The sequence below is a fragment of the Azospirillum griseum genome, from assembly GCF_003966125.1.
GTDB lineage: Bacteria > Pseudomonadota > Alphaproteobacteria > Azospirillales > Azospirillaceae > Azospirillum > Azospirillum griseum.
The window spans coordinates 1-112,082 of the sequence record NZ_RXMA01000005.1 but is presented as its reverse complement, the minus strand read 5'-3'; the positions used below and the strand labels follow the sequence as shown (position 1 = coordinate 112,082).

Below are 112,082 nucleotides of genomic sequence, written 5' to 3'. Positions count from 1 at the left end.
TTTGGTCGCCTTGCCCTGTCAAAAGCGAAGGTTGCAGAGGATTTTTACAAGCGTCTCTTTGAAATCGATCCCTCTCTGCGCAAGCTCTTCAAATCGGATATGAAGGCGCAAGGTGAAAAGCTGATGATGACAATCTCGATTGCGGTCAGCAACCTGAAGAACCCTGACGCCATTCGCAACACCGTCGTCAATCTGGGAAAGCGCCATGTCACCTATGGAGTGACCAAAAAGGACTATCAAACCGTGGCCACAGCGCTGCTGTTCGCGGTTGAAAAGAATTTGGGCGACGCCTTCACCCCCGACATCAAGGCCGCCTGGGTCGAGATGTACACCGTGGTAGCTGGAATGATGCAGGAGGCTGCGTAAATCTGCGGACGCCGACGGATTCAAACGTCGGTTGACCCGTGCCGAACGCCTCACCATCGTGGTTGCCGCGACGACGGCGGCCTGACGCGCCACGGCCGTTCCAACCAGACCGGACCGATGGGGGAAAAGAAACATGAACCGATGCGCCGTTGTCACCGGGGGCGGTTCGGGCATTGGGCGGCGGCTGGTGCTGGCCTTTGCCGAGGCGGGCTACACCGTCGCGTTCAGCGACCGATCCCTGTCGGATTCCACCGACAGCCTGGTGGCGGAGGCCGAACAGCGCGGCGGATCCGTGCGCGGGTTTGCCTGCGACGTTGGCGTCGGCCCGGAGGTTGAGCGCTTTTACCAGCAGGTGGCCGATTGGTTCGGAACGGCACCGGACGTGCTCATCAACAACGCCGGTGTGCAGACCTGGGCGGGCCTGTTGGAGCTGGAAGAAGACTCCTGGGACCGGGTGATCCGCACCAACCTGAAGGGCTGCTTCCTGAACACCAAGGCCGCCGCCCGTCTGATGATCGACGCGGGCAAGCCCGGATCCATCGTCAACATCGGATCAGGCTGCAACAAGCTGGCCTTCCCGAAGTTGGTCGACTACACGGCGTCAAAGGGTGGAATCGAGCAGTTCACCAAGGCGGCGGCGGTGGAGTTGGGGCCGCACCACATCCGGGTCAATTGCGTGGCCCCCGGGGCCATCGCCACCGAACGCACCAACGGCGAAGCGGCGGGCTACGCCGACAAATGGGCGCAACTGACGCCGCTGCGCCGGGTGGGCACGCCCGACGACATCGTCGGCCCGGTGATGTTCCTGACCGGCCCGGACGCGGCCTTCGTCACCGGCCAAACGCTGTGGGTGGATGGCGGCGTGTTTTCGCAAGCCAGCTGGCCCAGCGACTATTGACGGAAATGCCCCTCGTCCGCTGGGACAGAGGGGCTTTTGGCCGGAAAAGCCCCCTTACAGGATGAATTTGGACAGATCGGCGTTCTTGGCCAGACCGGCGACCCGGTCGCGGACGTAAGCGCCGTCGATGGTGATGGTTTCGCCGCTCTTGTCGGTGGCGGTGAAGCTGATGTCCTCCAGCAGCCGTTCAAGAACGGTGTGCAGGCGGCGGGCACCGATGTTTTCGACCGACGCGTTGATCTCCGTCGCCAGCCGGGCCAGCTCGTCCAGGCTGTCGTCGGTGAAGACGAGATCGACCTCCTCGGTCTTCAAGAGCGCCTTGTACTGGCGGATCAGGCTGGCTTCGGGTTCGGTCAGGATGCGCTTGAAATCCTCCTGCCCCAGGGCCTTCAGCTCCACCCGGATCGGCAGACGGCCTTGCAATTCGGGCAGCAGATCCGACGGCTTGGCGACGTGGAAGGCCCCCGACGCGATGAACAGGATGTGGTCGGTCTTCACCGCCCCGTGCTTGGTCGACACCGTCGTCCCTTCGATCAGGGGCAGCAGGTCGCGCTGCACGCCTTCGCGGCTGACGTCGGCCCCGCCGCGCGTGTCCGACCGGGCGGTGATCTTGTCGATCTCGTCGATGAAGACGATGCCGTTCTGCTCCACCGCGCGGATCGCCTCGGCCACCACGGTGTCCTGATCCAGCAGCTTGTCGGATTCCTCGGCCATCAGCACGGTGTGGCTGTCGGCCACGGTCATCCGGCGGGATTTGGTGCGCCCGCCCATCATCTTGCCGAACATGTCGTTCAGGTTCAGCATGCCCATCTGGCCGCCGGGCACGCCGGGAATGTCAAAGGTCGGCATCGCCCCGGCCCCGCTGTCGGCAACCTGGATGTCGATCTCCTTGTCGTTCAGCGTGCCTTCGCGCAGCATCTTGCGGAACTTGGCGCGGGTGTCCGGGCTCGCGCTGTCGCCGCACAGGGCGTCCAACACGCGTTCCTCGGCGCGCAGCTCGGCCTTGGCCGCCACCTCCTTGCGCAGCTTCTCGCGAGTCATGGCGATGGCGGCCTCGACCAGATCGCGGACGATCTGTTCCACGTCGCGCCCGACATAGCCGACCTCGGTGAATTTGGTCGCCTCCACCTTCAGGAAGGGGGCCTGGGCCAGCTTGGCCAGACGGCGGGCGATTTCGGTCTTGCCGACGCCGGTCGGGCCGATCATCAGGATGTTTTTCGGCTGCACCTCGTCGCGCAGGGCGTCGGGCAGCTGCTGGCGGCGCCAGCGGTTGCGCAGCGCGATGGCGACGGCGCGCTTGGCGTCGGCCTGCCCAATGATGTAGCGGTCGAGTTCGGAGACGATTTCGCGGGGGCTGAAGGCGGCGGTCATGGCGGCGTTCCCGATCAGAGCTTTTCGAGCGTGACGTTTTCGTTGGTGTAGACGCAGATCCCGGCGGCGATCTTCATCGCCTTGCGGGCCACCGCCTCGGCGTCGAAGCCGTCCAGATCGACCAGCGCGCGCGCCGCCGACAGGGCGTAGGATCCGCCCGACCCGATGCCGATCAGCCCGTCTTCCGGTTCCAGCACGTCGCCGTTGCCGGTCAACACCAGACTGACATTCTTGTCGGCCACCGCCATCATCGCTTCCAACCGGCGCAGATAGCGGTCGGTGCGCCAATCCTTGGCCATTTCCACGCAGGCACGGGTCAATTGGCCGGGATGCTGCTCCAGCTTGGCTTCCAGCCGTTCGAACAGGGTCAGCGCGTCGGCGGTCGCCCCGGCGAACCCGGCCATGACGCTGCGGCCCGCCAGCCAGCGCACCTTGCGCGCGTTCCCCTTCATCACCGTCGAGCCGACCGACACCTGACCGTCACCGGCGATGACGACCTGACCGTTCTTGCGCACCGACAAGATGGTCGTGCCGTGCCATTGGATCGGGTCGTGGGGATTGGATTGGGAAGAGGACATGGGCGGCGCGCTCGTGGCTGGGGACAACAGAAAACCGACAAGCCGGACAACCGGCAGACCGGACCCGGGCGCGGCGGGTTGATCGGACCACGCGCGCGGACCTGCGGTCTATGTGGGAGGGGCGTCCTCCCCGTCAAGCTCTTCAAGGTCGGCGGGGGTGGGTTCCACCGCTCCGCGACCTGCGCCGGATGCGTTCCCCCGCCGCGTCGGTTGGGCGTGCGGAAGCGCCGGAACCACACCACCATCCAGCAGATCAACCCCCAGTCGCGCCAACAGATCCCCCACCGGCAGGAACAGCGCCAACCCCTGGGGGGTCACGGCGGCGGTGGCCGACGGTCCCAGCGCCACACCGATCACCGCCCCCGCCGCATCCAGCAACGGATCGCCCGCCTCCACCCGCGCGCCCGCCGCTTCGGCCAGGCCCAGATCCGCCTGGATCACCGTCACGCCGCGTTGCGGGTCGCGTGGCAAACCGGCGATGATTCCGGTTGCCGACTTGCGGCCCGCCACCAAACGGATCCGGTCGCTGACCCGCAACGCCCCACCGCGCACCGGCACGGCGGCCAATCTTGCGGGAACGCGCAGCAGAGCAAAGCCGCTGACCGGGTCACGGGCCTCGACGGTCCCGGTCAACGTCACCCCCGCCGCCGGACGGACCAGCAGACTGTCCGCCAATCCCGGGTTCGGCACGACCAGAACCGACCGCCATCCGCCTTCACCCTGCGTCTCCCCGATGACCAGACCATAGCCATCACCCGCCCGGATCCGAGCGGATCCGGCCAGCACCATCGGGTCAGCCGCCGATCCACGATCGGGGATGGGCGTGTGAACGCTCAACGGGGCGCGAACGGTCCCGCCGTCTGGAGCCGCGACCGAAGCCACCCCGGACGTCACGCCAGGGTCGGTGTCCACCGGGGTCAAACGCACGGGCGCGGCGGCCAAGGTCAGGGAGGATGCGGAGGGAGGATCCGCCCCCGGTTGATGGGCTGGTCCCGCCAGCCCGACGGCGGGCATTCCGGCCACTCCACCGCGCCGCACCGTGTCGCGGAAGCGGGTGTCGGCGGCCAGCCGGTCCGCCGCCGCCGTCACCGCCTCCTCGATCAACAGAATGTCGCCCTGGGGGACCCCGCTGGTCTGGCGGCTGACGCCGCTGGTGGTGACGCGCAGCACCACCTGCCCGCTGCGCGCGTCGGACACCGACCAATCCACCCGCGCGCTGCCGCTGCCCGAAACGCCCCGGCTGGCCCCAGTCAGCCAATCGTTGCGGTGGCACAGCTCCAGCCGGACGTCGCGCAACGCGCCCTGAATGACATAGCGGGCGCGGTCCCGCCCCTGCCCCGGCGCGTCCGGCCCATCGGCGCGGCCCACCACATCGAACCCGGTGTCGGCCAGAATTTCGGCAAAGCGGGCGTCGATGGTGGATCCGCGCCGCAGATCCGCCCCGCTGGTCCAATGAACGGGGTCATAGGGCGGGGCGCAGTCCAGGCCCCAGACGTAACGCCCGATCTCCATCCCGCGCCGCATCGCGGTGATCGACAGCCCGGCAAAGCGCAGCGGTTCGGTGCTGCCCGGTGCCACCCGGGGGGCGGGGTCCGGGCGGTTTGCCGTGGTGGATGTCTGGCACCCGGACAGGCACGCGACGAGCAGCGCGAGCGGAGCCAACAGCCTCAAACAACACGGCAAACGGCGACGGGTCTCGGCGATCCGGTTCGGCGGGAAGGTCATATCGGGTTATGCTCGCAATACGTGTGTTGCACTGTAAATCACGCGGACGCCCCCGGCAATCGCCGGAATGGATCGCTTCACGCTGTTGCAACGCAGGAAAGCTGCGCCGCCGCTGGCGCGCCTGCCCGCTTCCTGCTACAAAACCGGCATGGACCAGAGCCTTACCAACGGCGGCCGCCGCGCCTCGATCGAGCGGAACACGACCGAAACCCGGATCCGGGCCTCGGTGAACCTGGACGGCACCGGCGTTTACGACGTCAAGACCGGCATCGGCTTCCTTGACCACATGCTGGAACAGCTGTCGCGTCACAGCCTGATGGATCTGACCGTGCGCGCCGACGGCGATCTGCACATCGATCATCATCACACGACCGAGGACAGCGGCATCGCCATCGGCATGGCGGTGGCCAAGGCGCTGGGCGACCGCAAGGGCATCCAGCGGTATGGACACGCCTATGTCCCGATGGACGAGACGCTGACCCGCGTGGCTCTGGACTTCTCCAACCGCCCCTATCTGATCTGGAAGGTGTCCTTCACCCGCGACAAGCTGGGGGAGTTCGACACGGAGCTGTTCAAGGAATGGTTCCAGGCCTTCGCCATGGCCGCCGGGGTGACGCTGCACGTCGAAAACCTGTATGGCGAGAACAACCACCACATCATCGAAAGCTGCTTCAAGGCGCTTGCCCGCGCGCTGCGCGCCGGGGTGGAGATTGATCCGCGCAAGCAAGACGCCGTGCCGTCGACCAAGGGGACCCTGGGCGGGTCCCTGTAAGCTCCCGGCCTCAGCGCCAGGGGTGGACGCCTTGTGAGGGTCCGGCCCGTCCGGTCGGACCCGTCTGATTGGGGTTTGAAACGTTCATGGAAACGGTCGCGCTGATCGATTACGGCTCTGGCAACCTGCGTTCCGCCGCCAAGGCGATCGAGCGCGCCGCCGGCGAAGCCGAAGCCTCCTACAACATCCTCGTCACCTCCGACGCCGACGCGGTGCGCCGCGCCGACCGCGTGGTTCTGCCCGGTGTCGGTGCCTTTGCCGATTGCAAGCGCGGCCTGTCGGAGGTTCCCGGCATGCTGGAGGCGCTGGACGAGGTGGTCCACCGCCGCGCCCGCCCCTTCCTGGGCATCTGCGTCGGCATGCAGCTGATGGCCGAACGCGGCCGCGAGTTCGGCGTGACCGAGGGGCTGGGCTGGATCAAGGGCGAGGTGGTGAAGCTTCAGCCCGCCGACCCATCCCTGAAGATCCCGCACATGGGCTGGAACGAACTGGTCATTCACCGTCCCCATCCCCTGCTGGCCGGTTTGCCGGAGGGGGCACACGCCTATTTCGTTCATTCCTATCAATTCACGCTGGACGATCCCGACACGCTGATCGCCTCGGTCGATTACGGCGGGCCGTTCCCCGTCGTGATCGGGCGCGACAACATGGTCGGCACCCAGTTCCACCCGGAAAAAAGCCAGGCCACCGGGCTTGCCCTGATCGGCAACTTCCTGCGCTGGAAGGTCTGAGCGCATGGCCGACATCGCCATTGAACGGGCGGACGCGCTGAAGCCTGCTGATCTGCACGATCTGTGCGACGCCGCCAACGAGGCGATCAAGGTCGGCGGTGGCTTTGGCTGGGTTGATCCGCCGCCGCGCGACGTCATGGAACGCTATTGGAAGGGCGTCGTGATGATCCCGGAGCGGGTGTTGTTCGTCGCCCGGCTCGACGGGGTGATCGCCGGATCGGCCCAACTGGTCCGCCCGCCGCGCAACAACGAGGCACAGGCCCACGCGGCGTCGCTGACCACCGCCTTCGTCGCCCCCTGGGCGCGCAGCCATGGCTTGGCCCGCCGCCTGACCCAGGCGGTGGAGGAGGAGGCGCGCGCGCTGGGCTTCCGCGTGCTGAACCTCGACGTGCGCGAAACCCAGACGGCGGCGATCACGCTTTACGAAACACTGGGCTTCAAGCGCTGGGGAACCCATCCCTTTTACGCGCTGGTCCGGGGAACCCCGATCGCCGGACATTTCTATTCCAAAGACCTTGGACCCAACACGCCACAGGACGGAACGCCGCCATGATCATCTATCCCGCCATTGACCTCAAAGACGGCGCGTGCGTTCGCCTGCTGCGCGGCGAGATGAGCCAGGCGACCGTCTTCAACACCGATCCCGGCGATCAGGCCCGCCTGTTCCAGAGCCAGGGCTTCGAATGGCTGCATCTGGTCGATCTGAACGGGGCCTTTGAAGGCAAGCCCGTCAACGGTGCCGCTGTGGAAAGCATCCTGAAGGCCGTGACCATCCCGGTGCAGTTGGGTGGCGGCATCCGCGACCTGAAGACCATCGGCATGTGGCTGGAAAAGGGCGTCAGCCGCGTCATCCTGGGGACCGTCGCCCTGCGCGATCCCGAGCTGGTCAAGTCCGCCTGCCGTGAATTCCCCGGCAAGGTCGCCGTCGGCATCGACGCGCGCGAGGGCTATGTCGCCGTGGCGGGCTGGGCCGAAACGTCGGACATCAAGGCACTGGATCTGGCGCTGAAGTTCGAGGATTGCGGGGTTGCCGCCATCATCTACACCGACATCAACCGCGACGGCGCGATGGGCGGGGTGAATGTCGAGTCCACCTCCGACCTTGCCTTCCACCTGACCACGCCGGTCATCGCGTCGGGCGGGGTGTCGTCGATGGACGATCTGGTGGCGCTGAAGGCCGAGGAGGACACCGGCATCGAGGGCGTCATCTGCGGACGCGCGCTCTATGACGGGCGCATCGACCCGAAAGAGGCGCTTGCCCTGCTTTCCGCCCCCGCCATCGAGGACGCCGACTGATGCTGAAGATGCGCGTCATCCCCTGCCTGGACGTCAAGGACGGCCGGGTGGTCAAGGGGGTCAATTTCGTCGATCTGGTGGACGCCGGCGATCCGGTCGAACAGGCCCGCGTGTACGACCGCGAGGGGGCCGACGAGCTGACCTTCCTCGACATCACCGCCAGCCACGAAAACCGCGACACCATCTATGACGTGGTGCGCCGCACCGCCGAACAGGTGTTCATGCCGCTGACCGTCGGCGGCGGCGTCCGCGTGGTGGAGGACATCCGCAAGCTGCTGCTGGCCGGGGCCGACAAGGTGTCGATCAACACCGCCGCGATCCATCGGCCCGATTTCGTGCGCGAAGCCGCCGAGAAGTTCGGCGCGCAATGCATCGTCGTCGCCATCGACGCCAAGCAGACCGGCCCGGACAAGTGGGAGGTCTTCACCCATGGCGGGCGCAACGCCACCGGCATCGACGCCATTGAATGGGCCAAGCGGATGGAATCGCTGGGGGCGGGCGAAATCCTGCTGACCTCGATGGACCGCGACGGCACCAAGAGCGGCTTTGATCTGGCGCTGACCCGCAAGGTCGCCGACAGCCTGAAGGTCCCGGTCATCGCGTCCGGCGGTGTGGGCACGCTCGACCATCTGGTGGAGGGCATCCGCGAGGGGCACGCCACCGCCGTGCTCGCCGCCTCCATCTTCCATTTCGGCACCTACACCATCGGCCAGGCCAAGCAGGCCCTGAGCGACGCCGGAATCCCGGTGCGCCCGGCCAAGAGCGCGGGGAGCAACCGCCATGGGTGACGGCAAGACGCACAAGCCATCTGGCGAGAAGGCCACCGCCGAAACGCTGGACCGGCTTTACGCCACCGTGCTGGCCCGCAAGGGGGCGGATCCGGAAAGCTCCTACACCGCCAAGCTCTACAGCCGGGGAACCGCCAAGATCGCCCAGAAGGTGGGGGAAGAGGCGGTGGAAGCCATCCTGGAGGCGGTGCGCGGCGACAAGGCCGCGCTCGCGGCGGAGTCGGCGGATCTGCTCTATCACCTGATGGTGCTGTGGGCCGACGCCGGTCTGGATCCGGCCACCGTCTGGGACAAGCTGGCCCAACGCGAAGGGACCAGCGGGCTGGACGAGAAAAAGGCCCGCAAGGCCTGACCAAACCGCGAGACCGCAGCGCGAGACAGGGAAACCCGTTCCATGGCCAAGACCTACGACAGCAACAACGTGTTCGCCCGCATCCTGCGCGGCGAAATCCCCTGCAAAAAAGTGATGGAGACCGAGCACGCGCTCGCTTTCCACGACATCCAGCCGCAGACCCCCACCCATGTGCTGGTGATCCCCAAGGGGGCCTACGTCGACATGGATGATTTCACCGCCAAGGCGTCGGAGGCGGAAATCGCCGGTCTGTTCCGCGCCGTGGGCGAGGTTGCCCGCATGGCCGGGGCGGCCGAACCCGGCTACCGCATCCTGTCCAATTGCGGGGAGGCAGCGCACCAGGAGGTGCCGCACCTGCACATCCACCTGTTCGCCGGGCGCGACCTGGGCCGGATGATCGGTCGGGACTGATCCACAGCCGTTCCGCCCACAGCCATTCCAATTGTCAGACGGGGAGCGCTGGGTCGCTCCCCGTTTGTTTTTTGGTCCGATGTGTTTTGTGATTCGACGGGTCGCGCGCGTCAATCCGCCGTGACTTCGACCCGGACGGGGGTCTCTTCGGCCAGAACGCTGCGGTTTCGCCCGTCGCGTTTGGCCTGGTACAGCGCCTGATCGGCCAGAGTCACCAGCAGATCCGGGGCGTCGCCGATCACCGGAACCCGCACGGCGATCCCCGCGCTGACCGTCACCCGCCCCAGCGGCGACATGTCGTGCGGCATCTCCAGCGCCTCCAGCGCCTTGCGGATGGTCTCCGTCAGGGCCAGGATGGAGGATGAATCCATCGCCGGGGCCATGAAGGCGAACTCCTCCCCGCCATAGCGCGCGACCAGATCGCCCGAGCGGCGGGCGTGGCCGTTGAGCAGTTGGGCCACCTTGCGCAGGCAATCGTCGCCCTTCAGATGGCCGTAATGGTCGTTGTAGTTCTTGAACAGATCGACGTCGAACAGCACCAGCGCCAAGGGCTGCCCGGTGCGCACCGCCCGATTCCATTCATGGGCGTAGGTTTCGTCAAAGCGGCGGCGGTTGGCGATGCCGGTCAACCCATCGGTGGCGCTCAACGCCGACAGCTTGCGGTTGGATTCCTCCAGATCGCGGGTGCGGTCGGCCACCTTGGCTTCCAGTTCGGCGTTTTCCTCCATCGTCTTCAACGCCGCCAAACGGTGCCGCCATCCCTTGACCAGCAGAACCGCCACCACCGACAGCAGCAGCGTGAACAACCCCCACACCCCGATCAGGGTCAGGGCGTCGGTCCACCAGCCCGCCAGGATGTCTTCCTGGGCCAGCCCGACGGCGACGTAGAGGGGATGCCCCGTGACCTTGCGGTTCGAAAAAATCCGGTCGATCCCATCCACCCCGGAATGGACACGGTAGGTGCTCAACAGTTCATTGCTGCCAAGCCGTTCCAACAGCTTGGGCGAATTGATTTTTTTCCCGACGCCTCCGCCCGGTCCGGAGCTGTCGGGGTAACGGGCCAGCAACGTCGCGTCGCCATCGAACAACGACACCACCCCATGCGGCCCGACATTGATGGCCGAAAACAGCTTGGCGAAGGATTCGAGGTTGACCGACGAGAACACCACCCCGGCAAAGCCGCCGTCCGGGTGATTCAAGCGCCGGGCAAAGACCACCGCCCATTTGCCGCTGATCCGCCCGACCAGCGGCTTGGACATCACCAAACCGGCGTTGGGATCGTCGCGCAGCCGGTTGAAATAATCCCGTCCAACAACGTTGCTGGTGGGCGACACCCGAGTGCCATACAGCGTTTGACCAGCGGCGTTGGTGGCGTGCACGCCGTCGGCGTTGGTGAGTCGGGCGTCCTGCCGCAGGATGAAGGCGTTGAAGCTGGCGAAATCAATGCCACCCGCCGCCAATTGCCGGGTCGCCTCGTCGCTGACCGCCAAATGCGCCTGGTTGATGAGGTTGACCGAGCCGGTGATGTTCTGTTCCAGAACCCAGGACAGATTCTCGGCGGTGACGACCGCTTGCTCCTGATGCAGGCGGTAGCTTTGCACCAGCACCACAACCACCATAAGGCCGACCAGCAGGCTGACCACGATCACACCCGCCACCATGCGGAGAACAAAGCTTTCCCGCTGCAAACTGGTCAGGGAGGGAGTCTTCAGCCGCATTCCCGATGGCATTCCCGTTGGGGCTGGCGTATCCCCCACAGAGTAGCGGAAAGACGGTTCGAGAGCAAAACGGTTCGCGGTCTTTCCAGCGAAGATTGAGGTTAGGGTTTTACCGGAACCACCACCGTGCGCGGCAACAGGATTCCATAACCACCTTTGCTTTTCATCACCCCGGCTTTGGCTTCGGCGTCGGCCCCATGGCCCCAAAACACATCGCCGCGCACGGGGCCACGGATGGCCCCGCCGGTGTCCTGGGCCACCAGCAACCGGCGCAAGGGCTGCGTGGAGTCCAGCGGGTCTTCCCCATCGAGCCAGACCGGCACGCCATAGGGCATGAATTTGGAATCAACCGCCAGACTGCGCCCCGGCGTCAACGGCACGCCCTGCGCCCCGATCGGCCCCTCCCCCGCCACGGTCTGGAAAAAGACATAGGACGGGTTCTTGTTCATCAGCGCCTGGGCCTGATCCGGGTTGGCTTTCAGCCAGGCGCGGATGGTCTGGAGGGAGACCTCCTCCTTTTTCAGCGCGCCGCGCTCGATCAGCTCCTTGCCGATGGCGACGTATTTGTGCCCGTTCTGCCCGGCGTAATTGACGCGCACCTCGCTGCCATCGGCCATACGGACGCGGCCCGACCCCTGGATGTGCAGGAAAAAGGCGGCGATGGGGTCCTTGACCCACAGCAGTTCCAGCCCCTTGCCGCGCAGGGCACCGGCCTCGATCGCCGCGCGATCCTCAAACGGCTTCAACCGTCCGTCCACCACCCGCCCGGCGGTGCGCTCGCCCTTCCAGCGGTCGGCGAACTCGCCGAGATCGACCATCACCAGATCGGCAGGCCGCTTGTAGAGCGGGACCGGGTAGGCCGGATCCGGTTGGCGGGAGCCTTCCAGCTCCGTTTCGTAATAGCCGGTGAACAGCCCTTGCCGCTCGCCGTTGTTGCCCGCCGCGTAGGGCACGAACTCGGTCTCGAAAAAGGCGCGGGCGGCGGCGTCATCCCCGGCGGGAACCGTGCCCAGCCGGGCGCAGGGCGCTTGCCAATCGGCAATGGTTCCGGCCACGCCCCCCGGCCCAACCGGGCGGTCGGGCGACAGCGTCATCATCCGTTTGCAGGAGCGCGCCAGGGCGGGCAGCGCGGCGGATTGGCTGTCGGCGGTCCAGCCGGGCAAATCGGCAAAGGCCAGCCGGGTCAGCGTCAACGCGTCCGGCGGCGGGGCGGGAGCCGGTTGGGCCGGTGCCGGAGGTGGGGCCTTCGCCTCCTCCTCCTTGCGGTCACAGCCGACCAGCGCGAAGGTTACGGCCAGAATGGCGAGGGTTGACCGGCCCAGCGCCGCACCGCGAGACCCCACGATCAAGGAACCGCGCGGATTTCGGTCAAGGCCCAGTTCGGGTTGCGCGATTGGATGTCGCGGGCGAAGGTCCAGATGTCGTTCGCCTCGACCACCGTGTTGGGGTCGCCGTCGATCACCGCGCCGTTGCGGTCGCGCAGAACATTGATCTGGTCGGACACCAGACGGACCGTCACCAGCGCGTAGCGGCCCTGGTCGAGACGGGCTTCCACCACCTCGGCCTCGCGCACGCGCTGCACGCGGGTGTCGTCGGTTTCGCCCTTGCTCTGGCGCTCGCGGATCACCCGGTCGAAGCTGGCGAACACATCGTCGGCCAGCAGCGGGCGCAGGGCGGCGGCATCGCCACGGGCGAACGCCTCGACGATCATCTGGAATGCGGCCTTGGCACCTTCCAAGAAGTGTTTTTCCTCGAACGTGCTGTCGGCGGCGGCGATCTGGTCGATGGAGGCGGCCAGCGACAGCGGTTCGTCCGGCGACACGACGGCGTCAGCGCGCGGGCGGTCGCGATTGGGCAGCGGAATGACGTTGTCGGTCTGTCCGGCCGACGCGGTGAAGGGGTTGGGGCGTTGCCGCTCCTCGCCCGTGCGGCGGCCCAGGACGCTGCGCAGGCGGTAGACGAGAAACGCCGCGATCATCGCAAAAATGACGATTTCGATGAACACGATCCCATCCCCCATAGCCAACATCCTTCCGGTTTCATCCATTGCGGCACGTCCTGGCGGATCAACGCACCGGCTTGCCCCAACGCCTGCGCCACATTACCTGTAATCGGCGGCCACGCAAACGGCGCGCCTTCGGTCCGCAAAACAGCCCCGAAGACTCACAGCCTTCTGTAGATAGGGCGTGCAGCCCCGAAGAGCAAGGACAGCCATGCCCATCCTGTTGTGGTTCCTTCTGTTGCCGATCCTGGAAATCATTGGCTTCATCCAGGTTGGCGACTGGATCGGGGCCGGGCCGACCATCGGCCTGCTGGCCTTGTCGGCGGTGATCGGTGTGTTGCTGATCCGCCATCGTGGCCTGACCAGCCTGTCCCGCCTGCAAGGCGGCGCGCTGGGGGCGGATGCCGCGTTGGGCGGGGTGCTGGACAGCGTGTGCGTGGTTCTGGCGGGCATCCTGCTGATCGTTCCGGGATTCCTGAGCGATCTGGTGGCGCTGGTGCTGCTGGTCCCGCCGCTGCGCCGGGGGTTGGGGCGGTGGTTGATCGGCCGCTTGGCGGCGGGCAACGCCTTCCGCTTCGTCAACGCCGGTGGCTTTGCCCATCCAGGCGGCTTTTCCCGACCCGATGGGCAGACGAATCCCCATGCACCCCGCCCCGGTGCGCGCCCTTCCGGTGCAACCGATCCCGGCGTGATCGATGGGGAGTTCGTGACCCTGTCCGATCCCCCGCCGTCCAGCGCGCCCGGCACACCGCGCCTGTCGGATTCCCAATGGGGAAAGCCCCGCCCGGACGGGCGGGATTGACCGCGCGCTTTCCGTTGGCAGGCCCCCGCGATCCATGGTAGCGATCCAGGATCGCCGGACACGGCGAACATCCTTTCCACCCCACCCCCATCGCGGGCCGCCGCCCCCAGGACGGACGGGCCGATGATTCAGGAGTCCGTAATGTCCGACCAGCAGAGCAACGACGCCGATCAGTCGCAGGCGTCCTCGCTGCCGATGAACATCCTGGCCCAGTATGTGAAGGATTTTTCCTTCGAAAACCCGAACGCGCCGCAAAGCCTGCTGCCGAACCAGCCGCAGCCGCAGGTCAGCATCGGCGTGGACGTCCAGGCCCAGGCCGTGGGCGAGGACATCTACGAAGTCATCCTGCAACTGCGCTGTGAAGCCCGCCAGGAAGACAGCGTCGCCTTCCTGGTCGAGCTGAGCTATGGCGCTCTGTTCCAGCTTCCCGGCCTGCCGAAGGAGCATCACCGCCCGGTGCTGATGATCGAAGGGCCGCGCATGCTGTTCCCCTTCGCCCGCTCCATCATCTCCACGGCGACCCGCGAGGGCGGCTACCCGCCGCTGATGATCAACCCGATCGACTTCGCCGACCTGTACCGCCGCCAGGGCCAGGCCGCGAACGCCGAACAGCCGAGCCAGCCCCCGTTCTGAGGTTCCGACCGTCCCGGACGCGGATCCGGGACGCTTCGACCAGAACAGGCGGGCCAGAACAGGCAGCCATGAAAAAGGCGGGATCCCAACCGGGTCCCGCCTTTTTCCTGTTCGCTTTTTCGCTTCCCGCTTGGCTGGGCCGCTGCGCGGCCGAGCCGACGGCGGGGTTACTGGTTCATGCTGTCGAAGAATTCGGCGTTGGACTTGGTGTGCTTCAGCTTGTCGACCAGGAAGTCGACCGCGTCGGTCACGCCCATCGGCATCAGGATGCGGCGCAGAATCCACATCTTCGACATGGTCCCGCGATCCACCAGCAGCTCTTCCTTGCGCGTGCCCGACTTCGAGATGTCGATGGCCGGGAAGGTGCGTTTGTCCGACAGCTTGCGGTCCAGGACGATTTCCGAATTGCCGGTGCCCTTGAACTCTTCGAAAATCACCTCGTCCATGCGGCTGCCGGTGTCGATCAGCGCGGTGGCGATGATGGTCAGCGACCCGCCTTCCTCGACGTTGCGGGCGGCACCGAAGAAGCGCTTGGGCCGTTGCAGCGCGTTGGCGTCCACACCGCCGGTCAGCACCTTGCCCGACGACGGAACCACGGTGTTGTAGGCGCGGGCCAGACGGGTGATGGAATCGAGCAGGATGACGACGTCGCGCTTGTGCTCGACCAGCCGCTTGGCCTTTTCGATCACCATTTCGGCGACCTGGACGTGCCGCGTGGCCGGTTCGTCAAAGGTGGAGCTGATGACCTCGCCCTTCACCGAACGGGCCATGTCGGTGACTTCTTCCGGCCGCTCGTCGATCAGCAGGACGATTAGATAGGCTTCCGGGTGGTTGGTGGCGATGGAATGGGCGATGTTTTGCAGCATCACCGTCTTGCCGGTGCGCGGCGGTGCCACGATCAGGCCGCGCTGTCCCTTGCCCAGGGGGGAAACCAGATCGACGATGCGGCCGGTCAGGTTCTTCTTGGTCGGGTCCTCGACCTCCATCCGGATCCGCTCTTCCGGGTAGAGCGGGGTCAGGTTGTCGAAGTTGATTCGGTGACGGACCTTGTCGGGCGCGTCGAAATTGATCGTGTTGACCTTGAACAGGGCGAAATAGCGCTCGCCGTCCTTGGGCGACCGGATCTGCCCTTCCACCGTGTCGCCGGTGCGCAGGCCGAAGCGGCGGACCTGGCTGGGGCTGACATAGATGTCATCGGGACCGGGCAGGTAATTCGCCTCGGGCGAGCGCAGGAAACCGAAACCGTCCTGAAGAACCTCCAAAACCCCGTCGCCGAAGATCGGAATGTCGTTTTCGGCCAGTTGCTTCAGAATCGCGAACATCATGTCCTGCTTGCGCAGGGTGCTGGCGTTCTCGATCTGCAACTCCTCCGCGAACGCCAGGAGTTCGGCGGGGCTTTTGCACTTCAGCTCTTGGAGATGCATGGGTGTGCCTGTGAAATCATCATGCGGGGGAGTGCCTGAAATCCCGGCCGACGGCGCGCATGGGAATGGTGGCGTCGGTTGGACAGCGGGTGGAATCGTGACCGAGTTGAACAGACTCGCCAGCCACCGCGTCCGGCTCAAGGTGTGAGCGTCGGAATGGCGGATGTGGGGATGGGTGCCACGGAGCGAAAAACCCCGTGGTGACAACAGGATTATCGGAAGGACCGCGTCAAGTCAAACGAAAGCGGTCCGACAACCAGCCCTTTACACACCCCGGCCCGGCAGCAAGCCGGGCGGCGCTGGGATGGCCGGATCAGAAGGGCTTGACGATGACAAAGATCACGATGCCGATCATCAGCAGCGTCGGCACCTCGTTGGCGATGCGGTAGAAGCGCTGGGGCCGCTGGTTGCGGTCCTCGGCGAACTCGCGCCGCCACCGCGCCATCAGCATGTGGCTGACGGTCAGCAGGGCCACGAACAGCAGCTTGGCGTGGAGCCATCCCCCCTGCTTGAAGATCGACGGGTCGAGCGCGATCATGGTCGCGCCGAACAGGTAGGAGGCGATCATCGCCGGGTTCATGATGGCGCGCAGCAGACGGCGTTCCATCACCTTGAAGGTCTCCGACGCCTCGGATCCGGGGGCGGCCTGGGTGTGGTAGACGAACAGGCGCGGCAGATAGAGCAGTCCGGCCATCCACGCGATGACGCTGATGACGTGCAACGCCTTGATCCACAGATACAGCACCGAAATCCCCCGTTTGTGCTCGTGTGTGATGGCTCGCCGGTTTGGTGGTTTGCCCTGGCGGACCGGTCAGCGCCCGTGATCAGCGTCCAGCGTGCGGACAGCCGGAGAAGCTGGACGGGCAGATCCGGCCGCCGCTGTGGCTGCACAAGGCGGTCTTGGCCGCGACGCTGTGTTGAACCAACCCAGCCAGCCCCTGGATGAACACCGGGTTGACGCCCACCGTCGGCACGCGGGTGAAGTGCGGAACCCCGGCTTCCTTGGCCAAATGACGGTATTCGACCTCGATTTCGACCAGCGTTTCGGAATGCTCCGACACGAAGGCCATCGGCACGACCAGCACCGGCACGCCATCCTGTCCGGCGCGCTTGATCTCCGCGTCGGTGCTGGGGCCGATCCACTCCATCGGGCCGACGCGGCTCTGGTAGCAGTTGACCCAGTCGAGATGCTCCACCCCCAGCGCGGCGGCGATGGATTCCGCCGTCCGTTCGCACTGCCACTGATAGGGATCGCCGCCGGTCACGACCTTTTTCGGCAGGCCATGGGCGGAGAACAGCACGCGCGGGGTCCCGTGCGCCGACGCCGCTTCGTAGAGCGGGCGGATCTGGTCGGCCATCGCGTCGATGAAGCCGGTCTGGGTCGGGTAGCAGCACAGGCGTTTCGTCGGCGCGATCAGCCCGACCGTGCGCGCCGCCTCGTCCCACGCCTTGAAGCTGGACGCCGTGGTCGTGGTGGAGAATTGCGGGTAGAGCGGCAGCAGCACGACCAGATCCGGGTCGTATTCCTTCACCTTGGCCGCCGTTTCGGCGCTCATCGGGTGCCAATAGCGCATGGCGATGAAAACCCGCGCCTCCACCCCCGCCCCGGTCAGGGTCTGTTCCAGCGCGCGGGCCTGATCCTCGGTGTTCTCCAGCAGCGGCGATTTCCCGCCAAGCTGCGCGTAGATCGCCGCCGCCGGTTTTGCCCGCCGCCCGGAAATCAGGCTGGCGATCAGAAAGCGGAAGGGGTTGGGAACCCGGATGATCGCCGGATCGGCGAACAGGTTGAACAGGAACGGGCGCACCGCCTCGGGAGCGTCAGGGCCGCCGAGGTTGAACAGCACGACGGCGGTGCGTCGCGGAGAAGCGGAGGGCGTGGACATGGTTCGCTAAACTGGGGTCTTCCCCCGCCCCTGTCCAGCCCCCTCTTGCGCTTTTCGACCAAAGACTTGATGCGATCCCGCCGCGCCGATCAGCCCCGTTCCGGCCAACGGCGCAGTTGCCGGGCCAGATCCGCCACATGCTCCGGCGGGGTGGTCTGGATCACGCCATGGCCCAGGTTGAAGATGAAGGGCCGGTTGGCGAAAGCCTCCAGGATCTCGTCGGTCGCGGCGGCCAGGGCCTTGCCACCGGCGGCCAGCATGATCGGGTCCAGGTTGCCTTGAACCGGCAGGCGGGTTTGCAGGTTGCGCGCCGCCCACAGGGGCGACACCGTGGTGTCCAGGCCGACGGCGTCCACACCGCTGTCGGCGACATAATCCTCATAGGCGTGGCCCGCCCCGCGCGGGAAGCCGATGATCGGCGTGTTGGGGTGACGGGCCTTGACCAGCGCGACGATCCGCCGCGTCGGCTCGATGACCCAGCGGCGGAAGGGACCGATCGGCAACACCCCGGCCCAGCTGTCGAAGAGCTGGACGGTTTCCGCCCCGGCCTCGATCTGGGCGCAGAGGTAATCCGCCGTCACCTCGACCAGCAGATCGATCAGACGGGCGAACCCCTCCGGATCGCCGTAGGCCCAGCGCTTGACGTGGGCGTACTCCTTGGAGCCACCCCCCTCCACCATGTAGCAGGCGATGGTCCAGGGCGCGCCCGCAAAGCCGATGAGCGTGGTTTGATCGGGGATGGCGGTGGTCAGGCGGCGCAGCGTCTCATAGACCGGGGCAAGCGTCTGGTGAAAGCGGTCCTTCGACAGGCGCGACAGCTCCGCCACGTTGCGGATCGGGTCCAGCTTCGGCCCCTCGCCTTCCAGATAGGCCAGCGGCTGGCCCAGCGCGTGGGGAACCACCAGAATGTCGGAAAACAGGATGGCGGCGTCCATGCCGTAACGGCGCAGCGGCTGCAACGTGACCTCGACCGCGAAGTCAGGGTTGTAGCACAGGTCGAGGAAGCTGCCCGCCTTGGCCCGCAGCTCGCGGTATTCGGGCAGGTAACGACCGGCCTGACGCATCAGCCAGAAGGGCGGACGGGCGCGCGCCTCACCGGCGAGGGCGGCGAGCATCGGCTTGCGGGCGGGGGTGGTCACGGACAAGGCGGCACGCTTCCTGATCGGGTTTCTCACAAACCCATTCATTATTCTTTTTAGGTTTGGAAAGGAAGTAGAGGTAGAGGATGCCTGTGGATAACGGTAATCCCCGTCATCACCGGATTCATCCACAGATCCGGACCCCGGATCCGGCCTGTGCGCGATCCTGTGGATGAATCGGAGGGCTACCGCCGGAAATGGCGGAAATGCTATAGCTGGAACCACGGGAGTCCCGTGGATAACATGGGGATGAACCCAGGATTCTCCCAGGTCGCGAACCGGTCGGCCGACTTGTTCGCCGGGGGGTCCGAACGGGGATGGGGAGTCCCCCATTCGGGATGGAACGAGGGCGGATCCGGTTGTCCACAAAAACAGCCGTTTTCTCCACAGCATGTTGAGGACGGATGAAACAGTTCCACCTACATCTCGTGTCGGACGCCACGGGGGAAACAATCAACAGCGTGGCGCGCGCCTGCGTGATCCAGTTCGACGCGGTGCGGCCGGTCGAGCATTTCTGGAATCTGGTGCGCACCGATCGGCAGCTTGACCTTGTTCTGGAGGCGATCCGCGAGAATCCCGGGCTGGTGATGTTCACCCTGGTGGATGAGACGTTGCGCCGCAGGCTTCAGGAGTTCTGCCGAGAGGTTCAGGTCCCCTGCATCCCGGTGCTCGACCCGCTCATCAACGCGCTCGCCGCCTATCTTGGCGTGGAATCCCAACGCCAACCGGGCCGCCAGCATGTGTTGGACGCCGAATATTTCAGCCGCATCGACGCGGTGGATTTCGCCCTGTCGCACGACGACGGCCAATCCAATTGGGATCTGCACGAGGCCGACGTCGTGCTGATCGGCGTGTCGCGCACCTCCAAGACCCCGACCTGCATCTATCTGGCCAACCGGGGCATCAAGGCGGCAAACATCCCGCTGGTTCCCGGCACCAGCCTGCCCGCCGAGGTCGATCTGTTGACCAAGCCCTTGATCGTCGGTTTGACCAAGGACCCCGACCGTTTGGTCCAGATCCGCCGCAACCGGCTGAAGCTGCTGAACCAGGGCGAAACCTCCACCTACGTCGATCCCGAGATCGTCCGCAACGAGGTGACGGAGGCGCGCCGCCTGTTCAGCCGCCGAAAATGGCCGGTGATCGACGTGTCGCGCCGCTCCATCGAGGAGACGGCGGCGGAAATCATGATGCTGCTGGCTCGGCGGCAGAGCAGCGGCCTGTTGCCCGACGGCAGCAAGCCCGATGGAACCCTGCCATGACCGGGATGATTGGGAGCGAGGCGCACGCGCCGGATCTGGTCCTGGCCTCCGGCTCGCGCACGCGCGCGCTGATGCTGGAACGGGTCGGTCTGCGCCCCATCCTCGACAAGCCGCTGGTGGACGAAGAGGAGGTGAAGCTTGCCGGCAAGGCCGAAGGCGTCGGGGCCGACGCGGTGGCCGAGGCGCTCGCCGAATTGAAGGCCCAACGCGTCACCCGCCGCCACCCCGGCGCGTTGGTGATCGGGGCCGACCAGATGCTGGAGTGCGACGGCGTCTGGTTTGACAAGCCGACCGACCGGGAGTCGGCCCGCGCCCAGCTTCTGGCGCTGCGCGGCAAGACGCACCAGCTGGTCAGTTGCGCGGTGATCGTGCGCGACGGGGAGCGGATCTGGCACAAGATCGACCGCGCGCGCCTGACGATGCGCCGCTTCTCCGACGCCTTTCTTGACGGCTATCTCGACGCGGTCGGTGACGAGGTGACGCAGTCGGTCGGGGCCTATCAGTTGGAAGGTCTGGGGGCGCAGCTGTTCCAGAAGGTGGAGGGGGATTTCTTCACCATTCTGGGGCTGCCCCTGTTGCCCCTGCTGGGATTTCTGCGCGTGCATGGAGTGGGAACGGAATGACGACCACGGTGACGAACCGGGTGATGATCACGGGCAAGGCGAAGCTGGCCGGGGTGATGGGCTGGCCGATCGGTCATTCGCGCTCCCCCCGCCTGCACGGTTATTGGCTGGCGCAGTATGGCATCGATGGGGCCTATGTGCCGTTGGCCGTCGCGCCCGACCGGGCCGAACAGGCGATCCGCGCCCTGCCCGCCCTGGGCTTTCGCGGTTGCAACGTCACCGTGCCGCTGAAGGAGATCGCCTTTCGCACCGTGGACCTGCTTGATCCGGTGGCGCGGCGGATGGGGGCGGTCAACACCATCGTGGTGGACGAGGATGGCGCGCTGGTCGGCGGCAACACCGATGGCTTTGGCTTTCTGGAAAATGTGAAGGCCGGTTGCCCGGATTGGAGCGCCGAGCGCGGTCCCGCCGTGGTGGTTGGGGCCGGTGGGGCCGCGCGCGCGGTTGTCGTCGCGCTGCTCGACGCGGGCGCGCCGGAGGTCCGGCTCATCAACCGCACGGCGGCACGCGCGGAAGAGTTGGCGGCGGATCTGGGTGCGGATCCGGGTGCTGGTTTGGGGTCAGATCCGGCCACCACCGGGCGCGTCACCGTGGTGGATTGGGTTTCACGTGAAACCGCGCTCGACGGGGCCGGGCTTCTGGTCAACACGACGACGCAGGGCATGGCCGGGCAACCGCCGTTGGATCTGCGGCTGGACGCCCTGCCCGTGTCGGCCTTGGTCAACGACATCGTCTATGCGCCGTTGGAAACCCCGTTGCTGGCGGCGGCCAGGGCGCGCGGCAACCCGGTGGTCGATGGGATCGGCATGCTGCTGCATCAGGCCCGCCCCGGTTTCCAGGCGTGGTTCGGGGTGGAGCCGCAGGTCACGCCGGATCTGACCCGCTTCGTCCTGGAAGGTTGACGGGCCGATGTTCGTCCTGGGGCTGACCGGATCCATCGGCATGGGCAAGAGCACGGCGGCTAAGATGCTGGCGGCGATGGGCGCGCCAGTCTGCGATTCCGACCGGCTGGTCCATGGCCTGCTCGCCAAGGGCGGAACAGCAGTCCCGGCCATCGCGGCGGCCTTTCCCGGCGCGGTGGTGGAGGGTGCGGTGGACCGGCGGGCCTTGGGCGCGGCGGTGTTCGGCAACCCGCCCGCTTTGGCCCGGCTGGAAGCGATCCTGCACCCGATGGTGCAGGCGGCGCAGCGCCGCTTTCTGGCGCGGGCGGCGCGGCGGCGGGTGCGGGTGGCGGTGCTCGACATTCCCCTGCTGTTCGAAACCCACGGTGACAAGCGGGTGGACGCGGTTTTGGTGGTGTCGGCCCCCTTGCGCGTGCAAACATCCCGCGTGTTGGCCCGTCCCGGCATGACGGCGGAGAAATTCGCCGGAATCCTTGCCCGCCAGACTCCGGACGTGGAAAAACGACGGCGGGCCGATTGGGTGATCCCCAGCGGGGCCGGACGCCTCACGACGCGGCGCGCCCTGGCGCGGGCATTGCGGGTGGTGAAGGGGCGGCCGGGCCGTCGCTGGCCGCCGCGCGGCTACGCCCCCGTGTGATCCCGGCCCGCTTTTGGGCCGTTCCTTTTTCAGAGTGATGCCATGCGCGAAATCGTTCTCGACACCGAAACCACGGGCTTCAAGCCGGAAGAAGGCCATCGGCTGGTCGAAATCGGCTGCATCGAACTCATCAACCATGTTTCGACCGGCGAGCGGTTCCACGTCTACATCAACCCCGAACGCGACATGCCGCCGGAGGCCTTCGCCGTTCACGGCCTGAGCGCGGAGTTTCTGGCCGACAAGCCGGTGTTCAACGACATCGTCGCCGATTTCGTTGCCTTCATCGGCGATTCGCCGCTGGTCATCCACAACGCCGCCTTTGACATGACGTTCCTGAACTGGGAACTGAAGATCGCCGGATACCCGACGATGCCAAAGGACCGCGCCATCGACACGCTGATCATGGCGCGGCAGAAGTTTCCCGGATCGCCCGCCAGCCTGGACGCGCTGTGCAAACGCTTTGGCATCGACAACACCAACCGGTCGCTTCACGGCGCGTTGATCGACGCCCAGCTTCTGGCCGATGTCTATCTGGAATTGCTGGGCGGGCGTCAGGCCGGCTTGGCTCTGGCCGGTGGCCCGGTGTCGGCGACGGGCGTGCCGGTGGCGCGGATCGAACGCCCCCACCGCGACCCCCGCCCCTTCACCGCCAGCCCCGAGGAATTGGCCGCCCACGCCGAGCTGCTGAAGAAGCTGAAAAACCCGCTGTGGCTGGCCGAGTCCTGATCAGCTTCTCGTGATCATTTCGACAGGCCGCTGACCCCCAGCGTCACCCCGAAGCCGACCAGCAGCGCGCCAAAGCTGCGGTCGATCCAGGGGCGGATCATCAACACCCGCTGGCGCACCCCGTCGGCGGACAGCACCAGGGCGACCAGGGCGAACCACAGGATGTGCGCGGCGGCGATGAACAGGCCGTAACCGATCTGCACCGCCCAGCCCGTCGTCGGCTCGACCACCTGCAAGAACAGGCTGACGATGAACACCGTCGTTTTCGGGTTCAGCGCGTTGGTGAGAAAACCGACCCGCAGCGCCTGCCCATCGGACAGCGCGGCGGGCGTGGTGGACTCGGTCGCCTCGGCGGGTGTCTGCATCAGCATGCGCAGGCCCAGCCAAATGAGGTAGGCCGCCCCCACCAGCTTCAGCCCGTTGAACAGCAGGATCGAGTTCTGGATCACCAGACCGATGCCCATCAGCGTGTAGGCCACATGCACCAGCACCCCACCGCCGATGCCCAGCGCGGTGAGCAGCCCGGCGCGGCGCGACAGCAGCAGGCTGTTGCGCGACACCATGGCGAAATCGGGGCCGGGGCTGATGACCGCCAGCAGGGTGATGGTGATGACGGTGAAAAGCTCTGTCATGATCGGCGTGTCTCCAATGGGTGAGGGTCACGCCGGGATACCCGGTTTGCGCGCAGCGGAATAACGATGGTTTCTGACGGAATGGGTGAGCCGAACTCACAGATCGACGCCAGCCCCATCGGGGCGGCGCGCTTGCCGCCGCTGGGGGCGCTGCGCTGTTTCGAGATGGCGGCGCGGTTGGAAAGCTTCAGCCAAGCCGCCGACGCCCTGCATCTGACCCACGGCGCGGTCAGCCGGGCGGTGCGCGCGTTGGAGGAGGATGTCGGCGTGGCGCTGTTCGAACGGCGCAACCGCCGGGTCGTGCTGACGGAGGCCGGGCGCGATCTGGCCGCCGCCGTTCGCGACGGGCTGCGCACCATCGCGGCGGCCACCGACCGGATCCGGCGCAACGCCCGCGCAGCGCCGCTGACGCTGTCCTGCGAACCCACCCTGTTGATGCGCTGGTTGATCCCCCGCCTGCCCGCCTTTCAGGCCGAACAGCCCGACTGCGTTATCCATCTGACGGCGGGCGGTGGCCCGGTGCTGTTGGGCAACGGCGTCGATCTGGCGATCCGCCGCGACGATTTCCAATGGCCCGCCGCGCTGCACGCCCACCGGCTGTTTGCGGAGCGGGTCGGACTGGTCTGCCGCGCCGACCGTGTTGGTGACTTTTTCGATCATGGCCCGGACGGATCCGCCCGCCTGCGCGCGAACGCTCCGCGTCTGCACAGCCGGACCCGTCCGGCGGCGTGGTCGCACTGGCTCGCGGCGGTCGGTTTGGTGGAGCCGTCGCCCCCCGCCCCGTCCCAGAGCTTCGATCATTTCTATTTCAGCCTTCAGGCCGCCGCCGCCGGGCTGGGTGTGGCCATCGGCCCCTGGCAATTGGTGCGCGACGAGGTGGCGAGCGGCATCCTCGCGGCACCGTTGGGCTTTGTCGCCGATGGATCGGCCTATCACCTGCTGTCGCCGGATCCGCTGTCAGGCCGGGCGTCGGCGCTGCTCGATTGGCTGCGCCGGGCGGGTGATGACGTGATGGACGGGGGCTGAGGCCGCCCCGGATCCGGTGGAGCGCTGCCGGATCCGGGGCGACGTTGGCCGCGACGCTTACGGAATCAGGGCCGTCGATCCGGTGGTGGCCCGGCCTTCCAGCGCCCGATGGGCGTCGGCGGCGTCGCGCAGGGCAAAGCTCTGGCCGACGGTGACGGTCAACCCGCCCGCCGCCATCGTCCCGAACAGATCGGCGGCGGACGCCACCAGATCCGCCCGCGCGGCGATGTAGGTGGCCAGGGTCGGACGGGTGACGTAAAGCGACCCTTTGGCCGCCAGCACGCCGAGATCGAGCGGATCGGGCGCGCCCGACGCGGCACCGAACAGCACCATCAGACCGCGCGGGCGCAGCACGTCCAGCCCCTTGAGGAAGGTGGTCTTGCCGACGCCGTCATAAACGACCGGCACGCCCTTGCCGTCGGTCAACTCCTTCACCCGGGCGACGAAATCCTCCTGCGTGTACAGGATGGTGTGGTCGCAGCCATGGGCCTTGGCCAGTTCGGCCTTGTCCGCCGTGCTGACGGTGCCGATGACGGTGGCCCCCAGATGCTTGGCCCATTCGCACAGCAGCAACCCGACCCCGCCCGCCGCCGCCTGCACCAGAATGGTGTCGCCCGGCTGCACGGCGTAGGTGGAGCGCACCAGATATTGCACGGTCAGCCCTTGCAACAGCATGGCGGCGATCGAGGCATCGTCCGCGCCATCGGGCAGCACGACCAGCCGGTCGGCCGGGACCAGCCGGGCTTCGGCGTAGGCCCCGATCAGCATGGCGTAGCCGACCCGGTCGCCCACCTTGACCGTGGTGACGTCCGGCCCGACCGCCTCAACCACACCGGTGGCGGCGGTCCCCAGCGTGGCGGGCAGCACCGGCAGCTTGTAGGCACCGGAGCGGTGATAGGTGTCGATGTAGTTCAGCCCGACCGCCGTCTGACGGATCCGGGCCTGACCCGGGCCGGGATCGCCCACCTCGACGCTGTCCCAGCGCAAAACCTCCGGCCCGCCGTGTTCGTGGATGCGGATGGCGTGAACCATGATCGTCGTCAATCCTTCGTGTCGTGGGTGAAGCGGAAAGGGTGGTTACAACAGCGCGTTTTCGCGGCCCGGCACGGCGGCGGTTTCGGTGCGCGCGGGGGTGTGGCGGCGCTCCAAACCCAGCAGGAACGCCTTGGTGTCCAACCCGCCGAAGCCGGAATAGCCGCCGGGCGCGCCGCCGCTGGCGAGCACGCGGTGGCAGGGGATGATGATCGGGATCGGGTTCGCCCCGCAGGCCCCGCCGACGGCGCGCGGTCCGCTGGCCAACGCCTTGGCCATGCCGCCATAGGTCGCCGCCTCGCCATAGGGGATGGTCAGCATCAGATCCCACACCCGCCGCCGGAACGGCGTGCCCGCCGGATCGACCGGGATGTCGAAGCGGTGCAGCCGCCCGGCGAAATAGGCGTCCAACTGCCGGGCCGTCTCCTCCAGCAACGGATCACCGCCATCCCCGGCGTCGGCCCCCTCCGGCGGGGTGCTCCACCAATCGAGCGCGACCAGGGCCTGTCCGTCGGTCTTCAGGCGCAGGGGTCCAAGCGGGCTGTCGATGATCCGGCTGGGCATGGGAGGGCCTCGTGAGTCGGGCGTGGGGATTGTCAGGCGTGGCGGTGGGTGAGCGTGTCGACCAGATCCGCCGCCACCGTCACCGGGGCCGAGCAGCTGGCCCCGACGCAGACATAGGCGGCGGCGGCTCCGTCGCGCAGGGTCTTGCCCTGGGCCGGGTGTCCGGCGGGCAGATCCGTCCCCGGCGGCAGCAGGGTCAGAATGCGGTTGGGCAGCGAGCAGCCCAGAGCGGCGCGGCGCAGCGCCTGGGTGTCGGCCCCGTCCGGCGCGCCGACGATGACGATCTGCACCGGTCGGTGCAGCCGCTCCACCGCGTTGAGGAAGGTCGGCAGCGGGAAGACGTTGCGCGCCGCCTCGCCGGAAAAGGCGGCGACGAGCGCGTCGGCCCGGTCGCGGTACCGCGCCTCCCCGGTCAGGCTGTGCAGGGTCGCCAGCACGCCCAGCAGCAGGCCGTTGCCGTTCGGGGTGGCGTTGTCGTAGGCGCTCTTGCTGCGCACGATCAGCCCTTCGGCGTCGTCGGCGGTGAAGAAGCAGCCGCCGTCCTTGGCGTCCCAGAAATGCGCCTCCACCGCATCGACCCACACCCGCGCTTGCGTCAACAGGGCGGGATCGCCGGTCGCCTCGAACAGGGTCAACGCGGCGCGCGCCATCGCGGTGTAATCGTCGAGCATCCCGGCGTGCTTGGCCTGCCCGTTGCGCCAACTGTGGCGCAGGCGGTCGCCCTGCCCCAGATGATCGCGGACGAAGGCGAAGGCGCGGCCCGCCGCCGCGATCCAATCCGGTTCGTCCAGCGCCAAACCGGCGTTGGTCAGCGCGGCGATCATCAGCCCGTTCCAGTCGGTCAACACCTTGTCGTCCCAGCCGGGCCGCACCCGGCCGTCGCGGGCGCGCAGCAGCGTGGCGCGGGCGGTGGCGAGCGTCGCCTCGGTCGCGTCGTCCAACAGGTCCTGCGCGCCCAGCCGGTTCAGGATGGTGGTCCCTTCCCAATTGCCGCGCGGCGACACGTCGTAGACACGGCTGAACAGCGCGGCGTCCGCCCCCAGCAGCAGGTCGATCTCCGCCGCGTCCCAGACGTAGAAGCGGCCCTCTTCCCCCTCGCTGTCGGCGTCGAGCGTGGCGGCGAAACCACCGCCCTCGGCCACCATCTCGCGCAGCAGCCAGCCGACGGTTTCGCGGATGCGCGCCTCGAACAACGGGCTGCGGGTTTCCTGCCAGACCAGGGTCATCAGGTCGAGCAAGGCGGCGTTGTCGTACAGCATCTTTTCGAAATGCGGGGCGAGCCACCGCTCATCGGTCGAATAACGGGCGAAGCCGCCGCCGAGATGGTCGTAGATGCCGCCCTGGGCCATATTGGTCAGGGTGTTCAGAACCGCCTCGCGGTAGGCGTCGCGCCCGGTGCGCTGCCAGGCCCGCCACAGCAGTTCGAACAGCGGGACCTGCGGGAATTTCGGCGCGCTGCCGACGCCGCCATGGATCGGATCAACCTCGTGCAGCAGGCGCGCGGCGATGGAGTCGATGGCCAAGGGATCGAGCGGCCCACCGGAGCGGTTTTCCGACAGGCGGCCCAAGGCCGATTTCAGGGCGGTGACGTTGCGGGCGACCTTGTCCGCTTCCCGGCCATAGCTGTCGGCCACGCCACGCAGCACGTCGGGGAAGCTGGCGCGGCCATAGCGCGCGGTCGGCGGGAAATAGGTTCCGCCCCAAAAGGGGTCGGCGTCGGCGGTCAGGAACATGGTCAGGGGCCAGCCGCCCTGCTGGCCCAGCATCGCCAGGGCCGATTGGTAAATCTGGTCCAGATCCGGCCGCTCCTCCCGGTCCACCTTGATGCTGACGAACAGCTCGTTCATCAGGGCGGCGATGGCCGGATCCTCGAAGCTTTCATGCGCCATCACGTGGCACCAATGGCAGGCGGCGTAGCCGATGGACAGCAGGACCGGCTTGTTTTCGGCGCGCGCGCGGGCGAAGGCCTCCGGCCCCCAGGGCATCCAATGGACCGGGTTGTCCTGGTGCTGCAACAGGTAGGGGCTGGTTTCGCGGGCCAGCAGATTGGCGGTCATGGCGGGGTTCCGGCGGTTTGGGCCTGATGCGGGCGATGGGTGAAGGCGGTGCCCATAAGGTGGTGCGGGGGTGGCGTTGCGCCAGTGCATCCTATCTGTATAGTGGGGCATGAGCCGTTTCGGCGCTCAACCCTAAAAATTCTGTTGCGCGAATAAGCGCAACCGCCGCGCCGCCACCGGCGCGGACACGGACAGGGGGCGGGCATGAAGATCACCATCGACATCGATTGCACCCCGGAGGAGGCCCGGCATTTCCTGGGTCTTCCCGATGTCAAACCGATGCAGGACGCGATGATGCGGGAGATTCAGGAGCGGATGAGCGCCAATCTCCAGGCGATGGACCCCGACACCATGCTCAAGACCTGGCTGCCCGCCGGGATTCAGGGTGTGGAGCAGTTTCAGAAGATGTTTTGGACCCAGATGGCCACGGCCCTTGGACAGGAAGGACGAAAGTGAGCGACCCGAAGCCCTATTTCGAAGCCCATGTGTTTTGCTGCACCAACCGCCGCCCGGACGGGCACAAGCGGGGAAGCTGTGCGGCGGAAGGATCGGAAAAGCTGCGCGACTATATGAAGGTGCGTGCCCGTGAATTGGGGCTGGACGCGCGGGTGCGCGTCAACGCCGCCGGCTGCCTGGACCGATGCGAGCTGGGGCCGACGCTGGTCGTCTACCCGGAGGGCGTCTGGTACACCTACCGCACGACGGCGGATGTGGACGCCATCCTGCAAACCCATCTGGTCGAAGGGGGCCGCGTCGACCGTCTGATGCTGACCACCGAGCAGCGGGAGCTGCGGCCGGACCAGCGGGGATGAGCCGGAACCGATCGAACCGATGACCGTGACACCGACATGACCGCGACGATCTTCGCGCTCGCCACCGCCCCCGGACGTTCCGGTGTGGCGGTGGTTCGCGTTTCGGGGCCGGACGCCGCCGCGACGCTGGCCGCCCTGACCACCCGCCCCCTGCCCGAACCGCGCCGCGCCGCGCTGGTGACGTTGCGCGATCCGGCGACCGGCGATCCGCTGGACGACGCGCTGGCGCTGCGTTTCGTCGCCCCCGCCAGCTTCACTGGGGAGGATGTGGTGGAACTCCACCTCCATGGTGGTCGGGCGGTGGTGGCCGGGGTGATCGCCGCCTTGGCCGAGCGGCCCGGCCTGCGCTTGGCCGAACCGGGCGAGTTCACCCGGCGGGCCTTCGAACATGGCAAGCTCGACCTGACGGAGGCCGAGGCCGTCGCCGACCTGATTGACGCGGAAACCACCGCCCAGCGGCGGCAGGCGCTGCGCCAGATGGACGGCGCGCTGGGGCGTCTCTACGACGGTTGGCGCGACCGCCTGACCCGCGCGCTCGCCCATCTCGAAGCCGACATCGATTTCGCCGACGAGGATTTGCCGGGCGGTGTCTCCGACGCCGTGCGCCCGGTGATCGAGACCTTGCGGGCGGAGATCGCCGCGCATCTGAACGACGGCGGGCGCGGCGAGCGTCTGCGCGAGGGGCTGCACATCGCCATCGTCGGCGCGCCGAACGCGGGCAAATCCAGCCTGCTGAACGCGCTGGCCCGGCGCGACGCCGCCATCGTCTCCGCCCGCGCCGGAACCACCCGCGACGTGATCGAGGTGCAGTTGGATGTGGGGGGCTATCCGGTGGTGCTGGCCGACACGGCGGGCCTGCGCGAGGCCGCCGCCGATGAGGTGGAGGAGGAAGGCATCCGCCGCGCCCGTGACCGCGCGGCGCGGGCGGATGTGAAGGTGGCGGTGTTCGACGCCACCGCCCTGCCCGACCTCGACCCCACCACCATCGCCCTGATCGACGGCGACACCGTGGTCGTTCTCAACAAGATCGACGCCTGTCCGGACATGGCGGCGGTTGCCCCGCCGACCATCGCGGGTGCGGTTCCGGTCCTGCTGTCGGCGCGCAGCGGCACCGGCCTGCGCGATCTGGAGGAGCGTTTAACGACGTTTAGCGCCGACCGTCTGGCGGTGGGCAGCGCCCCGTCCTTGACCCGCGCCCGTCACCGCGCGGCGTTGGAGGAATGCCGGGTCGCGCTCGACCGTGCCTTGACCGCGCCGTTGCCGGAACTGGCGGCGGAGGATGTCCGCCTTGCCAGCCGGGCGCTGGGCCGCATCACCGGGCGGGTCGATGTGGAGGATCTGTTGGACATCATCTTCCGCGATTTCTGCATCGGCAAATGAGCATCGGTGTGTGACCACCCTTTGACCGCCGTCGGGATGGACGGTGTTTCACGTGAAACATCGCCCCTTCCGGTGCGTGGAACGGGCGATGTCACGGGAGATCCCATTGACGTTCGGGAGATCCCCTTGGCGACGGCGATGGCTTCGGGTATGGTCGCGGCCATGCAAAGCTTTGATGTCATCGTTGTCGGCGGCGGTCACGCCGGCTGTGAAGCGGCTGCGGCTGCGGCGCGCATGGGCGCGCGCACCCTGCTGCTGACCCACAAAATCGAAACCATCGGCGAGATGTCCTGCAACCCCGCCATCGGCGGTTTGGCCAAGGGCCATCTGGTGCGGGAGATCGACGCGCTCGACGGCGTGATGGCCAAGGCCATCGACCGGGGCGGCATTCAATTCCGCATCCTGAACCGCAGCAAGGGACCGGCGGTCCGTGGCCCCCGCGCCCAGGCCGACCGCAAGCTGTACCGGCAGGCGATGCAGAGCCTGCTGGCCGAACAGGCGAACCTGACTCTGGCGCCCGGCGGGGCGGAAGACCTGATCGTGGACGCCAACGGGCGCATCACCGGGGTTGTCACCGGATCGGGCGAGCGCATCGCCGCCGGGGCCGTGGTGCTGACGACCGGAACCTTCCTGCGCGGCCTGATCCACATCGGCGAGGAACGCACCCCGGCGGGCCGGGTTGGCGAGGCCCCCTCGCTTGGGTTGTCGGACACGCTCGCGCGTTTGGGCTTTCCCCTTGGCCGCTTGAAGACCGGGACCCCGCCGCGTTTGGACGGGCGGACCATCGATTGGGACGCGCTGGAAAAGCAGCCGGGCGATCTGCCGCCACCGCCCTTCTCCTATCTGACCGAGCGGATCGATACGCCGCAGATCGATTGCGCCATCACCTGGACGACGCCGGAAGCCCACGCGCTGATCCGCGCCAACCTGCACCGCGCGCCGATGTATTCCGGCCAGATCACCGGGACCGGCCCGCGCTATTGCCCGTCCATTGAGGACAAGGTGGTGCGCTTCGCCGACAAGGAGCGTCATCAGATTTTCCTGGAGCCGGAGGGGCTGGACGATCCCACCGTCTACCCGAACGGGATTTCGACCTCCCTGCCCCGCGACGTCCAGCTTGGCATTCTGAAAAGCATGCCCGGTTTGGAACGCACGGTGATGATCCGACCCGGCTACGCCATCGAGTATGATTACGTCGATCCGCGCGAGCTGAAACCGACGCTGGAAACCCGTCGCGCGCCGCGCCTGTTCCTGGCCGGACAGATCAACGGGACCACGGGGTACGAGGAAGCGGCGGCGCAAGGGCTGATGGCGGGCATCAACGCCGCGTTGGTGGCGGGTGGCTCGCAGGACGGCTTCGTGCTCGACCGCGCCGACGCCTACATCGGCGTGCTGATCGACGATTTGACCGGGCGCGGCACCAACGAGCCGTACCGCATGTTCACCTCGCGCGCCGAATACCGGTTGTTGCTGCGCGCCGACAACGCCGACCAGCGTTTGACCGCGAAGGGCATCGCCATCGGCTGTGTCGGGTCGCAGCGCCGCGACGCCTTCGCCGCCAAGGACGCGGCCTTGCAAGCGGGTCGTGCCTTGGTCCACGCGCTCCAGGCCACTCCGGTCGAACTGGCCCGGCAAGGGGTGACGGTCAATCAGGATGGCGTGCGGCGCAGCGCGGCGGATCTGCTGCGCTACCCGGACATTGACCTGTCGGTGCTGGCCCGGCTGTGGCCGGAACTGGCGGAGATCAGCCCGGAGATTGGCGAGCAGTTGGAGATTGACGGCAAATACGCCGGGTATCTCGGGCGGCAGGAGGCTGACATCCGCGCCTTCCGCAAGGACGAGTCTTTGGCCTTGCCCGAGGATTTGGACGTGGACGGCATCGGCAGCCTGTCGGCTGAAATCCGGCAGAAGCTGCGTCAGTCCCGCCCGGCCACCTTGGGCGCGGCGGCGCGGATTCCCGGCATGACCCCGGCGGCGCTGGTGTCGTTGCTGCGCCACGTGAAGCGGCGCGACGCGCAGGCGGCTGAGTGATGGCGGTGTTAGACGCGTCGGCGTTCCAGGAGGCCACCGGTGTTTCACGTGAAACACTCGACCGGCTGACCGCCTATGAAGCGGTGCTGCGCAAGTGGCAGCCCAAGATCAACCTGGTCGGCCCCTCCACCCTGCCCGATCTGTGGCGGCGGCATTTCCTTGATTCTGCCCAACTCCTTCCCCTGTTGCCGGATCCGGCCCGCGTGCTGGTCGATCTGGGCAGCGGGGCCGGGTTCCCTGGTTTGGTGCTGGCGATCCTGGGCGTGCCGGAGGTGCAACTGGTCGAAAGCGACTCCCGCAAGGCCGCCTTCCTGCGCGAAGCCGCGCGGGTGACGGGGACCAGCGTGACGGTTCACAACAAGCGGATCGAAACGGTAACAGGGCTGGCGGCGGATGTTGTCACCGCCCGCGCCTTGGCTCCGGTCGCCGATCTGCTGGCCTGGGGGGTTCCGTTGATGGGGCCGCAACGAGTCGGCCTGTTTCTGAAGGGCCAGGCGCTGGACGAGGAGTTGAGCGCCGCCGCCAAGGCGTGGACGATGCGGGTCGAACGCTTCGACAGCCGCAGCGACCCCACCGGAACCATCGTGCGTTTGAGCGGCATCGCGGCGGTCTGAGTCCCCGCGATGCCATCGCTTTCCTGTCCTGAGGCTTCCCGAGAGGCTGCCATGTCCGACGTCCTCACCGCCCCCGCCCGCGTGGTCGCCATTGCGAACCAGAAGGGTGGCGTTGGCAAGACGACGACGACCATCAATCTGGCCACCGCGCTCGCCGTCATTGGCAAGCGGGTGCTGGTCATCGACCTCGACCCCCAAGGCAACGCGTCCACCGGGCTGGGGATTCCCCGTTCGGACCGGCGCGTCGGCATTTACGACGTGCTGTTCGACAACGTGCCGTTGGAAGACGCGGCGATTGAATCCGCCGTTCCCAACCTGTCGATCATCACGTCCTCGGTCGATCTGTCGGGTGCGGAGATCGAGTTGGTCGGGGCGGAGCGCCGCGAATTCCGCCTGCGCGAAGCGGTGGCGAACAGCGCGCTGGAGTATGATTACGTCCTGATCGATTGCCCGCCCGCGCTGGGGTTGCTGACGCTGAACGCGCTGGTCGCCTCCCACGCCGTCATGGTCCCGTTGCAGTGCGAGTTCTACGCGCTGGAAGGCTTGAGTCATCTGGTCCGCACCATCGAACGGGTGAAGCGCGCCTTCAACCCCAACCTCGACATTCACGGGGTGGTGTTGACCATGTTCGACAAGCGCAACAATCTGTCGGACATGGTGGCCGCCGACGTGCGCGGCTTTTTTGGTGAAAAGGTTTACGACACGGTGATCCCGCGCAACGTCAAGGTTTCCGAAGCGCCGTCGCACGGCAAACCGGTGCTGATCTATGACATGCGTTGCCCCGGATCGCAGGCATACATCCATTTGGCGGGCGAAGTGCTGCGCCGGGAAAAGAGGCTGTGCGCATGATCGACGACGCCAAGCGTATGGATGGTGGGGGCGCGCGCCGCGCCAGCCTCGGCCGTGGCCTGTCCGCCCTCTTCGGCGAGGTGACGGAGGATTACTCCGCGCTCGACAAGGCGCGCCAGTCCAAGCAGGTGCCGATCGAGTTCGTCCATCCCGGCAAATACCAGCCGCGCCGGAAGTTCGATGAGGAAGCCATCCAGGGGCTGGTCGAGTCGATCCGCGACAAGGGCATTCTGCAACCCCTGCTCGTCCGCCGCGACGGCGACTCCAGCAACGCCTATGAGCTGATCGCCGGGGAACGCCGGTGGCGGGCGGCGCAAATCGTCGGCCTGCACGAGGTTCCGGTCATCATCCGCGATTTCAGCGACCGCGAGGCGCTGGAAATCGCCCTGATCGAAAACATCCAGCGCCAGGATCTGACCCCGCTGGAAGAGGCGGAGGGCTACCGCCGCCTGATGGACGAGTTCGACCACACGCAAGAGGATCTGGCCCGCGCGTTGGGCAAGAGCCGCAGCCATGTGGCCAACATGATCCGCCTGCTCGCCCTGCCCGACCCGGTCAAGGGCATGGTCCAGGACGGCGCGTTGAGCGCCGGTCACGCCCGCGCCCTGCTGACCGCCCCGGATCCGGTGGCGGTCGCGCGCGAGGTGGTGTCACGCGGCCTGAATGTCCGCCAGACCGAAGATTTGATGCGCGGCGATCAGCCCAAGGCCCGCAAGGGCGAGGCCGGATCCGCCGCCAAGGCCCCGGCGATGAAGGACGTCAATCTGCTGACGCTGGAGGAGGAAATTTCCGCCCGCATCGGTCTGAAGGTGGCGATCAACCCGCAGGGCCAACGCGGGACCATCACCATCCATTACCAAACCCTGGACCAGCTCGACGACGTGCTGCACCGCTTGGGTGGCGAGGGCTGAACGGTCATCGGTTGTGGAGTCGCTTGCGGAATGAGCGTGCCCCGCTTGCGTCAACCGCGCTCGCGGTCGATGTATCGGAAGGTCAGACCGTTTTCGCTCTGCGGCGCGCTCACCCAGCGGTCGGTCCACTCGTCGCCCAACGGTGGCAAACGGGTGTCGCCGTCGATCTCCTGGTCGATGAGGGTCAGACGCAGGTGGGTGGCGCGCGGCAACACCGCCGCGAAGAGGTCCGCGCCGCCGATCACGCACAATTCCTCCCGCCCGGCCTGTTCGGCCCAGGCGATGGCCGGATCCGGGCCGGAGAACCAGAGCGCCCCCTCCATCTCCGCGCCCTCCCCCGCTGCGCTGGGTTGGTGGCTGATGACTTGGCGGCTCACGACCAGATTGTCGCGTCCGGGCAGCGGGCGGCGGGGCAGCGATTCCCAGGTCTTGCGGCCCATCAGGATCGGTTTGCCCATCGTCACCTCTTTGAACCGCTTCAGGTCGCTGGGCAGAACCCAGGGCAGACCGCCATCCTTGCCGATCACGCCATTGGCGGCGGCGGCGACAACCATGGTGATACGCATGGGGGTGATGCGAATCGGGGTGATGCGCATGGGGGGTGGCTCCGGTCTGGTTTGACGGCTTTTGCTGCTGACGGGGACTCTGCTGGTCAGGCCAGCAAGGCGGCCAACACCGCGTTCAGGCGCTGCCGCCCCTCGTGGGTGGCGCGCAGGGTGGCGTGGTCGATGGTCAGGAACCCGCCATCGGTCAGGCGCTTGAGCGCGTCGGCGTCCAGAAGATCGGCCGGATCCCGCCCGCCTTCCTCGGCCAACCGGGCCAGCGGCACGCCTTCGGTCAGGCGCAGGCCCATCATCAGCAATTCGGTGGCGCGGGCGCTGCGGTCGATGGGATCGGGCGTGGCGGCCCCATGGCCGTCGCGCTCCACCCGCTCCATCCAGATTTCCGGGGCGCGGTGGGCGCGGGTGGCGACCTTCGCGCCGTCCAGGGTCAGGCGGCCATGCGCGCCCGGCCCGACGCCGATGTAGTCGCCGTAGCGCCAATAGGTCAGGTTGTGGCGGCTTTCCTCGCCCGGGCGGGCGTGGTTCGACACCTCATAGGCGGGCAGCCCGGCGCGGCCCAGCAGGCTTTGGGTGGCCTCGTAGAGATCACCGGCCAGATCCTCGTCCGGCAACACCAGATCGCCGCGCGCGTGCAGGGGGAAAAAGGCCGTCCCCTCCTCGATGGTCAATTGATAGACCGAGAGATGGCCGACGGCGTGGTCGAGCGCTTGCGTCAACTCGGCTTCCCAGGCGGCGACGCTCTGACCGGGGCGGGCGTAGATCAGATCGAAGGAAAAGCGGTCGAAGATCCGGGCGGCCAGGGCAATGGCCCCGGTGGCCTCCGTCGCGCTGTGCTGACGGCCGAGAAAGCGCAGCGCCGTGTCGTCCAACGCCTGGATGCCCAGCGACACCCGGTTGACCCCGGCGGTGCGGAAGGCGCGGAACTTGTCGGCCTCGACCGAGGTCGGGTTCGCTTCCAGCGTGATTTCCAGCCCGTCGGCGACCGTCCAGCGCTGGGCGATGCGGTCGATCACCGCGCCGACCGTCGCAGGGTCCATCAGCGACGGCGTGCCGCCGCCGAAAAACACGGAGGTGACACGCCGTCCGGCAGTCTGGTCGGCGTAATGGTCCAGCTCCCGCAGCAGCGCGGCGCGCCAACGGTCATGGTCCACCCGCTCGCGCACATGGCTGTTGAAGTCGCAATAGGGGCATTTCGACTTGCAGAACGGCCAATGGACATACACGGCAAAGCCCGGATCCGGATGGGGATCGCCCGGGTGGGCAACGTCCGTTTGGCCTGAAGACGGGATCACCGGAAACACCGCTCCACCAACTGGGCGAAGGCGTCGGCGCGGTGGCTCATCGCGTGCTTGGCCGCCGGGTCCATCTCGCCAAAGGTCAGGCTGTGGCCATCGGGGCGGAACATCGGGTCATAGCCGAAGCCGTGCAGCCCCTGCGGCGGCCACACCAGCGTGCCATAGCAGCGGCCCTCCACCGTTTCGACATGGCCGTCGGGCCAGGCGAGCGACAGGGCGCAGACGAAATAGGCGGAACGGTCTGTCTGGCCGACCAGCCCATCCTCCACCTTGCGCATCGCCAGGGCGAAATCCTTGGTCGGTCCGGCCCAGCGGGCGGAGTAGATGCCGGGATCGCCGTTCAGCGCCGGAACCACCAGACCGCTGTCGTCGGCGAGCGCGACGTGACCGGCCGCCGCCGCCGCCCGCGCCTTCAACTCGGCGTTGGCGACGAAGCTGTCGCCGGTCTCTTCCGGTTCCGGCAGGCCCAGCGCCCCCGCCGTGGTGAAACGCGCCGCGTAGGGGCCAAGCAGCTCCGCGATCTCGCGGACCTTGCCAGCGTTGTGGCTGGCGATCACCAGGGTGTCGCCGGTGAAACGGCGGGGGATGGTCATGGTCGTCGGCCCTTATTGGATCTTGAGAACGGCTTTCTGCAGCGCCACCAGCTCGTCCACGCCCTTGCGGGCCAGCTCCAGCAGCTCCAGGAACTGCGGCTGGGTGAAGGGGGTTTCCTCCGCCGTGCCCTGGATTTCAACGATGCCGCCCTTGCCGGTCAGCACGAAATTGGCGTCGGCCTGGGCGTTGGAATCCTCTGGGTAATCCAGATCGAGGACGGCGTTGCCCTTGTAGATGCCGCAGGAGACGGCGGCGACCTGATCGGTCAGCGGCATGGTCTTCAGCGCGCCGATGTCGATCAGGTGCTGGAAGGCCAGATGCAGGGCGACGTAGCTGCCGGTGATGGCGGCGGTGCGGGTGCCGCCGTCGGCTTGGATGACGTCGCAGTCGATCTTGATCTGCTTCTCGCCCATCGCCGCGCGGTTGGTCACGGCGCGCAGCGCGCGGCCGATCAAGCGCTGAATCTCCTGGGTGCGGCCCGATTGCTTGCCCTTGGCGGCTTCGCGGTCGGTGCGGCTGTGGGTGGAGCGCGGCAGCATGCCGTATTCCGCCGTGACCCAGCCCAGGCCGGTGTTCTTCAGAAAGCGCGGGACCGTCTCGTCCACGCTGGCCGTGCACAGCACATGCGTGTTGCCAAAGCGCACCATGCAGGACCCTTCGGCGTATTTGCTGAAGCCGGGTTCAAGCGAAACGGTGCGCAGTTGATCGAGGGCGCGGCCAGAGGGGCGCATGGGCATCATCCAAACGGTCGGTTGTTACGTCGGCGCAAGCTAGCGACTCCGCCCCACCGCGTCCAGCGCGGCGGCTGGGGGCTGGCGGGTGGCGCGTTCCAGCCAATGGGTCAGCAGCGGCACGGCCAGTCCGATGGCGATGGACAGACCGGCCATGAAGCCGACATGGACCAGCGCGCCGTCGGGCGCGTTGTCCAGGATGTGGGCCGACAGGAACGCGCCAAAGGCCGAACTCATGTGCTGCACGGCGGACACCAGGGCCATGAAACCGGCGCGCTCCGCCGGTTCGGGGACCCGCGACAGGGCGGTGCCGTTCGCCACCATGCGGATGCCGACGAACATCATGAACAGCGGGAAGATCACCAGAACCGGCAGCCAGGCGGGGTGGTGGATGAAGGCGAGGTCGATCACCACGCACAGCCCCACCGTCCCCGCCAGCGTCACCGGCGACGCGCCGACCCGGTCCACCAGCCGCCCGGCCCAGCGGGTGGTCAGAAAGCTCAAGGAGCCGCCGATCAGGTAGAACAGTCCCAGATGTTCGCGCGGGAAGCCCAGATTGGCTTGAACATAGGCGGCGATGTTGGGGATGATCATGAATTGCTGAATCTGCACCAGCGCGACGGTGGCGTAGGCCAGCCACACCTTGCGCCGGGTCAGCAGGGCGGTGAAGCGCACCCACGCGCCGGGGCCGGTTTCGTGGCTCAGGTGGCCGCGCTGGGGCGGCAGGATTTTGATGGCGATCGCGGCGACGACCAGCCCGGCGGCGGCGACCGCGAAGAAGGGCAGCCGCCAGCCGCCCAGACGCGCCAATTCCAACCCCACCGGCACCCCGGCGATGGCGGCCAGCGAAAAGGACGACATCACGATGCCGGTCGCCTGCCCGCGCCGCTCCGGGGCCACGCTGTCGCTGACCACGGCGATGGCGATGGCCACCGCCGGGCCGCCGAACAGCCCGGCCAGCACGCGGGCTGCCAGCAGCGACGGCAGATCCCAGGCCAGCCCGCCCAGCGCGGTGGAGCCAACCAGCCCGGCCATCGCCACGGCCAAGGCCCGGCGGCGGTCGAAGCGGTCGAGGAAGAGCGACCCGAGCAGCCCGGCCAGGCTGGCCGCCGCCGTGTAGCTGCCCCCGATGTAGCCGATGTGGGCGACCGGAATGTCGAGCGCGCGGGCGAAATCCGGCCCGAGCGGCATCACCATCATGAAATCCAGGATGTTGATGAACTGCACCGCCGCGATGACCAGCGTCAGGCGGCGTTCCTGTGGCGTCAGGGACAAGGCGGGTGGCTCCGGGGATGGGGCGGACGGGACGCGTTCGGCGGGGTTCGCCGGGTGGGGTGCACCGGTTGGGATGCGGTGCGTGGTCGCACCACTCTACCCACGCGCGGCCGTTCGACCAAATCGGGGCCTATCGGGGGAGCCATGCGGCAAACGCGCGCTGGAATGGCAAGGGCAGAGGCGTCGCTTGTTGCCGTCCTATGACGTCTTATGTCGCGGAAGCCGTCTTTTTTGCATTTTTCGTGCGGGAAACGTCAAAGTGGGCTTGGCGAGGCTGCGGTGGCAAGGCTAACATCGTTGCCCCACCGTCGGCAGCGCGACCCAACGGCGCACAACCGCAGAAGGTCCAATGACGACCGACGGACGCCAGCTCTTCCGTTGAGGAACACGACACCCATGTCTGACAACAAGCGCGTCACCGACGAAGAAGCCCTGCTGCTGCATTCCAGCGGGCGGCCCGGAAAGCTGGAGATCACGGCGACCAAGCCGTTGACGACGCAGCGCGACCTTGCGCTGGCCTATTCGCCCGGCGTGGCGGTTCCCTGCCTGCGCATCGCCGACGATCCGTCGCTGGCCTACGACTACACGGCCAAGGGCAATCTGGTCGCCATCATCTCCAACGGCACGGCGGTGCTGGGTCTGGGCGATCTGGGCGCGCTGGCGGGCAAGCCGGTGATGGAAGGCAAGGCGGTGCTGTTCAAGCGCTTCGCCGACGTGGACGGCATCGACCTGGAGGTTGATACCCGCGACGTGGACGAGTTCGTCAACTGCGTCCGCTTCCTCGGCCCGACCTTTGGCGGCATCAATCTGGAAGACATCAAGGCCCCCGACTGCTTCATCATCGAAGAGCGGCTGCGCGAGCTTCTCGACATTCCGGTGTTTCACGACGACCAGCATGGGACGGCGATCATCGCCGCCGCCGGTCTGATCAACGCCTGCGACATCACCGGGCGGAACATCAAGGACGTCAAGATGGTGGTGAACGGGGCGGGTGCGGCGGGCATCGCCTGCGCCGAACTGTTCTGCACCGTCGGCGTTTCACGTGAAAACATCATCCTGTGCGACACCAAGGGCGTGGTCTATCGCGGCCGCACCGAAGGGATGAATCAGTGGAAGTCGGCCTTCGCCGTCGACACCGACCGCCGCACGTTGGTGGAGGCGGTGGCCGGGGCGGACGTCTTCGTCGGCTTGTCGGCCAAGGGGGCGATGACCCAGGAGATGGTCAAGTCGATGGCGGCCAAGCCGATCATCTTCGCGCTGGCCAACCCCGACCCGGAAATCACCCCGGAGGAGGTCAAGGCGGTGCGCAGCGACGCCATCGTCGCCACCGGCCGGTCCGACTACCCCAACCAGGTCAACAATGTCCTGGGCTTCCCCTATCTGTTCCGGGGCGCGCTCGACGTCCGCGCCACCACCATCAACGAGGCGATGAAGGTCGCCGCCGCCAAGGCCATTGCCGCCCTGGCGCGCGAGGATGTCCCGGACGAGGTGGACGCCGCCTATTCCGGCCGCCGCCTGCGCTATGGCGCGGACTACATCATCCCGGTCCCGTTCGACCCGCGTTTGATCGTGACCATCCCCGCCGCCGTCGCCCAGGCCGCGATGGAATCCGGGGTGGCGCGCAAGCCGATCGTCGATCTGTCGGCCTACCGCCACACCCTGCGCACCCGCCTGGATCCGACCGCCGACAGCCTGGAACTGATCCTGGAAAAAGTGCGGACCAACCCGCGCCGCGTCGTCTTCGCCGAGGGTGAGGAGGAGCGGACGATCCGCGCCGCCATGGCCTTCCGCAACGCGGGCTATGGGACCCCGGTGCTGATCGGGCGGGAAGAGGTGATCAAGGAGCAGCTCACCGCGATGGGTCAACCGAACGTCACGTTCGAGGTCCACAACGCCCGCCTGTCCGACGCCAACCGCCGCTACAGCGATCACCTCTACCGCCGTTTGCAGCGCAAGGGCGCGCTGCTGCGCGACTGCCAGCGGATGGTCAACCAGGACCGCAACGTGTTCGCCGCCTGCATGGTGGCGCAGGGCGACGCGCACGCCATGGTCACGGGCCTGACCCGCAGCTTTGGCGTGGCCTTTGAAGAGGTGCGCCGGGTCATCGACCCCAAGGCCAACGAGCCGGTGTTCGGCCTGCACCTGTTCATCACCCGCAACCGCACCGTCTTCATCGCCGACACCACCGTGCATGTCCGCCCGGACGGCGCCACCCTGGCCGACATCGCCGTGGGCGCGGCGGCCAAGGCGCGGCAGATGGGGCATGAGCCGCGCGTGGCGCTGCTGTCCTTCTCCAACTTCGGCCAGACGCCGCACCCGAACACCGACCCGATCCGCGAGGCCGTGGGCATCCTCGACAAGCGGCGCGTCGATTTCGAGTATGACGGCGAAATGTCCGCCGATGTGGCGCTGGACTACCAGTTGATGAAGCGGGTCTACCCGTTCGCCCGTCTGTCAGGTCCGGCCAACGTCCTCATCATGCCGGGTCTGCATTCGGCCAACATCTCCGCCAAGCTGATGAACAAGATGGCGGGCGGCCAGATGATCGGCCCGCTGCTGATCGGTTTGGAAAAGCCCGCGCAGATCGTCAGCATGGGGTCGTCGGTCAACGACATCGTGACCGCCGCCGCGCTGGCGGCCCACGATTCGCTGCCCTGGTGAAGAGGCAGCGTGTGAGGTGACACCGGGGCCGCGTGCCGGGGGTGGTTGACGCAACCCCCCGGCGGCGGCCCCGATCACCCCGACCCTCTCTGCGTCCGTTAATCTTTTGTGACCGCTGCGCGGGTCGCGTTGGGATGGTGTAGAACGGCGCATCCCCTGTCCTGCCCACAACGCACCGGTCTGCCATGCGCCTGAAGGCGATGCCGCCCCTTCGATTGATGATCGCCGTTGGCCTGATGCTGGCCCCGCTTGTGGTGGCGCTGGCGGCGGCGGTGCATTCCGAAGCGCTGTCCTCCGGCGTGGCCGCCCTGGTCGGCCTGCTGCCGCTGCTGGGGGCCGGCTTGGCCCTTCGCCTGCACCAGCGCGAGGCCGCCGCCGTGGCCGACTACGCCGCGCAATTGAGCCACAGCGGCAGCCCCACCCCGCCCACCGGCGCGCCGGTGGCCTTGGGCGGCCTGATCGCGGCGGTGGCCCGCCTGCACCGGGTCGCCGCCCGGCGGACGGAAAGCGTCCAGGCTCAGTTGGACGCCAACGACTCCATTCTCGACGCGCTGCCCAGCCCGCTGCTGGTGATGGACGCCGCGCGGCAGGTGACGCGGGCCAATCTGATGGCGCGCGATCTGTTCGGCGACAAGGTGCTGGGCCGCGATCTGGCCGCCACCCTGCGCACCCCGGCGGTGCTGGAGGCGGTGGACGCCGTGCTGGGCGGCGGGGCGACGCGCGTGTTCGAATTCACCCTGCCGGTTCCGGTCGAACGCACCTTCGAAGCCCAGGTGAAGCCCTTTCAACGCACCCTGCCCGCCGCCGATCCGCTGGCCGATCCGGTGGCCGACTCCGCGAACGATGGGCTGTCGGTCCCCGCTCCGGTTCCGCAGACCATCCGCATGGCGATCCTGACCCTGCACGACGTCACCGCCGCCCGGCGGTCGGAGCAGATGCGCGCCGACTTCATCGCCAACGCCAGCCACGAACTGCGCACGCCGCTGTCGTCGCTGCTGGGCTTCATCGAGACGCTGCGCGGCCCGGCGCGCGACGATCCCGAGGCGCAGGACCGCTTTCTGGCCATCATGCACGATCAGGCCAGCCGGATGAGCCGTCTGGTGAACGACCTGCTGTCGCTGTCGCGCATCGAGCTGGACGAACACATGCTGCCCAACGGGCGGGTCGATGTGCTTGATGAGTTGGAGAACGTCATCGCCGCGTTGGAGCTGAAGGCGGCGGAACGCCGGATCCGGCTGATCCTGGACGCGCCCGACAGCGTGCCGCGCGTGGCCGGTGACGACGACCAGTTGACGCAAGTCTTCCAGAATCTGGTCAGCAACGCGATCAAATACACCCGCGAGGACAGCGACGTGACCGTTCAGGTCACGGTCGTCGATGGGGCGGCGGTCGGTTTTGCCGGGCTGCCCGCTTCGGGGCGGCGGGGCGGGCGCGGCGGGGCGCGGATGGTGGCAGTGGCGGTGCGCGACCAGGGCGAAGGGATCGCCCGCACCCATTTGCCCCGCCTGACCGAACGCTTCTACCGGGTGGACGCCGCGCGGTCGCGCGCCATGGGCGGGACCGGCCTGGGTCTGGCCATCGTCAAGCACATCGTCAACCGCCATCGCGGCCGCCTGACCATCGAAAGCGAGGTCGGGGTCGGCAGCGCCTTCACCGTTTATCTTCCGGCGACCGACGAGTCCCTTGGCGCGGCGGACTCCGCCGCGCGCCGCAAGGCGGGGTGACGGCACCGGTGGGGCAAACCTCTGCCATTGTGGCATGCCCCGCATCCCGCCCGCGCACGGTGTCACCAAACTGTCATAAATCCGTAATCATTGCGTCTCCCTCCCCGACTAAGGTCCCGGCAATCGCGGATGGGGTCCTGATCCCCGCTTCCGCAAGCGGGGCAAGGCCAGCGGGCCGCGCTCGCGATCCATCGGTTCCATCGGAGGGATTTCCCGTGAACACCAGCAAGCACCTGATGACCGCAGCGGCGGCTGTGGCTCTGTCCGTCGCCGTCCTTGGCGCCACCACCGGCGCGCAGGCGCAGTCGCGTGACCAGATCCGCGCCGTCGGCTCGTCCACGGTGTTCCCCTTCACCACCGCCGTCGCCGAAGCCTTTGGCAAGGCTGGCAAGTTCAAGACCCCGGTCATCGAATCCACCGGCACCGGCGGCGGGCTGAAGCTGTTCTGCGCGGGTGTCGGCCCGGCGCACCCGGACATCGCCAACGCCTCGCGCCGCATCAAGAAGTCGGAAGTCGAGCAGTGCGCCGCCAACGGCGTCACCCAGATCACCGAGCTGAAGATCGGCTATGATGGCATCGCGCTGGCCTACTCCAAGAAGGCCCCGGACGTCGCCCTGACCACCGCCGTGATCTGGAAGGCGCTGGCCAAGGAAGTGCCGGTCAACGGCAAGATGGTCGCCAACCCCTACAAGAAGTGGTCGGACATCGACGCCAAGCTGCCGAACGAAGAGATCGAGGTCATCGGCCCGCCCCCGACCTCCGGCACCCGCGACACCTTCAACGAGCTGGCCATGCTCGAAGGCTGCAAGAAGGTGCCGGAAGTCAAGGCCGCCATCGCCGACGAAAAGGCCCGTGAAAAGGCCTGCATGACCATCCGCGAAGACGGTGGCTATGTCGAAGCCGGTGAGAACGACAACCTGATCGTTCAGAAGCTGAACGCCAACCCCGGCGCGTTCGGCGTGTTCGGCTACAGCTACATCGACCAGAACCGCGACAAGCTGAAGTCGGCCAAGATGGACGGCGTCGATCTGACCGCCGAGAACGTCGCCGCCGGCAAGTATGAGCTGTCGCGTCCGCTGTTCGTCTATGTGAAGAACGCGCACGCGGGCGTCATCCCCGGCATCCGCGAGTTCATCGCCGAATACACCGCCGAGCGCGCTGTGGGCGACGATGGCTATCTGGTCGACAAGGGCCTGATCCCCGAGCCGAAGGACGCCCGCGAGGCGGCCCGCACCTCGGCGATCAACCTGACGCCGCTCCAGCTCTGACCCTCAAGCGACGCGCGGGCGGCGGCTCTGATCGGGGCCGCCGCTGCGCGCGTCCGCGTGGGCGCATTGGCCCCTCACCCGGCGGTTCCGCATGCAGATCACCGTTCTAGTCCTCATCCTGGCTTTGCTCACCGTGTCCGGTTTCCAGATGGGCCGGTCGCGTGCGGTCGCCTCCGTCGGCGGTCGCCTGGTTGAGCTTCACTCGGTCCCCTCCTATCACGGCTTCTACGTCGCCTTGTGGGCCGGTCTGCCTGCGCTGTTCCTGTTCGCCCTGTGGACGGCGTCGGAAGGCTGGCTCATCATGCGCATGGTGATGTCGGCCCTGCCCGACCGCCTGGTCGCGGGCGATCCCCAGACGCTGAACCTGCTGAAGGCCGACATCCTCAACATCGCGCACGGCATTTCGACCGGCCGCGATGTGGATCCGGCGGTGACGGCGGCGGCGGCCCATTACAACAGCCTGCGCGCGATCAGCGACTGGAGTCTGCTGGCCATCGGGGCCAGCCTCGCGGTGGCCGGTCTGGCCTATGGCCGTCAGTGCATCAGCCCCGACCTGCGCGCCCGCAACCGGGTGGAACGGGTCGTCAACATCGGGTTGGTGATCTGCTCGATGGTTGCCATCCTGACCACCATCGGCATCGTCCTGTCGCTGCTGTTCGAAGCGCTGCGCTTCTTCTCCGTCGTGTCGCCGATCGATTTCCTGCTGGGGACCCACTGGAGTCCGCAGATGGCGATGCGCGCCGATCAGGTCGGTTCGTCCGGCTCCTTCGGTGTCATCCCGCTGTTCACCGGCACGCTGCTCATCACCGCCATCGCCATGATCGTGGCGGTTCCGGTCGGGCTGATGTCGGCGATCTACATGTCGGAATACGCCAACCCGAACGTGCGCACCTGGCTGAAGCCGATTTTGGAAATTCTCGCGGGCATCCCGACGGTCGTCTACGGCTTCTTCGCCGCGCTGACCATGGCCCCGTTCGTCCGTTCCATCGGCCACAGCATCGGGTTGGATGTCAGCTCCGAATCGGCGCTGTCGGCGGGCATCGTCATGGGCGTGATGATCATCCCCTTCGTCAGCTCGCTGTCGGACGACGTCATCAACGCCGTGCCGCAAGCGCTGCGCGATGGCTCCTATGGCCTGGGGGCGACCAAGTCGGAAACCATCCGCCAAGTGGTGATCCCCGCCGCCCTGCCCGGCATCGTCGCCGCCATCATGCTGGCGGTCAGCCGCGCGATTGGCGAAACCATGATCGTCACCATGGCCTCGGGCCTGACCGCCAACCTGACGGCCAACCCGCTGGACGCCGTGACCACGGTGACGACGCAGATCGCCACCCTGCTGGTCGGCGACCAGGAATTCGACAGCCCCAAGACGCTGTCGGCCTTCGGCCTCGGTCTGGTGCTGTTCGTTGTCACGCTCTCCCTCAACATGGTCGCCCTGCGGGTGGTCCAGAAGTATCGAGAGAAATATGACTGATCTCGTGCAACAGGATACGCGGGCCATGACCGTCACGGCTTCCAAATCCCATTACCAGAGCGAGGAGTTCGCCCGTCGGCTGCGCGGTCGCTACGCCGCCGAGCGCAACTTCAAGATCGCGGGCATCGCGGCCCTGGCGCTGGCGTCGATGATGCTGGTGGTGCTGCTGACCTCCATCGTCTCCAAGGGCTACACCGCCTTCCAACAGGCGCAGGTGCGGCTTGAGGTGACGTTGGACAAGGCGATGGTGGAGGAGCGGAACTACACCGCCATTCTCCGCCAGGCGCTCTACGCCCAGTTCCCGCAGATCACCGACCGCACCGGCAAGCGCACGCTGAACGAGCTTCTGTCGTCCGGCGCGCCCTATGAGCTGGAGGCGCTGGTCAAGCAGAACCCGGCCATCGTCGGCACCACCCAAACCGTCTGGGTGCGCGCGGACGACGAGGTGGACCAGTTCGTGAAGGGCAACTTCCCGCGCACCGCGCCGGAATCCGAACGCCGCCTGAACGACGCCAAGATCGCCGCCATCGACGCGATGACCGCCAAGGGCACGCTGGTCCAGGCCTTCAACACCACCCTGTTTTCGGCGGGCGACAGCCGCGAGGCCGAACAGGCGGGCATCTGGGGGGCCATCGTCGGCTCCATGCTGACGCTGATGGTGACGATGCTGCTGTCGGTGCCGATCGGCGTCGCGGCGGCGGTCTATCTGGAAGAGTTCGCGCCGAAGAACAAATGGACCGACCTGATCGAGGTCAACATCAACAACCTCGCCGCCGTGCCGTCGATCATCTTCGGTCTGCTGGGCCTGGCGGTGTTCCTGGGCTTCTTCGGTCTGCCGCGTTCGGCCCCGCTGGTCGGCGGTCTGGTGATGGCGCTGATGACCCTGCCGGTCATCATCATCTCGGCCCGCGTCGCCCTGAAATCGGTGCCGCCGTCGATCCGCGAAGCCGCGCTGGGCATCGGCGCGTCGCCCCTGCAAACGGTGACGCACCATGTGTTGCCGCTGGCGATGCCGGGCATCCTGACCGGTACCATCATCGGCATGGCCCGCGCGCTGGGCGAAACCGCGCCGCTGCTGATGATCGGCATGGTCGCCTTCATCGTTGACATTCCTCACGGCCTGACCGACAGCGCGACCGTGTTGCCGGTGCAGATTTACATGTGGGCCGACAGCCCCGAGCGTGCCTTCACCGAACGCACCTCGGCGGCGATCATGATCCTGCTGGGCTTCCTGATCCTGATGAACGGGTTGGCCGTTTTCCTGCGCAAGAAATTCGAGAGGCGGTGGTAAGCCATGAGCGTCCAGACCCAGATCCACACCAAGCCGCAAGCCGCCGCGCGCACCGCTCCGGCCGTGCCGAACAAGATGGTGGCCCGCGACGTCAAGGTGTTCTACGGCGCCAAGCAGGCGTTGAAGGGCATCAACGTCGAGATCCAGGAGAACAAGGTGTTGGCGCTGATCGGCCCGTCGGGCTGCGGCAAATCCACCTTCCTGCGCTGTCTGAACCGGATGAACGACACCATCGAGAATTGCCGGGTCGAAGGCCTGATCGCGCTCGACGGTGAGGACATCTACGGCAAGGGCATCGACGCCGTGCAGCTCCGCGCCCGCGTCGGCATGGTGTTCCAGAAGCCGAACCCCTTCCCCAAGTCGATCTACGACAACATCGCCTATGGCCCGCGCATCCACGGCATGGCCACGGGTCGTGAAGAGTTGGACGAGGTCGTCGAGAAGTCGTTGCAGCGCGCCGGCCTGTGGAACGAGGTCAAGGACCGCCTGCGCGAGCCGGGGACCGGCCTGTCGGGTGGCCAGCAGCAGCGCCTTTGCATCGCCCGCGCCATCGCGGTCAGCCCGGAAGTCATCCTGATGGACGAGCCGTGCTCCGCGCTCGACCCCATCGCGACGGCCCACATCGAAGAGCTGATCGACGAGCTGCGCGAGAACTTCACCATCGTCATCGTCACCCACAACATGCAGCAGGCGGCCCGCGTGTCCCAAAAGACCGCGTTCTTCCACCTGGGCGACATGGTGGAGTGCGACGACACCGAGGAAATCTTCACCAACCCGCGCGACGAGCGCACCCAGGGCTACATCACCGGCCGTTACGGCTGATCGGGTGAAGGGTCGCCCCCTTCCCCCGGAGTTGGGGAGGGGGCGTGTCAGGTTGGCGTGACCGCCGAGCAATGTTGAAGGAAGCGAAGATGCTGGGTAACGTCGAAGCGCGCGCAGTGAACGGAGCCACCATGAACGCGGCGCTGAAGCCGCTCGTCCTGATCGTCGAGGACGAGGCCGACATCGTCACCTTGCTGAAGTACAACCTGGAAAAGGATGGCTTCCGCGTCGTGACCGCCACCGATGGGGAGGAGGCCCTCCTCCTGGCCGGTGAGCAGACCCCGCACATCGTGTTGCTGGATTGGATGCTGCCGCTGATGAGCGGGCTGGAGGTCTGTCGCCAGCTTCGCCGCAACAGCAAGACCCGCGACATCCCGATCATCATGCTGACCGCGCGCGGGGAGGAAGGCGACCGCGTGCGCGGCCTGAATTCCGGGGCCGACGATTACATCACCAAGCCCTTTTCGCCGACGGAGCTGGTGGCCCGCATGCGCGCGGTGCTGCGCCGCGCCTCGCCCGGCATGACCGACGAGACGCTGCAATTCGCCGACGTCACCATGGATCTGGCGGCCCACCGGGTGCGCCGCAACGGGCGCGACATCCATCTCGGCCCGACCGAATTCCGCCTGCTGCGCCACTTCATGCAGCATCCGGGGCGCGTCTTCTCGCGCGAACAGCTTCTTGATCTGGTGTGGGGGCACGACGTGTATGTCGAACCGCGCACCGTGGACGTCCACATCCGCCGCCTGCGCAAGGCGATGAACGAGGACACCGAACTGGATCTGATCCGCACCGTGCGGTCGGCGGGCTACGCGCTCGACACCAAATCGATCTGAATCGATCTGGGTCGCCTTCCCCCCTCCAGTCATGGCGGGGATGGAGAGGAATGCCAAAGGGGACGCCGCTGCGTCCCCTTTTTTCATGCCTGCTTCACCGTGATCGTGTCGCCGACGGACAGCCCCCAATCGCGGTCGGCCCGACCGGCGTGGACGGCGATTTCGGCCAGGCCGTTGGCGTTCTCGTACCACAGCGCCTCCCCGCGCGGCGCGTCGGCGAAGGTGCGGTGGCGGCGCGCCACCCGGTCGCCCGCCCGCAGGATCGCGGTGCTGGGCAGGGTCGCCGCGCGCAGACCGGTCATGGCGTTGCCATAGACATCGACATAGACGATGCGGCTGAGGTCGTCCGGCCAATTGGGGCGGTCGAGGGCGACGGGATCGAGCGCCGTGCGCGTCACCGTCTGCCCGGTCGCCAAGCGGGCGGTCACCGGGGCGAACAGATCCCGTCCGTGGAAGCTGGCCGACAGACGGTCGGGCCGCCAATCGATCCGCCACGCCCGCCGGGTGGCCGCGCGCCGGACCACCTGGGCGAACAGCCCGTTGTCGGGGCCGACGAACCACCGCCCATCCGCCTCGACGATCACGGGCGCGCGGTCGGTGCCCACACCGGGATCGACCACGCACAGGAACAGGCTGCCGACCGGCAGGGCGGGGGCATAGGCGGCCAGAAGATAGGCCGACAGCGTGGGGTCAAAGGCCGGTGCGTCGGCGAACAGGTCGATCACCGGCACGCCGGGGGCCTGTTGCGTCAACACCGCCTTGACCTGTCCGGTGTAGGGACCGGACAGGCCGAAATCGGTGAACAGCAGGATCATGACGGCAGTGTACCGCGCTCACCGCCGGGTGGGAACGGCCTGTCAGCCGCCCGCCTTCAACGCGTCCAAACGCGCCTTCAACAGCGTGTGTTCGGGGTCGCCGGGCTTGAACTGGGCGATCAGGCGGCCCCAGAACTCCTCCACCTCGGCCTTGCGGCCGGTGGTCATGGCGTCCAGACCCAACAGCCACAGGGCGTCGCGGTTGGTTGCGTCAACCGCCAACGCTTGACGCAAGGCGGCCGTCACCTCGCCGGGCATCGGGGCGGGGGTGTCGCTGCGCGGGATGCCTTGCAGGATTGCCCCGGCGTAGGCGACCAGCACATCCGGGCGGTTGGGCGCGCGCTCCTTGGCCTTGGTCGCGGCCTCCAGCGCCTTGGCCCGTTCGCCGAGCACGCCGTAGGAGCGGATCAGCTTCAGCCAGCCGTCGATGTCCGACGGGTCGGCCTCCAGCTTGCTGGCGAGGTTGGCGACCATGCCCCGGATCATCTGGTCACGCTCATCGGGGCTGGGCTGCCCGGCTTGCGGTGGGGTGGTTTGCGGGAGGGTGTTTGGCCCCTGGTCGGCCTGGGCCGTCGGCGTTTCGGGCGGCAGCGGCTCCGGCGTGACGGCGGCGGGGTCGAGCTTCAGGGCGATGGCCGCCTCGCGGATCTGGTCGCGCAGGACCGGAACCCACGGGGCGTTGGCCGGGGAATCGGCCATCAGGGCACGCCAGCGGTCCAGCGCCGTGCGCTGGTCGCCCGCCTGATAGCGGGCCAGGGCGGCGAAGAAGCGGGCGCGGGCGTCCTTGGGATCCTTGGTCAGCACGCGGTCGAAGGCGACGCGCGCCTCCTCCGGCACCGCGCCGTCGTTGGCGTCGGTCGCCACCTCCCCGAACAGGCCGAGCAGTTCGACATCGTCGGGGCTGAGGGCGGCGGCGCGGCGCAGGGCGTCCACCGCTTCCGCCGGGCGGTTCATCTTGACATAGGCCTGGCCGAGGATGGTCCAGCCCTGCGGGTCGTTCGGGTTCTCGGCGAGCTGCTTTTTCAGCGACTCCACGGCGGCGAGCACCGATTGCGGCGGGCCGCCCCGCTCCTTGGCCAGATCGCGGGCGGCGAGCGGCTGGGCCGGAACCTCCGGCCGTCCCAACAGGGCGTAGACCGTCACTGCCCCGACCGGGACCAGCAGCGCCAACAGCAGGGCAAGCGCGCGGGCGGTGCGTGGGGCGGTGGGGCGGTGGGGGACGGCGGGCTGGGCGCTGGCGGCGCTGTCGCTGTCGGCCAGCATGCGCCGGGCGATTTCCGCCTTGGCCGCTTCGGCCTGCGCGTCGTTGATGAGACCGCGCGCGCGGTCGCGCTCCACCTCGTCCAGCTGGTCGCGGTAGACCTCCTGGTCGTACTGGGCGCGGGTGGCGACCGGAGGGGCGGCGCGGAACAGCGGCCACAGGATCAGCAGAAGGGCCGCCGCCGTCATCGCGGCGGCGAAAATCCAGAACAGCATCAGAGATCGTCTTTCCGCAGCAGCGCGTCCAAACGGCGGCGCTCGTCCTCGGTCAGGGGGGCGGTGTCGGCCTCCGCCGTCGCGCCGCGCCGCCCGCGCAGGAACAGCGCGGTCGCCAGCCCGCCCAGCAGCAGGATGGCGAAGGGGGCGACCCACAACACCAGCGTCGTCGCCTTGAAGGGCGGGCGCAACAGCACGTAATCGCCGTAGCGGTCGGTGACATAGGTCATCACGCCCGCGTCGCTGTCACCGGCCTTCAGCCGTTCGCGCACCAGCACGCGCAGATCGCGGGCCAAGGGGGCGTTGCTGTCGTCGATGGATTGGTTTTGGCAGACCAGGCAGCGCAAATCCTTGCTGATGTCCCGCGCGCGGGCCTCCAGCGCCGGATCGGCCAGCACCTCGTCGGGTTGAACGGCCCAGGCCGGTCCCACCGGTAAGACCAACGATGTCAGGGCCAGCGGCGTCAGACCCAGCGCCAGCGACAGGGCGCACGCGCGCGCAATCGTTCTCATCCCTGCCTCAGATGCTTGACCAGGGGGAGGATCTGCTCCTCCACCACCTGCGGGGTGAGCGGGCCGACATGCTTGAAGCGGATGCGGCCCTGGCGGTCGATCAGGAAGCTTTCCGGCACGCCATACACACCCCAGTCGATCGACACCCGCCCGTCCAGATCCACGCCGATGCTGGCGTAGGGATCGCCGTTGCGGGTCAACCAGGCCAACGCGTCCTCCGCCTTGTCCTTGTGGTTGATGGCGCGCACGGTCACGCCCTGTTCGCGGGCCAGCCGGGTGATGACCGGGTGTTCCGCCTTGCAGGGGATGCACCAGGAGGCAAAGACGTTGACCAGCGTCACATCGCCGGTCAGCCGGGCCGACGACAGCCCTTCCGTCCGTCCCGGCAGCGGCGGCAGGGAGAAGGACGGGACCGGCTTGTCGATCAGCACCGACGGGATGTCGCGCGGATCCCGCTCGAACCCCAGGTAAAAGGCCACGCCAACGCCGACGAACAGCAGGAAGGGCAGCAGATAGAGCACGCGGCGCATGGGAATGCGTCTCTCCTCACTCGGCAGGCTGGGCGGGGGGGACCAAACCGGCCTTGGCGGCGCGGCGGCGTTCGGGCGCGCCGATGCGGAACCGGCGGTCGGTCAGGCTGACCAGCCCGCCCAGCATCATGCCGACGCCGCCGATCCAGATCCACGGAACCATCGGGTGGTGATAGATGCGGACGATCCAGGCGGTGCCGTTCTGCGTCGGGTCGCCCAGCGCGATGTAGAGATCGGAGAACAGCGTGGTGTGGATCGCCGATTCCGTCGTCGTCATCCGGGTGACGGGGTAGCTGCGCCGCTCCGGCGTCAGGGTGGCGACCGGCTGGCCGTCCTTCGTCACGGTGAAGATGGCGCGGTCGGCCTTGTAATTCTCGCCCGCCACCGGCCCGACGCTGTCAAAGCGGAAGTCATACCCGGCGAGGCTGGCTGTCTGGCCCGGACGCATCGAGTCGATCCGCTCGCTCTGCCAGGCCGAGGTCGCGGTCATGCCCATGATCGACACGCCGAGGAAGGCGTGGGCGATGGTCATGCCCCAGGCGCTGCGCGGCAGATGCACCGCGCGGGTCCAACTGTCGGCCAGCGGCACGCGGAACAGGCGGATGCGCTCGGCGAACTCCACCAGCGAGCCGACGATGGCCCAGGCGGCGAGCGCCACCCCGACCAGCGCCAGCAGCGGCCCGCCGCCCGCCGTGACATAGGCGGTGACGGCGACGCAGACGACCACCACCACCCCGGCCACCCACAGCCGGGTCAGCGCTGCCCCCAGATCCGCCCGCTTCCACGACAGGAAGGGGCCGACGACCATGGCGGCCACCAGCGGGATGGCGATGGGCACGAAGGTGGCGTTGAAGAAGGGCGGGCCGACCGACACCTTGCCCGCCTTCAGAATGTCGAGGAACAGGGGGTAGAGCGTGCCGATGAAGACGGTGGCGGTGGCGGTGGACAGCAGCAGATTGTTCAGCACCAAGGCACCTTCGCGGCTGACCGGGGCGAACAGGCCGCCCGCCTTCAACGCCGGGGCGCGCAGGCTGTAGAGCAGCAGCGAACCCCCGGTGGCGATGGCCAGCAGCACCAGGATGAAGGCCCCGCGCGCCGGATCGACGGCAAAGGCGTGCACCGAGGTCAGAATGCCCGACCGGACCAGGAAGGTCCCCATCAGCGACAGCGAAAAGGTGACGATGGCCAGCAGGATGGTCCAGCTTTTCAGCGCGTCGCGCTTTTCCACCACGATGGCGGAATGCAGCAGCGCCGTTCCGGCCAACCACGGCATGAAGGACGCGTTTTCGACCGGATCCCAATACCACCAGCCACCCCAGCCCAATTCGTAATAGGCCCACCAGGATCCCAGCGCGATGCCCATGGTCAGGGTGGACCAGGCCGCCAGCGTCCAGGGCCGCACCCAGCGCGCCCAGGCCGGATCGACCCGCCCTTCGATCAGGGCGGCGACGGCGAAGGAAAAGGCCATCGAGAAGCCGACATAGCCCGCGTAGAGGAAAGGCGGGTGGAAGGCCAGCCCCGGATCCTGCAACAGCGGGTTCAGATCGTTGCCGTCCAGCGGGGCCGGGACCACGCGGATGAAGGGGTTGGAGGTGGTCAGGATGAACAGCAGGAAGCCGATGCCGATCAGCCCCTGCACCGCCAGGACCCGCGCCTTCAGCGTCGGCGGCAGGTTGCGGCCAAAGGCGGCGACGGCGGCCCCGAACACGGCGAGCATGACGATCCACAGGACCATCGAGCCTTCGTGGTTTCCCCACACGCCCGACACCTTGTAGAGCATCGGTTTCAGCGAGTGGCTGTTCTGCACCACATTCTGCACGCTGAAATCGGACACCACATGCGCCCAGGTCAGCGCGCCATAGGCGACCAGCACCAGCAGCATCTGGGCGATGGCGGCGGGTCCGGCCACGCTCATCCAGGCGGCGTTGCGGGTGGCGGCCCCGACCAGCGGCGGACCGGCCTGGACAAAGGCGACGAACAGCGCCAGCACCAGCGCGTAATGGCCGAGTTCGGGGATCACGGTCCCGCTACTCCTTCTTGGTCGCCGCCGGGGGGGCGTTGGTGTTGGCGGCGGTTTTGCCCTCGGCGGGGTTCTTGTAGACGCCTGCCTGTTTCAACGCCTCCGACACCTCCGGCGGCATGTAGGTCTCGTCGTGCTTGGCCAGCACCTCGCGCGCGACGAAGACGCCGCCGGTCAGCTTGCCTTCGGCCACCACCCCCTGCCCTTCGCGAAACAGGTCGGGCAATTGGCCGCGATAGCGGACGCCGATGGTGTGGGCGGTGTCGGTCACGCGGAATTCGGTGGTCACGCCGTCGGTCAGCTTGCGGACGCTGCCCTGTTCGACCAGCCCGCCCAACCGGAAATTCCGGTCGCCGACCTGCTGGGTCTGCAACTGGCTGGGGCTGTAGAAGAACACGATGTTGTCCTGGAACGCGGTCAGCGTCAGGGCGGTGGCCGCGCCAAGCCCCAGCAGGGCCAGGCCCAGCATGTAGAGGCGGCGTTTCTTCCGGGTCATCCTTCGCTCGCTTTCCCCGGCAATCCGGGGGCGCTGGAGGGGGCTGTGTGGGAATGGGCGGTGTCAGAGTGGGCGGCGGCGCGCGCGCGGCGGCGCGGGGTGCGCACGCCTTCCAGCGCCCGCACGGTGGCCTCGGCCTCGCGCAGGCCCTTCAGGCTGACGACCAGCAGGCCGATCAGCACCAGCGCGGCCAGGCCGTAAGCGGGCCAGACGAAGGCGGCGTAGCCGCCCATGGTGAAAAATTCGGTCATGCCGTTACCCCGTCGCTCCGTCTCCGGCGACGCTGAAGCGCAGCGTCTGGATCTTGCGCTGCGCCAGTTCGGCGCGCAGGCGCAGGATCACCACCGTGATGAAATAAGTGGTGAAGCCGACGGCCATCACCAACAGCGGAATCAGCATGCTGGAATCGATGGTGGGGCCGCCCATGCGCACAACGCTGGCGGGCTGGTGCAGCGTGTTCCACCAATCGACCGAAAATTTGATGATCGGCACGTTGACGATGCCAACCAGCAGCAGCACGTCGCCCGCCCGCGCCCCACGCTGCGGGTCGTCGAAGGCGTTCACCAGGGCCATGTAGCCGAGATAGAGGAAGAACAGGATCAGAACGCTGGTCAAGCGCGCGTCCCACACCCACCAGGTTCCCCACATCGGCGCGCCCCACAGCGAGCCGGTGACAAGGCAGATCAGGGTGAAACCGGCCCCGATGGGGGCGGCGGCCTTGGCGAACAGGTCGGCCAGCGGGTGTTTCCACACCAGCCCGGCGGCGGCGGCGATCGCCATGTTGGTGTAGACGAACAGGCTCATCCACGCCGCCGGGACGTGGATGTACATGATGCGCACGGTGTCGCCCTGCTGGTAATCGGGCGGGGAGCCGAACAGGCTGAGATACAGCCCGGCGATCAGCAGGATCACGGTGGCCCCGGCGGTCCATGGCAACAGCAGGGCCGACAGGCGCAGGAAGCGGGCGGGATTGGCGAAACGGTGCATCGTGCAGGGCCTTGCGGGTGGTGGCCTTCGGGCGCTCGTGTCGAGGATATAAGCCCATGGATGACGGAGCGCGAGGAGTTTCGCCTTGATCTTGGTCAGGTGGGGCCGCCTGTCTATCCCGGATCCGATGACGGGTCAGACGATGGTGTGCGGCCGATGAACGGGGCCTGAACGTGCGACGCCGGGGAGTGGGCGTTTCATCCCTCCCCCCGGCGCGTCGGTGTCAAAAAATCGTTACAGCAGGGTCGGTTGGGCCGGAACCGGAACGGCGGTCCCCATCGCCTGGGCGATCAGCTCCATGTCGTGGTCGCTGATGGCGAACAGGCCGAAGCGAAGCTGATAGCCCCAATTCCGTTGCCCGGCGGAAAACTCCAACCGGTCGAGCAGGGGGTGGATCGGCGTTTCCGCCCCGCCCATCCAGATCACATCGCGGCGGAAGGGAACGAAGCCGCCGCCCATGTCGAAGGGGTACGGCTCGCGGTCTTGCACCACGCCGATGGCGGTGAAGGATTGGGCGCGGTCCTTGCCGCCGAAGCTCTCGGTCGGCGAATAGTAGGCGACGCGGTCGCCCGGCTGCATCCGGCGCAGCGGTGCGGCCTTGCCGTGGCACACTTGCATGAAGCCCCCGGCGCGGCCCCGCCGGACATGTTCGGCGGAGGCGACGGCGATCCAGTTCCGGCCCATGGTTCCCTCTCAGCTGTCGGGTGGCAGGCGTCAGGTGGTTGGCATCAGGCGGCGGGCGGGGCGGACGGCGCGAACACGCGCAGCCGGTGCCCGTTGGGGTCGACCGCCACGAAGGTGTGGCCGAAATCCATCGCCGTCGGGACTTGCACGATGGGCAGGCCGCGCGCCGCCCAATCGGCGTGGGTGGCGTGCACCGCGTCGGCGTCGGCCACGGTGAAGGCGATTTCCGATCCGCCGCCGCCCGCCGCCGGGGCTGGTTCCACCGTGTGGCGCGACCACAGGCCCAGCATGGTCCCGGAGGTCATCGCGAACATGGCGAAGGTGGGAGAGGCTTCGACCGGCGGCTTGCCCAGCAGATCAGCGTAAAAGGCGGCGCTGGCGGTCGGGCTGTCGACGTAGAGCAGGACGAAATCGAGATCGAGCATGGTCGCATCCATTCGGTTTGGTGTGTGGCCCGGTCGGGAGCGCCCCGTCCGGTGACACCAACCTTATGCGGACCCACTGTCAGATTCTGTCAGCATGGTGGTGGGTGGCGGAACCATCGTCGACCGTCACCGGGGTGTGGGGATGCCCTCCGCCGCGCGCCACTCCTTCAGCATGGCGTGGCGGCGGCGTGGGTAGCGGGTGTCGGTGGCGGTCAGGGCGACGATGCGGTCGGTGCGGAAATGGCGGAAGGATTGACGCAACTCGCACCAGGCCACCACCACGCGGACCCGGTCGAAAAAGCCCAGGGCGAAGGGCCAGACGACGCGGCGGCTGTCCGAACCGCGCCCATCGCGGTACAGCAGTTCCAGCTTGTGTTCGCTGCGGATGGCGTGGCGGATGGCCGCCAGTTCGGCGTCTCCGGCGGCGATCGGTTCGCCGGGGCCGACCAGCAGGGTGGACGCGTCCATGCCCTCGCGCCGGTCGGGCGGCAGCACCGCCGCGATCTTGGCCAGCGCGTTGCGGGCGGCCCCGGCCAGACGGCTGTCGCCCCGGTCCACCACCCAGCGCGAACCAAGGGCCAGCGCCTCCACCTCCTCTTCGGTGAACATCAGCGGCGGCAGCAGGAAGCCGGGGCGCAGGATGTAGCCGACGCCGGGTTCCCCCTCGATCCCCGCCCCCTGCCCTTGCAGCGTGGCGATGTCGCGGTAGAGCGTGCGCAGGCTGACGCCCAATTCGGACGCCAGGGCGTTGCCGCTGACCGGCTGGCGGTGGCGGCGCAGAATCTGCATCAGGTCGAGAAGCCGTTCGGCGCGCGACATGGCGGCGCGCTCCGGTCAGCCCACCGCGATGGGGCAGACGGTGGCCTTGGCCAACCGGGCGAGGTCGGCGGGGGCCAGCATCAGTTGCAGGCCGCGCCGCCCGCCATTCACCACCATGTCGGGCAGGGCACCGGCGCTGGCGTCGATGAAGGTCGGCAGGGTTTTTTTCTGGCCCAGCGGGCTGATGCCGCCGACCAGATAGCCGGTGGTCTTTTCAGCCAGGGCGGGATCGGCCAGATCGGCCTTTTTCGCCTTGGCCGCCGCCGCGATGGCTTTCAGATCGAGCTTGGCCGCCACCGGGATGACGGCGCAGGCCAGGGCCTTGGGTTCCAACTGGACGATCAGCGTTTTGTAGACGATGGCCGGATCCAGCCCCAGGGCGGCGGCGGCGTGCAGGCCGATGGCGTCGGCGGAGGGATCGTACTCATACTCCATCACGCGGAAGGCGACGCCCGCCGCCTTCGCCGCGTTGACCGCCGGTGTCACCTTCGCCGCCATAACCGCCTGTTCCTGTCCGTGATCGCTGCGCCCCGGTCACTCGCCGCGCGAGGAGGGGTTGCCGATCATGGTCAGAAACTCCCGCCGGGTCGAGGGGTCGTTGCGGAACGCGCCCAGCATCCGGCTCGTCACCATGCTGACGCCCGGCTTGTGGATGCCGCGCGTGGTCATGCATTGGTGCTGCGCCTCGATCACCACCGCCACGCCTTCGGGCTGCAACACCTCGTTGATGGTGTTGGCGATCTGGGCGGTCATCTTCTCCTGGATTTGCAGGCGCTTGGCGTAGGCTTCGACCACGCGCGCCAGCTTGGAGATGCCGACCACCCGGTGCTTGGGCAGATAGGCGACGTGGGCCTTGCCGATGATCGGCACCATGTGGTGCTCGCAATAGGATTCGACGCGGATGTCGCGCAGAATCACCATCTCGTCGTAGCCGTCGGTCTCTTCGAAGGTGCGCTGGAGCAGATCGACCGGATCGACGGTGTAACCGGCGAAGAATTCCTCGTAGGAGCGGACGACGCGGTCGGGCGTGCCGACCAGCCCCTCGCGCGTCGGGTCGTCGCCCGCCCAGCGCAGCAGGGTGCGCACCGCCTGTTCGGCCTCCTCGCGGGACGGGCGGGCGGTGTTGGCGGCGGTCGCGCGCGGCAGGCCGGGGCCGGGAACCACCTTTTCGGCGAACTGGGTCTTGGAAGCCGTCACGGGGATAACCTTTCGATGCTGGTGCGCCGATGCTGATGCGCGGTTCCGGCTCCGCCCGGCCGTGGGGCGGATCGGTCCGGCGTGCTGCGCGTCGATACGCGGGACATGGCGGCTTGGATCACCACCGCCGTTCGATCGGACCCGTCAGGACATCCGACCGGAATCCCAAAATTGCACAAGCCCCACAACTTTCAAGGGACTCAAAGACCACAAAATCGCGGGGTTATCCGCTCGACCCATCAGTTCAGCCGCATCGGCTGGTGCGGGCTGTCCAGGGAAAAGGCCGGAATGGCGATGTCGAAGGGCACCCCGTCGGCGTCCTCCATGCCATAGCTGCCGACCATGATGCCCGATGGCGTGCCCAGCGGGGTGCCGCTGGTGTATTCGAAGGAACCGCCCGGCTCCAACACCGGCTGTTCGCCGACCACGCCGGGGCCGCGCACCTCCTGCACCCGGCCCATGGCGTCGGTGATTTGCCAATAGCGGGTGCGAAGCTGGACCGTTTCCTCGCCCTCATTGTCGATGCGGACGTGATAGGCCCAGACGTAACGCCCCTCGGCGGGGGCGGACTGGTCTTCCAGAAAGGCGGGCTGGACGGTGACGCGGATCGCGCGGGTGACGGCGGTGTACATCGGACGGCCTGAAGGATTGGCGGGATCAATCGGTCGGGCCACCATAAAGGCGGGACTCCCCAACTGTCCAGACACCCCCGACGCGTCCGGGACCAACGCGCCGCGCCGGGGGTGGGAATGGCCGACGGGAGTGGCCGGGGTCAGCGGCGTTCCGGGCGGAACGCGTCGGGATCGGTGAAGGGCCGCTCGCCGCTCATCAACTCGGCCAACAGGCGGCCGCTGGCCGGTCCCATGGTCAGGCCTTGGTGGCCATGGCCGAAATGCAGCCACAGACCCGGATGGCGCGGGGCCTGCCCGATCACCGGCAGCATGTCGGGCATGCAGGGCCGGGTTCCGAACCAGGGCGTCGGGTTGACGGGATCGCCGAGATCCAGCAGGGCGCGGGCCGCCGCCTCCGCCCGCGCCAACTGCACCGGGTCGGCGGGGGCGTCGGCATGGGTCAGTTGCGCGCCCGTGGTGATCCGCAGCCCCCGCGCCATCGGGGCCAGCACGCAGCCGAAATCCGCGTCCAGCAGCGGCAGGGACAGGCCGCCGCCGCTGTAATGCTGGTGATAGCCGCGCTTGCGCACCATGGGGAAGCGGTAGCCCAGCGGCTGCAACAGCGCGGGCGACCAGGGACCGAGCGCCACCACCGCCGCGTCGGCCTCCACCGGGCCGTCGTCGGTGGTCACGGACCAGCCATCCCCTGGCCCGGCGGTCAGCGTCGCCGCGTCGCCCTGGACCAGCCGCCCCCCGGCCTTGACAAAGGACTGGGCGTAGGCGGCGACCAGCGCCCCCGGATCGGACAGGGTCCAGGGGTCGAGCCAATGGATGGCGCCATGGATGGCGGCGACGCCGCTCTGGGTCAGGGCGGGTTCGGCCCGCGCCAGCTCCGCCGGGGTCAGGGTGGCGTACCGCACCCCCCAGCGCTGGCGGTGATGCTCCACCTCGGCCACCGCCTCGTCAAAATCGGCGGGATCGCGGAAGATGGCGCGGAACCCCTCGCGCCGGACCAGACCGTCAACCGGCCGCCCATTGGCGGCGCAGCCCGCCATCAGCGCCCCATGCTCCGCCGTCGCCGCCGCGATCAGCCGGGCGTAGGCGTCGGAAATCCGGCGGTGGCGGTCCGGCTCGGAATGCCACCAATAGCGGGCCAGCGGCTCGGCGTGGTCGGGCAGCGCGCCCGGATGATAATGCACGTCGTTGGTCTGGCCGGTGGCCATGGCCAGCAGGCGGCGCACCCCGCGCGGCATGGCGTGGGGGCTGACCGCCTCGCTCTGGATGATTCCGGCGTTGCCATAGCTGGTTTCCTGCCCCGGTCCCCGGCGGTCCACCACCGTCACCGCCCATCCCCGCTGTTGCAGGTGCAGCGCGGTGCCGATGCCGACCATGCCCGCGCCCAGAACGATCGCCTGCCTCATGCCGTCCACTCCCAAAAACCGGCCAAACAGCCGCAACCATACCAGCAGAGGTTGGAAGCGACTTGCAAGCCCTTGCCCACCGCCGCGCGCGCTGGACGGCGCTGTGGAGGAACTGCGGAGCCGCTTGGAAAGCCTGTGAAAAATCGGGGTCGGCGGGGGGATGCAGTCATGCGTTCCCTGCGGGTCAACATCGTCTTGCACCGGGGGGGCAAGGGTGTTATACGCGCAAGTCCCAGCAACGGCCCATGAGCCTACGCAATGTCTCGTTCGCACGCCCTTCGCATCCGACGACGGAGCCTCGCCCCGCAGAACGCGGGTGCGGCCGTCCTTGGGTCGCGTGCGAACGCCAAAGGCCACAGCGGGACCTGATCCCCACGGCAACCGGCGACGGCGCGACCCCGCAGCAGAAGACCATCTTCCCGCCGGGAGCCATCGCATGATCATCACGGTTGAACAGCCCAAGCACGCCTGCGCCATCGAAGCCCTGCTCGACTCCGCCTTCGGGCCGGACCGGTTCAAGAAAACCGCCTACCGGCTGCGGGAGGGCGTGGACTCGATCCCCGAGTTGAACCTCGTCGCCATCGACCATGACGAACATGGCCACGAAGTTCTGCTGGGAACCATCCGCTATTGGCCGGTGATGATCGGCGACACCCCGTCGATCATGCTCGGCCCCATCGCCGTGTCGGGTGATCTCCAGGGCGGCGGTCTGGGCAGCAAGATGATCCGGATGAGCCTGAACAAGGCGGTCGCGCTGGGCTACAGCTCCGTCATCCTGGTGGGCGACGCCCCTTATTACGAGCGGTTCGGCTTCACCCGGGCGCTGACCTTGGGCATGCAGATGCCCGGCCCGGTGGACATGAACCGGCTGTTGGGGCTGGAGCTGGTGGACGGCGCGTTGCAGGGCGTGGCGGGCATGATCGGCCCGGCCCATGGCCCGGTCGCGCTGCCGGTGGCGATGGAGGCGTCGGCCCCCCTGTCTTTTCTCTTCTCCCGGACCTGGCGGGAGCGGATGTGGCCGGAAGCGGCCAGCGCCGCGTGAGCGGGCCTGATGGTATGGGTCATGGCGGCATAGACCATGGCGGTTTGGGCCATTCCGGCACGGGTCGCGGCCTTGATGGCGTGACGGATGGCGGGGCGAACGGGCATTGACTCGCTTTTCCCCGCCTGAGATACCATCTTTCTCATCAGCGACGCCGACCGTTCGGCGTGACGCGCGCCACGCCCTGCCGTGTGGCGCGCCATTCGTTTTTGTGCCGACGGGATCGGCGCGGATTTTTGCGCGGAAGGGTGTGGGTTGAGCAAGAAGCTGTTCATCAAGACCTGGGGCTGCCAGATGAATGTCTACGACTCCGCCCGGATGGCGGATGTCCTGGCGCCGCTGGGGTATCGTCCGGTCGATGAGCCGGAGGGGGCCGACATGGTCATCCTCAACACCTGCCACATCCGCGAAAAGGCCGCCGACAAGGTCTTTTCGGAGCTGGGGCGGCTGCGCATCCTGAAGGACGAAAAGGCCGTCGCCAACACGGGCGGCGATGGCAAGATGATCCTGGCCGTGGCCGGCTGCGTCGCCCAGGCCGAGGGCGAGGAGATCGTCGCCCGCGCGCCCTATGTCGACATGGTGTTCGGTCCCCAGACCTACCACACCCTGCCGGAGATGGTGGCCAAGGCCAGCCGCGCGGCGGGCAGCGTGCTGAACACCGATTTCCCGGCGGAATCGAAGTTCGATTTCCTGCCCGAAGAGGCGACCAGCCAGGGCGTGGCCGCGTTTTTGGCGGTGCAGGAGGGGTGTGACAAGTTCTGCACCTTCTGCGTCGTCCCCTACACCCGTGGCGCGGAGTTCTCCCGCCCCGCCGACCAGATTCTGGCGGAGGCGCGGCGTCTGGTGGCGGGCGGCACGCGGGAAATCAGCCTGCTCGGCCAGAACGTCAACGCCTGGCACGGCGACGGCCCGAACGGGTCGAGCTGGGGACTCGGTCGTCTGATCCGCGCGCTGGCGGAGATCGACGGGCTGGCCCGCATCCGCTACACCACCTCCCACCCGCGCGACATGGACGACGAGCTGATCCGCGCCCACGCCGAGGTGCCGCAGCTCATGCCCTATCTGCATCTGCCGGTGCAGTCGGGATCGGACCGCATCCTGGCGGCGATGAACCGCAAACACAGCGGCGACGATTACCGCCGTCTGGTGGACCGGTTGCGCGCGGTGAACCCGGATCTGGCGCTGTCCAGCGACTTCATCGTCGGCTTCCCCGGCGAAAGCGACGCCGATTTCGCCGCGACGCTGAAGCTGGTGACGGATGTCGGCTACGCCCAGGCCTACAGCTTCAAATACAGCCCGCGTCCGGGAACCCCGGCGGCGCTGGAAAGCAAACAGGTGCCGGAGGATGTGAAGGAGGCCCGCTTGCAGGCCCTGCAACAGCTCATCGGCGCGCAGCAGGTCGCCTTCAACCATAGCTTCGTTGGCCGGACCATGCCGGTGCTGTTCGACCGCAAGGGCCGCCGTCCCGGCCAGCTTCTGGGCCGCAGCCCGTGGATGCAGTCGGTCCACGCCGACGCCAACGAACGGCTGCTGAACCAGATCGTCGAGGTGCGGATCGAAGACGCCCGGCCCAACAGCCTGGCGGGCCGCATCGTCACCGGCGAATTCGCGTCGACGGCGGGCCGCGCGGTCGATCACGCGGAGGCCCGCGCTTGACCGGCCCGACCAGCGACCTGACCGCCCGGCGGATCGACGTCCAGTTCGACGACAACCGGCTTCTGCCGATGCTGTATGGCGAGCATGACCGCCATCTGGCCCGGATCGAGGCGCTGTTGGGCGTGTCGCTCTCCTCGCGCGGGAACACGCTGATCGTGGCGGGACCGTCCGACGCCGCCGACGCCGCCCGCTCCGCCCTCAACGCGCTGTACGCCCGGTTGAGCCGTGGTTTGCCGGTCGGGCCGGGCGAGGTTGACGCCGCCGTGCGCATGGCCACCTCCGACACCGACGAGGAAACCCGGTTGCAGACACTGGCCACCGTCGCGTCCACCGAAATCACCCTGCGCACCCGGCGGCGCGGGGCCATCACCGCGCGCTCGCCGATGCAGGCGGCCTATCTCCAGGCCCTGGCCGAAAGCGAGCTGGTGTTCGGGCTGGGTCCGGCGGGCACCGGCAAGACCTATCTGGCGGTGGCCCAGGCGGTGGCGCTGCTGACCACCGGGCAGGTCGACCGCATCATCCTGTCCCGCCCGGCGGTGGAGGCCGGGGAGCGTCTGGGCTTCCTGCCCGGCGATTTGAAGGACAAGGTCGATCCCTATCTGCGGCCGCTCTACGACGCGCTGCACGACATGCTGCCCGCCGAGCAGGTCAAGAAGCGGCTGGAATCGGGCGAGATCGAAATCGCCCCGCTGGCCTTCATGCGCGGCCGGACGCTGGGCAACGCCTTCGTCATCCTGGACGAGGCGCAGAACACCACGCCGATGCAGATGAAGATGTTCCTCACCCGCCTGGGCGAAGGCGGGCGGATGGCCGTGACCGGCGACATCACCCAGATCGATCTGCCGAACGGCACCCGGTCGGGCCTGCGCGACGCCATGGAGATTCTGGCCGGGGTCGAGGGCGTCCGCTTCATCCAGTTCACCGACGCCGACGTGGTCCGCCATCCGATGGTGGCGCGCATCATCCGCGCCTATGACCGGGCCGAGGCGCAGCGCGCCGCCGCCGCCCCGTCGCGCGCCTGGGAGACGACACGATGACCGGTTCCGCCCCCGATCAGACACAGCCGGATCATCAAGCGATGCCGGAGCTTGAGATCGCCGTGTCCCGCGAAGCCGGGGATTGGCCCGACCACGCCGAAACGCTGGTTGAGCGCGTCGCCCGCGCCACGCTGGCCGCCACCTACCCGCCCGACGACGGCCCGGCCGAACTGTCGCTGGTGCTGGCCGACAACGCGCTGGTGCAGCAACTCAACCGCGACTATCGCGGCAAGGACAAGCCGACCAACGTCCTGTCCTTCGCCCTGACCGAAGCCGAGGAACCGGACCCGGAGGAGGGCGCGCCCGTCCTGCTGGGCGACGTCATCTTGGCCTATGAAACGGTCCAGCGCGAAGCCGCCGAACAGAACAAATCCCCCGACGATCACCTGTCGCATCTCGTCATGCATGGTGTTTTGCATCTTCTGGGGTACGATCACGAAACGGACGACGAGGCCGAGGAGATGGAAGCGCTGGAAACCCGGCTGCTTGCCTCGCTCGGCATCGCCGACCCGTACGCCGACAACCACGAACCGCCGGACCAATGAGCGATCTTTCCGACAGTCGCACGCCCCGTGAAGACGGGGCCGAAGACCAACACTCCCTGGGCCACCTGTTCAAGGGGTGGCTCCGCACCGTCATGGGGGGGCGCGGCGATTCCTCGCTGCGCGCCACGATCGAAGGGATGATCGACGATCCCGACGGGGCGGAAGAATCGGTGGGCGCTGGCGAACGCGCGCTCCTCACCAACATTCTGAAGCTGCGCGGGCGCACGGTGGCCGATGTGATGGTCCCGCGCGCCGACATCGTCGCGCTGGACATCGACACCCCCTTTCCCGATCTGATCCAGAAGATCGCCGAGGAAGGCCATTCCCGCCTGCCGGTTTTCCGGGAGACGTTGGACGAGGTGATCGGCGTCATCCACATCAAGGATGTGCTGTCGATCATGGCCCGCCAATCGGCGGGGCACGCGGTGGCGGCCGATCTGCAAGGCATCCTGCGCCCGGTGAAGATCGTCGCCCCGTCGATGCGGGTGCTCGATCTGCTGGTGGACATGCGGCAGAGCCGCAGCCATCTCGCCCTGGTGGTGGATGAGTTCGGCGGCATCGACGGGCTTGTCACCATCGAGGATCTGGTCGAGGAGATCGTCGGCGAGATCGAGGACGAGCATGACGAGGCCGCTGCCCCCCGGCTGGACGAGCGGCCCGACGGCAGCCTGATCGTGGACGCCCGCCTGCCCATCGAGGATTTCGAGGAGCGCGTCGGTCCCGTCCTGACCGACGAGGAGCGGGAGGACATCGACACGCTGGGCGGTCTGGTGGTGTCGCTGGCCGGTCGCGTGCCGGGGCGGGGCGAGCTGTTGACCCACCCCTCGGGCCTGGAGTTCGAAATCGTCGATGCGGATTCGCGCCGGTTGAAGCGGTTGCGGGTGCGCAACGCGCCCGCCAACAGCGCCGCTCCGTTGGCCGAAACCGCCTGATTTCATCCGTCTTCGCGCAACCCTGCCCCGCCTGTGACATCGGGCGCGGCAGGGTTGTGTTTGTCATGGGTTGCGCCAAGTCTGGGGCGCGCCCTGTTTCCGGCGCGTTGTGCCCGTTGTTCTGGAGTGTGTGCGGTGATCCCTTCTGACACCCCCGTCGGCCTGGCCTCGGCTGCGCGTGCGCGCGCCGCGCTGATGGCGCTGTCCGGGCGGCGGCGGTGGTTGGCGGCGATGGCGTTGGGCGGGCTGGCGACCTTTGCCCTGCCCCCCGCCTATGCCCTGCCGGTGCTGCTGGTGGCGTTTCCCGGGTTGATCTGGTTGCTGGAGGGGGCGGCGCGTGGCCGCAGCGCCTTTGCGATCGGCTGGTGCTTCGGCTTTGGTCATCACCTGCTGGGGCTGTATTGGATCAGCGCCGCGCTGTTCACCGACATCCATCAATTCTGGTGGGCCTTGCCCTTTTCGGCGGTGGGGCTGCCCGTGCTGCTGGGGCTGTTCGCCGGGGTGGCGGGGTGGTTGTTCCACGCGCTGCGCGTCCGGGGCGCTGGCGGCGGGGTGGCCTCCGCCTGCCTGTTCGCCGCCGCCTGGGGGCTGATGGAGTGGGTGCGGGGGCACGCCTTCACCGGGTTCCCCTGGAATCTCATCGGCTATGGCTGGGTCGGCGTGCTGCCGGTCCTGCAAGGGGTGTCGCTGGTCGGCATTTACGGGCTGTCGCTGTTGACCGTGCTGGTCGCCGCCCTCCCCGCCGCGCTGGCCGACCCGCTGGCGCGGCCGCGTCGGGCCTGGGGCGCGCTGGTGGTTGGGCTGGCCGCGCTGGCGCTGCTGGGCGGCTGGGGCGGCTGGCGGCTGGCCACGGCGTCCGACGCGGTGGTTCCGGGGGTGCGGCTGCGGCTGGTGCAGGCCGCCATCGACCAGCGGCTGAAATGGGCCGAGGGCCAGCGGGAACAGAATGTCCGGGAGAATCTGGAGCTGTCCGCCCTGCCCGCGCCCGAACCGGTGACGCACATCCTGTGGCCGGAAACCACCGTGCCGTTCTTCATCGAGCGCGACGCGCGGGTGCGGCAGGCGCTGGCGTCGGTGACGCCGTCCGGCGGGCTGCTCATCACCGGCGCGCCCCGGTCGGAGCGGACCGACGACAATGGGTGGCGCTATTTCAACAGTCTGGTCGCGGTGGACGGCAGCGGGGCTGTGGTGGGCAGCTACGACAAGGCCCATCTGGTTCCGTTTGGCGAATACATGCCCTTGCGCCGCTGGATCCCGGTGGACGCCATCGCCAGCAACGGGGCGGAGTTCTCCCCAGGCCCCGGACCGCGCACGCTGACCCTGCCCGGCCTGCCGCCGGTCAGCCCGCTGATCTGCTACGAAGGAATCTTCCCCGGTGCCGTCGCCGACCCGGTGGAGCGCCCGCGCTGGCTGCTCAACTTGACCAACGACGCCTGGTACGGGCACACCGCCGGACCCTATCAGCATTTCGCCATCAATCAGGTGCGGGCGGTCGAAGAAGGGATGCCGTTGGTCCGCGTCGCCAATACGGGTATTTCCGGGCTGGTGGATGCCTATGGGCGTGTGAGACAGTCACTCGGGTTGGGGGAACGGGGAATCATCGATACCACGTTGCCGAAAGCGCCGGATGAAACCACTCTTTATAGCCGTGCTGGGGATGTGCTCTTCGGTTTTGGGCTTCTGGCGTGTTTTCTTGTGGCGATCTTCTCCCGAAGCCATTCACCGCGCAGTCGCTTTAACGATCTCTCTTCCTAGTCCTGGGGAATGAATCGCGGCGGGCTTGACTGCATACGTGGATATGCCATATCTAAGTTGCACAACTGTTACAGGGATTAGCCAGATGCAAGCAGCGACAGGGGCGCCACGGGGGCGCCGTCCGGGTGCCGGTCGTCCGAAAACCGGAAAGCCCAACCCCATCGACGTGCATGTCGGATCGCGCGTTCGGCTTCGCCGGACTCTGCTGGGCATGAGCCAGGAAAAGCTGGGTGAAGCCATCGGTTTGACCTTCCAGCAGGTCCAGAAGTACGAGCGTGGGGCGAACCGCATCGGTGCGTCGCGCCTGTTCGACCTGAGCCGCGTGTTGGACGTGCCGGTGTCCTTCTTCTTCGACGACATGCCGGCCGACGCCGCCGCCGCCCGTGTGGACGATGAGGACGAGACGGCCGGTGGTGAAGAGCGCGCGACCGGTGGGTATGAACCCGATCCGATGGCCAAGCGCGAGACGCTGGAATTGGTGCGCGCCTATTACAAGATCAATGATCCGTCCGTGCGCAAGCGGTTGTTTGAATTGACCAAGGCGGTTGCCAACGCCGCCGTCGCTGACGCCGCCGAATAAGCCGGATCATGCCGACCATCGAAGGGGAGTGCGATTTTTCCACGCATTCCCCATTCGATGATGAAAATACTGCGACACATTATCAGTACGGATGTCGTTATTGACACGCCGAATGTGTTGATCGGGGAGATGGCTTGACCCCGGAGCGAATCCTTGTCACATACGCAGTGGGTCGGTGTCCTGCGGGCGCTGTACCGATCTGTCGTTTCGACTTGTGAAATAGCGCACCGCCAAAAGCCGAGGTTCCCCGTGGCTAAGCTGAACTACGTCTTCACCAGCGAATCCGTGTCGGAAGGCCATCCCGACAAGGTCTGCGACCGCATTTCCGACGCCATTGTCGACCTGTATCTGTCGCACGACCCGCAGGCCCGCGTCGCCGTCGAGACTCTCGCCACCACCAATCAGGTTGTTCTGGCCGGCGAAGTCCGTGGTCCGGACAGCATCAAGGCCGATCAACTGGTCGAGGTCGCCCGCGCGGCGGTGAAGGACATCGGTTACGAACAGGACGGCTTCCATTGGCAGAAGATGGACGTCAAGTGCTTGGTCCATTCCCAGTCCGCCGACATCGCCGTTGGCGTTGACGCCGCTGGCAACAAGGACGAAGGCGCTGGCGACCAGGGCATCATGTTCGGCTACGCCTGCCGCGAAACCCCGGCGCTGATGCCCGCCCCGATTTACTACTCCCACGCCATTCTGAAGTCGCTGGCCGAGGCCCGCCATTCGGGTGCCGCCCCGCAGCTTGGCCCCGACGCCAAGAGCCAGGTGACGCTGCGCTACGTCGATGGCAAGCCGGTTGGGGCCACCGCCATCGTGCTGTCCACCCAGCACGCCGAGGGGCTGAGCCAGGACGAGGTCCGCGAGATCGTCCGCCCCCACATCGTCAACTGCCTGCCCGAAGGCTGGATGTGCGACGAGGCGAACCTCTACGTCAACCCGACCGGCCGTTTCGTCATCGGCGGCCCGGACGGTGACGCCGGTCTGACCGGCCGCAAGATCATCGTCGACACCTATGGCGGGGCCGCCCCGCACGGTGGCGGTGCCTTCTCCGGCAAGGATCCGACGAAGGTTGACCGCTCCGCCGCCTACGCCGCCCGCTATCTGGCCAAGAACGTCGTCGCGGCGGAACTGGCGGAGAAGTGCACGATCCAGGTGTCCTACGCCATCGGCGTGTCGAAGCCGCTGTCGGTCTATGTCGACACCCACGGCACCGGCGCGGTGGACGAGGATCGTCTGTCGCAGGTGTTGCAGCAGCTCGTCGATCTCAGCCCGCGCGGCATCCGCACGCATCTGGGCCTGAACAAGCCGATCTACGCCCGCACCGCCGCCTATGGCCATTTCGGCCGCACCCCGGACGCCGACGGCGGCTTCTCGTGGGAAAAGACCGATCTGGTCGGCGATCTGCGCAGCGCGCTGCTCTGATCCGTTCCGTCCGGTTTCGGGCGATGTTGACGCAACAGGGGCCGTTCGCGGCCCCTGTTGTGTTTTATGAAGTCTGGATTTTCTTGAGACCCGTTTCACCGCCATGACCGACCCGATCCAATCCGCCGATCCCACCCATCCCGCGACCTCGGATGACGCCGAGTCCGGCGGGGTCAAGAACCGCGTCTATGGCCGCCGCAAGGGCCGTCCGCTGCACAAGCGCAAGACCGGCCTGCTCGACACGCTGTTGCCGACGCTCAGCATTCCCACCCCGCAGCGGGGCGACCGGCTGGATCCGCCGGGCCTGTTCGCTGTTCCGGTGACGGATGTCTGGCTGGAGGTGGGATTTGGTGGCGGCCATCATCTGGCGCGGGTGGCGGCGGACAACCCGTCGGTCGGGGTGATCGGGGCCGAACCTTTCATCAACGGCGTGGCCAGCCTGTTGGCGCTGGTCGAGGACGCCGGGCTGGAGTCGCGGGTGCGCGTGCTGGCCGACGACGCCCGCCCGTTGATCGATGCCCTGCCCGACGCGTCCATTGGTCGGGCCTTTGTGCTGTTCGCCGACCCCTGGCCGAAAACCCGCCACCACAGCCGCCGCTTCATCGGGCCGGAGAATCTGGCCCGCCTGTCGCGCGTGCTGAAGGACGGGGCCGAGCTGCGGGTGGCCAGCGACGACATGGGGCTGGTGCGTTGGAGCCTGGAACACCTGATGAAGCACCCGGACTTCACCTGGACCGCGCGGGTGCCGTCGGATTGGCGCGTGCGCCCGGCGGATTGGCCCGCCACCCGATACGAGGAAAAGGCGATCGAGGCGGGCCGCAAGCCTGTTTTCCTGCGCTTCCTCCGCAACCCGCGCTGACCCGTGTCGGCGGGGCGAGGGGTTCACCCGTCCCGCCGCATCCCGATCAGGTCGGGGCGGGTGATGCCGGATCGGGAACCGCGACCACCGCCGGGGCGAAATGCTCCACCAGCGGGAACGGGTCGTAAAAATGGTGAAGCAGCGCCTTCCAACCCGCGTAGCGCTCAGACCCCCGGAAGCCTTGCGTGTGGTCCTCCAGCCGGTCCCAATGGACCAGCAAAAGGTAACGGTTGGCAACCTCCAGACAACGCCGCACCTCCATCCCACGAAAACCGGGCGTGGCGGCGATCAAGGGCCGGGCCTCGTCCATCGCGCGTTCGAAATCCGGCTCCTGTCCTGGGCGAACCATCAGCAAAGCGGCTTCCAAAATCATTCGTCATCCCCGGCATCATCATGTCGCCACCCCAGCCTTGCTTGATGCGCGGGACAAGGCCAGGGAAAAAGCTTGCGGCGTCGGTGGGAATGACTATAGTCAGCCTCGTAAACCCATACGGAACGGCGGTCCGGGAAACCAGGCCGTCGGGACGCATTGCGGGTGGGCTTTTGCCCACTTATTTTTTTATCAGCGTGCGGCAACGCACGGGCAGGAGCCTGGCCCGGTCCAATCCCGGTCGCAGGCAGCAGGTTGGTTGAACATGGACGCATCAGGTCGCATCGAACAGATCATCACGCCGTCGGTCGAGGCCATGGGCTACGAAGTCGTGCGTGTCCAGATTTCGGGCGGCCAGCGGGCGGTTCTCCAGATCATGGCGGAGCGTGCCGATGGCGCGGCCATGACGGTGGAGGATTGCGCGGACATCAGCCGCTCTGTCTCCGCCCTGCTCGACGTCGAGGATCCGATCCGCGACGCCTACACGCTGGAGGTCAGCTCGCCGGGCATTGACCGCCCGCTGACCCGCCTGAAGGATTACGCGCGCTTTGCCGGTTTCGAAGCCAAGCTGGACACCCGGCTGGCGTCAAGCGATGGCCGCAAGCGCTTCCGAGGCATATTGAAGGGCGTCGAAGACGGCCTTGTGTGCATCGACACCGAACAGGGAGCCGCCCGGCTGGAATTCGACAACATCCTGCGCGCCAAGCTGGTTCTGACAGACGAACTGATCCGTGCCAGCCAGGAGTCGCAGGGCTGATCCAGCCCCTGCCCCGCCCCCAAGACCACACGCCGACCCAGGAAGTGTAACGGATGGAACTGCTGCAAGTCGCTGACGCGGTCGCTCGCGAAAAGAACATCGACCGGGACGAAGTCCTGGAGGCGATGGAGCAGGCGATTCAGAAGGCCGGTCGGTCCAAGTACGGCCACGAGCACGACATCCGCGCCCGCATCGACCGCAAGAGCGGCGACATCCACCTGACCCGCTATCTCGAAGTGGCCGAGACGGTGGAGAACGAGGCGACGCAGGTCACGCTGGCCTACGCCCAGCGCCGTAAGCCCGGTGCCAAGATCGGCGATTTCCTGATCGATCCGCTGCCGCCCATCGATTTCGGCCGCATCGCCGCGCAGACCGCCAAGCAGGTCATCGTGCAGAAGGTGCGCGACGCCGAGCGCAAGCGCCAGTTCAACGAGTTCAAGGACCGCAAGGGCGAAATCGTCAACGGTCTGGTCAAGCGCGTCGAGTATGGCAACGTCACCGTCGATCTGGGCCGCGCCGAAGCGATCCTGCGCCGCGACGAATTGCTGCCGCGCGAGCATTTCAAGAACGGCGACCGCGTGCGCGCCTACATCTACGACGTGCGCGAAGAGCCGCGCGGCCCGCAGATCTTCCTGTCGCGCACCCATCCGATGTTCATGGCGAAGCTGTTCGCCCAGGAAGTGCCGGAAATCTACGACGGCATCATCGAGATCAAGGCCGTCGCCCGTGACCCCGGTTCCCGCGCCAAGATCGCGGTGCTGAGCAACGACAGCTCCATCGACCCGGTCGGTGCCTGCGTCGGCATGCGCGGCAGCCGCGTCCAGGCGGTGGTCGGCGAGTTGCAGGGCGAGAAGATCGACATCATTCCGTGGGCCAGCGAGGCGGCGACCTTCGTCGTCAACGCGCTCGCCCCGGCCGAAGTGGTCAAGGTCGTGCTCGACGACGACAACCGCCGCATCGAGGTGGTGGTGTCGGACGATCAGCTGTCGCTCGCCATCGGTCGCCGTGGCCAGAACGTGCGTCTGGCCTCGATGCTGACCGGCTGGGACATCGACATCCTGACCGAACAGGAAGAGTCCGAACGCCGCAGCGACGAGATTCAGAACCGCTCCGGCCTGTTCATGCAGGCGCTGGACGTGGACGACGTCATCGCCCATCTGCTGGTCGCCGAAGGCTTCACCTCGGTCGAGGAAATCGCCTATGTCGAAACCGAAGAGCTGGCGGAAATCCAGGGCTTCGACGAGTCGGTGGCCGACGAGCTGAAGCAGCGCGCGCTGGCTTTCCTCGATGAACAGGAAAGCCAGGCCAACGAGCGCCGTCTGGAGCTGGGCGTGGAGGATGTGGTCGCCGAACTGACCGGCTGCACCGCCGCGCAACTGGTCAAGCTGGGCGAAAACGGTGTGAAGACGCTGGACGATCTGGCCGATCTGGCGGGCGACGAACTGGTCGAGATTCTCGGCAAGGACGGCCCGACCGAAGAGGAAGCCAACGAGATCATCATGGCGGCCCGCGCCCATTGGTTCGACGGCGAGGGCGCTGCGGCGGCCGGTGACGCCGACGCGTCGGGGCAAGGCGCTTCGGCGTGATGACGTCCCGCTGCGGCAACGCGGCTGTTGAGTTTGGGGATCGCGACGGGTGGATGACGAACGGATGACCGAGCGGAACGACGCAGAGGCACCGGACGCCACCGACGACACGATCCCGGAGGTGGTGGACCATCACCCGGCGGACGACGAGAAGGGGCCTTTGCGCCGCTGCATCGCGTCGGCCACGGTGGGACCGAAGGGCGGCATGATCCGGTTCGTGATCGCCCCCGACGGCACGGTGGTTCCCGACCTGGAGGAAACGCTGCCCGGTCGTGGCCTGTGGGTCACGGCGGATCGGGCGGCACTGGCCAAGGCCATGGGGAAGTCCGTCTTCGCCAAGGCCGCGCGCCGGGCGGTGACGGTGCCGCCGGATCTGGCCGAACGGCTGGACCGGCTGCTGGAACGGCGCTGCCTGAACGCGCTGGGGCTGGCCCGCCGTGCGGGTTATGTTCTGGCCGGGTATGAGAAGGTGCGCGAAGCGTTGCGCGGCAATCAGGTTGGTCGGTCGGGTCCCCCGCCCGCCCTCCTGGTCGAAGCCCGAGACGGTTCGCTCGACCAACGCGGCAAGGTGACGGCGCTCGCGCCGAACCTGCCGGTGATCGCGCTGTTCGCGTCGGCTGATCTGGCCGCCGCGTTGGGCCGCGATCACGCGGTGCACGCGGTGGTCGCGCAAGGACGGTTGGCCAAGAGCCTGGCGCGCGATGCGGCCCGGCTCTCCGGCCTTCGGGGGGCAGACGCCCCCGCTGTGTGTGATAAGGGCTTGGGAGTCGGCGATGGTGCCGACCGGCCTGCAATGTAACGACTGACGATTCGGGAACCGATGACCGACAGCAACGACCAGGACCAGAAAAAAGTCTTGCACCTCTCCGGCTCCGGCAAAGGGAAGCTGGAGTCGAAGAAGCCGGTCGAGACGCAGGTCCGGCAGAGCTTTTCCCATGGCCGGTCGAAAGCGGTGACGGTCGAGGTCAAGCGCAAGCGCCATGTTGAAAAGGGCGCGGTTCCCGGCATCGCCGACGGCGGTGCCGCCGCTCGCCAGGCCGCTCAGGGCCTGCCGATCCGTGGCCCGGCGGGGCAGCGCCCCCGTGGTGGCGCGCCGACCGGTGGCCGCAAGCTGACCAGCGAGGAGCTGGAAGCTCGCATGCGCGCCCTGCGCGGTGCCGCCCAGGAAGAAGAACAGCGCCGCATCGACGCGGAAGACGAGGCCGCCCGCGCGGCGGTCGCCGCCGCCGAGGCCGCTGAGGCCGCCGCCGTCGCGGCGAGCGCCCCCGCCCCGGTTGAAGAGATTGCGCCGATCATTCTGGACGCCGAGACCCTCCGCCAGCGTGAGCTGGAAGAGTTGCGCGCGATCCAGGAGGAGGAGCGGAAGGCCGCCGAAGAGGTGGAGCGCCGCCGCAAGGAAGAAGAGGCCCGCCGCAAGGAGGCCGAAGAGGCCAAGCGCCGCGAAGCCGAACCGGCCCCGCGCCGCGACGGTCAAGGTCGTGATGGGGGCCGTGACGGGGCTGGCCGTGATGGCGCCGGTCCGCGCACCGCTGGCGGTCCGAACCGCAACGCGGGCGACGCCCGTCCCGGTGCCGCCCCGGCCAACCGTCCGGCCACCACCGACAGCGCCCGCCCGGCCCCCGGTGCCGTCGCCGCTCACCCGGCCCGCGCCGAGGATGAGGACGACAACCGCCGCAAGGGTGGTCGTGGCGCTCCCGGTGCCGCGAAGGCCGCCCCGGCCCGTCCCGCCGCCAAGGCTCCGGCCGGTGGCGATCGCCGCAAGGGGTCCAAGCTGACCGTCTCGCAGGCGCTCAGCGACGATGGCAGCAGCGACCGCACCCGGTCCCTGGCCGCCGTCCGCCGCGCCCGCGAGCGTGAACGTCTGCGCATGATGAGCCGTCAGGAAACGGCGAAGGTCACGCGCGACGTCGTTCTGCCGGAAGTCATCACCGTGCAGGAACTGGCCAACCGCATGGCCGAACGCGGGGCTGACGTCATCAAGTCGCTGATGCGCATGGGCGTGATGGCGACGATCAACCAGACGATCGACGCCGACACCGCCGAACTGATCATTGGCGAGTTTGGCCACCGCGTCCGCCGCGTGTCGGAATCCGACGTGGAAATCGGCCTGCGCGCCGACGAGGAGGCGGATGCCGTCCTGGTGGCCCGTCCGCCGGTCGTCACCATCATGGGTCACGTCGACCACGGCAAGACCTCGCTGCTCGACGCGCTGCGTCAGACCGACGTGGTGTCGGGCGAAGCCGGCGGCATCACCCAGCACATCGGTGCCTATCAGGTGACGCTGGAGTCGGGGGCGAAGATCACCTTCATCGACACCCCCGGTCACGCCGCCTTCACCGAGATGCGCGCCCGTGGTGCCAACGTCACCGACGTGGTGGTGCTGGTGGTGGCCGCCAACGACGGCGTCATGCCGCAGACGATCGAAGCCATCCGCCACGCCAAGGCGGCGGGGGTGCCGATCATCGTCGCCATCAACAAGTGCGATCTGCCCGACGCCAAGCCCGAACGGGTCCGTCAGGAGCTGTTGCAGCACGAGCTGGTCGTCGAAGAGATGGGCGGCGACGTGCTCGACGTCGAGGTGTCGGCCAAGGCCAAGCGCAACCTGAACAAGCTGGAAGAGGCCATCCTCCTCCAGGCCGAAATCCTGGAGCTGCGCGCCAACGCCAACCGCACCGCCGAAGGCGTGGTCATCGAAGCCAAGCTGGAACGCGGTCGCGGCTCGGTCGCCACCGTGCTGGTCCAGCGCGGCACGCTGAAGGTCGGTGACGTGTTCGTGACCGGTGCCGAATGGGGCCGCGTCCGCGCGCTGATCAACGACCGTGGCCAGAACGTCGCCGAGGCCGGTCCGGCCGTTCCGGTGGAGGTGCTGGGCCTGAACGGCACGCCGATGGCGGGCGACGACTTCTCGGTCGTCGAAACCGAAGCGCGCGCCCGCGAAATCGCCGAGTTCCGTCAGCGCAAGAAGCGCGAAGCGACGGTGGCGGCGACCGCGCGCGGCTCGTTGCAGGACATGTTCAGCCGCATCCAGGCGGGCGAGGCCAAGGAACTGCCGGTCGTCATCAAGGGCGACGTGCAGGGGTCGATCGAAGCCATCGCCAGCTCGCTGGAGAAGCTCACGGCCGAGAACACCGAGGTCAAGGTCCGCGTCCTGCACAACTCGGTCGGTGCGATCAACGAATCCGACATCACGCTCGCCAACGCGTCGAACGCGATGATCATCGGCTTCAACGTCCGCGCCAACCCGCAGGCCCGCGATCTGGCCAAGCGCGACGGTGTGGAAATCCGCTACTACTCGATCATCTACAACGTGATCGACGACGTGAAGGCGGCGCTCACCGGTCTGCTGTCGCCGACGCTGCGGGAACGCTTCATCGGTTACGCGACGATCCGCGAGGTCTTCAACATCACCAAGGTCGGCAAGGTCGCCGGTTGTATGGTCACGCAGGGCACGGTCAAGCGCGGTGCCGGTGTCCGTCTGCTCCGCGACAACGTCGTCATCCACGAGGGCACGCTCAAGACGCTCAAGCGCTTCAAGGACGAGGTCAAGGACGTCCGCGAGGGTTACGAGTGCGGCATGGCCTTCGAGAATTACGACAACATCCTGCCGGGCGACCAGATCGAAGCCTTCGAAATCGAAGAGATCGCTCGCGAACTCTAAGCGGTGTTGGATCGCCCGCCCGTCTTCGGCCTGTTGCCGGGGACGGGCGGGCCTTCCTGTTTTGACGACCCTTGTTGCGGGTCGCGCGCTGCGGGTCGCACAACCCGATCAACGCCGATCCGTCCCGACCGCCCCCGGGCGGTCCCCAGCGGCGGCAACGCCATCCGAACCGACGCGCCCCGCCCTCGCCTCTCCGGCGACGCCACCGGACGCGGATCGCCCGGACGCCGTCCGACACGACACGACAGCGACGAAAGAATCTGCCCATGGCCAGCAAGAAGCGCGGCGCGGTCAACGCCGGAAAGCCCCCCTCCCAACGGCAATTGCGCGTCGGCGAGGAGTTGCGCCACGCGTTGGCCGAGCTGTTCCGGCGCGGCGATTTCTATGACCCGGAACTTTCCGCCTTCAACATCACCGTGACCGAGGTGCGGATCAGCCCCGATCTGGCCAACGCCACCGTGTTCTTCACCACGCTGGGCGGCGGCCAGATGGAGGAGGCGGCGGTTGCGCTGAAGCGCGCGTCGGTCTTCCTGCGCGGCCAGGTCGCCCGCATGGTCAATCTGCGCCACGCGCCGACCCTGTTCTTTGAGGGCGACACCTCCTTCGACTACGCCCACCACATCGACACCATCCTGCACAGCCCGGAAGTGGCCCGCGATCTCAGCGGCAAGGGGTTGGGCCGCGTCAACGGCGACGATGATCATGACGACGGCGATCACGACGACGACGATGACGATCGTGATGATGACGGCGACGAGGACGGCGACGATTGGGACGATGAGGAGGACGGCGAGGACGCCGACTCCGATGCCGACTCCGACGGGGACCACAGCGGCAAGGGCGCGCGCCGTGGCTCGTAAGCGCAAGGGCCAGCCGATCCATGGCTGGGTCGTGCTGGACAAGCCCGAAGGGCTGAGTTCGACACAGGCGCTGTCCAAGGTGCGGCGTCTGTTGAACGCCGACAAGGCCGGGCATGGCGGCACGCTCGATCCGCTGGCCACCGGCATCCTGCCCATCGCGTTGGGCGAGGCGACCAAAACCGTTTCCTACGCGATGGACGGGGCCAAGACCTACCGCTTTTCCATCCGCTGGGGCGAACGCACCAGCACCGACGACCGCGAGGGCGCGGTGATCGACCGGTCCGATCACCGCCCGACGGTCGAGGCCATCACCGCCGCCCTGCCCGCCTTCCTGGGCGAGATCGATCAGGTGCCGCCGCAATATTGCGCCATCAAGATCGACGGCGAGCGCGCCTATGACATCGCGCGCGAGGGCGATGTGGTCGATCTGGCTGCGCGGCGCGTGCGCATCGACCGCTTTGCCCTGGTCGAGGTGATCGACGCGGACCACGCGCTGTTCGAGGTCGATTGCGGCAAGGGGACCTATGTCCGCTCGCTGGCCCGCGATCTGGCCGAAGCGCTGGGCACGGTGGGCCATGTCCAACTGCTGCGCCGTCTGCGCGTCGGCTCCTTTACGCTGGACAACGCGATTTCCCTGGACGAATTGGCGGCCATGGAGCAAGGTGCCGCCGTCGAACGACTTCTGTTGCCGATCAAGACCGCGCTGGACGACATCCCGGCGCTTGCCTTGACCGAAGCGGAAGCGCACCGACTGAGACACGGCCAGACGGTGGCTCTCCTCACCCGACAGGACCGCGAACGCCTTGAGGCGCTTCGGGGGGCTGTTGGCGGGGATGGCACCGTCATTGCGCTTTGCGGCGAGACGCCGGTGGCGCTGGCACGGGTCGAGGGGGCGGAGGTCCGTCCGGTGCGCGTGCTCAACCTTTGAATTTGTAGGAGACCCCGATGTCGATTACGCCCGAGCGTAAGGCCGAGCTGATCAAGGAATACTCGCGCGGTGAGAACGACACCGGTTCGCCGGAAGTCCAGGTCTCGATCCTGACCGAGCGGATCAGCAACCTGACCGAACACCTGAAGAGCCACAAGAAGGACTTCCACTCCCGCCGTGGTCTCCTCGTGATGGTCGGTCAGCGCCGCAGCCTGCTTGATTATCTGAAGAAGAAGGATCAGGGCCGCTACGCCACGCTCATCGAGCGTCTGGGCCTGCGTCGTTGATTGCTAATTGAATTGGCTTGCGAGCAGACTCTTGTTGTGATTCAATTCACAGGGTGTTAGCGAGGGAAACGCTTATGACAGTGGCCGAGCAGGCACTTAAGAAAATACCTTTTGCAGAAAGATTGCGAAGGATTTTCTTGTCAAATTGGTCCCCCCCATTTGACCATGTTCGATTTGAGAGTCGACTTGAATCGAATTTAGGGAAAATGCGAAACGTAATGAGCGAGACATTTGAGGACCTTGAAAGGCGTTGTAAAGCGCCACAATAGTTCTCTTGCCTGCGGATTTCCAACTTCTCAAGGAACAGCCCGGCAGTGCCGGGCTGTTTTTTCACAATGCCAGATGAATTAGAACAGTTTCTTTTGGAAAGTGATGAACTTCAAAAACGCCGTTTTGCCGCCTGGCATAGGGCAGCGGCAAGAGTGTGTGATGAGCTTGCCTTAAACGTTAAAAATAAATGCGACGTTGACGGCGAACTTTTTGCTCTTCGTCATGATTTGCTGGAGGAAGCATTTGCGCTTTATCTCCAGCATCTTGACGGTTTCAAGTCCGCCATGGATATGGATGGAAGTAGAATAAATCACGCTAAAATTTCAGCTTTAACAATAATTTGCGTCCTTGAGCGAAAGCCCATCGTAAATATATCTGATGCAGTAGCGCACCTTCCGAATGTGCAATTTGCAAACACATTTTTTGCTCTCACCCTCGGCGCTAGTATTCTTGATATTGACATGGAGCGCATTCCTGTTGAAATGCGAAGCATGCTAATGATTTCTATGCTGGATCTTGATATGGTTCAGGAGGGATGGCGCAATGGTGGGATTATAACCGAGCCAGAGCCACCTTTTTCGTTTTCTAGGCGTCTTCGAATGCTAATCACTATTATGACTTTGGTGAAGGCCGCATACGCGAGCATTGACACCGAGAGTGATGAGAAGAAAGCTAACGAGAAATCGTAAAGACTTAAAATTACTCGCAGTTCGTGTTTTATCAATATGGAAATATTGTGTTAAGAAGCCAATATGGGTTACGTTGCTTTTTATCACATATGGAATTATGTTCAATTAGCGACCTAAGGTCGAGATGTTTAACGTTTCGATCAAATCGTGTTGAATACGGGGTCCTACGACTAACGACCCCGGCTCTGGGCGGCAATCCGGTCGTCTCGGGTGTCGGATGGAAGGAAAGACTCAATGTTTACAGTTCACCGTAAAGAAATCGAATGGGGCGGCCGCAAGCTGGTTCTGGAAACGGGCAAGATCGCCCGTCAGGCTGGCGGCGCTGTGATGGTGACGTATGGCGACACCACCGTTCTCTGCACCGCCGTCGCCGCCAAGGCGCCGAAGCCGGGCATCGATTTCTTCCCTCTGACGGTCAACTATCAGGAAAAGGCGTTTGCCGCTGGCAAGATCCCCGGTGGGTTCTTCAAGCGCGAAGGCCGCCCGACGGAAAAGGAAACGCTGGTCAGCCGCCTGATCGACCGTCCGATCCGTCCGCTCTTCGTTGAGGGCTTCCGCAACGAAACGCAGGTCATCTGCACGGTTCTCAGCCACGATCTGGAAAACGACCCCGACATCGTGTCGATGGTCGGCGCGTCGGCGGCCCTGACGCTGTCGGGCGTGCCGTTCCTCGGCCCGATCGGTGCGGCCCGCGTCGGGTACAAGAATGGCCAGTTCATTCTGAACCCGACCGCCGACGAGATCACCGACTCCGATCTGAACCTCGTCGTCGCCGGGACCACCGAAGGCGTGCTGATGGTGGAATCGGAAGCCAAGGAGCTGACCGAAGAGGTCATGCTCGGTGCCGTTATGTTCGGCCACAGTGGCTTCCAGCCGGTCATCGACGCGATCATCGAGCTGGCCGAACTGGCCGCGAAGGATCCGTGGGACATGCCGGAGCCGGCCTATGACCGCAAGGCTCTGAAGGCCCGCCTGCGCGACACCGTCGGTGCCGACGTCGAGGCGGCCTACACCGAAACGGTCAAGCAGGTCCGTTACGAAAAGGTCGGGGCCGCCAAGGCCAAGGCCCTGGAGACGCTGGCGGGCGAGTATGAGGCCCAGCAGATCGCGACCGAGTTCAAGGACCTGGAAGCCGACATCCTGCGCGGCGCGGTTCTAAAGACCGGCCGCCGCATCGATGGCCGCGACACCAAGACCGTCCGCCCGATCGTGTCGGAAGTCGGCGTTCTGCCGCGCGCCCACGGTTCGGCGCTGTTCACCCGTGGCGAAACCCAGGCGCTGGTCGTGACCACGCTGGGAACCAGCCAGGACGAGCAGATCATCGACGCGCTCGAAGGCGAATACCGCGAGCACTTCATGCTGCACTACAACTTCCCCCCGTACTCGGTGGGTGAAGCGGGCCGCATGGGGTCGCCGGGCCGCCGCGAAATCGGCCATGGCAAGCTGGCGTGGCGCGCCATCCACCCGCTGCTGCCGAAGAAGGAGGATTTCCCCTACACCCTGCGTGTGGTGTCGGAAGTCACCGAGTCGAACGGCTCTTCGTCGATGGCCACCGTCTGCGGCACCTCGCTGTCGCTGATGGACGCCGGTGCGCCGCTGGCGCGTCCGGTCGCGGGCATCGCCATGGGCCTCATCAAGGAAGACGACGGCTTTGCCGTGCTGTCGGACATCCTGGGTGACGAAGACCATCTCGGCGACATGGACTTCAAGGTGGCGGGGACCGAAGTCGGCGTCACCGCGCTGCAGATGGACATCAAGATCACCTCGATCACCGAAGAGATCATGAAGATCGCCCTGGCCCAGGCCAAGGACGGTCGTCTGCACATCCTCGGCGAGATGGCCAAGGCGCTGACCGGTGCCCGCGACGGCGTGAACGAAAACGCCCCGCGCATCACCGTCATCAACATCCCCAAGGAAAAGATCCGCGACGTGATCGGCTCCGGCGGCAAGGTGATCCGCGAGATCGTCGAGCAGACCGGTGCGAAGATCGACATCGACGATGACGGGACCGTCAAGGTTTCGGCGGTCGATCAGAAGAAGTCCGACGCCGCCATCGAGTGGATCAAGGGCATCGTCGCCGAGCCGGAACTGAACGTCGTCTACACCGGCAAGGTGGTGAAGGTCGTTGATTTCGGCGCGTTCGTGAACTTCCTCGGTTCGCGCGACGGTCTGGTCCACATCTCCGAACTGGCCCCGCAGCGCGTGGCCAAGGTGTCGGACATCGTGTCCCAGGGCGACGCGGTGAAGGTCAAGGTCATCGGCTTCGACGATCGCGGCAAGGTCAAGCTGTCGATGAAGCAGGTCGATCAGGCCACCGGCGAGGATCTGACCAAGAAGGCGGAATGATCCGCTGACCGGTTCGGGCGGTGACGGGCCTTGCGCCTGTCTCGCCTGTGACGGTCTGAATCGGGCGTTCTTTCCGGGGCTGTGGCCCATGGGAAGAGCGCCCGTTTCGTTTGCGCCCTTTTCTCTCATTGGCATCCGGGGCCGGCCGTCAGCCGGGGCGTGCGCCTGCGGCGGCAACCCCGGCGTTAATCACGCATTCACCGTGCAAAAAATAGACTCAGCCGCGATGGACCGGTGTCCCGCGCGCAAGACCGCGCGCGGCGGTCCGCACCGGACGGATGGGCCGATGACGATCCTGAGGACGATCCGATGTCTGGCGCTGCGGATGCTGTGTCTGGCCGTGCTGTGTCTGGCCGCCACGCCCCCCGCGTCGGCGGGCACGTTGGAACGGGTGCGGGCGGCCGGGATTCTGCGCTGCGGCGTCACCGCCGCCGGTCTGGGGCTGTCGGCGCTGGACGAGGCGGGTGTGTGGCGCGGCTTCTTTCCCGACCTGTGCCGCGCCGTCGCCATCGCCACCCTGGGGCGGGACGATCCGGTGGTCTTTGTCGAGGTCGGGGCGGAAAACCGCTTTTCCGTGCTGCGCGACCGGCTGGTCGATGTGGTGATGGACGCCGCGACCTGGACGCAGGAGCGCGAGCACAGCCAGGACGTTGCCTTTCCGGTGGTGTATCTGTTCGACACCCAGGCGGTGATGGTTCATCGCGCCTTGGGCATCGCCGCCTTGCCGCAGGCGGCCGGGGGGAGCGTCTGCGTGGTGGACGGGACCATGGCGGCCAGCGGGATCGACGGTTGGATCGCCCGCAGCGGGACCCGCCTGATGGTCAAGCGCTTCCGCTCCACCGAAGGGGCGCTGGGGGCCTTCTTCAACCATCATTGCGATCTGTACACCGGCCACCGGCTGGCCCTGCACGGGCAGCGGGCGCAAAGCGCGCCCAGCCCGCAGGACTACACGATTTTGCCCGACGCGATCACCCGGACGCCGCTGTCGCCGATGGTGCGCAACGACGACCGGGCGTGGGAGGCGATCATCCGCTGGACCGTGCTGGCGCTGCTGGCGGCGGAGGAAAAGGGCGTCACCAGCGCGAACGCCGCCGCTCGAAAAAGCACCGGCGACGCCGAAACCCGCCGCCTGCTGGGGGGCGTCCCCGGCTTTGGCCAGGATTTGGGCCTGGATGACGGCTGGGCCTTGCGGGTGATCGGCTGGGTCGGCCATTACGGCGAACTGTACGACCGCCACCTTGGCCGCCGCTCCGATCTGGGGATCGAACGCGGGGCGAACGCCCTGTGGAACGCCGGGGGCCTCCACCAGGCCCCACCGCTGGGCGGCTGATCCGCCGGAACAGTCTCAGACCAGGGTCTCAGGCCACGCCGGTGGAGCCGAAACCGCCAGCGCCGCGCGCCGTCTCGTCCAGGGCCTCCACCTCCACCAGCGCGGCTTGCGGCGCACGGGCGACGACGCCCTGGGCGATGCGGTCGCCATGGGCGATGACGAAGGGATCCGCGCCCAGATTGATGAGGCAGACGCCGACCGGGCCGCGATAATCGCTGTCGATGGTGCCGGGGCTGTTCAGCACGGTGACGCCGTTTTTCACCGCAAGGCCGGAGCGCGGGCGGATTTGCAGCTCCCACCCCGCTGGCACGGCGACGGCGAAGCCGATTGAAACCAGCGCGCGTTGGCCGGGGTCGAGTCGCAGGCTCTCCCCCGCTGGCAGCGCGGCGCGCAGGTCAAACCCGGCGGCTCCGGCGGTGGCGTAGGTGGGCAGCGGCAGGTCGCTGTTGCCGGGCAGGCGCAGGAAGGACAGCGTCGGCGGGGAATCGGTCATCGGATCGGTCATTGGTGCGGCGTCCGGTCAGGATCAGGGGGACACTCAGTCGGCGACATGGGCGGCGATGGCCTCGGCCAGCCGCGCGCCGACGGCGTCCTTGCCCATGGTCGGCCAGGACTCCACCCCGTCGGCGCGGATGATGTGCACGGTGTTGTCGGTCCCGCCAAAGGTGGTGGTGCCGAGCGACACGTCGTTGGCCACGATCCAGTCGCAGCCCTTGCGCGCCCGCTTGGCGGTGGCGGTGGCAACCACGTCGCCGGTCTCCGCCGCAAAGCCGATGACCAGCGCCGGGCGGCGCGGCCCGGCCTGCGACAGGGTGGCGAGGATGTCGGGATTCTCGGTCAGTGCCAGCGCGGGCGGACCGCCGCCGTCCTTCTTCAGCTTGCGGTCGGACGCCCCGGCCACGCGCCAATCGGCCACCGCCGCCGCGCAGACCGCGATGTCCACCGGCACGGCGGCGTCGCGGGCGGCCAGACAGGCGGCCAGCATCTCGCGCGCGGTTTCGATGGCGACCACGGTGCAGCCGGGCGGGTCGGGCAGCCGGGTCGGGCCGCTGACCAGCGTCACGTCGGCCCCCAGCGCGGCCAGCGCGGCGGCGATGGCGTGGCCCTGCTTGCCGGACGACCGGTTGGCGATGTAGCGCACCGGGTCGATGGGTTCGTGGGTCGGTCCGCTCGTCACCAGGGCGCGCTTGCCCGCCAGCGGCTTGCGCCCCGACTCGGTGAAAAAGGCGGCGATGGCGTCGATGATCTCCATCGGTTCGGCCATGCGGCCCGGCCCGAACTCATTGCAGGCCATCACCCCGTCGTTGGGGCCGACCCGGCGCACGCCGCGCTGTTCCAGCCGGGACATGTTGTCCTGCGTGGCCGGGTGCTGCCACATGCGGACGTTCATCGCCGGGGCGACCAGCACCGGCTTGTCGGTGGCGAGCAGGACGGTGGCGGCCAGATCGTCGGCCATCCCGGTAGCCATGCGGGCCAGCAGGTCGGCGGTGGCCGGGGCGACGACGATCAGGTCGGCCTCGCGCGACAGGCGGATGTGGCCCATCTCCGATTCATCGGTCAGCGACCAGAGATCGCGGTAGACGGTGTCTTCGGTCAGCGCCTGCACCGACAGCGGGGTGACGAAGCGCGCCCCGGCCTCCGTCAGCACGGCGCGGACGGTGACGCCGCGTTCGCGCAGGCGGCGAATCAGGTCCAGGCATTTGTAGGCGGCGATGCCGCCCGCGATCACCAGCAGCACGCGCTTGCCGGTCAGACTGGCGTGATCGACCATGACCCTACCCACCCCTGTTGCGTTGGATCGGGGGCTGTCCCCCGGCTGTTGCAGATAATCCATCCCGAACGGCGCGTCCATGGCCGCCGCGCGGGCGCAGCAATCTTGCGGCACGGCTTTTTGAGTGTTTCATCAGGTTTTGCGATTGCAACGGATGGGATTTCGCAAAAGATCTGGTAGACATGAAGGGCGAATCGCCTTTCCCCGTCCACGACCGCGCGCTGCCTTCGCATGCCCCTTGGCCACATCCCCGTCCTGCTCATCGAAGACACGCCGTCGCTGGCGCGCGTCTACACGGAATTCCTGAAAAAGGAATCCTACCGCGTCATCGCGGTGGAAACCGGGGCCGCCGCCATCGAACAACTGGCCGATGGCGCGCCCAAGGTGGTGCTGCTCGACCTTCAGCTTCCCGACATGAACGGGATGGAGGTGCTGAAGCGCATCAACGCCCAGGCCCTGCCCTGCGCCGTCATCGTCATCACCGCCCACGGGTCGGTGAACGCGGCGGTGGAGGCGATGCGCTACGGGGCCTATGATTTCCTGGTGAAGCCCTTCTCGGCGGACCGTCTGGTCGTGACCGTGCGCAACGCGGTGGAACGGCTGCGGCTGGCCCAGATGGTGGACAGCCTGGAGCAGAATCTGGGCCGCGCGCGCTATCACGGCTTCATCGGCTCGTCGCTGGCGATGCAGGCGGTCTATCGGATCGTGGACAGCGCGGCGTCCTCGCGCGCCACCGTCTTCATCACCGGCGAATCCGGGACCGGGAAAGAGGTGTGCGCGGAGGCGATCCACCGGCAGAGCCAGCGGGCGGCCAAACCCTTCATCGCCATCAATTGCGGGGCGATCCCCAAGGATCTCATGGAAAGCGAGATCTTCGGGCACATGAAGGGATCCTTCACCGGCGCGGTGGCGGACCGCGAGGGGGCGGCGGCGCGGGCCGACGGCGGCACCCTGTTCCTGGACGAGATTTGCGAACTCGCCCCCGACCTGCAAACCAAGCTGCTGCGCTTCATCCAGACCGGGACCTTCACCCCGGTCGGCGGGTCGAAGCTGGAAAAGGTCGATCTGCGCATCGTCTGCGCCACCAACCGCGACCCGTTGCACGAGGTGGAGGAAGGCCGCTTCCGCGAGGATCTCTATTACCGCCTGCACGTCATCCCCATCCATCTGCCGCCGCTGCGCGAGCGCGAGGACGATGTTCTGGAGATCGCCCGCCATTATCTGGCGGAATTCACGGCGGAAGAGAAAAAGGGCTTCACCCAGTTCGCGCCCGAAACCGAACAGGCGCTGCGCCACTACCATTGGCCGGGCAACGTCCGCCAATTGCAGAACGTCGTCCGCATCGTCTCCGTCCTGCACGATGGCGACACGGTGTTGCCGCAGATGCTGCCGGCTCCTTTGGGGGCACCGGGTGGAGGCGTGGCGGGTTTGATCGCTGCGGCCCCCGTGCCGATGGCGACGGTTCTTGAGGCGGTCGCCCCTCCCCCCGCCCCGCTCCCGCCGCCCTTGACGCCGGAGGCGATCAAGCCGCTGTGGGAGGTGGAAAAGGACGCCATCGAAAACGCAATCACCGCGTGCGAGGGCAACATCCCCCGCGCCGCCGCGCTGCTGGAAATCAGCGCCTCGACCATCTACCGCAAGCGTCTGGCCTGGCAGGCGGAAGGCAAGCTGTAAGGCCCCTTTAAGGTCCAAGCCACGAGAGGGGATTTCAGGGCAGATAGCCCGCTACGCGGTAGGCGGCGATGGCTTCCTCCGCCAGGCGGGGAATCTCGAAACGCAGCGCCCGCACCTCGGCCTCCGCCCGGGCGCGGCAGGACATTTCCAGCGCGCGGGCGGCGACGCAGAGCGCGTGTGCGCCAAAGGTCCCCGCCGTGCTTTTCAGCGTGTGCGCCTCGCGCGTCAGGGCGTCGAGGTCGGGTTCCTGGGCGATGCGGGCGATGCGGTCCTGGGTTTCGGCCAGGAACTGTTCCAGAACCTCCACCAGCAACTCGGCGTCCAGATCATCGGCCAGTTGACGCAACACCTCCCGGTCCAGCACGGCGTCGGCGTTGGGTTCGGTGATGGGGCCGCAAGGGGCGGTGGCGCTGCGCTGGTCGGCGGGCTTCAGCCATTCGGCCACGGTGGCCAGCAGCTGGGCGCGCTCCACCGGCTTGCCGACATGGTCGTTCATGCCGACATCCAGGCAGCGCTGGCGGTCCGCCTCGTCGCTGTCGGCGGTCATGGCGATCACCGGGACCCGTCCGACCGGGCCGGGCAGTTCGCGCAGCAGCCGGGTGGCGGTCAGCCCGTCCATCTCCGGCATCGACAGATCCATCAGGATCAGGTCGAAGCCGCCCGCCTGGGCCGCCATCACCGCTTCCAACCCGTTGTTGGCCATCTCCACCCGGTAATCGGCCGACGACAGGATGGCGTTGACGATCATCTGGTTCAGCGGGCTGTCCTCGACCACCAGGATGCGGCGGGGGGCGGTCGGCTCCGGTTCCATGGGGGGAAGGGCGGCGGACATGGGCGGTGCTTTCGAAACGGGCGGCGGAAGCGGGGCAGGAACCGCCACTCTATGCGCCCCGCTTCCGGGCGGCAACGCCGGGCGTGCCGCTGGCCTGTCGGTGGAAACCCTTCCTCCCCCAGGGCAATTGCTTGAAGCACCGTGCACCCGGTCAAAACAAGAATGGACACGAATTTCACGGATTTTTTCAGGGATTTCGCGGAACGAGTCCCAGAGTTGCCCTGCTTGCGATCTTGCGACAAACCTCATGGCGGGGTGCAGGAGGCAATTGAAGTCGAAAATCCGTGTAATCCTTCCTTTTGTCCGTGAAATCCGCGTCCATTCTTGTGTGCGTGACGATGAGTGTTCGTTCAAGCGATTGCCCTGCTTCCTCCCCCGCTGGGACGGGGCCAGCGCCGCAGGAGCCTGTCGTTTCCGGTCATCCGTTTGGGCGACGGGCGCGTATGGTGATTGGCCGGATCCCGATCCGGCCGCCGATCATCCGTCAAACGCTTCAAATCGGCGCGCGTCGCCGCTATGGTGACGCCTTTGACGGCGCGTCAACCCGCTTCAGGCAGTTCCCCAGACGATGACCAGACCCAACACCTACCGTTCCGGTCCCGATGAACAGGGGCATTTCGGCATTTTTGGCGGGCGCTACGTCGCCGAAACGCTGATGCCGTTGATCCTCGACGTGGAAAAGGCCTACCGCGAGGCCCGCGCCGATCCCGCCTTTGAAGGCGAGATGCTCCAGCAGCTCAAGCAGTATGTCGGGCGGCCCAACCCGCTCTATTTCGCCGAACGCCTGACCGAAAAGCTGGGCGGCGCGAAGATCTACTTCAAGCGCGAAGAGCTGAACCACACCGGCGCGCACAAGATCAACAACTGCATCGGCCAGATCCTGTTGGCCCGCCGCATGGGCAAGACCCGGATCATCGCCGAAACCGGGGCCGGTCAGCACGGCGTGGCGACGGCGACCGTCTGCGCGCTCTACAACATGCCCTGCGTCATCTACATGGGCGAAACCGACATCGCCCGGCAGGCCCCGAACGTCTTCCGCATGAAGCTGCTGGGGGCGGAGGTCCGCGCCGTCACCTCTGGCGCCAAGACGCTGAAGGACGCGATGAACGAGGCGCTGCGCGACTGGGTCACGAACGTCGCCGACACCTTCTACATCATCGGCACCGCCGCCGGGCCGCACCCCTACCCCACCATCGTGCGCGATTTCCAATCGGTGATCGGCAACGAGGTGAAGACCCAGATGCAGGAGCAGGAAGGCCGCCTGCCCGATTCGCTGGTCGCCTGCGTGGGCGGCGGATCGAACGCCATCGGTCTGTTCCACCCGTTCCTCGACGATCCGTCGGTGGCGATGGTCGCGGTCGAGGCCGCCGGGCGCGGGCTGGACAAGGGGCCGCTCGACCACGCCGCCTCGATCAACGGCGGGCGTCCGGGCGTGCTGCACGGCAACCGCACCTATCTGCTGCAGGACGAGGACGGCCAGATCCTGGAAGGCCACTCGATCTCCGCCGGTCTGGATTACCCCGGCGTCGGCCCGGAACACGCCTGGCTGAACGATGTGGGCCGCGTCACCTACGCCGCCGCCACCGACGCCGAAGCGCTGGAGGCCTTCCAGCTCTGCGCCAAGACCGAGGGCATCATCCCGGCGCTGGAATCCGCCCATGGTCTGGCCGAAGTCATCAAGCGCGCCCCGACCCTGCCGAAAGACCATCTGATGGTCCTGTGCCTGTCGGGCCGTGGCGACAAGGACATCTTCTCCGTCGCCCAGCATCTGGGAGTGAGCCTGTGAACGCCGTTGCCGAAAGCCGTCCGCCTGAGTCGCGCATTGACCGCCGTTTCCAGGCCCTGAAGGCCGAGGGGCGGGCCGGTCTCGTCACCTTCATCACGGCGGGCGATCCCGATCCGGTGGCCTGCCAAACCCTGCTCGACGGGCTGCCCGCCGCCGGGGCCGACCTGATCGAGCTGGGCGTTCCCTTCACCGACCCGATGGCCGACGGCCCGGCGATCCAGGCGTCATCCCTGCGGGCGTTGGCCGCCGGGATGACGGTGCGCAAGACGCTGGCCCTGGTGGCGAATTTCCGTCAGAAGGACGCCGACACCCCGATCATCCTGATGGGCTATTACAACCCGATCTACGCCTATGGCGTGGACCGCTTCCTGGCGGACGCCAAGGCCAGCGGTGTGGATGGCCTGATCATCGTCGATCTGCCGCCGGAAGAGGATGGCGAGTTGTGCGTTCCGGCGATCCGCGCCGGGATCAACTTCATCCGCCTGACCACCCCGACGACCGACGAAAAGCGTCTGCCCGCCGTGCTGAAAAACACCTCGGGCTTTCTCTATTACGTCTCCATTGCCGGGATCACCGGGACCGCCAGCGCGGCCAACACCGCCGTGGACGCGGCGGTGGCACGGTTGAAGCGCCACAGCGATCTGCCGGTCGCCGTCGGTTTTGGCATCAAGACGCCCGCCCAGGCCGCCGAGGTGGCGCGCGTCGCCGACGCCGCCGTCGTCGGTTCGGCCATCGTCACCCGTCTGGCCGATGGGCTGGACGAGTCCGGCGCGCTGCGCCCGGGCGTGGTGGAGGATGTGCTGGGCTTCGTCCGCGAACTGGCCGACGGCGTGCGCGGCGCGCGGGGCTGATCCCGCTGTCCGACCGGTCCGGGTGCGGCCATTCCCCCGTTGCGCGGTGTTGCGCGGCGTTTGGGGATGGTCGGCCCGGCCCACCCCCTCCGGCGGGACGGTTTACAAGCGCGTCAAACCGCATTACCACACCCGCAGCAAAAACCGCTCGCGGCAACCATCAGACCCACTCGCTTGATGTGGTCCCGTCGGCTGCCCACATCCAGCGCGTCGTCGTGCCGTTGAAAGGCGTTCCATGAACTGGCTTACCAACTACGTCCGTCCCAAAATCCGCGCCCTCTACGCCCGCAAGGAGGTTCCCGACAACCTCTGGCACAAATGCCCGAGCTGCGAGGCGATGCTGTTCCATCGCGAGTTGGAAGAGAATCTGCATGTCTGCCAGCATTGCGGCTTCCACATGCGGCTCGACCCGATCAAGCGGCTGGAATCGCTGTTCGACGGTGGATCCTATGACGGGGTGGAGTTGCCGAAGTCGGTGGCCGACCCGCTGAAGTTCCGCGATCAGAAGCGCTACACCGACCGCCTGAAGGAAGCCCAGACCAAAACCGGCCGCACCGACGCCATCGTCGTCGGCAGCGGGCTGGTCGGTGGGCTGCCCTCCGTGGTCGCCGCCTTCGATTTCGGCTTCATGGGCGGGTCGATGGGCATCGCCGTCGGCGAAGGGCTGCTGACCGCCGCCAAGCTGGCGGTGGCGAAGAGGGCCCCCTTGATCGTCGTGCCCGCGTCGGGCGGTGCCCGCATGCAGGAAGGCATCCTGTCGCTGATGCAGATGCCGCGCACCACCATTGCGGTGGAGATGGTCAAGGAAGCCGGCCTGCCCTACATCGTCGTGCTGACCGATCCGACCACCGGCGGCGTGACGGCGTCCTTTGCCATGCTGGGTGACATACACATCGCCGAGAAGGGCGCGCAGATCGGCTTTGCCGGTGCGCGCGTGATCGAAAGCACGATCCGCGAAACCCTGCCGGAAGGCTTCCAGCGCTCCGAATATCTGCTGGAACACGGCATGGTCGACATGGTCGTCCACCGCCGCGACCTGCGCGGCACGCTGGCGCGGGTGATCGATCTGCTGACCCAGCGCGTCCGCGCCGACGACGAGGTGATCGACGCCGAGTTCGAGGACGCGGCCCCGGTGGGCAAGGCGGTGGCCGTGGCCGCCGCCCCGGCCCCGACGGCGGCGGGCGACGACTGACGCCCGGCCCTATCGCGCGCCCAGCTTCAACGCCAAGGAACAGGCGATGACCGATTCACACCGCTCCGACCCGGTTCTGGACCGTTTGAAGGGCTTGCACCCGAAGGTCATCGACCTGTCGCTGGACCGCGTCCATCGGCTGCTGGCGGCGTTGGGCCACCCCGAGCGGCGTTTGCCGCCGGTGGTGCATGTGGCCGGAACCAACGGCAAGGGATCGACCGTCGCCTTTCTGCGGGCGATCCTGGAAGCCGCCGGGTACCGCGTGCACGTCTACACCTCCCCCCATCTGGTGCGCTTTCACGAGCGCATCCGGTTGGCGGGCACGTTGATCGACGATGACCACCTCGCCAGTCTGCTGGAAGAGTGCGAAACGGCCAACGCGGGCGGCCCGATCACCTTTTTCGAGGTGACGACGGTGGCGGCCTTCCTGGCCTTCTCCCGCGTTCCGGCGGATGTGGTGCTGCTGGAAACCGGGCTGGGCGGACGGCTGGACGCCACCAATGTGGTGGACACCCCCGCCGTCACCGCCATCACCCGCATATCCTACGATCACCGCCAATTCCTGGGCGAGACGCTGACCGCCATCGCCGGGGAAAAGGCGGGCATCTTCAAGCCGGGCGTTCCGGTGGTGCTGGCCGATCAACCGGCGGCGGAGGCGCGCGACACCCTGCACCGCCACGCCGAGGCCGTCGGCGCGCCGGTCAAGGGCTGGAGCGTCACGCCGCAGCCCGGCGGTTTCCGGTTCGAAAGCCCGGCGCGCGGGACCATTGATTTGCCGATGCCGGGCCTGCCCGGCGCGCACCAGATCGGCAACGCCGGTTTGGCGCTGGCCTGCCTGGATCATCTGCCGCTGGCGGTGGACGCGGCGGCGATCCGCCGGGGGCTGGCCTCGGTCGAATGGCCCGCCCGTCTGCAACGCTTGACGCGCGGCCCGTTGGCCGACGCGCTGCCGCCGGATTGGGAATTGTGGCTCGATGGCGGGCACAACGACTCGGCGGGCGAAGTGCTGGCCCGGCAGGCGGTGGATTGGACGCAGGCGGACGGCCCCCGCCCGCTGCTGCTGATCTATGGGATGCTGACCAGCAAGGACCCGTATGAGTTCCTTGGCCCTCTGGCCCCCTTCACCCACGCCATGCGCACCGTGGTCATTCCGGGCGAGGAAGCGTCGCTGACCGCCGAGGAATCGGCGGAGGCCGCGCGGACCTGCGGCATCGCCGACACGGCGGCGGCGGACAGCGTGACGGCGGCCTTGGCGTCGCTGGTGGCCAGCCGCAGCGGCCCGGCCCGCGTGCTGATTTGCGGCTCGCTCTATCTGGCCGGATCGGTGTTGGCCGACAACGGGTAACGCCGTCAATTGCTGAACGAAAAGGCCGCGCGCGGGGCATCCTGCGCGCGGCCTTTTCGTGTGTGGTTCTGGAACGGATCAGCGCTTTTTGCGGCCGTCCAACTCCAGCATGCCGCGCAGGGCAGCGATGGTTTTGCTCAGCGGGCTGTCTTTGGGGGCCGTGTCTTTTGGGGGCACCGTGTCTTTTGGAGCCGTGTCCTTCGCCGCTGGCCGTGGCGGGGGATCCGGGGCCTCCATCAGGGGCAGCGGGTCCGGCGTCCGGGCCGGGGTTGGGCGGCTCTGGGGTGGGGGAATGGGGGCGTCAAAATCATCGTCCTCCTCCTCCCAGGTCGGGCGGGACAGCGGACGGTCGGACGAATGGTTGGGCGGGCGGCGGGCGGGCGCGGCTTTTGCGGGCGCGGGTGGCGCTACGGGCGGCGGGGCGTCCTCGTCATCCTCGACCAGATCGCGCAGGGCCTTCATCGCCTCTTCGATCTCGCGCTCCTGCGCCGATTGCTTGCTGTTGCCGCCCTTGCTGGCGGATGGCTTGGCCGACGCCTTGCCAGTGGACCGGCGCGGCGGCGGCGCGTCGTCCAGGCCGTCCGCGCCGGAGGGATCCTCACCGGGATCGTCCAGTGCCGGATCGGGCGGCGGCGTGGGCTTGGCCTTGCGGCGCGCGCTGGGCTTCGGCTCGACCGCCGCGTCCTCGATCATGGAGCGCAGAGCCGCCAGCGTCTTGTCGAAACCGCCATCCTCATCGCCGTCGGCGGCGGTGCTGGCCGCGCGCCGGGGCGACCGTTCGGTCTTGGCCTTGATCGGTGCGGGCGGCGGCGGTGGCGGCGGGGCCGGGCTGCGGATTTCCGGGTCGCGGATGGCGAAGGCGAGGATTTCCGCGTCGGTCGGTTCCTCCTCGTCCTCCTCGTCCAAATGATCGGCCCAACGGCGGGCGGGGTCCTTCAAACCGCCATCCGTCGAGTCGCGGTCCATGGCGTGCCCGTCGGCGAAGGCGTCCTCGTCCTCGGGATCGTCTTCGAAATCCTGGCGGACGAACGCCTTGTGCGAGAAAACCGGCTCCGCGTCGCTGACCGCGTCCTCCTCGTCCAGTTCCAGGGGCAGATCGTCCAAATCCGGCGGTGCGTGGCGGCCAAGGCGTTCCGGGTCCAGGCGTTCCGGGTTGCGGGGTGCTGGGGTGAACGCGCGGTCGTCCTCATCCTCATCGGCGCGGTCCGACTCGGCGAAGAAACGGCGCATCGCCGCCAGCGTTTCGTCTTCGTCGCTGCTGGCGCGGGTGGTGGTGCGGCGGGGTGGGGGCGGTGCCCAATCCTCGTCGTCGTCGCCCTCCTCTGGCGGCGGGGCGGCGGCCCCTTGGCGGCTGGCCATATCGGCGAGGGACACCGGTTCCCACAGCGGATCGGCATCGTCCGCCGGTCCATCGGCGACCAGTTCCTCCAGCGGGCGGGCAGAGGGGGAGACGGGCTTGCGCGGCGGTGGCGGGGCGTCGAACGGGTCGGCCTCCTCCTCCGGCGGCAGCGCGTCCAGCGGGGCGCGGCTTCCCAAATCCCAATCGGACCCGGCGTCGTCCTGGCCGGGGTCGTCCTGGCCGGGGTCGTCCAGGAGCGTGGCGAACTCCGGCAGCGGAAAGGGCGCGGGGGTGAAGGCGGGGCGTTCGGGTGGCGGATCGGCGCGGCGTGGCGCTGGCGGCGCGTCCTCCCCCCGGATGGAGGCCAACAGCCCGTTCAGCGCCGACAGCGAGGCGTCAAAGGACGGATCGGCGCTGTCGTCCGTTTCCAGGGCGGCGGCTTGCGCCTGCATCGGACGGCTTTCGGTGTCGCGCGAGTCGCAGCGGGAGCAGCGGTAATGCGGGGCGATCGACAGCACCGGGTAGTTCGGGCCGAATCGGCGCTCCAGCATGGTGCGCGGCAACACGCCGCTGTGCCCGCAGGCGCAACAACGCAGATGAACGTCGGATGCAATGTCGCGAAGGAACAGCATGCGGGCCATGATCGCCGCAGTATACGCGCGCGATCCCGGCTTTCCCAACCGTTTCCGACGGTTGGCAGGCGGTGCGCGGCGGTCGGCGAACCCGGTCATAGTGCCGGTCCGGTTCCTCCGAATCAAGATCACGGCTCACCGCTTCAGCGCGCGGCTTTGCCGTTGATCACAGAAGGGGTTCTGGTCGCTTCAGATGGCGCCACAGAGACGTTGAGCAGAGCAACACAGGCGACGATGGTCACGAGGGTGTTGGGGCCGATCGCGTCAGCGGTATTGCCCGACGGTCTCCACCGCCTTGCCGCCGGTGCCGCGCTTGAACTCGGTCACACCGGGGGCGGTGTCGGGGTTGATGCCGCCCAGATCCAGGCGCTTCACCCCCCGTTCCTTCAGCGCCAGCATGGCGCGCCACAGCACCAGGCGCATCGCGCCGTGGGCGCGTCCGGCCTCGTTGGCCCAACTGATTTGGCTGGTGGCCGTCACCCCATGGCGGAAGAACAGGCCGCTGGCCACCGGCGCGCCCTTGTCCATCGCCGTCACCATCAAGGCCCCCGACTCGGCCCCCCCGGCCTTGACCAGCGCGTTGCGCAACCGCACCGCCAGCGCCCCGGTCATCGGGCGGAACCCCTTGCCCAGCGCCTGGTCATGCTCCTGCTTCAGAAGCCAGGGCAGATTGTCCGCCTTCCAATCGACGTCCAGCACCAGCCCGGCCTTTTCCGCCCCGCGCAGACGCTGCCGCCAATCGCGGGCCAGATTGGCGCGCAACGCCTCCTCGTTCATGCCCAACTCAAGCCAGACGGTTTGATAGCCCGGCCCATGGCGGTGGAAACCGCAACGCTGAAGCAACGCCTCGTTCTCCGGCGAGGCGGGCAGTTCCGGCAACAGGTTGGCGCGGCTGAGCAGCGAGTGCGGGCACGCCTTGCGCAACAGGCGAAGGGTGGCCTCCACCGTTTCCGCGTCCGGTTCCTGGCCGTCGAGCCACAACGGCCCGCGATGGCATTGCCGGTCGTGGAAAATCTTCAGCAGGCGGCGTTCCAGCAGTTGGACCAGCCCAATCGGCACGCCATCGCGCTGGATCACGCCCAAGCGCGGCAGATGGCCATAGGTCCGGCCCATGGCCCGGCCATAGGCAAAGCTCTGCAGCAGGGTGGAGTGGGTCACACGGGCGAACAGCGCATCCCATTCGCCCACCGTGCCCTCGTTCCAGGCGATGGAAACATCCGGCATGAGGGATCAGCCCCGGTCAGGCGGGCGGGAGGGCGCTGGTTGCCTCTTCCACCTGGGCGAAGGTTGGTCGGTATTCCGGCTCCAACACGTTTCGGGCGTATTCCACGGAGATGGCAGGGGCGTAGCCGGACAGATGGGCGATCATCCCGGTCTTCATCGCCTGATAATATTTGCCCTCGGCGTGGTAGATGTTCTTCAACCCGCTGGCCATCGGGGCGAAGAAGCCGTAGGCCACGAGAATGCCGGTGAAGGTGCCGACGAGCGCGCCGCCGATCAGCTTCCCCAACACCTCCGGCGGTTCGGAAATCGATCCCATGGTGTGAATCACGCCCAGCACCGCCGCGACGATGCCCAGCGCGGGCACGGCGTCGGCCACCGCCTGGATGGCGTCGGCGACGCGCTGGTGTTCGTGGTGCATGGTTTCGATGTCCTCGTCCATCAGATCGACGAGTTCGTGCGGGTTGTCCGCCCCCAGTGACATCAGGCGCAAATAGGTGCAGAGAAAGGCGATGGCGTGATGGTCGGCGTAGAATTTGGGAAATTGCTGGAACAGCGGTGAGTCTTCCGGTTTCTCCACATGCTGTTCCAAGGCCAGAAGGCCCTTGGTCTTGGCGATCTTGAAGACCTGATACATCATGGTCAGGACTTCGAGATAATCCTCTTTCTTGTATTTCGGCCCCTTGAACAGATGGCCGATTTCCTTGCCGGTGTGGGAGATCACCGATTTAGGGTTTGCGATGAAGAACGCGCCGGCGGCCGACCCCAGAATGATCATGAACTCGAAGGGCATCCACAGCACGCCCATATGGCCGCCGCCCAGAACATACCCGCCGAACACGCAGAAGATCACGACGCCGAAACCGATCATCACGAACATGGGGTCACTTTCCTCCCAACTGTCGGCGGCGGCGGTTGGCAACCGGAATTCGTGTCCGAAACCGTGCCCGAAACCGCGAGGCTGAGCAACGCGTTGCGCGCCCTGCCCCCTGATCCGCACGGTTCGCCATGCGCGCGACACCGCGCCCCGATCCTAACGATGCGGGTGCCGCCTGTCACGACAGGACTGCCGGATGCGGGTTTGCCGCGATCCGCCACGGACGATCCAGCCTTGGCCGCTCAACTCTGGTCGGGGGGCAGCAGCGCCTTGATCCGGTCGCGCAGCGGCCCGACCTCGTCCAGCGGCAGGGCGAAATGGCAGGCCAGACGGCGCGGGACCGACAGCGCGGCCTGACGCAGCGCGGCCCCGGCCTCGGTCAGTTCCACGATCACCCGGCGTTCGTCGGCCGGGTCGCGGCGGCGCAGCACCAGCCCGTTGCCCTCCATCCGCTTGAGCAAGGGGGTCAGCGTGCCGGAATCGAGATCGAGCGCGTCGGCCAGTTCCCCCACCGTGCGCGGCGCGCGTTCCCACAGCACCAGCATCGCCAGATATTGCGGGTAGGTCAGCCCGAGTTCGTCCAACAGCGGGCGGTAGAGCCGGGTGATGCGGTTGCTGACGGAATAGAGCGCAAAGCAAAGCTGGCGGTCGAGCCGCAACAGCTCGCCGCCAGCCGCGTCGTCCGCGTCGGTCATGGTGGGGGTGGGGAGCGGACCAGCCGCCCCCCGAATCGGGTCCTGATCGTCGGTCATGCCGCCTGTACGGAAAGGGTCACGTCGATGTTGCCGCGCACAGCGTTGGAATAGGGGCAGACCTGATGCGCCGTGGCAACCAATTCTTCGGCCACCGCCGCGTCCAGCCCCTTCACCGTCACCGCCAGCGCGACGGCGAGATAGAAACCACCCTCCGCGTTCTGGAACAGGCTGACGCTGGAGGCGACCGACGCGTCGGTCAGCGGCAGCTTTTGCAGGCGGGCAACATGGCGCACCGCGCTTTCGAAGCAGGCGGCGTAGCCCGAGGCGAAGAGCTGTTCCGGGTTGGTGGCGTCGCCCTTGCCGCCCAGGCTCTTCGGCATGGCCAGCTTCAGGTTCAGCAGGCCGTCGTCGGTCTGGACCTGGCCGTCGCGGCCACCGGAGGTGCGGGCGTGGGCGGTGTAGAGAGCGGTCATGGGAGTGTTCCTTTCGGTTGGGCGCGCCGCCGATGGCGGTGGGCGCGGGGAGTGTCGTGTTCTGATGGGATATTGATAGCGTCACATTTAATTGTGCGCAATATGATTGATCGCTTTCAATCTGCGCGCCAGCGCCATGGCTGATATGCGGCGGGGGCGCATCCCCACCAGCCCCGCACCATCCGGCCCACCCCACACGACCCACAATGAAAAAGGGGCCGCCTTGCGGCAGCCCCCTTCACGATCAACGCCAACCCGAACCGGGCGGTCAGCCGATGCGCCAAACCTCCGGCACATCTTCCAGACGCTTCGCCACGGCCAGACGCTGTTGCTCGATCTCCGGCGGCAGACGGCTGCCGAAGCGGTTGAACAGCTCCTCCTGGTCGCGGGTTTCGGCCTCGGCCTCCTTGCGGTCGATGTCCATGATCTTGCGGAACTTGTCTTCCGCGAAATCCAGACCGGCCCAGTTGAGGTCCTTGTAGCGCGGCGAATAGCCGAACGGCGAGGCGGCGACGTCGGTGGCCCGGCCGCGCGCGCGATCCACGATCCACTTCAGAACGCGCATGTTGTCGCCGAAGCCCGGCCACACGAACTTGCCGTTCTCGTCCTTGCGGAACCAGTTGACGCGGTAGATGCGCGGCAGGCTTTCGATCTTGCCTTCCATCGACAGCCAGTGATTCCAGTAATCGGCCATGTTGTAGCCGCAGAAGGGCAGCATGGCGAACGGATCGCGGCGGATGGCGGCCTGGCCGACGGCGGCGGCGGTGGCTTCCGATCCCATGGTCGCCGCCCAATAGACGCCTTCGCGCCAGTTGTACGCCTCGAACACCAGCGGGAAGGTCTTCGACAGGCGACCGCCGAAGATGAAGGCGCTGATCGGCACACCGGCGGGATCCTCCCACGCCGGATCGATCGACGGGCACTGCGCCGCAGGCGCGGTGAAGCGCGAGTTCGGGTGCGCGGCGGCGCGGCCGCAACCCGGCGTCCAATCCTTGCCCTGCCAGTCGATCAGATGCTCCGGCGGGGTGTCGGTCAGACCTTCCCACCACACATCGCCGTCGTCGGTCAGCGCGACGTTGGTGAAGATGACGTTGTGATCCAGCGTCTTCAGCGCGTTCGGGTTCGACTTCACGCTGGTGCCGGGGGCGACGCCGAAGAAGCCCGCCTCCGGGTTGATGGCGCGCAGGGTCCCATCGGGCTGCGGCTTGATCCAGGCGATGTCATCGCCGATGGTGCGGACCTTCCAGCCTTCGAACTCCTTGGGCGGAACCAGCATGGCGAAGTTGGTCTTGCCGCAGGCGGACGGGAAGGCCGCGCCGACATAGGTCTTTTCGCCGGTCGGGCTTTCCACGCCCAGGATCAGCATGTGCTCGGCCAGCCAGCCCTGTTCGCGGCCCATCGACGAGGCGATGCGCAGCGCGAAGCACTTCTTGCCCAGCAGCGCGTTCCCGCCATAGCCCGACCCGTAGGAGACGATCGAATGCTCCTCGGGGAAATGGACGATGTATTTGTGATCGGCGTTGCAGGGCCACGCCACATCGGCCTGACCCGGTTCCAGCGGCGCGCCGACCGAATGCAGGCAGGGCACGAAATCGCCGTCGCCCAGCACGTCCAGCACCTTCTGGCCCATGCGGGTCATGATGCGCATGTTGACGGCGACATAGGGGGTGTCGGAGAGCTGGACGCCGATGTGGGCGATGTCCGACCCCAGCGGCCCCATGCTGAACGGCACGACATACAGGGTGCGGCCGCGCATGCAGCCGTCGAACAGGCCGTCCAGCTTGGCCTTCATCTCCGCCGGGTCCATCCAATTGTTGGTCGGACCGGCTTCCTCCTTGGTCTTGGAGCAGATGTAGGTGCTGTCTTCGACCCGCGCGACGTCGCCCGGATCGGAGCGGCAGAGGAAGGAGTTCTGGCGCTTGGCCTCGTTCAGACGGATGAAGGTCCCGGCCTCCACCATCTCGCTGCACAGGCGGTCGTATTCCTCTTGCGAGCCGTCGCACCAGTGGACCCGCTCCGGCTTGCACTTCAGGGTGATTTCCTCAACCCAGGCCAGGAGCTTCTTGTTCCGCGTCCGCGTGTTTCCAGTCATCGTCGTTCTCATCCCTTGCGCGCCGGGTCGGCCCCGCGCCCAGCCCCATCGAAGCGCATCCCCGGCCGCCGCGCGTTGAGCGGCGTCAGTGTGCGACAACAGGGCGCATCCCGCGCGTCAGGCGCGGCCAATGCGATGGCGTCCGGTCGGTCCGGCTGGTGTGTTCGTCGTGTCGTGTGCGAAAGGCGGCGGTGGCCGCCGGGTTCAGCGCTGGCGCGCGGACGCAAATCGGCGGTCGCCGCAGCGTTCGCCAACGCCCGCCGGCCCAAAGCCGGGACAGGACGGTGCAAGGGGTGGTCCGAGGGCGAGAGGCCCGGAGGGACAACGGGTCGATCCGTTATGGTCCACTGAAGTGATCTCCTGGTTGCGCTGGTCATGCGCCGCGTTGTTTTTTTGGTGCGGCGTCAAAAAAAGGGTCGGGGTTGCAGGCTGTGCTTTCTTCTTCTTGGGTGCAGCGCCTCATCCGGTCGTCGTTGCGTCGGATGAGGCTGCACCAGTGATCCCCGCATTCGCTGGAACGGCGGGGGCGTTGACCGGGGTTCCACCATGGCGGACCCAGTGCGGCAGACCGGACAGCGCCAGTCTAACCGATTCCGGATTGTTTGTGGTCTGTTCAAAATCATGCCGGGCGACACGGCCGCCCCGGCGCAGATCCAGCCCATCGGGATCCACACCGGTCAGGCTCCACCCGGCATCGGCATCAGACGCGGGATCAGAAGCGGAATCGGCGGCGGACAGCAGGGCGTTGCCCGCGTCCAGCAGCTCGGCTTCGGCCTGCGCCAGCGCCTCGGCCGCCATCGGCAGGCCCAGGTCGGCGGCGGTCAGCCAATGGATGCGGCCGAACCCGGCGACCAGATGCGCCCGCTCGATCACCACGCGGTGCAGCGCGAAATCGGCAAAACCGGCGTAGAGGGCGGCGTCGGGGTGGCGGCGCAGAAAGCGGTCGCGGTGGCGCGGATCGTCGGTGCGGACCACCCGGCCCAGCACGGACAGGCGCGCGCCGGTCAAGGGCTGATCCAGCCCGCCGGTTCCATCGAACAGCAGGCCGACGCGCGGATCGGCGGACAGGTTGCGGGTGTGTTCGGCCAGCGCCGACAGCAACAGCAGCGGGCTGCCATCCAGATCGAAGGCCACCAGCACCAGGGAGGGATAAGGCCAACCGGCCCCGTCATCGGTCCCGTCACTCGCCCCGCCCTTGTCCATCGCCCGCCCGGCGGTGGCCAGACTCGCCCGGTCGCAGGCGCGCATCAGGCGGCGCGCCGACTCGGCGTGTGGCCGGTTCGCCCCAACGGGCGACGCGCCGTCCATCCCATCGCGGGCGGACGCGCCAAGGGCTTGCGTGGAACTCATGCCGAAAATTGAGTGCGCTCTCCCGCGCGGTGCCGTTGTTCAGCGCCGCATTGCCGCCATATTGGACCAGAAAAATGCCCCGGGAAAAGCGAAAACTGCCGCGAGCGCCTCGTGTCTGTCATAATCTGATGGAATGGCTGTTGTCCTTTTCCGATGGCCCCACCCTTTTTGGACCCGACAAACGACCATGGCCCACACCGTCGCCCTGGTGGATGACGACCGCAACATCCTCACCTCCGTCTCCATCGCGCTCGAAGCCGAAGGGTTCGAGGTGCGGACCTACACCGACGGGGCCGAGGCCCTGCGCGGCCTGAGCCAGCGCCCGCCCGATCTGGCCGTGCTGGACATCAAGATGCCCCGGATGGATGGGATGGAGCTGCTGCGCACCCTGCGCCAGACCTCCCAGCTTCCGGTCATCTTCCTGACCAGCAAGGACGACGAGCTGGACGAGCTGATGGGCCTGCGCATGGGCGCGGACGACTACATCAAGAAGCCCTTCTCCCAACGCCTGCTGATCGAGCGCATCCGCGCCCTGCTGCGGCGGGAGGCGCTGCGCGGCGACACCGCCGCCGTGACCGATCCGGGCCAGCTCCTGACGCGCGGGCCGCTGCTGCTCGACGGCGCGCGCCACGCCTGCTTCTGGAAGGACCAACCCATCGACCTGACCGTCACCGAATTCCTGCTGGTCAAGGCGCTGGCCCAGCGGCCCGGCCATGTGAAGAACCGCGACCAGCTCATGGACGCCGCCTATGGCGAGCATGTCTATGTCGATGACCGCACCATCGACAGCCACATCAAGCGGCTGCGCAAGAAATTCAAGGCGATCGACCCTGATTTCGCCCAGATCGAGACTCTGTATGGCGTCGGATACCGCTACAAGGAATAACGCGCCCACGCCGCGCCGCCACCACCGTCGTCGCCATCCCCGTCGTTGGGTGTCGCCGCTGACCCTGCGCATCCTGGCCGTCAATGTGCTGGCGCTGGTCCTGCTGGTGATCGGGCTGCTCTATCTCGGGCGCTACCAGGACCGTTTGATCCAGGCGGAGATGGAGGCGCTGGCGACCGAGGCCCGCATCTTCGCATCGGCGCTGGGCGAGGGGGCGGTGAACCGCATCCTGACCCCACCACCCGCCAGCACAGACGGGGTGGTTGAAGATGTCGGGCGTGAGCGCTTCGAGTTGGAGCCGGAACTGGCCCGCCAGATGATCCGCCGCCTGGCGGAGGCGACGGCGACCCGCACCCGCCTCTACGACATCGACGGGCGGATGCTGTCCGACAGCCGTGTGCTGACCGGTTCCCAAGGGCGGATCGAAATCCGCGAATTGCCGACCCCACCGGCGGGCGATCCGCTGTCCCAGGCGGTGAACAGCGTTTACAACCGCCTGATCGACGTGGTTCCCAGCCGCGAGGGGTTGCCGCTGTTCCGCGAGGAGCGGGGCAAACCCTCCCCCGACGTCGAGCGCGCGCTGACCGGCGACACCGGGGCCACCGTCTGGCGGGTGGAGTCGGTGAACGGCGACCCTGAATTGCTGCTGACCGTTGCGGTTCCGGTTCAACGCTACCGCGAGGTGTTGGGGGCGGTGCTGCTGACGCGCGGCGGGGTGGAAATCGACCGCGCGATCCGTTCCGTCCGCTTCGACATTCTGCGGGTGTTTGCCGTGGCGCTGCTGGTGACGGTCGGCTTGTCCATCTATCTGGCCGGGACCATTGCGCAACCGATCCGAAAATTGGCCCAGGCCGCCGACCGGCTGCGCACCGGACACGGGCGGCACACCGAAATTCCCGACTTCACCCATCGGGGCGATGAGATCGGTGAACTGTCGGGCGTGCTGCGCGACATGACCGCCGCGCTGTGGGCGCGGATGGACGCCATCGAACGGTTCGCCGCCGACGTCGCGCACGAGATCAAGAATCCGCTGACCTCCTTGCGCAGCGCGGTGGAAACGGTCCTGCGGATTGAGGATCCCGGTCGGCGCGCCCGGCTGTTGGGCATCATCGCCGACGATGTGCAGCGGCTCGACCGTCTCATCAGCGACATTTCCAACGCCTCGCGTCTGGACGCTGAACTGTCACGGGCGGAACCGGAGCCGGTGGACATTGGGGCCATGCTGGAAACGCTGGCCGATCTGCAACGCAGCGTCGACACCGAAAGGGTGGATGATCCGACCGATTCAAACGACCCCGCCAATCCAGGCGATCCAGAGCGTCCGCCCCATCTGGTCATCGATCTGCCCGTGGGCGAGCGGCTGGTCGTTCCGGGGTTGGAAGGACGCTTGACGCAAGTGTTCCAGAACCTGATCGCCAACGCGCTGTCCTTCTCCCCACCCGGCGGTGAGGTGCGGGTGCGCGCCCGCCGGGTTGGCCGGGCGTTGGAGATCGTCGTATCCGACCATGGCCCCGGCATCCCGGACGGCAAAGAAGACGCCATCTTCGAACGCTTCTACACCGAACGCCCGGCAGGAGAAAAATTCGGAACCCATTCAGGGTTGGGGCTTTCCATATCCCAACAGATAGTCAGCGCCCACAATGGTTCGATACACGCACAAAACAGACGGCTGGCCGATGGTCGTATTGACGGCGCGGACTTTCGCGTCACGCTGCCGTTGCTGTGAATTTTTGCGGAAAAGTTGTAACCGCTCTCTCAATGCTATGGACAAAGCCCGAGTATAGGTCAATCCTGTTGACGGTCATTCCTCGCACGCACCCTGCCCGTGGCTTTCGCTTGCGCGCGCGCCTGACCTTGGCAACTGTGTGAGGTTTCCATGTCCGGATCCGCTCAAGTCATTGATCTCAAACGCTACCGTCTCGCCAAACTCATCAGCGACGCCGGGCGGCAGCAGGGAGAATTGGCCCGCATGATGCGCGATTCCGCGCATGAGCGGACACAGTTGGCCGAGGCGCTGAACGGCGCGCAAAAGCATCTGGCGCGGATCGCCGACAGCTACAAGGTCTTGCTTGTGCGGTTGAAGCGGGAAAAGGATTTTCGCGACGCCTGCCAGGAAGCCGCCGAGTTGGAGGATCTGGACGAGATGATCCGTCGCCGCGACGCCCTGGTGCGGGAGTTGGAATCGATCCGCCGCACCCCGCGCGAGTCCACGGGAACCTGATTTTTTCCAGGACGGGCCATCCCCACGCCCCCGGCGGCCCGTCCCGCCCGCCGGGTTGGCCCGCTCCTCCGACTTTCTCCCCCGACTTTTGAGTCCATTGACAGAACGCGCGGCACGTCTCACCTTCGATCCATCATGGTGACGATGCACGGCACCTGCGTTCTGGTCTCCGACATCGGCGTGTTGCTGAGAGGAGGACCGGGAAGCGGAAAATCCGATCTGGCTTTGCGACTGATCGACCGTGGCGCGCGTCTGGTCGCCGATGATCAAGTGTGTGTGCGTGTGGACGGTGATCGCGTGATCGCCGCCGCGCCGCCGTCGCTGGCCGGATGGCTGGAGGTTCGGGGGGTTGGCATCCTTCCCGCGCCGTCCGTCACCTCGGCTGACCTCCGCCTGATCGTCGATCTGGTCGCCCGCGACCGGGTTGAACGGTTGCCGGACGTGGAACGTGAGACGATCCTGAGCGTTGCCCTGCCCCGCCTGACCCTGCACCCCTTCGACGCTTCGGCGGATGCCAAGCTGCGGTTGGCCGCCGCCGCCGCGCGCGACGGCACGCTGGGATGCGTCCCCGCCGCGATGGCGGCCTTTCCATGACCCCGCCATTGGCCCCCTCCGCCGCAGAGCCACCTGCGGCCCGACCGACGACGGGCGACCAGCTGGCCTCTGCACCGCCCGGTCGGATCGTGCTGGTCACGGGCCTGTCGGGGGCGGGCATGTCCGTGGCCCTGAAGGCGCTGGAGGATCTGGGCTATGAAGCGGTGGACAATCTGCGCCTGTCGCTGGTTCCCGCCCTGCTGCAGCAGGCCGACCCGCGCCGCCGCCCGCTGGCGCTGGTGATCGACAGCCGCACCCGCGACTTTTCCGCCCAAAGCTTCCTGGACGAGGTGACAGCCCTGCGCGCCACCACCGACCTGGACGTCCGTCTGGTCTTCCTGGATTGCGGCGACGAGGTGTTGCAGCGCCGTTTCACCGAAACCCGACGCCGCCACCCCTTGGCCGAAGACCGGACGGTTCCCGACGGCATTGCCCGCGAACGCACGCTGCTGCACCCGCTGAAGGAGCAGGCCGACGTCACCATCGACACGACGCAACTGTCCATTCACGATTTGCGGCGCATCCTGTCCGGGCATTTCCAACGCGACGCGCAGGCGGCCCTTCAGGTGTTTGTGACCTCCTTCTCCTTCCGGTTGGGTTTGCCGCGCGAAGCCGATCTGGTGTTCGATGTGCGGTTTCTCACCAACCCCCATTACGATCCGGCCCTGCGCCCACTGACCGGGCTGGATCCCGCCGTGGCTGCGCGGGTGGCCGGTGACGGCGACTTTCCAGCTTTTTTTGAGCATCTGACCGGGCTGCTGCGCCCGCTGCTGCCACGCTATGTTCAGGAGGGAAAGAGTTACCTGACCATCGCCATTGGCTGCACCGGCGGCAAGCACCGCTCCGTTTTCGTTGCCGAACGGTTGGCGGCGTGGCTGAAGGAGTTGGGGGTCCGTGTCAACCTGAACCACCGGGAACTCAGCCGCCAGGCTGCCCGCCCCAACGGAACGGGGTGATGCAATTTGCGCCTTGACGACTCAATCGCAACCCACGATCCAAAGAAACGCACAATCCGCAGCCGCGATATGACGTTTCGCGATACGAAAATCTCCGGGGAGGATCCAACCTTGAAGGATGTCCCATGATTGGTATGGTTCTTGTCACCCACGGGCATCTCGCCGAAGAGTTCATCGCCGCGCTGTTCCATGTGGTCGGTGAACAGGATCAGGTGCGCGCCGTGTGCATTGGTCCCGACGATGATATGGAGCAGCGGCGTCAGGACATCCTGAACTCGGTCGCCGAGGTGGATGACGGGTCTGGCGTGGTGGTGCTGACCGACATGTTCGGCGGTACCCCCTCCAACCTCGCCATCTCCATCATGGACAAGGCCAAGGTCGAGGTGATCGCGGGCATGAATCTGCCGATGCTCATCAAGCTCGCCAGCGTCCGCAAGACCGAATCGCTCGACAAATCGGTCATTTCCGCCCGCGACGCCGGGCAGAAATACATCAACGTCGCCTCTTCCCTGCTGTCGGATTGACCCCCGCATGAGCCACACGGACGACACCGCCAACGGTTTGGCCGCCGACGAGCTGCGACGGACCGCCACCATCACCAACCAGCGCGGCCTGCATGCGCGCGCCTCGGCCAAATTCGTCAAGCTGGTCGCCACCTTCAACGCGGAAATCGCGGTGCGCCGGGGCGAATCGGTGGTGTCGGGCGAATCGATCATGGGGCTGATGATGCTGGCCGCCGGTCCCGGAACCACCATCGAGCTGCGCGCCAAAGGCGCACAAGCCACCGAGGCGATGGACGCCCTGCTCGACCTCATCAATCGCAAATTCGATGAAGAGTGACGCCAAGCACGAGGGTCCGGGCGCGGCCCACGGCCCCAACCGCAGCCTGCGCGGGCTGGGTGTGTCATCCGGCGTGGCCATCGGCCCGGCCCATGTGGTGGAAAGCGGTTCCGTCACCATCCCCGAATACAGCCTGCCCGCCGACGCGGTGGAGGGGGAGGTCACGCGCTTCAACGAGGCCGCCGCCAAGGCCCGCCGCCAGATCAAGAAGCTGAAGAGCAAGGCGCTGGTCCTGCCCGACTCGGCGTCGGAGGAAATCGGCTTCCTGCTCGACGCCCATCTGTCGATGCTGACCAACTCCCGCCTGACGCGGGGGGTGGAACGCCGGATCAAGCAGGACCACATCAACGCCGAAGCCGCGATCCAGGCCGAAATCGCCACCATCGCCCAGACTTTCGCCGAGATGGACGACGCCTATCTCGCCGCCCGCATCGGCGACATCCGCGAGGTGGGACGGCGCTTGACCCGCAACCTGCTGAAGCAGGAATACCGCGCCTTTTCGACCCTGCCGCCCAACAGCATCATCCTGGCCGAGGAGCTGACGCCCGCCGACACCGCCCTGCTGGATCCCAAGGCGGTGGGCGGCTTCGCCACCGTGCTGGGCGGGGCGGAGGGCCACACGGCGATTCTGGCGCGCTCGCTGGGCCTGCCCGCCGTGCTGGGGGCCACCGGGCTGCTGGCGGGCGTGCGCAACGGCGTGACCGTCATCGTCGACGGCGTTCAGGGCCGTGTCATCATCGATCCGTCGCCGGAGGTGCTGGAGGAGTACCGCACCCGCCGCGCCGCCCGCGAACGCGAGCGCGAGCAGCTCAAAAGCCTGCGCAAGCTGCCCGCCGTCACCCGCGACGGCACGGCGGTGACTCTGCTGGCCAATCTGGAATTGCCGCGCGATCTGGAGCACGCCTTGGAAAACGGCGCGCAGGGCGTCGGCCTGCTGCGCACCGAATTCCTGTTCATGAACCGCGAGGATCTCCCCGACGAGGAGGAGCAATACACCGTCCTCCGCGCCATCGTGGAGGGGATGGGGGGCCGACCCGTCACCGCGCGCACCATGGATTTGGGGGGTGAAAAGCTGGCGGGCTGGATGGCCGGGCGCTATGGCGAACCGGCGAACCCGGCCCTGGGCCTGCGCGCCATCCGGCTCAGCCTGCGCGAACCCAAGCTGTTGGAAACCCAGCTTGCGGCGATGCTGCGGGCGGGCGCGCACGGGCCGTTGCGCATCCTGCTGCCGATGATTTCATCGGTGTCGGAGGTGCAGAAGGTCCGCGAGATCATGGGGCAGGTCGCCCGTCGCCTGCGCCGCCGGGGGGTGGTGATCGCCGATCCCCTGCCGCCGGTCGGGGTGATGATCGAGGTGCCGGGGGCGGCCTTGGCCGCCGACGCCCTGGCCTACGCCGCCGATTTCTTTTCCATCGGCACCAACGACCTGACGCAATACACGCTGGCCATCGACCGCGCCGACGAACAGGTCGCCACCCTGTACGACCCGTTGCACCCGGCGGTGCTGCGCCTGATCCAGTTCACCATCGAAGCGGCGCTGCGCTCGCGCATCCCGGTGTCGGTGTGCGGCGAGATCGCCGGGGATCCGCGCTACACCGCCCTGCTGATGGGGCTGGGCGTCCGCGAGCTGTCGATGTCGCCGCCGTCGGTCCCGGCGGTGAAAAAGCGCATCCGGGGGTTGGACCTGATGGAGGCCAGCCGCCGCGCCCGCGTCATCATGGATCAGAGCGATTTGGGACGCATCGCCACCCTGCTGGACGATTTCAACAGCATGGTGTGATGGCTTGTGGCTCCGCCGGTTCTGCCCATCAAAGTCGGACGCAGAACCGGCAGCCAAGCGCTGGTTCCCGACAAGCGCGATGGCAGACCAAAGGTGGTTGCCCGGCGATGGCGGTCCATGGCAACTCAACCGACTGACGTCATTCCACGCAGGAACCGCCTGCGCACCGCGATGTTTCATCACATGGCATCGGACAGCGCTGATGCCATGGGCATGCGGGTCAGCGAGGCTGTTGTTGATGCGTTCATCGCCCTGGGCGGTCTCCTCGCCGCAGTTGCGGTGGTGGGCGGTTTGGCGCAGGATGATTTCAGCGCATCTTTTGGATTCAGGGCACCGGGCCATGGCGAACAACGACGTGACGACGCAGAGCGACGTGGAGGTCGCCATCGAGCGCGCGATGAACCAAAAGCCGAAAGCCGTGCTGATGCGCGAAAAACTGCAGCGGATGCTGGACGACGAGGCCAACTGCAAGCAGGTGGTCGGTGCCCTCCGCAGAATGATGCACCAGGAGTGAGGGACCGCCTCCGCGCGCGGGGCGGTTCCGCGTCCCCGGTCAGCAGGTGGTGGTCTTCGCGCAGCTCTTGTTGTCGCTTCCAGCCGTCGTACCCGTCGGGTTGCGGGCCAGTTGCAACGCGCCGCGCGTCTCCTCGAAGCTCTTGTCCAGCGCGCGCACCGTTTGCAGGAACTCCTGCAACTCCCGCCCGTCCAGTTTCTCGCCGGTTGGCAGATCGACGGAGCGCGGGTTGACCTGACGGCCGCCCTTCAAAACCTCATAATGCAGATGCGCGCCGGTCGAGCGGCCGGTGGACCCGACATAACCGATCACGTCGCCTTGATCGACCCGCGCGCCGCGCTTGCTGGCGGGGGCGAAGCGGCTCATGTGGGCGTAGGCGGTGGCCATCTCGGTGTTGTGACGGATGCGGATGTAGTTGCCATAGGCCCCGTGCGGCCCGACCTCTTCGATCACCCCGCGCCCGGCGGCGTAAATCGGCGTTCCCTTGGGCGCGCCGAAATCCACGCCCTGGTGCATCTTGCTGTAACCGAGGATCGGGTGCTGACGCATGCCAAAGCCGGAGGTGATGCGGGCGCCGTCGATGGGGGTGCGCAACAGCGCGCGGCGGATGCTCTCGCCATCCCGGTTGTAATAATCGATGCGGCCATCGCGGCTCTTGTGCCGGTAGATCGGCATCTCCTCGCCGCTCAGAACCAGGGCGGCGTAGAGCACATCGCCGTCGCCGACGGTCGTGCCGTCCGCCGTCACCAGCTTCTCATAGAGGATTTCGAACCGGTCGCCCGCTTGCAGGTCGCGTTGGAAATCGACCTCATAGGAATAGTCGCGGATCAAGGCCATCATCACGCCGGTCGGTACCCCGGCGGTGGCCCCGGCCTCGAACAGGCTGGAGCGGATGATGCCCTGCGTGGCCACCAACTGGCGCGTCACCGCCTTTTCCGCCTGGCTGGAGGCAAAGCCGCTGTCGGGCTTGCGGGCAATCGACACCGACCGGGTGGCGCTGGGTTGAAACTCCAGGCCCACGAATTTGCGGGTGCCGCCCCGGCGCGGTTCGAACAGAACCGTGACCTGCTGCCCGACCTTCAGTTTGTTGGGGTCGTACACATCGCGCAGGGCGGCGATGGCGTCGCTCGCCTCGTTGCGCGGAACGGCGGCGTTGGTCAGCAGATCCATCAGCGTGTCGCCACGGCCGACGGCGCGGGTGTGGCGATCCACACCGGCAAAGGTTTGGCTGGCGACGTTGCGGTGCCGCTCGTCCAACTCGCGTTCCAGTTCGGTGACGGGCTGGAACACGGCGGTTTCCGCTTCGGGCGTTGCGGTCAGCGCGGCGGCGGGCAGGTCGTCCAACGGAACGCTGAGTTGGATTGTGTTGGTGGTGGGAGCATCATCGGCGGCAAGGACCGGTTGGCTCCGCAGGCCGCCCAGGCCCAGGGTCAACCCGGCGACGGTCACGGCGAGCGTGGGAAGGCGGCAAAGCCTCGAACGCATCGTCATTCTCCTGTGATGCTCGACATGGTGATGCTTGAAATCCAGCGCAGCGCGCGACCCGTATATGGCCGCGCTGCGACCGGACGATGCCCGCCATGGGCAGGGCTGTCAATGCGCGCGGGGCGAATGACCCCGATCTTCGGACGCCGCCATTATATGGATGCGGCCAAGGCCTCCGGATCGAGGTTTGACAAAGGCGTCAGATTTTTTTCACGGATGCGCAAAAAAGGAGTTGCGCGGTTTGGTGTGGTGCCACTATAACCCGCTCCACCGACGGGGCGGCGCTTCACGAAGCGACG

The 112,082-nt window shown here is 67.2% G+C and carries 110 protein-coding genes (1 of these 110 running past the window's edge); 64 read left to right on the top strand and 46 right to left on the bottom strand.

Annotation, left to right across the window (positions count from 1 at the left end; all coding sequences use genetic code 11):
• Together EJ903_RS07590 and EJ903_RS07585 are read left to right on the top strand one after the other, a co-directional pair.
• On the top strand, positions 1–366 hold the 3' portion of the coding sequence (locus tag EJ903_RS07590; RefSeq protein WP_158627893.1) for a globin domain-containing protein. It extends 39 nt beyond the left edge of the window; 366 of the gene's 405 nt are visible here — the last part of the coding sequence; its start codon lies off the left edge, out of view; it ends in the stop codon at positions 364–366.
• 133 nt (positions 367–499) lie between these two features.
• A complete protein-coding gene (locus EJ903_RS07585; RefSeq protein WP_126613730.1) occupies positions 500–1,264 on the top strand; it encodes an SDR family NAD(P)-dependent oxidoreductase in 765 nt (254 codons plus the stop codon).
• A gap of 54 nt (positions 1,265–1,318) precedes the next feature.
• Here the strand turns inward: EJ903_RS07585 and hslU are convergent, their stop codons facing one another.
• From hslU to EJ903_RS07570, 3 genes are all read right to left on the bottom strand, one after another.
• Entirely contained in the window at positions 1,319–2,635 is a 1,317-nt protein-coding gene (gene hslU, locus EJ903_RS07580) for an ATP-dependent protease ATPase subunit HslU (protein ID WP_126613728.1), read from the bottom strand.
• 14 nt (positions 2,636–2,649) lie between these two features.
• A complete protein-coding gene (gene hslV / locus EJ903_RS07575; RefSeq protein ID WP_126613726.1) occupies positions 2,650–3,213 on the bottom strand; it encodes an ATP-dependent protease subunit HslV in 564 nt (187 codons plus the stop codon).
• 108 nt (positions 3,214–3,321) lie between these two features.
• Positions 3,322–4,791: a S1C family serine protease gene (locus EJ903_RS07570; RefSeq protein WP_126613724.1), complete on the bottom strand. Its 1,470-nt coding sequence runs from the start codon at positions 4,789–4,791 to the stop codon at positions 3,322–3,324.
• Between the two features lie 295 nt (positions 4,792–5,086).
• Between EJ903_RS07570 and hisB the strand changes: the two genes are divergently transcribed.
• From hisB to EJ903_RS07535, 7 genes are all read left to right on the top strand, one after another.
• Positions 5,087–5,710 carry an imidazoleglycerol-phosphate dehydratase HisB gene (gene hisB / locus EJ903_RS07565; RefSeq protein WP_126613989.1) on the top strand — a complete coding sequence of 208 codons (624 nt, stop codon included), beginning with the start codon at positions 5,087–5,089 and terminating at the stop codon, positions 5,708–5,710.
• An 86-nt stretch (positions 5,711–5,796) separates the two neighbouring features.
• On the top strand, positions 5,797–6,441 hold the full coding sequence (gene hisH, locus EJ903_RS07560) for an imidazole glycerol phosphate synthase subunit HisH (RefSeq protein WP_126613722.1): 645 nt from the start codon (positions 5,797–5,799) through the stop codon (positions 6,439–6,441).
• Between the two features lie 4 nt (positions 6,442–6,445).
• Positions 6,446–6,994 carry a GNAT family N-acetyltransferase gene (locus EJ903_RS07555; protein WP_126613720.1) on the top strand — a complete coding sequence of 183 codons (549 nt, stop codon included), beginning with the start codon at positions 6,446–6,448 and terminating at the stop codon, positions 6,992–6,994.
• Complete coding sequence (gene hisA, locus EJ903_RS07550; protein ID WP_126613718.1) at positions 6,991–7,737, top strand: 1-(5-phosphoribosyl)-5-[(5-phosphoribosylamino)methylideneamino]imidazole-4-carboxamide isomerase; 747 nt, start codon at positions 6,991–6,993, stop codon at positions 7,735–7,737. The genes EJ903_RS07555 and hisA overlap by 4 nt, the downstream gene beginning before the upstream one ends.
• A complete protein-coding gene (gene hisF, locus EJ903_RS07545) occupies positions 7,737–8,525 on the top strand; it encodes an imidazole glycerol phosphate synthase subunit HisF (RefSeq protein ID WP_126613716.1) in 789 nt (262 codons plus the stop codon). The genes hisA and hisF overlap by 1 nt, the downstream gene beginning before the upstream one ends.
• Positions 8,518–8,877 (top strand): phosphoribosyl-ATP diphosphatase, encoded by a 360-nt coding sequence (locus tag EJ903_RS07540; protein ID WP_126613714.1) that lies wholly within the window; start codon positions 8,518–8,520, stop codon positions 8,875–8,877. The genes hisF and EJ903_RS07540 overlap by 8 nt, the downstream gene beginning before the upstream one ends.
• 42 nt (positions 8,878–8,919) lie before the next feature.
• Positions 8,920–9,288: a histidine triad nucleotide-binding protein gene (locus EJ903_RS07535; protein ID WP_126613712.1), complete on the top strand. Its 369-nt coding sequence runs from the start codon at positions 8,920–8,922 to the stop codon at positions 9,286–9,288.
• Positions 9,289–9,398: 110 nt separating this feature from the next.
• On the opposite strand, the gene EJ903_RS07530 is transcribed toward EJ903_RS07535, so the two are convergent.
• From EJ903_RS07530 to EJ903_RS07520, 3 genes are all read right to left on the bottom strand, one after another.
• Positions 9,399–11,006: a sensor domain-containing diguanylate cyclase gene (locus tag EJ903_RS07530; protein ID WP_158627892.1), complete on the bottom strand. Its 1,608-nt coding sequence runs from the start codon at positions 11,004–11,006 to the stop codon at positions 9,399–9,401.
• A 101-nt stretch (positions 11,007–11,107) separates the two neighbouring features.
• A complete protein-coding gene (mltA, locus tag EJ903_RS07525; protein WP_246015321.1) occupies positions 11,108–12,349 on the bottom strand; it encodes a murein transglycosylase A in 1,242 nt (413 codons plus the stop codon).
• A 2-nt stretch (positions 12,350–12,351) separates the two neighbouring features.
• A complete protein-coding gene (locus tag EJ903_RS07520) occupies positions 12,352–13,026 on the bottom strand; it encodes a Tim44/TimA family putative adaptor protein (protein WP_126613708.1) in 675 nt (224 codons plus the stop codon).
• 193 nt (positions 13,027–13,219) lie between these two features.
• Between EJ903_RS07520 and EJ903_RS07515 the strand changes: the two genes are divergently transcribed.
• Positions 13,220–13,810 (top strand): FxsA family protein, encoded by a 591-nt coding sequence (locus EJ903_RS07515; protein WP_126613706.1) that lies wholly within the window; start codon positions 13,220–13,222, stop codon positions 13,808–13,810.
• A gap of 123 nt (positions 13,811–13,933) precedes the next feature.
• A complete protein-coding gene (secB, locus tag EJ903_RS07510; RefSeq protein WP_342772098.1) occupies positions 13,934–14,443 on the top strand; it encodes a protein-export chaperone SecB in 510 nt (169 codons plus the stop codon).
• 167 nt (positions 14,444–14,610) lie between these two features.
• On the opposite strand, the gene rho is transcribed toward secB, so the two are convergent.
• The 4 genes from rho to hemE form a co-directional block, all read right to left on the bottom strand.
• Positions 14,611–15,867, bottom strand: coding sequence for a transcription termination factor Rho (gene rho / locus EJ903_RS07505; protein ID WP_126613704.1), 1,257 nt, complete (start codon positions 15,865–15,867; stop codon positions 14,611–14,613).
• 313 nt (positions 15,868–16,180) lie between these two features.
• On the bottom strand, positions 16,181–16,612 hold the full coding sequence (gene hemJ / locus EJ903_RS07500; protein ID WP_126613702.1) for a protoporphyrinogen oxidase HemJ: 432 nt from the start codon (positions 16,610–16,612) through the stop codon (positions 16,181–16,183).
• Between the two features lie 79 nt (positions 16,613–16,691).
• Complete coding sequence (gene hemH / locus EJ903_RS07495) at positions 16,692–17,750, bottom strand: ferrochelatase (protein WP_126613700.1); 1,059 nt, start codon at positions 17,748–17,750, stop codon at positions 16,692–16,694.
• An 89-nt stretch (positions 17,751–17,839) separates the two neighbouring features.
• Positions 17,840–18,865, bottom strand: coding sequence for a uroporphyrinogen decarboxylase (hemE, locus tag EJ903_RS07490; protein ID WP_126613983.1), 1,026 nt, complete (start codon positions 18,863–18,865; stop codon positions 17,840–17,842).
• Between the two features lie 428 nt (positions 18,866–19,293).
• Here hemE and EJ903_RS07485 point away from each other — a divergent pair, with 428 nt between their 5' ends.
• From EJ903_RS07485 to dnaQ, 5 genes are read left to right on the top strand one after another with little or no spacing between them, the layout of a single operon-like run.
• Positions 19,294–20,148 carry a pyruvate, water dikinase regulatory protein gene (locus tag EJ903_RS07485; RefSeq protein WP_126613698.1) on the top strand — a complete coding sequence of 285 codons (855 nt, stop codon included), beginning with the start codon at positions 19,294–19,296 and terminating at the stop codon, positions 20,146–20,148.
• Positions 20,145–20,771 carry a Maf family protein gene (locus tag EJ903_RS07480; protein ID WP_246015319.1) on the top strand — a complete coding sequence of 209 codons (627 nt, stop codon included), beginning with the start codon at positions 20,145–20,147 and terminating at the stop codon, positions 20,769–20,771. The genes EJ903_RS07485 and EJ903_RS07480 overlap by 4 nt, the downstream gene beginning before the upstream one ends.
• The gene (locus EJ903_RS07475) at positions 20,768–21,673 is read left to right on the top strand and encodes a shikimate dehydrogenase (RefSeq protein WP_246015317.1); all 906 of its coding nucleotides are present in this window, start codon (positions 20,768–20,770) and stop codon (positions 21,671–21,673) included. The genes EJ903_RS07480 and EJ903_RS07475 overlap by 4 nt, the downstream gene beginning before the upstream one ends.
• 7 nt (positions 21,674–21,680) lie before the next feature.
• Positions 21,681–22,310, top strand: a complete 630-nt coding sequence (gene coaE / locus EJ903_RS07470; RefSeq protein ID WP_126613696.1) for a dephospho-CoA kinase — start codon at positions 21,681–21,683, stop codon at positions 22,308–22,310.
• Positions 22,311–22,352: 42 nt separating this feature from the next.
• Complete coding sequence (gene dnaQ / locus EJ903_RS07465; protein WP_126613694.1) at positions 22,353–23,036, top strand: DNA polymerase III subunit epsilon; 684 nt, start codon at positions 22,353–22,355, stop codon at positions 23,034–23,036.
• Between the two features lie 14 nt (positions 23,037–23,050).
• On the opposite strand, the gene EJ903_RS07460 is transcribed toward dnaQ, so the two are convergent.
• Positions 23,051–23,668 carry a LysE family transporter gene (locus EJ903_RS07460; protein WP_126613692.1) on the bottom strand — a complete coding sequence of 206 codons (618 nt, stop codon included), beginning with the start codon at positions 23,666–23,668 and terminating at the stop codon, positions 23,051–23,053.
• A gap of 81 nt (positions 23,669–23,749) precedes the next feature.
• Between EJ903_RS07460 and EJ903_RS07455 the strand changes: the two genes are divergently transcribed.
• Entirely contained in the window at positions 23,750–24,694 is a 945-nt protein-coding gene (locus EJ903_RS07455) for a LysR substrate-binding domain-containing protein (RefSeq protein ID WP_210211397.1), read from the top strand.
• Positions 24,695–24,751: 57 nt separating this feature from the next.
• On the opposite strand, the gene EJ903_RS07450 is transcribed toward EJ903_RS07455, so the two are convergent.
• From EJ903_RS07450 to EJ903_RS07440, 3 genes are read right to left on the bottom strand one after another with little or no spacing between them, the layout of a single operon-like run.
• The gene (locus tag EJ903_RS07450) at positions 24,752–25,726 is read right to left on the bottom strand and encodes a quinone oxidoreductase family protein (RefSeq protein WP_126613688.1); all 975 of its coding nucleotides are present in this window, start codon (positions 25,724–25,726) and stop codon (positions 24,752–24,754) included.
• 45 nt (positions 25,727–25,771) lie between these two features.
• Entirely contained in the window at positions 25,772–26,290 is a 519-nt protein-coding gene (locus EJ903_RS07445; protein ID WP_126613686.1) for a methylated-DNA--[protein]-cysteine S-methyltransferase, read from the bottom strand.
• Positions 26,291–26,322: 32 nt separating this feature from the next.
• Positions 26,323–28,347, bottom strand: a complete 2,025-nt coding sequence (locus EJ903_RS07440) for a thioredoxin domain-containing protein (protein WP_126613684.1) — start codon at positions 28,345–28,347, stop codon at positions 26,323–26,325.
• Positions 28,348–28,551: 204 nt separating this feature from the next.
• Here EJ903_RS07440 and EJ903_RS07435 point away from each other — a divergent pair, with 204 nt between their 5' ends.
• From EJ903_RS07435 to EJ903_RS07405, 7 genes are all read left to right on the top strand, one after another.
• On the top strand, positions 28,552–28,803 hold the full coding sequence (locus EJ903_RS07435; protein WP_126613682.1) for a DUF6489 family protein: 252 nt from the start codon (positions 28,552–28,554) through the stop codon (positions 28,801–28,803).
• Entirely contained in the window at positions 28,800–29,159 is a 360-nt protein-coding gene (locus tag EJ903_RS07430; RefSeq protein ID WP_126613680.1) for a (2Fe-2S) ferredoxin domain-containing protein, read from the top strand. Before EJ903_RS07435 ends, EJ903_RS07430 begins: the two co-directional genes overlap by 4 nt.
• A 36-nt stretch (positions 29,160–29,195) precedes the next feature.
• The gene (gene mnmE / locus EJ903_RS07425; protein ID WP_126613679.1) at positions 29,196–30,539 is read left to right on the top strand and encodes a tRNA uridine-5-carboxymethylaminomethyl(34) synthesis GTPase MnmE; all 1,344 of its coding nucleotides are present in this window, start codon (positions 29,196–29,198) and stop codon (positions 30,537–30,539) included.
• Between the two features lie 150 nt (positions 30,540–30,689).
• The gene (gene mnmG, locus EJ903_RS07420) at positions 30,690–32,570 is read left to right on the top strand and encodes a tRNA uridine-5-carboxymethylaminomethyl(34) synthesis enzyme MnmG (protein ID WP_126613677.1); all 1,881 of its coding nucleotides are present in this window, start codon (positions 30,690–30,692) and stop codon (positions 32,568–32,570) included.
• Positions 32,570–33,184, top strand: coding sequence for a 16S rRNA (guanine(527)-N(7))-methyltransferase RsmG (gene rsmG / locus EJ903_RS07415; protein ID WP_126613675.1), 615 nt, complete (start codon positions 32,570–32,572; stop codon positions 33,182–33,184). The genes mnmG and rsmG overlap by 1 nt, the downstream gene beginning before the upstream one ends.
• Positions 33,185–33,235: 51 nt before the next feature.
• Complete coding sequence (locus EJ903_RS07410; protein ID WP_126613673.1) at positions 33,236–34,033, top strand: ParA family protein; 798 nt, start codon at positions 33,236–33,238, stop codon at positions 34,031–34,033.
• On the top strand, positions 34,030–34,944 hold the full coding sequence (locus EJ903_RS07405) for a ParB/RepB/Spo0J family partition protein (RefSeq protein ID WP_126613670.1): 915 nt from the start codon (positions 34,030–34,032) through the stop codon (positions 34,942–34,944). The genes EJ903_RS07410 and EJ903_RS07405 overlap by 4 nt, the downstream gene beginning before the upstream one ends.
• A gap of 50 nt (positions 34,945–34,994) precedes the next feature.
• Here EJ903_RS07405 and EJ903_RS07400 read toward each other — a convergent pair whose 3' ends face one another.
• From EJ903_RS07400 to EJ903_RS07380, 5 genes are read right to left on the bottom strand one after another with little or no spacing between them, the layout of a single operon-like run.
• Positions 34,995–35,540 (bottom strand): dihydrofolate reductase, encoded by a 546-nt coding sequence (locus tag EJ903_RS07400; protein WP_246015315.1) that lies wholly within the window; start codon positions 35,538–35,540, stop codon positions 34,995–34,997.
• A 56-nt stretch (positions 35,541–35,596) separates the two neighbouring features.
• Positions 35,597–36,796 carry a radical SAM family heme chaperone HemW gene (gene hemW / locus EJ903_RS07395; RefSeq protein WP_126613975.1) on the bottom strand — a complete coding sequence of 400 codons (1,200 nt, stop codon included), beginning with the start codon at positions 36,794–36,796 and terminating at the stop codon, positions 35,597–35,599.
• Complete coding sequence (rdgB, locus tag EJ903_RS07390; RefSeq protein WP_126613668.1) at positions 36,796–37,395, bottom strand: RdgB/HAM1 family non-canonical purine NTP pyrophosphatase; 600 nt, start codon at positions 37,393–37,395, stop codon at positions 36,796–36,798. Before rdgB ends, hemW begins: the two co-directional genes overlap by 1 nt.
• A gap of 12 nt (positions 37,396–37,407) precedes the next feature.
• Complete coding sequence (gene rph, locus EJ903_RS07385; protein WP_126613666.1) at positions 37,408–38,127, bottom strand: ribonuclease PH; 720 nt, start codon at positions 38,125–38,127, stop codon at positions 37,408–37,410.
• Positions 38,128–38,166: 39 nt separating this feature from the next.
• On the bottom strand, positions 38,167–39,402 hold the full coding sequence (locus EJ903_RS07380; RefSeq protein WP_210211396.1) for an MFS transporter: 1,236 nt from the start codon (positions 39,400–39,402) through the stop codon (positions 38,167–38,169).
• A gap of 396 nt (positions 39,403–39,798) precedes the next feature.
• Between EJ903_RS07380 and EJ903_RS07375 the strand changes: the two genes are divergently transcribed.
• The 7 genes from EJ903_RS07375 to phoB all read left to right on the top strand — a co-directional run bounded on the left by EJ903_RS07375 (position 39,799) and on the right by phoB (position 49,478).
• Positions 39,799–42,063 (top strand): NADP-dependent malic enzyme, encoded by a 2,265-nt coding sequence (locus EJ903_RS07375; RefSeq protein WP_126613664.1) that lies wholly within the window; start codon positions 39,799–39,801, stop codon positions 42,061–42,063.
• Positions 42,064–42,248: 185 nt separating this feature from the next.
• Positions 42,249–43,787 carry an ATP-binding protein gene (locus EJ903_RS07370; protein WP_126613662.1) on the top strand — a complete coding sequence of 513 codons (1,539 nt, stop codon included), beginning with the start codon at positions 42,249–42,251 and terminating at the stop codon, positions 43,785–43,787.
• 236 nt (positions 43,788–44,023) lie between these two features.
• A complete protein-coding gene (locus EJ903_RS07365) occupies positions 44,024–45,055 on the top strand; it encodes a PstS family phosphate ABC transporter substrate-binding protein (RefSeq protein ID WP_126613971.1) in 1,032 nt (343 codons plus the stop codon).
• Positions 45,056–45,146: 91 nt separating this feature from the next.
• Positions 45,147–46,529 carry a phosphate ABC transporter permease subunit PstC gene (gene pstC / locus EJ903_RS07360; protein WP_126613660.1) on the top strand — a complete coding sequence of 461 codons (1,383 nt, stop codon included), beginning with the start codon at positions 45,147–45,149 and terminating at the stop codon, positions 46,527–46,529.
• A 25-nt stretch (positions 46,530–46,554) separates the two neighbouring features.
• On the top strand, positions 46,555–47,820 hold the full coding sequence (gene pstA, locus EJ903_RS07355) for a phosphate ABC transporter permease PstA (protein WP_246015309.1): 1,266 nt from the start codon (positions 46,555–46,557) through the stop codon (positions 47,818–47,820).
• A 3-nt stretch (positions 47,821–47,823) separates the two neighbouring features.
• Positions 47,824–48,642, top strand: coding sequence for a phosphate ABC transporter ATP-binding protein PstB (pstB, locus tag EJ903_RS07350; protein WP_126613656.1), 819 nt, complete (start codon positions 47,824–47,826; stop codon positions 48,640–48,642).
• Between the two features lie 131 nt (positions 48,643–48,773).
• Entirely contained in the window at positions 48,774–49,478 is a 705-nt protein-coding gene (phoB, locus tag EJ903_RS07345; RefSeq protein WP_126613969.1) for a phosphate regulon transcriptional regulator PhoB, read from the top strand.
• 83 nt (positions 49,479–49,561) lie between these two features.
• Here phoB and EJ903_RS07340 read toward each other — a convergent pair whose 3' ends face one another.
• The 15 genes from EJ903_RS07340 to EJ903_RS07270 form a co-directional block, all read right to left on the bottom strand.
• Entirely contained in the window at positions 49,562–50,293 is a 732-nt protein-coding gene (locus tag EJ903_RS07340) for an SAM hydrolase/SAM-dependent halogenase family protein (protein WP_126613654.1), read from the bottom strand.
• Between the two features lie 42 nt (positions 50,294–50,335).
• The gene (gene ccmI / locus EJ903_RS07335) at positions 50,336–51,769 is read right to left on the bottom strand and encodes a c-type cytochrome biogenesis protein CcmI (protein WP_126613652.1); all 1,434 of its coding nucleotides are present in this window, start codon (positions 51,767–51,769) and stop codon (positions 50,336–50,338) included.
• Positions 51,769–52,281 (bottom strand): cytochrome c-type biogenesis protein, encoded by a 513-nt coding sequence (locus EJ903_RS07330; RefSeq protein WP_126613650.1) that lies wholly within the window; start codon positions 52,279–52,281, stop codon positions 51,769–51,771. The genes ccmI and EJ903_RS07330 overlap by 1 nt, the downstream gene beginning before the upstream one ends.
• Complete coding sequence (locus tag EJ903_RS07325) at positions 52,278–52,811, bottom strand: DsbE family thiol:disulfide interchange protein (RefSeq protein WP_126613649.1); 534 nt, start codon at positions 52,809–52,811, stop codon at positions 52,278–52,280. The genes EJ903_RS07330 and EJ903_RS07325 overlap by 4 nt, the downstream gene beginning before the upstream one ends.
• A 16-nt stretch (positions 52,812–52,827) precedes the next feature.
• Positions 52,828–54,831, bottom strand: a complete 2,004-nt coding sequence (locus tag EJ903_RS07320; RefSeq protein WP_126613647.1) for a heme lyase CcmF/NrfE family subunit — start codon at positions 54,829–54,831, stop codon at positions 52,828–52,830.
• 7 nt (positions 54,832–54,838) lie between these two features.
• Positions 54,839–55,327 carry a cytochrome c maturation protein CcmE gene (gene ccmE, locus EJ903_RS07315; protein WP_126613645.1) on the bottom strand — a complete coding sequence of 163 codons (489 nt, stop codon included), beginning with the start codon at positions 55,325–55,327 and terminating at the stop codon, positions 54,839–54,841.
• Complete coding sequence (gene ccmD, locus EJ903_RS07310; protein ID WP_126613643.1) at positions 55,324–55,578, bottom strand: heme exporter protein CcmD; 255 nt, start codon at positions 55,576–55,578, stop codon at positions 55,324–55,326. The genes ccmE and ccmD overlap by 4 nt, the downstream gene beginning before the upstream one ends.
• 4 nt (positions 55,579–55,582) lie before the next feature.
• Entirely contained in the window at positions 55,583–56,314 is a 732-nt protein-coding gene (locus EJ903_RS07305; protein ID WP_126613641.1) for a heme ABC transporter permease, read from the bottom strand.
• 234 nt (positions 56,315–56,548) lie between these two features.
• Entirely contained in the window at positions 56,549–56,998 is a 450-nt protein-coding gene (locus tag EJ903_RS07300) for an EVE domain-containing protein (protein ID WP_126613639.1), read from the bottom strand.
• A 44-nt stretch (positions 56,999–57,042) separates the two neighbouring features.
• Positions 57,043–57,423, bottom strand: coding sequence for a VOC family protein (locus EJ903_RS07295; RefSeq protein ID WP_126613637.1), 381 nt, complete (start codon positions 57,421–57,423; stop codon positions 57,043–57,045).
• A gap of 126 nt (positions 57,424–57,549) precedes the next feature.
• Positions 57,550–58,242 (bottom strand): helix-turn-helix transcriptional regulator, encoded by a 693-nt coding sequence (locus EJ903_RS07290; RefSeq protein WP_126613635.1) that lies wholly within the window; start codon positions 58,240–58,242, stop codon positions 57,550–57,552.
• Between the two features lie 15 nt (positions 58,243–58,257).
• Positions 58,258–58,740, bottom strand: coding sequence for a Cys-tRNA(Pro) deacylase (gene ybaK, locus EJ903_RS07285; RefSeq protein ID WP_174237260.1), 483 nt, complete (start codon positions 58,738–58,740; stop codon positions 58,258–58,260).
• Between the two features lie 36 nt (positions 58,741–58,776).
• On the bottom strand, positions 58,777–59,406 hold the full coding sequence (gene folE / locus EJ903_RS07280; RefSeq protein ID WP_246015339.1) for a GTP cyclohydrolase I FolE: 630 nt from the start codon (positions 59,404–59,406) through the stop codon (positions 58,777–58,779).
• A 272-nt stretch (positions 59,407–59,678) separates the two neighbouring features.
• A complete protein-coding gene (gene apaG, locus EJ903_RS07275; RefSeq protein WP_126613631.1) occupies positions 59,679–60,071 on the bottom strand; it encodes a Co2+/Mg2+ efflux protein ApaG in 393 nt (130 codons plus the stop codon).
• 140 nt (positions 60,072–60,211) lie between these two features.
• Positions 60,212–61,471, bottom strand: a complete 1,260-nt coding sequence (locus EJ903_RS07270; protein ID WP_126613629.1) for an NAD(P)/FAD-dependent oxidoreductase — start codon at positions 61,469–61,471, stop codon at positions 60,212–60,214.
• A gap of 436 nt (positions 61,472–61,907) precedes the next feature.
• Between EJ903_RS07270 and EJ903_RS07265 the strand changes: the two genes are divergently transcribed.
• From EJ903_RS07265 to trmB, 9 genes are all read left to right on the top strand, one after another.
• Complete coding sequence (locus EJ903_RS07265) at positions 61,908–62,513, top strand: GNAT family N-acetyltransferase (RefSeq protein WP_126613627.1); 606 nt, start codon at positions 61,908–61,910, stop codon at positions 62,511–62,513.
• Positions 62,514–62,768: 255 nt separating this feature from the next.
• Complete coding sequence (gene miaB, locus EJ903_RS07260) at positions 62,769–64,169, top strand: tRNA (N6-isopentenyl adenosine(37)-C2)-methylthiotransferase MiaB (protein WP_126613625.1); 1,401 nt, start codon at positions 62,769–62,771, stop codon at positions 64,167–64,169.
• The gene (locus EJ903_RS07255; RefSeq protein WP_377006090.1) at positions 64,166–65,206 is read left to right on the top strand and encodes a PhoH family protein; all 1,041 of its coding nucleotides are present in this window, start codon (positions 64,166–64,168) and stop codon (positions 65,204–65,206) included. The genes miaB and EJ903_RS07255 overlap by 4 nt, the downstream gene beginning before the upstream one ends.
• A complete protein-coding gene (gene ybeY, locus EJ903_RS07250) occupies positions 65,203–65,751 on the top strand; it encodes an rRNA maturation RNase YbeY (RefSeq protein ID WP_246015307.1) in 549 nt (182 codons plus the stop codon). The genes EJ903_RS07255 and ybeY overlap by 4 nt, the downstream gene beginning before the upstream one ends.
• Positions 65,748–66,683 carry a hemolysin family protein gene (locus EJ903_RS07245; protein ID WP_126613623.1) on the top strand — a complete coding sequence of 312 codons (936 nt, stop codon included), beginning with the start codon at positions 65,748–65,750 and terminating at the stop codon, positions 66,681–66,683. The genes ybeY and EJ903_RS07245 overlap by 4 nt, the downstream gene beginning before the upstream one ends.
• A 135-nt stretch (positions 66,684–66,818) precedes the next feature.
• The gene (gene lnt / locus EJ903_RS07240; protein WP_246015305.1) at positions 66,819–68,438 is read left to right on the top strand and encodes an apolipoprotein N-acyltransferase; all 1,620 of its coding nucleotides are present in this window, start codon (positions 66,819–66,821) and stop codon (positions 68,436–68,438) included.
• A gap of 85 nt (positions 68,439–68,523) precedes the next feature.
• Positions 68,524–69,018: a helix-turn-helix domain-containing protein gene (locus tag EJ903_RS07235; RefSeq protein WP_126613621.1), complete on the top strand. Its 495-nt coding sequence runs from the start codon at positions 68,524–68,526 to the stop codon at positions 69,016–69,018.
• A 249-nt stretch (positions 69,019–69,267) separates the two neighbouring features.
• Complete coding sequence (metK, locus tag EJ903_RS07230) at positions 69,268–70,437, top strand: methionine adenosyltransferase (protein WP_126613619.1); 1,170 nt, start codon at positions 69,268–69,270, stop codon at positions 70,435–70,437.
• Positions 70,438–70,540: 103 nt separating this feature from the next.
• Positions 70,541–71,296, top strand: coding sequence for a tRNA (guanine(46)-N(7))-methyltransferase TrmB (trmB, locus tag EJ903_RS07225; protein WP_126613617.1), 756 nt, complete (start codon positions 70,541–70,543; stop codon positions 71,294–71,296).
• Positions 71,297–71,342: 46 nt separating this feature from the next.
• Here trmB and EJ903_RS07220 read toward each other — a convergent pair whose 3' ends face one another.
• Positions 71,343–71,669, bottom strand: coding sequence for an antibiotic biosynthesis monooxygenase family protein (locus tag EJ903_RS07220; RefSeq protein ID WP_126613615.1), 327 nt, complete (start codon positions 71,667–71,669; stop codon positions 71,343–71,345).
• Between the two features lie 262 nt (positions 71,670–71,931).
• Here EJ903_RS07220 and rimP point away from each other — a divergent pair, with 262 nt between their 5' ends.
• The 10 genes from rimP (at position 71,932) to EJ903_RS07170 (ending at position 84,377) form a co-directional block, all read left to right on the top strand.
• The gene (gene rimP / locus EJ903_RS07215) at positions 71,932–72,423 is read left to right on the top strand and encodes a ribosome maturation factor RimP (RefSeq protein ID WP_126613613.1); all 492 of its coding nucleotides are present in this window, start codon (positions 71,932–71,934) and stop codon (positions 72,421–72,423) included.
• Positions 72,424–72,476: 53 nt separating this feature from the next.
• Positions 72,477–74,009, top strand: coding sequence for a transcription termination factor NusA (nusA, locus tag EJ903_RS07210; RefSeq protein WP_126613611.1), 1,533 nt, complete (start codon positions 72,477–72,479; stop codon positions 74,007–74,009).
• Between the two features lie 64 nt (positions 74,010–74,073).
• A complete protein-coding gene (locus tag EJ903_RS07205) occupies positions 74,074–74,808 on the top strand; it encodes an RNA-binding protein (protein ID WP_126613609.1) in 735 nt (244 codons plus the stop codon).
• Positions 74,809–74,829: 21 nt separating this feature from the next.
• A complete protein-coding gene (gene infB, locus EJ903_RS07200; protein WP_126613607.1) occupies positions 74,830–77,667 on the top strand; it encodes a translation initiation factor IF-2 in 2,838 nt (945 codons plus the stop codon).
• A 266-nt stretch (positions 77,668–77,933) separates the two neighbouring features.
• On the top strand, positions 77,934–78,527 hold the full coding sequence (gene rbfA / locus EJ903_RS07195; RefSeq protein WP_126613605.1) for a 30S ribosome-binding factor RbfA: 594 nt from the start codon (positions 77,934–77,936) through the stop codon (positions 78,525–78,527).
• The gene (gene truB, locus EJ903_RS07190) at positions 78,517–79,455 is read left to right on the top strand and encodes a tRNA pseudouridine(55) synthase TruB (RefSeq protein WP_126613603.1); all 939 of its coding nucleotides are present in this window, start codon (positions 78,517–78,519) and stop codon (positions 79,453–79,455) included. The genes rbfA and truB overlap by 11 nt, the downstream gene beginning before the upstream one ends.
• A gap of 17 nt (positions 79,456–79,472) precedes the next feature.
• Positions 79,473–79,742, top strand: a complete 270-nt coding sequence (gene rpsO / locus EJ903_RS07185) for a 30S ribosomal protein S15 (protein WP_126613601.1) — start codon at positions 79,473–79,475, stop codon at positions 79,740–79,742.
• Between the two features lie 314 nt (positions 79,743–80,056).
• On the top strand, positions 80,057–80,701 hold the full coding sequence (locus tag EJ903_RS07180; protein ID WP_126613599.1) for a hypothetical protein: 645 nt from the start codon (positions 80,057–80,059) through the stop codon (positions 80,699–80,701).
• A 234-nt stretch (positions 80,702–80,935) separates the two neighbouring features.
• The gene (pnp, locus tag EJ903_RS07175) at positions 80,936–83,047 is read left to right on the top strand and encodes a polyribonucleotide nucleotidyltransferase (protein WP_126613597.1); all 2,112 of its coding nucleotides are present in this window, start codon (positions 80,936–80,938) and stop codon (positions 83,045–83,047) included.
• A gap of 286 nt (positions 83,048–83,333) precedes the next feature.
• Positions 83,334–84,377, top strand: a complete 1,044-nt coding sequence (locus EJ903_RS07170) for a transporter substrate-binding domain-containing protein (protein WP_158627891.1) — start codon at positions 83,334–83,336, stop codon at positions 84,375–84,377.
• 28 nt (positions 84,378–84,405) lie between these two features.
• Here EJ903_RS07170 and dut read toward each other — a convergent pair whose 3' ends face one another.
• The gene (dut, locus tag EJ903_RS07165; RefSeq protein ID WP_126613594.1) at positions 84,406–84,870 is read right to left on the bottom strand and encodes a dUTP diphosphatase; all 465 of its coding nucleotides are present in this window, start codon (positions 84,868–84,870) and stop codon (positions 84,406–84,408) included.
• Positions 84,871–84,915: 45 nt separating this feature from the next.
• The gene (gene coaBC, locus EJ903_RS07160; RefSeq protein WP_126613592.1) at positions 84,916–86,148 is read right to left on the bottom strand and encodes a bifunctional phosphopantothenoylcysteine decarboxylase/phosphopantothenate--cysteine ligase CoaBC; all 1,233 of its coding nucleotides are present in this window, start codon (positions 86,146–86,148) and stop codon (positions 84,916–84,918) included.
• A gap of 231 nt (positions 86,149–86,379) precedes the next feature.
• Here coaBC and EJ903_RS07155 point away from each other — a divergent pair, with 231 nt between their 5' ends.
• Positions 86,380–87,822, top strand: coding sequence for a sigma-54-dependent transcriptional regulator (locus EJ903_RS07155; RefSeq protein ID WP_126613590.1), 1,443 nt, complete (start codon positions 86,380–86,382; stop codon positions 87,820–87,822).
• A 34-nt stretch (positions 87,823–87,856) separates the two neighbouring features.
• Here EJ903_RS07155 and EJ903_RS07150 read toward each other — a convergent pair whose 3' ends face one another.
• Entirely contained in the window at positions 87,857–88,654 is a 798-nt protein-coding gene (locus EJ903_RS07150; protein ID WP_126613588.1) for a response regulator, read from the bottom strand.
• Positions 88,655–89,222: 568 nt separating this feature from the next.
• Here EJ903_RS07150 and trpB point away from each other — a divergent pair.
• The 4 genes from trpB (at position 89,223) to EJ903_RS07130 (ending at position 93,828) form a co-directional block, all read left to right on the top strand.
• Positions 89,223–90,440 (top strand): tryptophan synthase subunit beta, encoded by a 1,218-nt coding sequence (gene trpB / locus EJ903_RS07145; protein ID WP_126613586.1) that lies wholly within the window; start codon positions 89,223–89,225, stop codon positions 90,438–90,440.
• Complete coding sequence (gene trpA, locus EJ903_RS07140; RefSeq protein ID WP_126613584.1) at positions 90,437–91,291, top strand: tryptophan synthase subunit alpha; 855 nt, start codon at positions 90,437–90,439, stop codon at positions 91,289–91,291. The genes trpB and trpA overlap by 4 nt, the downstream gene beginning before the upstream one ends.
• Positions 91,292–91,526: 235 nt before the next feature.
• Complete coding sequence (gene accD / locus EJ903_RS07135) at positions 91,527–92,483, top strand: acetyl-CoA carboxylase, carboxyltransferase subunit beta (RefSeq protein ID WP_126613582.1); 957 nt, start codon at positions 91,527–91,529, stop codon at positions 92,481–92,483.
• A 46-nt stretch (positions 92,484–92,529) separates the two neighbouring features.
• A complete protein-coding gene (locus EJ903_RS07130; RefSeq protein ID WP_126613580.1) occupies positions 92,530–93,828 on the top strand; it encodes a bifunctional folylpolyglutamate synthase/dihydrofolate synthase in 1,299 nt (432 codons plus the stop codon).
• Positions 93,829–93,906: 78 nt separating this feature from the next.
• Here EJ903_RS07130 and EJ903_RS07125 read toward each other — a convergent pair whose 3' ends face one another.
• From EJ903_RS07125 to EJ903_RS07090, 7 genes are all read right to left on the bottom strand, one after another.
• Positions 93,907–95,898, bottom strand: coding sequence for a hypothetical protein (locus EJ903_RS07125; protein WP_126613578.1), 1,992 nt, complete (start codon positions 95,896–95,898; stop codon positions 93,907–93,909).
• A 165-nt stretch (positions 95,899–96,063) separates the two neighbouring features.
• Positions 96,064–97,023 carry a lipid II:glycine glycyltransferase FemX gene (locus EJ903_RS07120; protein WP_126613576.1) on the bottom strand — a complete coding sequence of 320 codons (960 nt, stop codon included), beginning with the start codon at positions 97,021–97,023 and terminating at the stop codon, positions 96,064–96,066.
• Between the two features lie 16 nt (positions 97,024–97,039).
• Positions 97,040–97,900, bottom strand: coding sequence for a flagellar motor stator protein MotA (gene motA / locus EJ903_RS07115; protein WP_126613574.1), 861 nt, complete (start codon positions 97,898–97,900; stop codon positions 97,040–97,042).
• A 239-nt stretch (positions 97,901–98,139) separates the two neighbouring features.
• Positions 98,140–98,649 carry a MarR family winged helix-turn-helix transcriptional regulator gene (locus tag EJ903_RS07110; protein ID WP_425455495.1) on the bottom strand — a complete coding sequence of 170 codons (510 nt, stop codon included), beginning with the start codon at positions 98,647–98,649 and terminating at the stop codon, positions 98,140–98,142.
• Complete coding sequence (locus EJ903_RS07105; protein WP_126613573.1) at positions 98,646–99,065, bottom strand: organic hydroperoxide resistance protein; 420 nt, start codon at positions 99,063–99,065, stop codon at positions 98,646–98,648. Before EJ903_RS07105 ends, EJ903_RS07110 begins: the two co-directional genes overlap by 4 nt.
• A gap of 268 nt (positions 99,066–99,333) precedes the next feature.
• A complete protein-coding gene (locus EJ903_RS07100) occupies positions 99,334–101,157 on the bottom strand; it encodes a phosphoenolpyruvate carboxykinase (GTP) (RefSeq protein ID WP_126613570.1) in 1,824 nt (607 codons plus the stop codon).
• A 459-nt stretch (positions 101,158–101,616) separates the two neighbouring features.
• Positions 101,617–102,507, bottom strand: coding sequence for a HugZ family pyridoxamine 5'-phosphate oxidase (locus tag EJ903_RS07090; RefSeq protein ID WP_126613566.1), 891 nt, complete (start codon positions 102,505–102,507; stop codon positions 101,617–101,619).
• A 187-nt stretch (positions 102,508–102,694) separates the two neighbouring features.
• On the opposite strand from EJ903_RS07090, the gene EJ903_RS07085 reads away from it, so the two are divergent.
• From EJ903_RS07085 to EJ903_RS26930, 9 genes are all read left to right on the top strand, one after another.
• The gene (locus EJ903_RS07085; protein WP_126613564.1) at positions 102,695–103,393 is read left to right on the top strand and encodes a response regulator transcription factor; all 699 of its coding nucleotides are present in this window, start codon (positions 102,695–102,697) and stop codon (positions 103,391–103,393) included.
• Positions 103,365–105,119, top strand: coding sequence for a stimulus-sensing domain-containing protein (locus tag EJ903_RS07080; RefSeq protein ID WP_126613562.1), 1,755 nt, complete (start codon positions 103,365–103,367; stop codon positions 105,117–105,119). Before EJ903_RS07085 ends, EJ903_RS07080 begins: the two co-directional genes overlap by 29 nt.
• Before the next feature lie 150 nt (positions 105,120–105,269).
• On the top strand, positions 105,270–105,614 hold the full coding sequence (locus EJ903_RS07075) for a hypothetical protein (protein ID WP_246015303.1): 345 nt from the start codon (positions 105,270–105,272) through the stop codon (positions 105,612–105,614).
• Between the two features lie 135 nt (positions 105,615–105,749).
• The gene (locus tag EJ903_RS07070; protein WP_126613560.1) at positions 105,750–106,208 is read left to right on the top strand and encodes an HPr kinase/phosphorylase; all 459 of its coding nucleotides are present in this window, start codon (positions 105,750–105,752) and stop codon (positions 106,206–106,208) included.
• Positions 106,205–107,164 carry an RNase adapter RapZ gene (gene rapZ / locus EJ903_RS07065; RefSeq protein ID WP_126613558.1) on the top strand — a complete coding sequence of 320 codons (960 nt, stop codon included), beginning with the start codon at positions 106,205–106,207 and terminating at the stop codon, positions 107,162–107,164. Before EJ903_RS07070 ends, rapZ begins: the two co-directional genes overlap by 4 nt.
• 125 nt (positions 107,165–107,289) lie before the next feature.
• A complete protein-coding gene (locus tag EJ903_RS07060; protein WP_126613557.1) occupies positions 107,290–107,688 on the top strand; it encodes a PTS sugar transporter subunit IIA in 399 nt (132 codons plus the stop codon).
• Positions 107,689–107,695: 7 nt separating this feature from the next.
• A complete protein-coding gene (locus EJ903_RS07055) occupies positions 107,696–108,004 on the top strand; it encodes an HPr family phosphocarrier protein (RefSeq protein WP_126613555.1) in 309 nt (102 codons plus the stop codon).
• Positions 107,994–109,784 (top strand): phosphoenolpyruvate--protein phosphotransferase, encoded by a 1,791-nt coding sequence (gene ptsP, locus EJ903_RS07050; protein ID WP_126613553.1) that lies wholly within the window; start codon positions 107,994–107,996, stop codon positions 109,782–109,784. Before EJ903_RS07055 ends, ptsP begins: the two co-directional genes overlap by 11 nt.
• A 340-nt stretch (positions 109,785–110,124) precedes the next feature.
• Entirely contained in the window at positions 110,125–110,298 is a 174-nt protein-coding gene (locus EJ903_RS26930; protein WP_158627890.1) for a hypothetical protein, read from the top strand.
• A 39-nt stretch (positions 110,299–110,337) separates the two neighbouring features.
• On the opposite strand, the gene EJ903_RS07045 is transcribed toward EJ903_RS26930, so the two are convergent.
• Positions 110,338–111,783, bottom strand: coding sequence for a M23 family metallopeptidase (locus EJ903_RS07045; protein ID WP_126613551.1), 1,446 nt, complete (start codon positions 111,781–111,783; stop codon positions 110,338–110,340).
• Between the last annotated feature and the right edge of the window lie 299 nt (positions 111,784–112,082).

Coding starts and splice junctions, on each gene's coding strand:
- EJ903_RS07245 (WP_126613623.1), top strand. CDS start 65,748: ATGAGCGATCTTTCCGACAGTCGCACGCCCCGTGAAGACGGGGCCGAA.
- ccmE (WP_126613645.1), bottom strand. CDS start 55,327: ATGACCCGGAAGAAACGCCGCCTCTACATGCTGGGCCTGGCCCTGCTG.
- trmB (WP_126613617.1), top strand. CDS start 70,541: ATGACCGACCCGATCCAATCCGCCGATCCCACCCATCCCGCGACCTCG.
- rapZ (WP_126613558.1), top strand. CDS start 106,205: ATGACCCCGCCATTGGCCCCCTCCGCCGCAGAGCCACCTGCGGCCCGA.
- EJ903_RS07480 (WP_246015319.1), top strand. CDS start 20,145: ATGACCGGGATGATTGGGAGCGAGGCGCACGCGCCGGATCTGGTCCTG.
- EJ903_RS07110 (WP_425455495.1), bottom strand. CDS start 98,649: ATGACCGACGATCAGGACCCGATTCGGGGGGCGGCTGGTCCGCTCCCC.
- phoB (WP_126613969.1), top strand. CDS start 48,774: ATGAACGCGGCGCTGAAGCCGCTCGTCCTGATCGTCGAGGACGAGGCC.
- secB (WP_342772098.1), top strand. CDS start 13,934: ATGATTCAGGAGTCCGTAATGTCCGACCAGCAGAGCAACGACGCCGAT.
- EJ903_RS07130 (WP_126613580.1), top strand. CDS start 92,530: ATGACCGATTCACACCGCTCCGACCCGGTTCTGGACCGTTTGAAGGGC.
- pnp (WP_126613597.1), top strand. CDS start 80,936: ATGTTTACAGTTCACCGTAAAGAAATCGAATGGGGCGGCCGCAAGCTG.
- coaBC (WP_126613592.1), bottom strand. CDS start 86,148: ATGGTCGATCACGCCAGTCTGACCGGCAAGCGCGTGCTGCTGGTGATC.
- EJ903_RS07370 (WP_126613662.1), top strand. CDS start 42,249: ATGCGCCTGAAGGCGATGCCGCCCCTTCGATTGATGATCGCCGTTGGC.
- EJ903_RS07585 (WP_126613730.1), top strand. CDS start 500: ATGAACCGATGCGCCGTTGTCACCGGGGGCGGTTCGGGCATTGGGCGG.
- EJ903_RS07440 (WP_126613684.1), bottom strand. CDS start 28,347: ATGACCGCCAATCTGCTGGCCCGCGAAACCAGCCCCTACCTGTTGCAG.
- mnmG (WP_126613677.1), top strand. CDS start 30,690: ATGGTCGCGGCCATGCAAAGCTTTGATGTCATCGTTGTCGGCGGCGGT.
- pstC (WP_126613660.1), top strand. CDS start 45,147: ATGCAGATCACCGTTCTAGTCCTCATCCTGGCTTTGCTCACCGTGTCC.
- EJ903_RS07365 (WP_126613971.1), top strand. CDS start 44,024: ATGACCGCAGCGGCGGCTGTGGCTCTGTCCGTCGCCGTCCTTGGCGCC.
- EJ903_RS07540 (WP_126613714.1), top strand. CDS start 8,518: ATGGGTGACGGCAAGACGCACAAGCCATCTGGCGAGAAGGCCACCGCC.
- EJ903_RS07070 (WP_126613560.1), top strand. CDS start 105,750: ATGGTGACGATGCACGGCACCTGCGTTCTGGTCTCCGACATCGGCGTG.
- EJ903_RS07055 (WP_126613555.1), top strand. CDS start 107,696: ATGAGCCACACGGACGACACCGCCAACGGTTTGGCCGCCGACGAGCTG.
- EJ903_RS07305 (WP_126613641.1), bottom strand. CDS start 56,314: ATGCACCGTTTCGCCAATCCCGCCCGCTTCCTGCGCCTGTCGGCCCTG.
- EJ903_RS07530 (WP_158627892.1), bottom strand. CDS start 11,006: ATGCGGCTGAAGACTCCCTCCCTGACCAGTTTGCAGCGGGAAAGCTTT.
- EJ903_RS07235 (WP_126613621.1), top strand. CDS start 68,524: ATGCAAGCAGCGACAGGGGCGCCACGGGGGCGCCGTCCGGGTGCCGGT.
- EJ903_RS07535 (WP_126613712.1), top strand. CDS start 8,920: ATGGCCAAGACCTACGACAGCAACAACGTGTTCGCCCGCATCCTGCGC.
- EJ903_RS07085 (WP_126613564.1), top strand. CDS start 102,695: ATGGCCCACACCGTCGCCCTGGTGGATGACGACCGCAACATCCTCACC.
- EJ903_RS07445 (WP_126613686.1), bottom strand. CDS start 26,290: ATGCCCAGCCGGATCATCGACAGCCCGCTTGGACCCCTGCGCCTGAAG.
- EJ903_RS07125 (WP_126613578.1), bottom strand. CDS start 95,898: ATGACCGGGTTCGCCGACCGCCGCGCACCGCCTGCCAACCGTCGGAAA.
- EJ903_RS07120 (WP_126613576.1), bottom strand. CDS start 97,023: ATGCCGGATGTTTCCATCGCCTGGAACGAGGGCACGGTGGGCGAATGG.
- hslV (WP_126613726.1), bottom strand. CDS start 3,213: ATGTCCTCTTCCCAATCCAATCCCCACGACCCGATCCAATGGCACGGC.
- EJ903_RS07520 (WP_126613708.1), bottom strand. CDS start 13,026: ATGGGGGATGGGATCGTGTTCATCGAAATCGTCATTTTTGCGATGATC.
- EJ903_RS07400 (WP_246015315.1), bottom strand. CDS start 35,540: ATGCGCATCACCCCGATTCGCATCACCCCCATGCGTATCACCATGGTT.
- motA (WP_126613574.1), bottom strand. CDS start 97,900: ATGTTCGTGATGATCGGTTTCGGCGTCGTGATCTTCTGCGTGTTCGGC.
- EJ903_RS07105 (WP_126613573.1), bottom strand. CDS start 99,065: ATGACCGCTCTCTACACCGCCCACGCCCGCACCTCCGGTGGCCGCGAC.
- EJ903_RS07045 (WP_126613551.1), bottom strand. CDS start 111,783: ATGCGTTCGAGGCTTTGCCGCCTTCCCACGCTCGCCGTGACCGTCGCC.
- EJ903_RS07265 (WP_126613627.1), top strand. CDS start 61,908: ATGATCATCACGGTTGAACAGCCCAAGCACGCCTGCGCCATCGAAGCC.
- EJ903_RS07475 (WP_246015317.1), top strand. CDS start 20,768: ATGACGACCACGGTGACGAACCGGGTGATGATCACGGGCAAGGCGAAG.
- EJ903_RS07220 (WP_126613615.1), bottom strand. CDS start 71,669: ATGATTTTGGAAGCCGCTTTGCTGATGGTTCGCCCAGGACAGGAGCCG.
- EJ903_RS07455 (WP_210211397.1), top strand. CDS start 23,750: ATGGGTGAGCCGAACTCACAGATCGACGCCAGCCCCATCGGGGCGGCG.
- EJ903_RS07460 (WP_126613692.1), bottom strand. CDS start 23,668: ATGACAGAGCTTTTCACCGTCATCACCATCACCCTGCTGGCGGTCATC.
- EJ903_RS26930 (WP_158627890.1), top strand. CDS start 110,125: ATGGCGAACAACGACGTGACGACGCAGAGCGACGTGGAGGTCGCCATC.
- dut (WP_126613594.1), bottom strand. CDS start 84,870: ATGACCGATTCCCCGCCGACGCTGTCCTTCCTGCGCCTGCCCGGCAAC.
- EJ903_RS07155 (WP_126613590.1), top strand. CDS start 86,380: ATGCCCCTTGGCCACATCCCCGTCCTGCTCATCGAAGACACGCCGTCG.
- pstA (WP_246015309.1), top strand. CDS start 46,555: ATGACCGTCACGGCTTCCAAATCCCATTACCAGAGCGAGGAGTTCGCC.
- rsmG (WP_126613675.1), top strand. CDS start 32,570: ATGGCGGTGTTAGACGCGTCGGCGTTCCAGGAGGCCACCGGTGTTTCA.
- EJ903_RS07295 (WP_126613637.1), bottom strand. CDS start 57,423: ATGCTCGATCTCGATTTCGTCCTGCTCTACGTCGACAGCCCGACCGCC.
- EJ903_RS07515 (WP_126613706.1), top strand. CDS start 13,220: ATGCCCATCCTGTTGTGGTTCCTTCTGTTGCCGATCCTGGAAATCATT.
- hisH (WP_126613722.1), top strand. CDS start 5,797: ATGGAAACGGTCGCGCTGATCGATTACGGCTCTGGCAACCTGCGTTCC.
- EJ903_RS07375 (WP_126613664.1), top strand. CDS start 39,799: ATGTCTGACAACAAGCGCGTCACCGACGAAGAAGCCCTGCTGCTGCAT.
- EJ903_RS07205 (WP_126613609.1), top strand. CDS start 74,074: ATGACCGAGCGGAACGACGCAGAGGCACCGGACGCCACCGACGACACG.
- ccmI (WP_126613652.1), bottom strand. CDS start 51,769: ATGCTGTTCTGGATTTTCGCCGCCGCGATGACGGCGGCGGCCCTTCTG.
- EJ903_RS07150 (WP_126613588.1), bottom strand. CDS start 88,654: ATGTCCGCCGCCCTTCCCCCCATGGAACCGGAGCCGACCGCCCCCCGC.
- infB (WP_126613607.1), top strand. CDS start 74,830: ATGACCGACAGCAACGACCAGGACCAGAAAAAAGTCTTGCACCTCTCC.
- EJ903_RS07060 (WP_126613557.1), top strand. CDS start 107,290: ATGATTGGTATGGTTCTTGTCACCCACGGGCATCTCGCCGAAGAGTTC.
- rbfA (WP_126613605.1), top strand. CDS start 77,934: ATGGCCAGCAAGAAGCGCGGCGCGGTCAACGCCGGAAAGCCCCCCTCC.
- rdgB (WP_126613668.1), bottom strand. CDS start 37,395: ATGACCATCCCCCGCCGTTTCACCGGCGACACCCTGGTGATCGCCAGC.
- hslU (WP_126613728.1), bottom strand. CDS start 2,635: ATGACCGCCGCCTTCAGCCCCCGCGAAATCGTCTCCGAACTCGACCGC.
- ptsP (WP_126613553.1), top strand. CDS start 107,994: ATGAAGAGTGACGCCAAGCACGAGGGTCCGGGCGCGGCCCACGGCCCC.
- apaG (WP_126613631.1), bottom strand. CDS start 60,071: ATGTACACCGCCGTCACCCGCGCGATCCGCGTCACCGTCCAGCCCGCC.
- hemE (WP_126613983.1), bottom strand. CDS start 18,865: ATGCTCGCCGCCCTCGCCGGTGAGGCGCGCGCCCGTCCGCCCTTCTGG.
- pstB (WP_126613656.1), top strand. CDS start 47,824: ATGAGCGTCCAGACCCAGATCCACACCAAGCCGCAAGCCGCCGCGCGC.
- EJ903_RS07405 (WP_126613670.1), top strand. CDS start 34,030: ATGATCGACGACGCCAAGCGTATGGATGGTGGGGGCGCGCGCCGCGCC.
- trpB (WP_126613586.1), top strand. CDS start 89,223: ATGACCAGACCCAACACCTACCGTTCCGGTCCCGATGAACAGGGGCAT.
- EJ903_RS07330 (WP_126613650.1), bottom strand. CDS start 52,281: ATGAGAACGATTGCGCGCGCGTGCGCCCTGTCGCTGGCGCTGGGTCTG.
- rpsO (WP_126613601.1), top strand. CDS start 79,473: ATGTCGATTACGCCCGAGCGTAAGGCCGAGCTGATCAAGGAATACTCG.
- EJ903_RS07555 (WP_126613720.1), top strand. CDS start 6,446: ATGGCCGACATCGCCATTGAACGGGCGGACGCGCTGAAGCCTGCTGAT.
- EJ903_RS07340 (WP_126613654.1), bottom strand. CDS start 50,293: ATGATCCTGCTGTTCACCGATTTCGGCCTGTCCGGTCCCTACACCGGA.
- EJ903_RS07170 (WP_158627891.1), top strand. CDS start 83,334: ATGACGATCCTGAGGACGATCCGATGTCTGGCGCTGCGGATGCTGTGT.
- EJ903_RS07485 (WP_126613698.1), top strand. CDS start 19,294: ATGAAACAGTTCCACCTACATCTCGTGTCGGACGCCACGGGGGAAACA.
- dnaQ (WP_126613694.1), top strand. CDS start 22,353: ATGCGCGAAATCGTTCTCGACACCGAAACCACGGGCTTCAAGCCGGAA.
- EJ903_RS07410 (WP_126613673.1), top strand. CDS start 33,236: ATGTCCGACGTCCTCACCGCCCCCGCCCGCGTGGTCGCCATTGCGAAC.
- nusA (WP_126613611.1), top strand. CDS start 72,477: ATGGAACTGCTGCAAGTCGCTGACGCGGTCGCTCGCGAAAAGAACATC.
- EJ903_RS07450 (WP_126613688.1), bottom strand. CDS start 25,726: ATGGTTCACGCCATCCGCATCCACGAACACGGCGGGCCGGAGGTTTTG.
- EJ903_RS07270 (WP_126613629.1), bottom strand. CDS start 61,471: ATGAGGCAGGCGATCGTTCTGGGCGCGGGCATGGTCGGCATCGGCACC.
- EJ903_RS07300 (WP_126613639.1), bottom strand. CDS start 56,998: ATGGGCCGGAACTGGATCGCCGTCGCCTCCGCCGAACATGTCCGGCGG.
- EJ903_RS07090 (WP_126613566.1), bottom strand. CDS start 102,507: ATGAGTTCCACGCAAGCCCTTGGCGCGTCCGCCCGCGATGGGATGGAC.
- coaE (WP_126613696.1), top strand. CDS start 21,681: ATGTTCGTCCTGGGGCTGACCGGATCCATCGGCATGGGCAAGAGCACG.
- ybaK (WP_174237260.1), bottom strand. CDS start 58,740: ATGGCGGCGAAGGTGACACCGGCGGTCAACGCGGCGAAGGCGGCGGGC.
- mnmE (WP_126613679.1), top strand. CDS start 29,196: ATGACCGCGACGATCTTCGCGCTCGCCACCGCCCCCGGACGTTCCGGT.
- hemH (WP_126613700.1), bottom strand. CDS start 17,750: ATGTCCACGCCCTCCGCTTCTCCGCGACGCACCGCCGTCGTGCTGTTC.
- hisB (WP_126613989.1), top strand. CDS start 5,087: ATGGACCAGAGCCTTACCAACGGCGGCCGCCGCGCCTCGATCGAGCGG.
- rimP (WP_126613613.1), top strand. CDS start 71,932: ATGGACGCATCAGGTCGCATCGAACAGATCATCACGCCGTCGGTCGAG.
- hisF (WP_126613716.1), top strand. CDS start 7,737: ATGCTGAAGATGCGCGTCATCCCCTGCCTGGACGTCAAGGACGGCCGG.
- EJ903_RS07325 (WP_126613649.1), bottom strand. CDS start 52,811: ATGCGCCGCGTGCTCTATCTGCTGCCCTTCCTGCTGTTCGTCGGCGTT.
- rph (WP_126613666.1), bottom strand. CDS start 38,127: ATGCGCCCCTCTGGCCGCGCCCTCGATCAACTGCGCACCGTTTCGCTT.
- EJ903_RS07290 (WP_126613635.1), bottom strand. CDS start 58,242: ATGTCGCGCGCCGAACGGCTTCTCGACCTGATGCAGATTCTGCGCCGC.
- accD (WP_126613582.1), top strand. CDS start 91,527: ATGAACTGGCTTACCAACTACGTCCGTCCCAAAATCCGCGCCCTCTAC.
- EJ903_RS07075 (WP_246015303.1), top strand. CDS start 105,270: ATGTCCGGATCCGCTCAAGTCATTGATCTCAAACGCTACCGTCTCGCC.
- ccmD (WP_126613643.1), bottom strand. CDS start 55,578: ATGACCGAATTTTTCACCATGGGCGGCTACGCCGCCTTCGTCTGGCCC.
- hisA (WP_126613718.1), top strand. CDS start 6,991: ATGATCATCTATCCCGCCATTGACCTCAAAGACGGCGCGTGCGTTCGC.
- EJ903_RS07100 (WP_126613570.1), bottom strand. CDS start 101,157: ATGACTGGAAACACGCGGACGCGGAACAAGAAGCTCCTGGCCTGGGTT.
- EJ903_RS07435 (WP_126613682.1), top strand. CDS start 28,552: ATGAAGATCACCATCGACATCGATTGCACCCCGGAGGAGGCCCGGCAT.
- ybeY (WP_246015307.1), top strand. CDS start 65,203: ATGACCGGTTCCGCCCCCGATCAGACACAGCCGGATCATCAAGCGATG.
- rho (WP_126613704.1), bottom strand. CDS start 15,867: ATGCATCTCCAAGAGCTGAAGTGCAAAAGCCCCGCCGAACTCCTGGCG.
- EJ903_RS07080 (WP_126613562.1), top strand. CDS start 103,365: ATGGCGTCGGATACCGCTACAAGGAATAACGCGCCCACGCCGCGCCGC.